Annotated in this window: 99 protein-coding genes and 2 tRNA genes (2 of these 101 only partly in view); 67 read left to right on the top strand and 34 right to left on the bottom strand. The window is 62.9% G+C overall.

The window, feature by feature from the left end; genetic code table 11:
• Both DKK67_RS17925 and DKK67_RS17920 read left to right on the top strand, forming a co-directional pair.
• Positions 1-174, top strand: the final stretch of a protein-coding gene (locus DKK67_RS17925; RefSeq protein ID WP_111497875.1) for a DUF488 domain-containing protein. It extends 186 nt beyond the left edge of the window; 174 of the gene's 360 nt are visible here — the last part of the coding sequence; its start codon lies beyond the left edge, outside the window; the stop codon is at positions 172-174.
• Between the two features lie 99 nt (positions 175-273).
• Positions 274-1,482: a BamA/TamA family outer membrane protein gene (locus tag DKK67_RS17920; RefSeq protein ID WP_111497874.1), complete on the top strand. Its 1,209-nt coding sequence runs from the start codon at positions 274-276 to the stop codon at positions 1,480-1,482.
• A gap of 8 nt (positions 1,483-1,490) precedes the next feature.
• On the opposite strand, the gene DKK67_RS17915 is transcribed toward DKK67_RS17920, so the two are convergent.
• The 3 genes from DKK67_RS17915 to DKK67_RS17905 all read right to left on the bottom strand — a co-directional run bounded on the left by DKK67_RS17915 (position 1,491) and on the right by DKK67_RS17905 (position 4,537).
• Entirely contained in the window at positions 1,491-2,501 is a 1,011-nt protein-coding gene (locus DKK67_RS17915; protein ID WP_111497873.1) for an ArsA family ATPase, read from the bottom strand.
• A gap of 7 nt (positions 2,502-2,508) precedes the next feature.
• On the bottom strand, positions 2,509-2,787 hold the full coding sequence (locus tag DKK67_RS17910) for a cory-CC-star protein (protein ID WP_111497872.1): 279 nt from the start codon (positions 2,785-2,787) through the stop codon (positions 2,509-2,511).
• Between the two features lie 70 nt (positions 2,788-2,857).
• Positions 2,858-4,537: a carbon starvation CstA family protein gene (locus DKK67_RS17905; protein ID WP_111497871.1), complete on the bottom strand. Its 1,680-nt coding sequence runs from the start codon at positions 4,535-4,537 to the stop codon at positions 2,858-2,860.
• A 511-nt stretch (positions 4,538-5,048) separates the two neighbouring features.
• Here DKK67_RS17905 and DKK67_RS17900 point away from each other — a divergent pair.
• From DKK67_RS17900 to DKK67_RS17890, 3 genes are all read left to right on the top strand, one after another.
• Entirely contained in the window at positions 5,049-6,197 is a 1,149-nt protein-coding gene (locus DKK67_RS17900; RefSeq protein ID WP_111497946.1) for a GGDEF domain-containing protein, read from the top strand.
• Between the two features lie 392 nt (positions 6,198-6,589).
• Positions 6,590-8,932, top strand: coding sequence for a glucose/quinate/shikimate family membrane-bound PQQ-dependent dehydrogenase (locus tag DKK67_RS17895; RefSeq protein ID WP_111497870.1), 2,343 nt, complete (start codon positions 6,590-6,592; stop codon positions 8,930-8,932).
• A 108-nt stretch (positions 8,933-9,040) separates the two neighbouring features.
• Complete coding sequence (locus DKK67_RS17890; RefSeq protein WP_111497869.1) at positions 9,041-9,598, top strand: peroxiredoxin; 558 nt, start codon at positions 9,041-9,043, stop codon at positions 9,596-9,598.
• Positions 9,599-9,669: 71 nt separating this feature from the next.
• Here the strand turns inward: DKK67_RS17890 and DKK67_RS21960 are convergent, their stop codons facing one another.
• The 4 genes from DKK67_RS21960 to DKK67_RS17870 all read right to left on the bottom strand — a co-directional run bounded on the left by DKK67_RS21960 (position 9,670) and on the right by DKK67_RS17870 (position 14,253).
• Complete coding sequence (locus DKK67_RS21960) at positions 9,670-10,965, bottom strand: methyl-accepting chemotaxis protein (protein WP_162628869.1); 1,296 nt, start codon at positions 10,963-10,965, stop codon at positions 9,670-9,672.
• A gap of 341 nt (positions 10,966-11,306) precedes the next feature.
• Complete coding sequence (locus DKK67_RS17880) at positions 11,307-12,833, bottom strand: tripartite tricarboxylate transporter permease (protein WP_111497868.1); 1,527 nt, start codon at positions 12,831-12,833, stop codon at positions 11,307-11,309.
• Positions 12,833-13,279 (bottom strand): tripartite tricarboxylate transporter TctB family protein, encoded by a 447-nt coding sequence (locus DKK67_RS17875; protein ID WP_111497867.1) that lies wholly within the window; start codon positions 13,277-13,279, stop codon positions 12,833-12,835. The genes DKK67_RS17880 and DKK67_RS17875 overlap by 1 nt, the downstream gene beginning before the upstream one ends.
• A complete protein-coding gene (locus tag DKK67_RS17870; protein ID WP_111497866.1) occupies positions 13,276-14,253 on the bottom strand; it encodes a Bug family tripartite tricarboxylate transporter substrate binding protein in 978 nt (325 codons plus the stop codon). Before DKK67_RS17870 ends, DKK67_RS17875 begins: the two co-directional genes overlap by 4 nt.
• 321 nt (positions 14,254-14,574) lie before the next feature.
• Here DKK67_RS17870 and DKK67_RS17865 point away from each other — a divergent pair, with 321 nt between their 5' ends.
• The 4 genes from DKK67_RS17865 to DKK67_RS17850 all read left to right on the top strand — a co-directional run bounded on the left by DKK67_RS17865 (position 14,575) and on the right by DKK67_RS17850 (position 19,220).
• Complete coding sequence (locus DKK67_RS17865) at positions 14,575-16,227, top strand: ATP-binding protein (RefSeq protein ID WP_228160698.1); 1,653 nt, start codon at positions 14,575-14,577, stop codon at positions 16,225-16,227.
• A 130-nt stretch (positions 16,228-16,357) separates the two neighbouring features.
• The gene (locus DKK67_RS17860; RefSeq protein WP_111497865.1) at positions 16,358-17,059 is read left to right on the top strand and encodes a response regulator; all 702 of its coding nucleotides are present in this window, start codon (positions 16,358-16,360) and stop codon (positions 17,057-17,059) included.
• 192 nt (positions 17,060-17,251) lie between these two features.
• Entirely contained in the window at positions 17,252-18,139 is an 888-nt protein-coding gene (locus tag DKK67_RS17855) for a LysR family transcriptional regulator (RefSeq protein ID WP_111497864.1), read from the top strand.
• Between the two features lie 163 nt (positions 18,140-18,302).
• The gene (locus DKK67_RS17850) at positions 18,303-19,220 is read left to right on the top strand and encodes a pirin family protein (protein WP_111497863.1); all 918 of its coding nucleotides are present in this window, start codon (positions 18,303-18,305) and stop codon (positions 19,218-19,220) included.
• Between the two features lie 16 nt (positions 19,221-19,236).
• On the opposite strand, the gene DKK67_RS17845 is transcribed toward DKK67_RS17850, so the two are convergent.
• Positions 19,237-20,157 carry a LysR substrate-binding domain-containing protein gene (locus tag DKK67_RS17845; protein WP_111497862.1) on the bottom strand — a complete coding sequence of 307 codons (921 nt, stop codon included), beginning with the start codon at positions 20,155-20,157 and terminating at the stop codon, positions 19,237-19,239.
• Between the two features lie 145 nt (positions 20,158-20,302).
• On the opposite strand from DKK67_RS17845, the gene DKK67_RS17840 reads away from it, so the two are divergent.
• The 3 genes from DKK67_RS17840 to DKK67_RS17830 all read left to right on the top strand — a co-directional run bounded on the left by DKK67_RS17840 (position 20,303) and on the right by DKK67_RS17830 (position 22,556).
• On the top strand, positions 20,303-21,172 hold the full coding sequence (locus DKK67_RS17840; protein WP_111497943.1) for a pirin family protein: 870 nt from the start codon (positions 20,303-20,305) through the stop codon (positions 21,170-21,172).
• 91 nt (positions 21,173-21,263) lie between these two features.
• Positions 21,264-21,884: an isochorismate family cysteine hydrolase YcaC gene (gene ycaC, locus DKK67_RS17835; RefSeq protein WP_111497861.1), complete on the top strand. Its 621-nt coding sequence runs from the start codon at positions 21,264-21,266 to the stop codon at positions 21,882-21,884.
• A gap of 57 nt (positions 21,885-21,941) precedes the next feature.
• Positions 21,942-22,556, top strand: a complete 615-nt coding sequence (locus DKK67_RS17830) for an antibiotic biosynthesis monooxygenase (RefSeq protein WP_228160697.1) — start codon at positions 21,942-21,944, stop codon at positions 22,554-22,556.
• Positions 22,557-22,560: 4 nt separating this feature from the next.
• Here DKK67_RS17830 and DKK67_RS17825 read toward each other — a convergent pair whose 3' ends face one another.
• Complete coding sequence (locus DKK67_RS17825; RefSeq protein WP_111497860.1) at positions 22,561-22,812, bottom strand: YkoF family thiamine/hydroxymethylpyrimidine-binding protein; 252 nt, start codon at positions 22,810-22,812, stop codon at positions 22,561-22,563.
• 145 nt (positions 22,813-22,957) lie between these two features.
• Between DKK67_RS17825 and DKK67_RS17820 the strand changes: the two genes are divergently transcribed.
• Positions 22,958-23,626 (top strand): MgtC/SapB family protein, encoded by a 669-nt coding sequence (locus DKK67_RS17820; RefSeq protein ID WP_228160696.1) that lies wholly within the window; start codon positions 22,958-22,960, stop codon positions 23,624-23,626.
• Between the two features lie 76 nt (positions 23,627-23,702).
• Positions 23,703-25,325 (top strand): alkaline phosphatase family protein, encoded by a 1,623-nt coding sequence (locus DKK67_RS17815; RefSeq protein WP_228160695.1) that lies wholly within the window; start codon positions 23,703-23,705, stop codon positions 25,323-25,325.
• Here the strand turns inward: DKK67_RS17815 and thpR are convergent.
• Complete coding sequence (thpR, locus tag DKK67_RS17810) at positions 25,300-25,875, bottom strand: RNA 2',3'-cyclic phosphodiesterase (protein WP_162628868.1); 576 nt, start codon at positions 25,873-25,875, stop codon at positions 25,300-25,302. The genes DKK67_RS17815 and thpR overlap by 26 nt on opposite strands.
• Before the next feature lie 271 nt (positions 25,876-26,146).
• Between thpR and DKK67_RS17805 the strand changes: the two genes are divergently transcribed.
• Entirely contained in the window at positions 26,147-26,722 is a 576-nt protein-coding gene (locus tag DKK67_RS17805) for a porin family protein (RefSeq protein WP_111497857.1), read from the top strand.
• Between the two features lie 516 nt (positions 26,723-27,238).
• Positions 27,239-27,661, top strand: a complete 423-nt coding sequence (locus DKK67_RS17800; protein WP_228160694.1) for a CAP domain-containing protein — start codon at positions 27,239-27,241, stop codon at positions 27,659-27,661.
• 133 nt (positions 27,662-27,794) lie between these two features.
• On the opposite strand, the gene DKK67_RS17795 is transcribed toward DKK67_RS17800, so the two are convergent.
• From DKK67_RS17795 to DKK67_RS17785, 3 genes are all read right to left on the bottom strand, one after another.
• Positions 27,795-28,418, bottom strand: coding sequence for a transglycosylase SLT domain-containing protein (locus DKK67_RS17795; protein ID WP_111497855.1), 624 nt, complete (start codon positions 28,416-28,418; stop codon positions 27,795-27,797).
• Positions 28,419-28,559: 141 nt separating this feature from the next.
• Positions 28,560-29,555, bottom strand: coding sequence for an aldo/keto reductase (locus DKK67_RS17790; RefSeq protein ID WP_111497854.1), 996 nt, complete (start codon positions 29,553-29,555; stop codon positions 28,560-28,562).
• Positions 29,556-29,902: 347 nt separating this feature from the next.
• Entirely contained in the window at positions 29,903-31,309 is a 1,407-nt protein-coding gene (locus tag DKK67_RS17785) for an SPFH domain-containing protein (RefSeq protein WP_111497853.1), read from the bottom strand.
• Between the two features lie 300 nt (positions 31,310-31,609).
• Here DKK67_RS17785 and DKK67_RS17780 point away from each other — a divergent pair, with 300 nt between their 5' ends.
• On the top strand, positions 31,610-33,118 hold the full coding sequence (locus DKK67_RS17780; protein WP_111497852.1) for a DUF898 family protein: 1,509 nt from the start codon (positions 31,610-31,612) through the stop codon (positions 33,116-33,118).
• The gene (locus tag DKK67_RS17775; RefSeq protein ID WP_111497851.1) at positions 33,118-34,191 is read left to right on the top strand and encodes a M48 family metallopeptidase; all 1,074 of its coding nucleotides are present in this window, start codon (positions 33,118-33,120) and stop codon (positions 34,189-34,191) included. The genes DKK67_RS17780 and DKK67_RS17775 overlap by 1 nt, the downstream gene beginning before the upstream one ends.
• A 113-nt stretch (positions 34,192-34,304) precedes the next feature.
• Here the strand turns inward: DKK67_RS17775 and DKK67_RS17770 are convergent, their stop codons facing one another.
• From DKK67_RS17770 to DKK67_RS17750, 5 genes are all read right to left on the bottom strand, one after another.
• The gene (locus DKK67_RS17770) at positions 34,305-34,466 is read right to left on the bottom strand and encodes a PEP-CTERM sorting domain-containing protein (RefSeq protein ID WP_111497850.1); all 162 of its coding nucleotides are present in this window, start codon (positions 34,464-34,466) and stop codon (positions 34,305-34,307) included.
• Between the two features lie 329 nt (positions 34,467-34,795).
• Positions 34,796-35,149 carry an FHA domain-containing protein gene (locus tag DKK67_RS17765; protein ID WP_111497849.1) on the bottom strand — a complete coding sequence of 118 codons (354 nt, stop codon included), beginning with the start codon at positions 35,147-35,149 and terminating at the stop codon, positions 34,796-34,798.
• Between the two features lies 1 nt (position 35,150).
• The gene (locus DKK67_RS17760) at positions 35,151-35,900 is read right to left on the bottom strand and encodes a PP2C family protein-serine/threonine phosphatase (protein WP_111497848.1); all 750 of its coding nucleotides are present in this window, start codon (positions 35,898-35,900) and stop codon (positions 35,151-35,153) included.
• Entirely contained in the window at positions 35,900-37,465 is a 1,566-nt protein-coding gene (locus tag DKK67_RS17755) for a serine/threonine-protein kinase (RefSeq protein WP_228160693.1), read from the bottom strand. The genes DKK67_RS17760 and DKK67_RS17755 overlap by 1 nt, the downstream gene beginning before the upstream one ends.
• 257 nt (positions 37,466-37,722) lie before the next feature.
• Entirely contained in the window at positions 37,723-39,057 is a 1,335-nt protein-coding gene (locus DKK67_RS17750) for a substrate-binding domain-containing protein (protein ID WP_204355867.1), read from the bottom strand.
• 375 nt (positions 39,058-39,432) lie between these two features.
• Between DKK67_RS17750 and DKK67_RS17745 the strand changes: the two genes are divergently transcribed.
• The 3 genes from DKK67_RS17745 to DKK67_RS17735 all read left to right on the top strand — a co-directional run bounded on the left by DKK67_RS17745 (position 39,433) and on the right by DKK67_RS17735 (position 43,061).
• Entirely contained in the window at positions 39,433-40,407 is a 975-nt protein-coding gene (locus DKK67_RS17745; protein WP_207950797.1) for an acyl-ACP desaturase, read from the top strand.
• Between the two features lie 238 nt (positions 40,408-40,645).
• The gene (locus tag DKK67_RS17740; RefSeq protein ID WP_111497938.1) at positions 40,646-41,710 is read left to right on the top strand and encodes an NAD(P)H-dependent flavin oxidoreductase; all 1,065 of its coding nucleotides are present in this window, start codon (positions 40,646-40,648) and stop codon (positions 41,708-41,710) included.
• Positions 41,711-41,837: 127 nt separating this feature from the next.
• A complete protein-coding gene (locus DKK67_RS17735) occupies positions 41,838-43,061 on the top strand; it encodes an MFS transporter (RefSeq protein WP_111497846.1) in 1,224 nt (407 codons plus the stop codon).
• A gap of 7 nt (positions 43,062-43,068) precedes the next feature.
• On the opposite strand, the gene DKK67_RS17730 is transcribed toward DKK67_RS17735, so the two are convergent.
• Positions 43,069-44,250 carry a BaiN/RdsA family NAD(P)/FAD-dependent oxidoreductase gene (locus DKK67_RS17730; RefSeq protein ID WP_111497845.1) on the bottom strand — a complete coding sequence of 394 codons (1,182 nt, stop codon included), beginning with the start codon at positions 44,248-44,250 and terminating at the stop codon, positions 43,069-43,071.
• A 141-nt stretch (positions 44,251-44,391) separates the two neighbouring features.
• On the opposite strand from DKK67_RS17730, the gene DKK67_RS17725 reads away from it, so the two are divergent.
• A complete protein-coding gene (locus tag DKK67_RS17725) occupies positions 44,392-45,339 on the top strand; it encodes a pirin family protein (RefSeq protein ID WP_111497844.1) in 948 nt (315 codons plus the stop codon).
• Positions 45,340-45,391: 52 nt separating this feature from the next.
• Here the strand turns inward: DKK67_RS17725 and DKK67_RS17720 are convergent, their stop codons facing one another.
• From DKK67_RS17720 to DKK67_RS17710, 3 genes are all read right to left on the bottom strand, one after another.
• Positions 45,392-46,447: an NAD(P)-dependent alcohol dehydrogenase gene (locus DKK67_RS17720; RefSeq protein ID WP_111497843.1), complete on the bottom strand. Its 1,056-nt coding sequence runs from the start codon at positions 46,445-46,447 to the stop codon at positions 45,392-45,394.
• Positions 46,448-46,581: 134 nt separating this feature from the next.
• Positions 46,582-47,394: a PhzF family phenazine biosynthesis protein gene (locus DKK67_RS17715; RefSeq protein ID WP_111497842.1), complete on the bottom strand. Its 813-nt coding sequence runs from the start codon at positions 47,392-47,394 to the stop codon at positions 46,582-46,584.
• Complete coding sequence (locus DKK67_RS17710) at positions 47,391-47,657, bottom strand: hypothetical protein (RefSeq protein ID WP_162628867.1); 267 nt, start codon at positions 47,655-47,657, stop codon at positions 47,391-47,393. The genes DKK67_RS17715 and DKK67_RS17710 overlap by 4 nt, the downstream gene beginning before the upstream one ends.
• Positions 47,658-47,893: 236 nt before the next feature.
• Between DKK67_RS17710 and DKK67_RS17705 the strand changes: the two genes are divergently transcribed.
• The gene (locus DKK67_RS17705; protein ID WP_111497840.1) at positions 47,894-49,300 is read left to right on the top strand and encodes an aminotransferase-like domain-containing protein; all 1,407 of its coding nucleotides are present in this window, start codon (positions 47,894-47,896) and stop codon (positions 49,298-49,300) included.
• Between the two features lie 24 nt (positions 49,301-49,324).
• Here the strand turns inward: DKK67_RS17705 and DKK67_RS17700 are convergent, their stop codons facing one another.
• Both DKK67_RS17700 and DKK67_RS17695 read right to left on the bottom strand, forming a co-directional pair.
• Complete coding sequence (locus tag DKK67_RS17700; protein WP_111497839.1) at positions 49,325-50,050, bottom strand: SGNH/GDSL hydrolase family protein; 726 nt, start codon at positions 50,048-50,050, stop codon at positions 49,325-49,327.
• Between the two features lie 12 nt (positions 50,051-50,062).
• Positions 50,063-50,821 (bottom strand): SDR family NAD(P)-dependent oxidoreductase, encoded by a 759-nt coding sequence (locus DKK67_RS17695; protein WP_111497838.1) that lies wholly within the window; start codon positions 50,819-50,821, stop codon positions 50,063-50,065.
• Positions 50,822-51,109: 288 nt separating this feature from the next.
• Here DKK67_RS17695 and DKK67_RS17690 point away from each other — a divergent pair, with 288 nt between their 5' ends.
• The 4 genes from DKK67_RS17690 (at position 51,110) to DKK67_RS17675 (ending at position 54,947) form a co-directional block, all read left to right on the top strand.
• Positions 51,110-51,982: a metal-dependent hydrolase gene (locus tag DKK67_RS17690; RefSeq protein ID WP_111497837.1), complete on the top strand. Its 873-nt coding sequence runs from the start codon at positions 51,110-51,112 to the stop codon at positions 51,980-51,982.
• 165 nt (positions 51,983-52,147) lie between these two features.
• Positions 52,148-53,098, top strand: coding sequence for a DegV family protein (locus tag DKK67_RS17685; RefSeq protein WP_111497836.1), 951 nt, complete (start codon positions 52,148-52,150; stop codon positions 53,096-53,098).
• Positions 53,099-53,233: 135 nt separating this feature from the next.
• Positions 53,234-54,262, top strand: coding sequence for a hypothetical protein (locus DKK67_RS17680; protein WP_111497835.1), 1,029 nt, complete (start codon positions 53,234-53,236; stop codon positions 54,260-54,262).
• A 37-nt stretch (positions 54,263-54,299) separates the two neighbouring features.
• Positions 54,300-54,947 carry a LysE family translocator gene (locus tag DKK67_RS17675; RefSeq protein ID WP_111497834.1) on the top strand — a complete coding sequence of 216 codons (648 nt, stop codon included), beginning with the start codon at positions 54,300-54,302 and terminating at the stop codon, positions 54,945-54,947.
• Between the two features lie 320 nt (positions 54,948-55,267).
• Here the strand turns inward: DKK67_RS17675 and fdxA are convergent, their stop codons facing one another.
• Positions 55,268-55,591 carry a ferredoxin FdxA gene (gene fdxA, locus DKK67_RS17670; RefSeq protein ID WP_111497833.1) on the bottom strand — a complete coding sequence of 108 codons (324 nt, stop codon included), beginning with the start codon at positions 55,589-55,591 and terminating at the stop codon, positions 55,268-55,270.
• Between the two features lie 205 nt (positions 55,592-55,796).
• Positions 55,797-58,412, bottom strand: a complete 2,616-nt coding sequence (mutS, locus tag DKK67_RS17665; RefSeq protein ID WP_111497832.1) for a DNA mismatch repair protein MutS — start codon at positions 58,410-58,412, stop codon at positions 55,797-55,799.
• 279 nt (positions 58,413-58,691) lie between these two features.
• Between mutS and DKK67_RS17660 the strand changes: the two genes are divergently transcribed.
• The 7 genes from DKK67_RS17660 to DKK67_RS17630 all read left to right on the top strand — a co-directional run bounded on the left by DKK67_RS17660 (position 58,692) and on the right by DKK67_RS17630 (position 68,251).
• On the top strand, positions 58,692-60,146 hold the full coding sequence (locus tag DKK67_RS17660; protein ID WP_204355866.1) for a circularly permuted type 2 ATP-grasp protein: 1,455 nt from the start codon (positions 58,692-58,694) through the stop codon (positions 60,144-60,146).
• Between the two features lie 3 nt (positions 60,147-60,149).
• On the top strand, positions 60,150-61,082 hold the full coding sequence (locus DKK67_RS17655) for an alpha-E domain-containing protein (protein WP_111497831.1): 933 nt from the start codon (positions 60,150-60,152) through the stop codon (positions 61,080-61,082).
• A gap of 109 nt (positions 61,083-61,191) precedes the next feature.
• Positions 61,192-63,672: a circularly permuted type 2 ATP-grasp protein gene (locus DKK67_RS17650; protein ID WP_111497830.1), complete on the top strand. Its 2,481-nt coding sequence runs from the start codon at positions 61,192-61,194 to the stop codon at positions 63,670-63,672.
• Between the two features lie 12 nt (positions 63,673-63,684).
• Positions 63,685-64,590 (top strand): transglutaminase family protein, encoded by a 906-nt coding sequence (locus DKK67_RS17645; protein ID WP_111497829.1) that lies wholly within the window; start codon positions 63,685-63,687, stop codon positions 64,588-64,590.
• Between the two features lie 96 nt (positions 64,591-64,686).
• The gene (gene pncC / locus DKK67_RS17640; protein ID WP_111497828.1) at positions 64,687-65,181 is read left to right on the top strand and encodes a nicotinamide-nucleotide amidase; all 495 of its coding nucleotides are present in this window, start codon (positions 64,687-64,689) and stop codon (positions 65,179-65,181) included.
• Positions 65,182-65,343: 162 nt separating this feature from the next.
• The gene (gene recA / locus DKK67_RS17635) at positions 65,344-66,408 is read left to right on the top strand and encodes a recombinase RecA (protein ID WP_111497827.1); all 1,065 of its coding nucleotides are present in this window, start codon (positions 65,344-65,346) and stop codon (positions 66,406-66,408) included.
• 241 nt (positions 66,409-66,649) lie between these two features.
• Positions 66,650-68,251 carry a NosD domain-containing protein gene (locus tag DKK67_RS17630; RefSeq protein WP_204355865.1) on the top strand — a complete coding sequence of 534 codons (1,602 nt, stop codon included), beginning with the start codon at positions 66,650-66,652 and terminating at the stop codon, positions 68,249-68,251.
• Positions 68,252-68,309: 58 nt separating this feature from the next.
• Here DKK67_RS17630 and DKK67_RS17625 read toward each other — a convergent pair whose 3' ends face one another.
• Complete coding sequence (locus DKK67_RS17625; protein WP_111497826.1) at positions 68,310-69,371, bottom strand: GGDEF domain-containing protein; 1,062 nt, start codon at positions 69,369-69,371, stop codon at positions 68,310-68,312.
• A gap of 202 nt (positions 69,372-69,573) precedes the next feature.
• Here DKK67_RS17625 and DKK67_RS17620 point away from each other — a divergent pair, with 202 nt between their 5' ends.
• Positions 69,574-70,035, top strand: coding sequence for a flavodoxin family protein (locus DKK67_RS17620; RefSeq protein WP_111497825.1), 462 nt, complete (start codon positions 69,574-69,576; stop codon positions 70,033-70,035).
• A 1-nt stretch (position 70,036) separates the two neighbouring features.
• Here the strand turns inward: DKK67_RS17620 and DKK67_RS17615 are convergent, their stop codons facing one another.
• Together DKK67_RS17615 and DKK67_RS17610 are read right to left on the bottom strand one after the other, a co-directional pair.
• Positions 70,037-70,414, bottom strand: a complete 378-nt coding sequence (locus DKK67_RS17615; RefSeq protein WP_111497824.1) for a PilZ domain-containing protein — start codon at positions 70,412-70,414, stop codon at positions 70,037-70,039.
• A gap of 36 nt (positions 70,415-70,450) precedes the next feature.
• Complete coding sequence (locus tag DKK67_RS17610) at positions 70,451-70,759, bottom strand: hypothetical protein (protein WP_162628866.1); 309 nt, start codon at positions 70,757-70,759, stop codon at positions 70,451-70,453.
• 206 nt (positions 70,760-70,965) lie between these two features.
• Here DKK67_RS17610 and DKK67_RS17605 point away from each other — a divergent pair, with 206 nt between their 5' ends.
• Entirely contained in the window at positions 70,966-73,392 is a 2,427-nt protein-coding gene (locus DKK67_RS17605) for a Lon protease family protein (RefSeq protein WP_111497822.1), read from the top strand.
• On the opposite strand, the gene DKK67_RS17600 is transcribed toward DKK67_RS17605, so the two are convergent.
• Positions 73,380-73,985 carry an alpha-ketoglutarate-dependent dioxygenase AlkB family protein gene (locus DKK67_RS17600; RefSeq protein ID WP_111497821.1) on the bottom strand — a complete coding sequence of 202 codons (606 nt, stop codon included), beginning with the start codon at positions 73,983-73,985 and terminating at the stop codon, positions 73,380-73,382. The two genes, DKK67_RS17605 and DKK67_RS17600, sit on opposite strands and share 13 nt — an antisense overlap.
• Before the next feature lie 61 nt (positions 73,986-74,046).
• Here DKK67_RS17600 and DKK67_RS17595 point away from each other — a divergent pair, with 61 nt between their 5' ends.
• From DKK67_RS17595 to DKK67_RS17585, 3 genes are read left to right on the top strand one after another with little or no spacing between them, the layout of a single operon-like run.
• Positions 74,047-74,937, top strand: a complete 891-nt coding sequence (locus DKK67_RS17595; protein WP_228160692.1) for a M23 family metallopeptidase — start codon at positions 74,047-74,049, stop codon at positions 74,935-74,937.
• Positions 74,934-75,560 carry a response regulator FixJ gene (gene fixJ / locus DKK67_RS17590; protein WP_111497819.1) on the top strand — a complete coding sequence of 209 codons (627 nt, stop codon included), beginning with the start codon at positions 74,934-74,936 and terminating at the stop codon, positions 75,558-75,560. The genes DKK67_RS17595 and fixJ overlap by 4 nt, the downstream gene beginning before the upstream one ends.
• Positions 75,561-75,605: 45 nt before the next feature.
• Positions 75,606-77,177 carry an ATP-binding response regulator gene (locus DKK67_RS17585; protein WP_111497818.1) on the top strand — a complete coding sequence of 524 codons (1,572 nt, stop codon included), beginning with the start codon at positions 75,606-75,608 and terminating at the stop codon, positions 77,175-77,177.
• A gap of 283 nt (positions 77,178-77,460) precedes the next feature.
• Here DKK67_RS17585 and DKK67_RS17580 read toward each other — a convergent pair whose 3' ends face one another.
• Positions 77,461-78,336, bottom strand: coding sequence for a MaoC family dehydratase (locus DKK67_RS17580; RefSeq protein WP_111497817.1), 876 nt, complete (start codon positions 78,334-78,336; stop codon positions 77,461-77,463).
• Positions 78,337-78,739: 403 nt separating this feature from the next.
• Between DKK67_RS17580 and DKK67_RS17575 the strand changes: the two genes are divergently transcribed.
• Positions 78,740-79,777, top strand: a complete 1,038-nt coding sequence (locus DKK67_RS17575) for an AraC family transcriptional regulator (RefSeq protein WP_111497816.1) — start codon at positions 78,740-78,742, stop codon at positions 79,775-79,777.
• A 191-nt stretch (positions 79,778-79,968) separates the two neighbouring features.
• A tRNA-Asp gene (locus DKK67_RS17570) sits at positions 79,969-80,045 on the top strand.
• Between the two features lie 272 nt (positions 80,046-80,317).
• On the opposite strand, the gene DKK67_RS17565 is transcribed toward DKK67_RS17570, so the two are convergent.
• The gene (locus DKK67_RS17565) at positions 80,318-81,307 is read right to left on the bottom strand and encodes an AraC family transcriptional regulator (RefSeq protein WP_322873918.1); all 990 of its coding nucleotides are present in this window, start codon (positions 81,305-81,307) and stop codon (positions 80,318-80,320) included.
• A gap of 178 nt (positions 81,308-81,485) precedes the next feature.
• On the opposite strand from DKK67_RS17565, the gene DKK67_RS17560 reads away from it, so the two are divergent.
• Positions 81,486-83,558, top strand: a complete 2,073-nt coding sequence (locus DKK67_RS17560) for an NADPH-dependent 2,4-dienoyl-CoA reductase (protein ID WP_111497814.1) — start codon at positions 81,486-81,488, stop codon at positions 83,556-83,558.
• A gap of 219 nt (positions 83,559-83,777) precedes the next feature.
• Positions 83,778-85,028 carry a DNA repair protein gene (locus DKK67_RS17555; protein ID WP_111497813.1) on the top strand — a complete coding sequence of 417 codons (1,251 nt, stop codon included), beginning with the start codon at positions 83,778-83,780 and terminating at the stop codon, positions 85,026-85,028.
• Here the strand turns inward: DKK67_RS17555 and DKK67_RS17550 are convergent.
• Entirely contained in the window at positions 85,016-86,035 is a 1,020-nt protein-coding gene (locus DKK67_RS17550; RefSeq protein ID WP_228160691.1) for a DUF1853 family protein, read from the bottom strand. The genes DKK67_RS17555 and DKK67_RS17550 overlap by 13 nt on opposite strands.
• A gap of 51 nt (positions 86,036-86,086) precedes the next feature.
• Here DKK67_RS17550 and DKK67_RS17545 point away from each other — a divergent pair, with 51 nt between their 5' ends.
• From DKK67_RS17545 to DKK67_RS17495, 11 genes are all read left to right on the top strand, one after another.
• Positions 86,087-86,971 carry an NAD(+) kinase gene (locus DKK67_RS17545; protein ID WP_111497811.1) on the top strand — a complete coding sequence of 295 codons (885 nt, stop codon included), beginning with the start codon at positions 86,087-86,089 and terminating at the stop codon, positions 86,969-86,971.
• A gap of 2 nt (positions 86,972-86,973) precedes the next feature.
• Positions 86,974-87,984: a metallophosphoesterase gene (locus DKK67_RS17540; RefSeq protein ID WP_111497810.1), complete on the top strand. Its 1,011-nt coding sequence runs from the start codon at positions 86,974-86,976 to the stop codon at positions 87,982-87,984.
• Positions 87,985-87,988: 4 nt separating this feature from the next.
• Positions 87,989-88,849, top strand: coding sequence for a rhomboid family intramembrane serine protease (locus DKK67_RS17535; protein WP_111497809.1), 861 nt, complete (start codon positions 87,989-87,991; stop codon positions 88,847-88,849).
• A 364-nt stretch (positions 88,850-89,213) separates the two neighbouring features.
• Positions 89,214-89,474, top strand: a complete 261-nt coding sequence (locus DKK67_RS17530; RefSeq protein ID WP_111497808.1) for a YeaC family protein — start codon at positions 89,214-89,216, stop codon at positions 89,472-89,474.
• A gap of 10 nt (positions 89,475-89,484) precedes the next feature.
• Positions 89,485-90,357 (top strand): DUF2797 domain-containing protein, encoded by an 873-nt coding sequence (locus tag DKK67_RS17525; protein WP_111497807.1) that lies wholly within the window; start codon positions 89,485-89,487, stop codon positions 90,355-90,357.
• A 79-nt stretch (positions 90,358-90,436) separates the two neighbouring features.
• Complete coding sequence (pepN, locus tag DKK67_RS17520; RefSeq protein WP_111497806.1) at positions 90,437-93,073, top strand: aminopeptidase N; 2,637 nt, start codon at positions 90,437-90,439, stop codon at positions 93,071-93,073.
• 286 nt (positions 93,074-93,359) lie between these two features.
• Entirely contained in the window at positions 93,360-94,754 is a 1,395-nt protein-coding gene (locus DKK67_RS17515; protein ID WP_111497805.1) for a DUF1329 domain-containing protein, read from the top strand.
• Positions 94,755-94,891: 137 nt separating this feature from the next.
• Complete coding sequence (locus DKK67_RS17510) at positions 94,892-96,034, top strand: WD40/YVTN/BNR-like repeat-containing protein (protein ID WP_111497804.1); 1,143 nt, start codon at positions 94,892-94,894, stop codon at positions 96,032-96,034.
• 44 nt (positions 96,035-96,078) lie between these two features.
• Positions 96,079-98,463, top strand: coding sequence for an efflux RND transporter permease subunit (locus DKK67_RS17505; protein ID WP_111497803.1), 2,385 nt, complete (start codon positions 96,079-96,081; stop codon positions 98,461-98,463).
• Between the two features lie 187 nt (positions 98,464-98,650).
• Complete coding sequence (locus DKK67_RS17500) at positions 98,651-99,634, top strand: TAXI family TRAP transporter solute-binding subunit (protein ID WP_111497802.1); 984 nt, start codon at positions 98,651-98,653, stop codon at positions 99,632-99,634.
• Positions 99,635-99,797: 163 nt separating this feature from the next.
• A complete protein-coding gene (locus tag DKK67_RS17495) occupies positions 99,798-102,359 on the top strand; it encodes a TRAP transporter permease (RefSeq protein WP_228160690.1) in 2,562 nt (853 codons plus the stop codon).
• A 95-nt stretch (positions 102,360-102,454) separates the two neighbouring features.
• Here DKK67_RS17495 and DKK67_RS17490 read toward each other — a convergent pair whose 3' ends face one another.
• Positions 102,455-103,201, bottom strand: coding sequence for a ParA family protein (locus DKK67_RS17490; RefSeq protein ID WP_111497800.1), 747 nt, complete (start codon positions 103,199-103,201; stop codon positions 102,455-102,457).
• Between the two features lie 189 nt (positions 103,202-103,390).
• Between DKK67_RS17490 and thrS the strand changes: the two genes are divergently transcribed.
• From thrS to DKK67_RS17425, 13 genes are all read left to right on the top strand, one after another.
• The gene (thrS, locus tag DKK67_RS17485) at positions 103,391-105,316 is read left to right on the top strand and encodes a threonine--tRNA ligase (RefSeq protein WP_111497799.1); all 1,926 of its coding nucleotides are present in this window, start codon (positions 103,391-103,393) and stop codon (positions 105,314-105,316) included.
• Positions 105,313-105,855 (top strand): translation initiation factor IF-3, encoded by a 543-nt coding sequence (gene infC, locus DKK67_RS17480; RefSeq protein WP_111497798.1) that lies wholly within the window; start codon positions 105,313-105,315, stop codon positions 105,853-105,855. Before thrS ends, infC begins: the two co-directional genes overlap by 4 nt.
• Before the next feature lie 96 nt (positions 105,856-105,951).
• Positions 105,952-106,143, top strand: a complete 192-nt coding sequence (gene rpmI, locus DKK67_RS17475) for a 50S ribosomal protein L35 (RefSeq protein ID WP_111497797.1) — start codon at positions 105,952-105,954, stop codon at positions 106,141-106,143.
• A gap of 27 nt (positions 106,144-106,170) precedes the next feature.
• Positions 106,171-106,527, top strand: coding sequence for a 50S ribosomal protein L20 (gene rplT, locus DKK67_RS17470; protein ID WP_111497796.1), 357 nt, complete (start codon positions 106,171-106,173; stop codon positions 106,525-106,527).
• 254 nt (positions 106,528-106,781) lie between these two features.
• Positions 106,782-107,780: a phenylalanine--tRNA ligase subunit alpha gene (gene pheS / locus DKK67_RS17465; protein ID WP_111497795.1), complete on the top strand. Its 999-nt coding sequence runs from the start codon at positions 106,782-106,784 to the stop codon at positions 107,778-107,780.
• Positions 107,781-107,833: 53 nt separating this feature from the next.
• Positions 107,834-110,209: a phenylalanine--tRNA ligase subunit beta gene (pheT, locus tag DKK67_RS17460; protein WP_111497794.1), complete on the top strand. Its 2,376-nt coding sequence runs from the start codon at positions 107,834-107,836 to the stop codon at positions 110,207-110,209.
• 3 nt (positions 110,210-110,212) lie between these two features.
• Entirely contained in the window at positions 110,213-110,515 is a 303-nt protein-coding gene (gene ihfA, locus DKK67_RS17455) for an integration host factor subunit alpha (protein ID WP_111497793.1), read from the top strand.
• Positions 110,496-110,861, top strand: a complete 366-nt coding sequence (locus tag DKK67_RS17450) for a MerR family transcriptional regulator (protein ID WP_111497792.1) — start codon at positions 110,496-110,498, stop codon at positions 110,859-110,861. Before ihfA ends, DKK67_RS17450 begins: the two co-directional genes overlap by 20 nt.
• A gap of 121 nt (positions 110,862-110,982) precedes the next feature.
• Positions 110,983-111,059 (top strand) — tRNA-Pro (locus DKK67_RS17445).
• A gap of 202 nt (positions 111,060-111,261) precedes the next feature.
• The gene (locus tag DKK67_RS17440; RefSeq protein ID WP_111497791.1) at positions 111,262-111,978 is read left to right on the top strand and encodes a response regulator; all 717 of its coding nucleotides are present in this window, start codon (positions 111,262-111,264) and stop codon (positions 111,976-111,978) included.
• The gene (locus DKK67_RS17435; protein ID WP_111497790.1) at positions 111,965-113,425 is read left to right on the top strand and encodes an ATP-binding protein; all 1,461 of its coding nucleotides are present in this window, start codon (positions 111,965-111,967) and stop codon (positions 113,423-113,425) included. Before DKK67_RS17440 ends, DKK67_RS17435 begins: the two co-directional genes overlap by 14 nt.
• Before the next feature lie 144 nt (positions 113,426-113,569).
• Positions 113,570-114,820, top strand: a complete 1,251-nt coding sequence (locus DKK67_RS17430; RefSeq protein WP_111497789.1) for an ABC transporter substrate-binding protein — start codon at positions 113,570-113,572, stop codon at positions 114,818-114,820.
• Between the two features lie 74 nt (positions 114,821-114,894).
• On the top strand, positions 114,895-115,343 hold the beginning of the coding sequence (locus tag DKK67_RS17425) for a carbohydrate ABC transporter permease (protein ID WP_111497788.1). 481 nt of this gene lie beyond the right edge of the window; 449 of the gene's 930 nt are visible here — the first part of the coding sequence; the start codon lies at positions 114,895-114,897; its stop codon lies beyond the right edge, outside the window.

The raw sequence follows: 115,343 nt of genomic DNA, 5'->3' as shown, positions 1-115,343 counted from the left end.
GCCTTCCGGCGTGCTTATCTGTCGGAACTGACAGCGCACCGCGAGACCCTCCGCCCGCTGGCTGAACGATCCCGCCAGCAAACCATCACACTGATCTACAGCGCGTCTCATGACGAGCGCAACAACGCCGTGGTTCTGCGTCAGTACCTGCGCATGCTGGGTGCGCCCGAGTGATTTCGGCCCTGCCTGGGCGGGTTTGAGCTAGGCTTAGACGATGCACCCAGGGTCTGTACGGGCCCGTATTGCCCATTTGCTGCACGGAGCGCGCTGATCATGACCGACGGACGATGCCGGTCCAGGGGACGAGTCCGGTTCATCGGCACCGGCCTTGTCCTGCTGTTTCCCCTGTTTGCCCACGCCTCGTTTTTTGAAACCTACATGGTGGATGAGGAGGACGGCATGTTTGACGTCAGCCGCTACCTGTCCACCCTCCGTTCGGGCTTCCTGCCCGTGCCAACCATCATCACCGAGCCGGCGGTGGGAACGGGGCTCGCCGTCGCCGGTGTCTTCTTCCACGAATCCGAGGCCCAGAAGAAGCAGGACGCCAGCACGCGCCCGCTGCTGCCGGAGAACATCTCGATTGTCGGGCTTGGCGCTACCGAAAACGGCACGCGCGGCCTTGGACTGGGGCATCTGGGATTCTGGAAGCAGGACAGCATCCGCTACCGCGGGTTCCTGCTCTACGGCGACCTGAATCTCGATTTCTACTCGCTGGCGCAGCGCAACCTGGAGCGGCCGGTCAAACTCAACCTGAAAGGCCCTGTGGTGCTCCAGGATCTAAAGTTCCGGGTCGGGGACAGCCACTGGCTGGTGGGCGCGCGCCAGCTTTACCGGGTAGTGAAAACGAACCTCGAGAGTGAGATTACATTGCCGAATCCGGCGCTGGAGGAACGGGTGAACGACTTCCTGGATCAGACCCTGGGTGACCGGCAGACCACGTCCGGCCTGGGTCTGTTGCTGGAATACGACAGTCGCGACAACCCGCTGTACCCGGAAAGCGGTGTCCAGTACTCGGCAAACTACCTCGTGTTCGACGATGCCATCGGCAGCGATGCGGACTACGCCAGCTATCAGTTGGAAGGGCTCAATTACTGGCAGTTATCCGACCGTTTCAACCTGGGATTCCGGGTGCAGTACGACGGCATTCAGGCGTCCGACTCGGAGCGTCTGCCGACCTACGTTGAGCCGTTCATCGACCTGCGCGGCATCGCCAAGAATCGCTATCAGGGCCGGGCCGTGCTGGTGGGGGAGTTGGAACTGACGTGGAAGATGACGCCGCGCTGGAGCGTCAACGGCTTTACCGGCGGCGGCCGGGCCGCCAGCAGCTTCGGTGATCTGCACGACGACGCCGAGTCCGGCAACAGCGTGGGGGGCGGCTTTCGCTACCTGATCGCCCGCCGCTACGGCTTACGCATGGGGCTGGACGTGGCCCGTGGGCCGGAGGACACCGCCGTCTACATTCAGGCCGGTGCCTCCTGGTAGAGGGGGCACTAGTCCTGCCGTTGCAGCGTGTCGGCGAGCTGGCGCAGGTTGTCGGCGCCCTGGATATCGTCCTCGAACAGCGGAACGCGATGCTGCGCCAGGCCGGCCAGCCGCTGGTCGATTTCCTCCAGGTGACGCTGCTGGCGTGCACGGCGGGTGGCCCAGAAGCCGTTGTCGGCGAGGTCTGGTAGCAGCCGGTTGACCACCAGGCCGGCTACGGGGACGGAGGCCTCGGTCAGCGACCGCACGGCGCGCTCGGTTTCCAGGATAGGCAGGCGCTCCGGCGTCAGCACGAACAGGAACGCCGTCTGTTCCGCGTCGTGCAGTACGCGCCGGGTGCGCTGGAACAACCGTTGGCGGGCCAGCAGGGTCTCGGTCAGCTCGCGGCTGCGGTTGTCCATGCCTTCGGTGGCGTTCTCGCTGGGGTCTTTCAGCGGATTGCCGACGCTGCGTCCCGGCGTCAGGTGCGCCAGGGCCTTGCCCAGTTTTTCGGAGCGCTTGTTGTGCTTGAGCAGGCCATCGGTCCAGGCCGCCATCACTTCCGGCAGGCTCAGCAGGCGCAGGGTGTGGCCGGTCGGCGCGGTGTCGAAGATCAGCAGGTCGTAGTCTTTCTGGCTGTCTTCGATCAGCCGGGCAATCCGCTCCAGCAGGGCCGCTTCCTGGGCGCCGGGGGACTGACTGCTCAGGCGCAGCTGGCGTTGCAGCTCGTTGACCTGGTCCGGTCCGACGTAGCGGCGCATCTGGGCGAAGACCCGCTCCAGATAGGTGTCAACCTCGCTGTCCGGGTCGATCTCCAGTGCGCTCAGATTGGGCTGCAGCATGACCGGACGGTCGCCGATGGGGCGATCGAAGGCATCGGCCAGGCTGTGGGCTGGGTCCGTGGAAATCAGCAGGACCCGCTTGCCGGCGTCGGCGGCCGCCACGGCGAGGGCGGCAGACACCGTGGTTTTACCCACGCCGCCTTTACCGCCCACCATCAGCAGGCGCCGGTTTTCAATCAATTCGGGAATATTCAGCATCGAAACCTCAGCAGCAGCGCACGCCATCGAGGGGCGAACGTTCCATGCCCATGCGGGTGTGCCAGTCGTGGAACCGTTCCAGCAGCAGGGGCTGCAGCTCCAGGGTGTACCAGCTCGCCGGGTTGGGCAGGCCCATCATCTCGCCAAACACCAGCAGCATGAACAGGTCGTCTTCGTCACGCTGGGCGCGGGCGATGGCGGCCCGGTAGGGAGCGTTGTAGTACTCGGCGCCGGCGGCGCTGGCGCGCCGGTACCAGTATTTCAGACGGGACAGGGTCTCTTTCATGGAACCCTCCAGGGGTTGGAAGGGGCGGGAGAATCCGTCCCCGCACCGTGACGGGCGGGGACGGTCAGAGTCAGGCGGCGTCGGTCTGCGCCTGCTCCTGTTTCACGCGACGCAGGGACGACACGCATTCCAGTGTAACCAGTATGGCGGCCACCAGCACCACCAGGTCCAGGCCCAGCAGGAACCAGTCACCGGTCTCGTAGAAGCCCTTGAGCTGGAGCAGCAGGGCAAACAGCGTCATGGCCAGCAGGAACACCAGCGGGATCAGGGTGTAGCGGGTCGGTGAACCGCGACGCACCAGCATCACCGTGACGACCAGCAGGGTCAGGCCGGCCAGCAGCTGGTTGGTGGTGCCGAACAGCGGCCAGATCAGCAGGCCGCCGGAACCGTCCGCACCGCCGGCGCCAAAGGCCAGCAGCAGGCAGGTGCCGACCGACAGCAGAGTCGCCGGAGCCGGCTTGGCCATCCATTTGACGCTGTAGATCTCGCCCCATTCCTGGAAGATGTAGCGCTGCAGGCGCAGGCCGGTGTCCATGGTGGTACCGGCGAACAGGGCCGCCATCACCGTCAGCATGGTGCCGGCGACTTCCGCGTCCAGGCCGGTGCCCTGGCTGAGGATGGCGGCGCCGCCGTTGACGAACGCCAGCACGCCGCCCTGGCCGAAGGAGCTGTAGACCGCCTGCCAGTCGGACAGTGACGCAAAGCCGGCGGTGGCGGCGATAATCGCTGCCAGGGCCAGCGCGCCTTCACCGGTGGCGCCGAAGTAGCCGACGAAGCGGGCATCGGTTTCACGACGCAGCTGCTTGGAAGTGGTGCCGGAGGCGACCAGGCCGTGGAAGCCGGAGATGGCGCCACAGGCGATGGTGACGAACAGCAGCGGAATCATCGACGGCGTGCCCTCCGGCACCCCGAAGTTGATCATCGGCGCCACCACGGTCGGGTTGCCGATCAGCACTGCCGCGTAGAGCGCGATCAGGCCGACGAACAGCTGCAGGCCGTTGATGTAGTCACGCGGCTGCAACAGCACCCACACCGGCAGCAGGGAGGCGATGGCGGCGTAGCCGAACAGGATCAGGATCCAGGCGGCGTTGTCGGAAACCGGGCCGATGGTTTCCGGCAGAGACACCGGGACGGACGGGCCGATGTAGATCAGGAAGTAGAGTGCGCCCACACCCAGCAGGGACACCAGTGGCAGGCTCAGCTTGGCGCGGTAGATTAACTGGCCGATGACCAGCGCCACGGCGATCGCGCCCCAGACGGGCACGACCGAACCGGGATTGTTGATCAGCAGCTTGGCGATGACCACGCCGAACACGGCGTTGACCATCAGCAGCACCAGGAAGATTACGATGGTGAAGATCGAGCGCGCGCGAGTGCCGACCACTTCGCCGGTCAGAGTGCCGATGGATTTGGCCTTGTTGCGGACACTGGCCCAGATGGCCCCGAAATCATGGATGCCCGCAAAGAAGATGGTGCCGATGGTGACCCACAGGAAGGCCGGCAGCCAGCCCCAGATGACGGCGATGGCCGGTCCGACGATGGGAGCCGCCCCCGCGACGGAGGTGAAGTGGTGGCCCCAGAGGACGAACTTGTTGGTGGGAACGAAGTCCACACCATCCTCATATTCTTCCGACGGGGTGCGGAATTTCTCGTCGACCTTGTAGATGACTTTGGCGATAAACCGGGAATAGACGAAATAGCCAAAGGCCATTCCCCCCAGACCCAGGACCAGCAGCAAGATGGCACTCATCGTAGGTTCCTGAATTGTTGAAGGTGTTATCCGACAATCGCTGGCGAAGAGCGGTCGGTCAGCTCGGGTGTTGGCGGATGCCGACGGGAACGCCGGACGGTCCTTTTGAGAGGCTGGCCATACTCCGATGCGTGGCAATGGATTTCAATAGGGGCAGGGGTAGGTGGTACTACGTATCAGGGCTTTTACTTACGCTTAAGGATTTGAAATGGAAACGGAAATCGCGCCCCTGGAAGGGTCACCAGGCGGATGACATTGATCAAGTCGAGCGGGCTATTACCGCTGCGGGTCAGTTGGCCCTGCGCTGAAACATTTCCTTACCCAGTCACCACAAAACCCAAAACCGTTGTCGGCGCGTAGTGTTAGGCTACATTGGAAGGTTTCCCCATAGCTAACGGGGTGGTTGCGGAAGCTGGCCGGTGATCTTTCACCGCGCTCCACTGAACTGATTTTGCAATCCCCACTAACGGATGCAGAGCTGGCCGTGGTCAAACTGGACTTGGCAACGCTGATGATACTGACCGTTGGCATTAACGTGCTGATCGGCAGTTTCATGTGGGCGATTTACCGGTTGCGCCGTGAGCAGCTCTGTTTCTGGTACTGGGGGTTGTCCTGTCTGTTGTTCGCCGCCGGCTGCGTGGCCGCCGGTGCCCGGGCCTTTGTCGAGGCGCCCTGGCTGACCGTGGTGATGGCGTACGGCCTGCTGGTTCTGGCTCCGCTTTTCGTACTCTGTGGCCTGGTGCGTTTTGTTGACGGGCGCACCCACACACGAACCGTGCGCGGTCTGTTCTACGGCGTGGCGGCATGTCTGCTGCTGATCGCTGTATTCCGGGAAAGCCCCTATGCACCGCGGCTGTTCACGGCGGCTTACACCGCGGCCATATTTGTCTGCGCCTTTTATCTCACCCGACGGATTCGGCCGGGCAACGCGCTGCCGGTCCGGGCTCTCCAGCTCTTTTTCCTGATCCATTGTGGGATGATGCTGTTGCAGGTCGTGACCTTGACCCGCGCCTGGCAGCTGGGTGCCTCAGTCGATGCCGACCCGGTTCTGGACTCGATCCTGATCAGCCACATCCTGTTGGCCAATGCCACGGCACTGACGTTTCCGTTGCTGGCTTTCGTGCGCTCCGAACAGCACCTGCGCAGCCTGGCCGAAAGCGATGACCTGACCGGCCTTTGCAATCGCCGGTCCTTCCATAAGCGGGGGCAGGCGATGTTTGCGGACGCGGTGCGCCGCCAACGTCCGTTGACGGTGCTGATGGTTGATCTGGATCACTTCAAGACGATTAACGATCGTTGGGGGCATCCGGTCGGAGATGAGGTGCTCTGTTTCATTGCCCGGTTGCTGCGGGAAGAGCTGCGTGAGACGGACATCATCGGCCGTATTGGCGGCGAGGAGTTTGCGGTGGCACTGCCGGACACCACCGAAGACCAGGCCCGCCTGATCTCCGAACGCCTGCGCGAGAAGGTGTTCGAGCGCGGCGCGGAGATCGCCGGCAACCCGATCCAGCTGTCAGCCAGCTTCGGTGGTGTGCATCGCTGCGGCAACCATCGCACGTTCAATGAGTTGCTCATGCAGGCGGACTCCGCCCTCTACGTGGCCAAGGATCAGGGGCGCAATCAGGTGCATTTCAATCCCTGCCGGTCGCTCCCGGCCTGATCGCCCCGTTACGTTGCTGAATCGTGTAAACTACCCTGCAATCCGTAGTCGCCGTAATGGCGTAAATCCCTCCGTTACGGGATAATTGTTTAGCTTGCTATGAAAGGTGCGCGGCTTCCTGAAGGACCCGTACCGACACCCAGGAGGGTGCTGCAAAGCGTCACGATCAAGCACCGTCGCTTTGCAACAACCTCTCGCGCACGTCCGCCCATGCGGTCCGTGCCGACCGAGTCGTCGATGCACCATCGCGGCCTGGTCAAATCCCTTATGTCTTTTGGCAACCGGACTCCAACCCTGATGACGGCCCCTGATTTTGTACCGGGCCCGACTTTCATTCTGGAGTCATGGACCTACGCTAAAAGTGAATCTTATTGTGAATAGGGACGCTACGAATGCTGATTCTTTCATTGATATTCCTGCTGCTGGGGCTGGTACTGCTGGGAGGCGGTATCTGGCTTATCGCGCTGGGAGGAAGCTGGTATTACGCCATTGCCGGCCTCGCCCTGATCGTTGTCGGGGTGACAGCGAAAGGGCGCCGGCGCACGGCCCAGATGCTCTACGCGCTGTTTCTCGCGGGCACCGCCATCTGGGCGCTGTCTGAGTCCGGATACGACTGGTGGCCGCTGGCGACCCGTCTGGGGCTGTTCCTGGTGCTGGCTATCCCGCTGTTGTTCCCGGCCCGCAAAGGCGCACCCAGCGGTGCCATGGTCCTGGTGCCGGTTTGGGTCATCGTAGGGCTGGTGACTGTCGGCAGCCTGGCCTCTAACCCGCATCGCATCGACGGTGAGTTGAACACCGATGTGGTGGTGGACGACGCCAACACCGGAAACGTCCCCGAAGGCAGCTGGCACGCCTATGGCCGCAGCAACATGGGCCAGCGCTTCTCACCGCTCAAGCAGATCACGCCGGACAACATCGACCAGCTTGAAGTCGCCTGGCAGTACCAGACCGGTGACAAGAAGGGCCCCCAGGATGTGGGCGAGACCACCTACGAAGTCACGCCGCTGAAAGTCGGCAACACCCTGTACGTGTGCACCCCTCACAACTGGCTGATCGCGCTGGACGCCGATACCGGCGAGGAGCAGTGGGTCTACGACGCCAAGGTGCCGGCCGAAAGCATGCGCCAGCACCAGACCTGCCGTGGTGTATCCTACCTGCCTCCGGCCAGTGGCGACCCGGATGCCATCGACGTGCAACCGGCCCAGGGCCCGGCGGAAGAACTGGCCAGCGTCCAGTGTGACGCGCAGCTGTTCCTGCCCACCTCCGATGCCCGCCTGCTGGCCATCGATCCGGCCACCGGCGCCCGTTGCAGCAACTTTGCCGACGATGGCTCGCTGGACCTGATGCACAACATGCCGTACAAGCAGTCCGGCTTCTACTACTCCACGTCGCCCCCCGTAGTGGCCAACGGCGTTGTTGTGGTGGGCGGCTCCGTCAACGACAACTACGCGGTCAAGTCACCGTCCGGCGTGATTCGCGCCTACGACGTGAAAACCGGCGAACTCCAGTGGAACTGGGATTCCGGCAACCCGGAAGACACCGCGCCCCTGGGTGAGGATGAGGTCTACACCACCAGCTCCCCGAACATGTGGTCCGTGGCCAGTGCCGATGAAGAGCTGGGCATGATCTACCTGCCGATGGGCAACCGCACGCCGGACCAGCTGGGCATGTACCGCTCTCCGGAAGAAGAGAAGTACGCCACGTCCGTCGTCGCCCTGAGTCTGGAAACCGGCCAGGTGCAGTGGGTCCAGCAGTTCGTGCACCACGATCTGTGGGACATGGATACCCCGGCGCAGCCCGTGCTGTTTGATCGCAAGACCGAAGACGGCGGCACCGAGCCGGCGCTGGCGGTGCCGACCAAGCAGGGCGACGTGTATGTGCTGAACCGCGAGACCGGCGAGCCGATCTTCCCGATCACCGAGAAAGAGGCGCCCCAGGGCACCATCGAGGGTGATCAGGCGTCGCCGACCCAGCCGATCTCCGGCCTGACGTTCCGTCCGCCCACGCTGACCGAGTCGGATATGTGGGGCGCGACACCGATCGACCAGATGCTGTGTCGCATCGACTTCAACTCCCTCAACTACGAAGGCCAGTACACGCCGCCGTCCGAGCAGGGCACCATCGTGTTCCCGGGCAACTTCGGTGTCTTCAACTGGGGCAGCATTGCGGTCGATCCCAAGCGTCAGGTCATGTTCGGCATGCCGCTGTACCTGGCCTTCACCTCCAAGCTGGTTCCCAAAGACGGGGCCGAGCTGGGTGAAACTAACCAGGGCGAGCAGGGCCTGAACGAGAACGCCGGCGCTCCCTACGCCGTTGAAATGAAGCCGTTCCTGTCACCGCTGGGTGTTCCCTGCCAGCAGCCGCCCTGGGGCTATGTCGCGGGCGCGGATCTGCAGACCGGTGAGATCACCTGGAAGCACAAGAACGGTACCGTTGAGGACATGACCGCGCTGCCGCTGCCGCTCAAGATGGGCGTGCCGGGTATCGGTGGTCCGGTGATCACCGACAGTGGCGTGGTGTTCATGGCTGCGTCCGTGGACGATTACATCCGCGGCTACAACCTGAAGACCGGCGAGCAGATCTGGGAATCCCGTCTGCCGGCGGGTGGCCAGGCCACGCCGATGACTTACCTGAACAGCCAGGGCGAGCAGATGGTCGTCCAGGTGGCCGGTGGTCACGGCTCGATCGGCACCACGATTGGCGATTACGTGGTGGCGTATAAACTGAAGCGGTAAATTCGCCTACACTGGGTGGCAACGCCCAGGCATATGGAAAACCCGGCCCTGGCCGGGTTTTCTTTTATGTGAGGAATGACAGGTTATACAGGTGGAGGTAGACGGTTTATGGCGGAAGCAGACAAGGCCGGGGAAGAACTGCCGGTGCCCATTGATGACGGTGCCTGCGATCACCTGCGTAGACGGCGCGTGCCGGCGATGCCGTTGGCCAGTACCGCGGGAGAGAAGGTCGACCTGTCGACTCTGAAAGGCACCTCGGTGGTCTACGTCTACCCTCGCATTGGTCATCCGGACCAGCCACCAGGGCCCGAGTGGGCTGGCATTCCCGGAGCCAAGGGCTGCACGCCGGAGGCTTGCGGATTCCGCAACCATAATCTGGAATGGCGTGCACTGGGTGTCCGCGTGTTCGGGCTGAGCGCGCAGCCGCTGGCCGAGCAGCACGAGGCGCACGAGCGGCTGGGCCTGACCTTTGATCTGCTCAACGACAGCGATCTGGCGTTTGCCACGGCGCTGGAACTGCCCACGTTCGAGTTCAAGGGGCAGACCTATATCCAGCGGCTGACGCTGGTTGTGGAGAAGGGTGTGATTACCAAGGTGTTCTACCCGGTCTTCCCGCCCGGCGAGCACGCTGCGGAGGTGGCCGCGTGGCTGGAAGGCAACCGCTAACAGGCCTGCCGCCATACGGCCAGCCCCGTCCCTGAAGCCCCGATAGGGCGGCGGGATATGGGCGGGCCGGCTCAGTGCTGGCTGTGGTTGATGATCCGGGCCAGTGAGCGGGCGCCCTCGCGCACCTCATCGAAAGCGTGCGAGGCCTCCTGCACCCGTTCGGCACCGGCGCCGGCGTGGTCATTGGCCGCCGCCATCTGCTGGTTCATCTTCTCCGTCAGGTCGCGGTTGGTGTCCACCAGCGCCGTAATTTCCACCGTCGCCTGCTGGGCCCGTGCGGCCAGTTGCCGCACCTCATCGGCCACCACGGCAAAACCGCGCCCGTACTCGCCGGCCCGGGCGGCTTCGATGGCTGCGTTCAGCGCCAGGAGGTTGGTCTGCTCCGAAATGCCGCTGATGCTGCTGACGATGTCGGTGATCTTGCGTGACTGGGCCAGCAGTTGATCCGCCAGTTGTGACGACTCCCCTACCGCCGACGAGATCCGATGCGTGGCGTCCACCGCCGACTGCAGGGTCTCCGAGCCATTGTCGGCGCGGCTGATGGTTTGTTCCGCCGCCACATTGACGGCCTCGGTGATCGACTGCAGGGATTCGGTCTGCTGCACTTTTTCGGTAATGTCGCTGGCGAACTTGATCACCTTGATGACCCGGCCGTCAGCATCGAACACCGGGTTGTAGGTGGCTTCCAGCCACAGATCCTGGCCGGCCCGGTTCTTGCGCTGGAACTGCCCCGAACGGAAGTTGCCGGCGGCCAGCCGGGCCCAGAAATCCGGATTGTCCCGGTAGAACTGGTCGTCGCAGAACATCCGGTGATGCTGGCCCCGGATGTCGTCGAGGGCGTAGCCGGTCGTGGCCAGGAAGTTGTCGTTGGCGGTCAGGATGTGTCCGTCCGGGGTGAACTCGATCACCGCCATGGAACGGTTGAGGGCTTCGAACACGGCGGCATCCGCGCGTCGCTTGTTGGTCGATTCGCTGATGTCCGACGCAAATTTCACCACGCGGACGGTCTGCCCGTGCTGGGTGACCGGGAAATAGTTGGCCTGCAGCCAGATCCGCTGACCGTTCTTGCCCAGGCGCGAGAATTCGCCATTCTGCGGGACGCCCCGGCGCAGTTCGTCCCAGAAGCTCCGGTATTCCTGGCTCTTGACGTAATCACCATCGCAGAACATCGAGTGGTGCCGGCCCAGGACTTCCTCCCGGCTGTAGCCAACCACGTCCAGGAAACGCTCGTTGGCGTCTACGATGATGCCGTCGGTGGTGAATTCGATGACGGCGTTACAGCTTTTTATGGCCTCAATGTAGCTGTCCTGCCAGCCGAGGCGCTCTTCCATGTCGTTATGTTTCTCGAGCAACTTGATCCCGAACATCGGGGCCCCCTCCGTTTATTGTGTCGATCCCTGGAGAGACTCTAGCGGTGGCGCCGCTCAAGCGACAGATGAAAATGAACATTTGTACAATTTTTTACACGATGACATAGGTAACTCGTAAAACGGTAAGTAAACGGCGGGATAATCGTCGAAAAGGAGTCTTTCTTATGCAATCGGGTTATTTGGCGAGCGTCGAGGAGACGAGGGGAAGTGTCGCTTTCTGGATGGGGAGTCGGGCGTTTCGGGCCGTTAAAGAGCGATAAACCCAAAAAAAGGGGGCGTCCAGCCAGGCCGGACGCCCCAAAGCACCGATGACAGATCATCAGCAGATTGAAGAGCAATCAGTCGGAAACCGGGTCCTCTTTCATGGCCGCGTTCATCCGACGGCGCAGGAGGGGGCCGATGATGTACGGCAGGATCAGTCCCAGGCCGGCCACGATCCACAGGCCCAGTGCCAGCGGGCTGGCCCACAGGATGCTCCAGTCGCCGTCGGAGATGACCAGGGCGTGGCCCAGGTTCTTCTCCATTTCCGGCCCCAGCAGCAGACCCAGGATGATCGGCACCATGGGAATCTCCAGCTTGCGCAGGATGAAGCCGGCGATGCCGAAAGCGATCATGAAGTACAGATCGAAGGTGCTGTGGCTGATTGAGTAGATGCCCACGAACGCAACCATGGTGACGATGGGCAGCAGGTACATCGGCGGCACCGACAGCAGCTTCACGAAGAACCCGACCAGCGGGATATTGAGCAGCAGCAGGATCACGTTGCCGATCAGCAGTGCCGCGATCACGCCCCAGACGATGTCCGCGTTCTGGGTGAACATCAGCGGGCCCGGCGTGATGTTGAGGGAGATCAGCATCGCCAGCAGCACGGCGGTGGTGCCGCTGCCCGGAACCCCCAGCGTCAGCATGGGCACCAGCGCGCCGGAAGACGCGCCGTTGTTACCGGCCTCGGGCGCCGCCACACCGCGCGGATCCCCTTCGCCGAACTGGCTGCGTTTGCCCAGGTACTGCTTCTCCAGGGTGTAGCTGATGAAGCTGCCCAGGGACGCCCCCGCGCCGGGTAGGACGCCGGCGATGAAGCCGAGGATGCCGCCGCGGAACATGGTGGGCACCGCCTGCAGGATCTCTTTCGGGCGCAGCATGAGCTTACCCACCTTGATCAGCTTGCGGCCGGCTCCGGCGCGCTGCTCGATGAAGAACAGCAGTTCGGAGATGGCGAACAGGCCGACGATGGCGAGGATGAAGTCGATGCCTTCAAACAGCTCCAGCACGCCGAAGGTGTAGCGCTGGGTGCCGGTGGCGATGTCGATGCCCACGGTGGAAATCATCAGGCCCAGGGTGGCCGCGACGACGGTTTTCATCGGGTTCTTGCCGGTGATGCCGCCGAGGGTGGCGAACGCCAGCATGAACAGCGCGAAGTACTCCGCCGGGCCAAAGGTCAGGGCGAACTTGGCCAGGGCCGGGGCCAGCAGGATCAGGCCGATGGTGCCCACCAGGCTGCCTGCGAACGAGGCGATGGCGGACATGGCCAGGGCCTCGGCCGCCTTGCCTTTCTGGGCCATGGGATAGCCGTCCAGGCAGGTCATCATCGCCGGTTCGTCACCGGGAATATTCAGCAGGATCGAGGAAATCCGGCCGCCGTACATGGCGCCCGCATAGACGGACGTCAGCAGGATCATCGCCGTTTCCGGCGGCAGCCCCAGGGTGAACGCCAGCGGGATCAGGATCGCCACGCCGTTGGCCGGCCCCAGGCCGGGCAGGGCGCCGATCAGGGTGCCGATGAAGGCGCCGAACAGCGCGAACATCAGGTTGGTCGGGGTCAGGGCGACGGCAAAGCCGTCCATCAGAAACTGGACCGTCTCCATTATTCGAACTCCAGGAGTCCGCCGGGCAGACTCAGTTCCAGACCGTAGTTAAACAGCACGAACACCACGACGGCGCCGATCAGGCCGATGACGAAGGCCGACCGCAGCCGCGCGCCCATGCGCCAGCACAGGGTGCCCACCGCCAGGGTGGTGGCGATGACAAAGCCCAGTGGCTCCAGCAGGAAGGCGTAGGCCACCAGGATGGCGATCGACAGCAGGATCTCGGCGGCGGTGCGGCCCATTGGCCACTGGGCATCCGGGTCCGGCTTGACGATCAGGTAGACGCTGGACAGGGCCAGGACGATGGCCAGCAGCGTGGGAAAGGTCTCGGGGCCGACGGTCTCCGTGCCGCCGAAAGGCTCGGGCCACTGTTGGGCGGCCCAGCCATAGGCGACAGCGAGGACGAACAGCCCCAGACCGAGGATACGGTCGCCGCGGGCTGTCATTTCAGCAGCCCTATTTCACGGGACAGTTGCTGGATGTCGTCCACCTGCTTGTGGATGAAGTTGTCGAACTGGTCGGAGTCCGGGTGGAACGGGATCAGGCCGTTCCGCTTCATGACCTTCTTCCACTCGTCGCTGGCGTAGACGGTGTTGATGGCGTCGGTCCAGTAGGCCTTGGCCTCGTCGGAAGCGCCCTTGGGCATGTAGAAGCCGCGCCAGTTCGGGCCGACGGCGTCGATGCCCTGTTCCTTGGCGGTGGGAATGTCGCTCAGCTTGCCGGGCAGGCGCTCATCGGCCAGTACCGCGAGGATGCGGATATCGCCGGATTCCATAAAGCCGGTGGTCTCGGTGACGTCGCCGGTGAAGGCGTCCACCTGGCCACCGACCACCTGGGTCAGGGCTTCGCCACCGTTGTTGTAGGACAGGTAGGGCACGGAAGGCAGCTTATCGACGCCGGCTTCCTTGGCCGTCATCAGCACCTTGAGGTGATCCCAGCCGCCGCGGGCACTGCCGCCGGCGAACTTGACCGAGCGCGGGTTGGCCTTCATGGCGTCCATCAACTGGTTCAGGTTCTGGTACTTGGAATCCTTGCCCACGGCAATGATGCCGTAGTCAGCGCCCAGCGCGCCGACCCATTGCACCATGTCGGCGTTCATGCCCGGGAACTGGTTCTGGGCCAGACGGGTGATGGTGGCGGTGGAGCCGGCCACCAGCAGGGTATCGTCGTCGTTACGCTTGCTGATGGTGTGGGCATAGGCCACGCCACCGCCGGCGCCGGCCATGTTGGTGGTCTGGACGCTGCCCGGCACCAGCTCAAGATCCTGCAGCACGTTACCGACGCTGCGGCAGGTGAAATCCCAGCCGCCGCCGGGATCGGACGGGGCGATACATTCGACTTTTCCGGAAGGCTCCCAGGCCAGGGCGGAAACACTGAACGTGGCCATGGCCACGAAGGACAGGCATCGTTTGATAAGCATCGTTGTCACCTCGGTTTGTTGTTGTCTCGCTATCAGCGCAAGCCGGAACCGGCCGGAGGCCGGCGCTCGCGTGTGGAAACATCGTTCGGGTCCCGGGTGGCGCTTGCGGTTTTGTAAGTAGTAAGACCTACCCGGAACATGACGGGCAGGTTAAGGAGTGAACAGGAACAGCAGAAGTTTGTGGGCGTAAAGCCTTTAAAGAATTTAAAGCGCGTTTTGTTCATAAAGTTCACAGGCAAAACGCCACCGAGTGCAGTAACCTGAAGGGCTATAACAAAGGCGTGATGCAGACGCTCCCAATACTGAAGCCCGTTCCCGACCATGCGCTGGACGTACCGAAAGCCCAAACTCAAAACCCGGATGATCCTCGTACTGGGCCTGGTTAGCGCCCTGCAGACCGGCCTGATCGGCGGGTTTGCCGGCTACTACCTGAGCGAATCCCTGTACGACGAGATCGGCCAGCGCGCGCTGATGGTCGCCAAGACCGTGGCGGCCATGCCGGCAGTGATCGACGGCGTTCAGCGGCGCGACTCCGACGAGCTGATGGCGCTGAGCGAGCGGGTGGCGCAGACCAACCAGGCGCTGTTCATCGTCATCGGTGACCACAACGCCATCCGCCTGGCCCATCCCGACCCGTCGCGCCTGGGCCATTCCATGGCCGACGACGACGGCGACTACGGCACCCGCGCGCTGGTCCACGGCGAGGGCTACGTGGCGCGGGCAGAGGGCAGTTTGGGGCTGTCCATGCGCGGCAAGGCGCCCATCGTGGTGCCCGAGACCGGCGCCATCATCGGCATCGTCTCGGTGGGCTACTCGCTGGATCAGGTGCTCTCAACCATCGCCCGCTACAACATGGTGCTCTACACGGTTATGGGCCTGATGCTGCTGGGCAGTGTGCTGGCGGCCATCGTCATCGCCGGGCGCTTCAAGCGCGCCATCTTCGGCCTGGAGCCGGAGCAGATCGCCGCCATGTTCCAGGAACGGGATGCCACCCTGCAGTCCGTGCGCGAGGGCATCATCGCGATCAACCGGGACGGCGTGATCACCACGTTCAACCGCACCGCCGTGGATACCCTGAACCTGGAGGCGGACACCCGTCTGGCGGGCCGTCCCATCGACGAGGTGCTGCCCGAGAACAACCTGACCCGAGTGATCGAGACCGGCGAATCCGCCTTCGACCAGGAAGTCTGGATGCGCGGCCGGCAGATGATCGTCAACCGCCTGCCGGTGCGGCAGGGCGGGCGCATCATCGGCGTGGTGGCCAGTTTCCGGCTGCGCGATGAGCTGGACCAGGTCAGCCGCCAGTTGACCCGCATCCAGCAGTACGCCGACACCCTGCGCAGCCAGACCCACGAGTATTCCAACAAGCTGCACACCATCGCCGGGCTGATCCAGATCGGCGCCAACGACGAAGCCCTGAGCCTGATCGGCAGCGAAGTGGACGACCACCAGGCGCTGATCCACCTGCTGCTGGAAGCGGTGCCGGACTCCGTACTGGCCGGCTGTCTGCTGGGCAAGTACAACCGGGCGCGGGAAATGGGCCTGCGCTTGGTGATCGATCCGGACAGCCAGATGGCGGACCTGCCGGACAACCTGCCCAAGGACCAACTGGTCAGCGCCCTGGGCAACCTGATCGACAACGCGCTGGAAGCCACCCGGCAGCAGACCGGGGAGGGCGGCCTGGTCCACCTGAGCATGACCGATCTGGGACACGACCTGATCTTCGAAGTGGAAGACCAGGGGCCAGGCGTTCCCGAAGACCAGCACGAGCGCATCTTCGAGCGGGGCGTGACCAATAAGCCGGATGGCGATCACGGCATCGGCCTGTTCCTGGTGCGGCAGTTCGTCGAGCGCTGGGGCGGTTCGGTGACGGTAGAGACCCTGCAGCCCTCGGGCAGCCGTTTCACGCTCTATCTGCCCAAAGTGCCAGCGGCGACAGGGCAGGATCAGGCCAAGGCAGCGTCCGCCCACTGAATGAGCGGGAGCACCGGCCGGCGTTGCGGCCGTGGCGCGGGACTGGTGTGATGGCGGGCGTACCGGATGCGGCGCTCGGGCACAACCTGAACGGCACGGACCATCCAACAAGAACGAGAGAGACCAGCGAGTGAAGACGATTCGACTGCTGATTGTGGAAGACGACCGGCAGATTGCGGAAATCCAGCGGCGTTTCATCGAGCGCATTGATTTCGTGGAGTTGTGCGGCATTGCCCATTCTCTGGCGGACGCCCGCGACCAACTGGATGTGCTGCAGCCTGACCTGGTGCTGCTGGACGTCTATTTCCCGGACGGCAATGGCCTGGAGTTATTGCGTGAACTGCGCGCCGGCGACAGTCCGTCGGACGTCATTCTGATCACTGCGGCGCGGGAGGTGGAGACGTTGCGCAGCGCCCTGCGTGGCGGCGTGTTTGACTACATCCTCAAGCCGCTGGTGTTCGAGCGCCTGCAAGCGGCGCTGCAGCGCTATCAGCAGCACCTGGACACCCTCGACAGCCTCGGCGACCTGGCCCAGCGCGAAGTCGATGCCCTGTTGCCGCGCAACACGCCGGAGACGGACGCTCCAGCCACGTCGGCCCCGCGACTTCCCAAAGGCATCGACCCGCTCACCCTGGACAAGATCCGCGATGTGGTGCGCGCGCCGGGTGACTGGAGCGCCGACGCCGTAGGCCAGCAGATCGGGGCCTCACGCACCACCGCGCGACGCTATCTGGAGTACCTGGTCACCGCCGGCGAGCTGACCGCGGAAGTCAGCTACGGCACCGTGGGGCGACCGGAGCGGCGTTACCGGTCTGTGACACCGGCCCACTAAGCGCCCTGCGCGCATCCACCTCATCGTTGACGGCCATGAAGCGCTCGGGCCGGACGGCACGCACGGCTGCCAGGTCGTCAGCTGTGCTTCCGCCTTTCCTGAAGGGGGTCCCGTCCAGACTGGATCGGGATCTGGATGACTAAAAATGCTAAGTTTGCGCAAACCGATTAGATACGCTCATGGAGGCCGGCCGTGCTGGACCGCAATCACCTTGCCATTCTGCGGGAGATCGACCGCCAGGGGTCGATGACCGCCGCCGCGGACAAGCTGTTCCTGACCCAATCGGCGTTGAGCCACACCGTGAAGAAGCTGGAGCACCAGTTGGGCACGCCGTTGTGGACGCGCGAGGGACGCAGCATGCACCTGACGCAGGCCGGCTATTACCTGCTGTCGGTGGCCAACCGGCTGTTGCCGCAACTGGAACACGCCGAGACCGTGGTGGGGCAGATGGCGCAGGGCCAGCGCGGGACCCTGCGCATCGGCATGGAGTGTCATCCCTGTTACCAGTGGTTGTTGAAGGTGGTGGCGCCCTACCTGGAGCGCTGGCAGCAGGTGGATGTGGACGTCAAGCAGAAGTTCCAGTTCGGCGGGTTGGGCGCCTTGCTGGGCTACGACATCGACATGCTGGTCACCCCCGACCCGATCCAGCGCCCGGGGCTGATCTTCACGCCCGTCCATGATTACGAGCAGGTGCTGGTGGTCAGCCGTTCCCACCGCCTGGCGGGGCGTGAGTGGGTGGAGCCGGCGGACCTGGAAGACGAGGTGCTGATCACCTATCCCGTGGAAGTGGAGCGGCTCGACATCTTCAACCAGTTTCTGCTGCCGGCGCAGACCATGCCGCGCAAACACAAGACTCTGGAAACCACCGACATCCTGCTGCAGATGGTGGCAGCCAACCGGGGCGTCGCCGCGCTGCCCCGCTGGCTGGTGGAGGAATACGCGCATCGGATGCCGCTGGTTCCGGTCCGTCTGGGGCCGACCGGCATTGCCAAGCAGATCTTCCTCGGTGTCCGTGAAGCCGAACTCGAGGTGGATTACCTGTCGGCGTTCCTGGCGCTGGCGCGCGACGTGGACTGGTGAGTGACGCAGGTGTATCGCCGCGCGTGGGTCCAATGGCTCCCGGTGCTGTCATGGAACGCTGAGTTCCAGTTGCCTGTCTACTGATTCTGTCGACAGTCCGCTATGTTTAAACGCAGGCAACAGGCACGGGATTCCCCGGCCGCTGGACAGTGTGAGGTGGACCATGAGCAACCTGAGTGAAGCGCTGGCGGGCGACTGTGATGTTGACCGCTCCTGCAGCGCCATTGAAATGATCATCCAGCCCCGCGAAAAGGACCTGGGTGGGTTCTCCGTGAGGCGTGTCCTGCCCACCCGCGAACGCCAGATGGTGGGGCCCTGGATCTTCTTCGACCACATGGGGCCGGCGGATTTCCCGGCCGGTGAGGGTATCAATGTCCGCCCGCATCCTCACGTCAATCTGGCGACGGTCACCTACCTCTTTGAAGGCGAGATCCTGCACCGGGACTCCCTGGGGAGCGTACAGCCGATACGGCCCGGCGATATCAACCTGATGGTGGCCGGTAAGGGCATTGTGCATTCCGAACGGGAGCGGCCCGTAGTAACGGCCACCGATCACCGCCTGCACGGCCTCCAACTGTGGCTTGCCCTGCCGGAAGATCAGGAAGAGACCGAACCGGCTTTTTATCATTACCCCAGCGCCGATATTCCGGCCCTGGACGTGGACGGTGTTTCCGTCCGGGTCATCATGGGGACGGCCTACGGCGTGACCTCGCCGGTCAAGACCCATTCGGAGACTCTGTACGTCGAAGCCCACCTCCAGCAAGGACAGTCTCTGGTGTTGCCGGATGCGCCCGAAAGGGCTCTCTATGTGGCCGATGGAGCGATCCGGGCCCGACAGTCCATTATTCCGCAGTACGCCATGGCGGTCTTTGAGCGCAAGGCCGGTATCGAGATTGTCGCCACGGAAGAAGCGCGCATCGCCGTGGTTGGAGGCGAGGCGTTTCCGCCCCGTTTCATGGAGTGGAATTTCGTGTCCAGCCGCCAGGAACGACTGGAACAGGCAAAAGCGGATTGGCAGGCGGGCCGTTTCCCGAAGGTGCCCGGGGACGAGGACGAGTTCATTCCGTTGCCCGGCACCTGACCGTAGGAATCCCGCGTTATCCATCACCCGGCAGTCGGAAATCCACCTCGTCCAGGGCCTCGGCAACGAAATCCAGGAAAGCCCTGACGGCCGGTAACAGGCCTCTCCGGGAAGGAAAGACCGCGTGGAAGATGCCGCCACGCGGTCTCCATTCCGGCAACACGCTGACCAGCCGCCCTTCCAGCAGGTCCCTCCCGCCCACGATCAGGGGCATCTTTATGACGCCCAGCCCGGCCAGCGCCGCCTCTCGCAAGGTGAACACATCGTCGGTGACCAGGCGCGGCTGGTGGTGGATCTGGACGGAGGCACCTTCAGGGCCATCCAGGCACCAGACGTGTTGGCCGTCCCACTGTTCGAAATCGATGCTGGGCCAGTGGGCCAGATCGTCCGGCGTGGCGGGGGAGGCTTGCGCCGCTACCAGATCCGGCGCAGCCATCAGGCACTGTGGGCTTTTCGAAAGCACCTTCATGGTCAGGCCGCTGTCCTCCAGCGGTGGATAGCGGACTCTCAGGGCGAGATCATAGCCTTCCCGGACCACGTCGACGCGGCGACTCGTCGCGTTCATCTCAATCTTTACTTCCGGATAGCGTTCCATAAAACGCACCACCAGAGGGGCGATCAGAAAGTAGATCAGCCCCGGCGGGCAACTCAACCGGATGCAGCCCTTGGGTTCGGACTGTGACCGGTCAATGACTTCCTGCGCGGCCTCCGCTTCCACCAGCATGGCCAGGCAGTGCCGGTAGTACTCCTTACCCAGTTCCGTCACGGTGAATCCCCGCGTGGACCGATTGATCAGGCGCGTATCCAGGCGATGCTCGAGTTCTGCAATCCGGCGGCTCAGACGGGATTTGGGCAGTCCCAGGGCGCGGCCGGCGGGGGCGAAGCCACCGTGATCGACCACCTTGACGAAGTAGTAGAGATCATTCAGGTCCTGCATATGTCGGCGTCCTATTACTGGAACTCAGAGTATGAAAATTGGTGCCTACTCGCGGCGTCCGGGCTGCTCTATCGTGATGGTTGATCGCTGGGTGATGACGTGCCAGATGATTGCACAGCGAACGATGCATCGGGAGACGGTCGTGATGAAAAAGATAGCAACGACATACAGCCCTCCCCGTGGCCACTGGGTTGGCGATGGGTTTCCGGTTCGAACACTCCTGTCCCATGAGCGAATGGGCGCGAGGAATACGTCGCCGTTCCTGCTCATTGACTACGCCGGGCCCGCGTCCTTTCCACCAGCTACGAGCCGGCGAGGTGTCGGCCCGCATCCCCATCGCGGCTTCGAAACCGTCACGCTTGTCTTCCAGGGCGAGTTGGCGCATCGCGACTCGGCCGGCAACGGCGGTGTGATCAGGGCGGGCGATGTGCAATGGATGACGGCGGGTGCCGGCATTGTCCATGAGGAGTTTCACTCTCCGGCGTTTACGGAACAGGGCGGTGTACTGGAGATGGTCCAGCTGTGGATCAACCTGCCAGCAAGGGACAAAAGCGCGCCTGCCGCTTACCAGACCCTCCTCAGCAACCGGATTCCCACAATCCCATTGAGTGACCAGAGTGGCGAGCTGCGCATCATTGCTGGCGAATACTGGGGGCGGCGTGGCCCGGCCAGGACCTTCACGCCCATCAACGTCTGGGATATCCAGGCGGAACCGGGCGGTCGGATTGCCCTTGACCTGCCCGAAGGGCACACGACGTTCGTGGTGGTGCTGAGCGGAACGGTCCTGCTCAATGGCTCGGACATCCTGCGTGACGCCGGCCTGGCTTCCCTGGAACGCAGCGGCACAACGATTGAGCTGGAAGCTAACAACCGGGCCCGTCTCCTGATCCTCACCGGCGAACCCATTGATGAGCCGGTGGTGGGGCAGGGGCCCTTCGTCATGAACACCCGTCAAGAGATTCAGCAGGCGATCAGCGACTTCCGGGAGGGGCGTTTCGGCCTGCTTGAGCGCTAGACCATCCGGTCTGGTGAGGTGAGTGTCCGGTCGACAGGCCGGAGAACCAAGCAATCAAAGACGCAAAATCAAAGACACAAGGAGATGGCTCATGGCTTTTCAATACAAGCGACTGGACAAAGACGACGTGGCGCTGCTGCTGGTTGACCATCAATCGGGGTTGTTGTCCCTGGTCCGGGATTTTTCCCCGGACGACTTCAAGAATAACGTGCTGGCTTTGGCGGACATTGCCAAGTTCTTCAATATTCCGACCATTCTGACCACCAGCTTCGAGGATGGCCCCAACGGGCCTATGGTGCCGGAGCTCAAGGACGCGTTCCCCGACGCGCCGTATTTTCCGCGCCCGGGCCAGATCAATGCCTGGGACAACGAGGATTTCGTAAAGGCGGTGAAGGCGACCGGCAAGAAACAGCTGCTGATTGCGGGTGTCGTGACGGACGTTTGCGTGGCTTTCCCCACTCTGTCCGCCATAGAGGAAGGGTATGAGGTGTTTGTCGTTACCGATGCCTCGGGTACCTTTAACGCCGTCACCCGGGATGCCGCCTGGCGTCGCATGGAGGCGGCCGGTGCCCAGTTGATGAACTGGTTCAGCGTGGCTGGCGAATTGCACCGGGACTGGCGTAACGACATCGAAGGCTTTGGCGGTATTCTGGCCAGCCATCTGCCGCATTACTCCAACCTGATGCAGAGCTTTGCTTCCCAGCAGAAGTAACGGTTCTGGGCATCAGGCCCACACGGAACGTGGGCCTGATCGGCACGGCGACGGACGATGAGTGATGCCATGAACGACCCACAAGAAAGAACGGAACCCGGAGCGCCCCGTGAGTCTGGGGCGCACTATGAATCCGGGCGAACCATTTTCATTCGCCACACGGTACGGCCGCGCGAACGGGCACGGTACGAAACCTGGCTCAGGCAGATCATTGAGGCGGCGGCCCGGTTTCCCGGGCATCAGGGCGTTCATGTGCTGCGACCACCCGAGGGAAGTCAGGCTTTCGAGATCGCGGTCCGGTTCTCCGGCGCCCAGCAAGCGGAAGCCTGGCTGGACTCCGATATCCGCCGGGAACTGGTCGCCGACATCCTGCCCGCACTGGAGCAGGATGAGCAGGTGGAGATCCGAACGGGCATTGATTTCTGGTTCACGCCGCCGGCATCCGGGGCCAAACAGCCGACGCGCTGGAAACAGTGGCTTGTCACCACCGCGGTGATCTGGCCGCTCACTATGGTTGTCCCACTTCTTTGGCAGCCTGTTTTTGAAGCTCTCCCGACGCTTTCCACCTGGGGCATTCGGCACGGGTTGATTGCGGGTACCATCGTGGCCCTGGTGGTGTACCTGGTCATGCCCCGAGTGGTTCGGCTGGTGGCGCCCTGGCTGTTTCGCTAGGCGATCAGTCTGCTGGCCGCCGGTCTCCCTCCAGGAAATTGGCGGTAAATACCGCCTTGCCGTGGGTTTCGAAAGACCATTTCATGGTCTCGGACAGAACCCGCATCACGTCGTCGAACTCGCCGAACACCTGGGTGCTCATACGATTTGGGTGTACTTCCAGCTCGCTGCTTTTCAACCGTTCGATGACCTGCTTGATGCAGGGTTTGTAGTCATCCTGCAGCGGGTAGTGGCTGATCTGCACGGATAGATACATGGTTCAATCTCCTCTGGCCGTGGTTCTGTGATTTCAGCCTAACGCTAGCCGGGCGGGGCGGACCAGCGTTTGTCCGTGCTTCTGCTAATCTCCCAATAAGAGGCGTGAGCAGGGAGCATCCGGATTGAGCGGTGACGAGCTGGAAATGACATGGCGGCTGCTTGCCGCATTGGGCGCCGGGGCAATCATTGGCTACGAGCGTTCGTTCCACGGTCGTCCCGCGGGCTTTCGCACCCACTCGCTGGTGTGCCTGGCGTCCAGTCTGCTGATGCTGGTCACGGTCTACGAGTCCCACTGGATCCCGGAGACCATGGCGAACGTCCGGCTGGACCCGACCCGGATGGCCCAGGGCATCATGACCGGCATCGGTTTCCTCGGGGCGGGGGTGATCGTCAAGGAAGGCCTGACCGTGCGCGGTCTCACTACGGCGGCGTCGATCTGGGTGACGGCGGCTATCGGTATTCTCGCCGGCGTTGGCTTCTACCTGCCGCTGACAGTGTCGTTGCTGATCGTCGTGGTGGTGCTGGCCCTGTTCCGCTGGGTCGAGAGCAAGGTGCCCACCCAGGGGTTCTATCATTTCGATGTGCAGCTCACCCCCTCGGCGGACATGAACGAGCAGTTCGTGCGTGACCTGATCGAACGCCACGGCTTCAGCATCGCCCACTTCAGCTACCGGGTCCACGCCGAGCGCCAGGTGCGCCGGCACAAGATGGTGCTGTGCTCGACCGACGACAGCAGCGCGGCCCGTCTGGCCGAGACCCTGGAAATCACGGAGGCGGTGATCGAGTTCCGGATTGCACCCATGCTGGGCTGATGCAACCGGAGCGAGGCGTCCTTTTGGGTGTCATGGACGTAGGAATCAGAAGAAACCCACATTACGGACGTCATTCATGCCGCCGATCCCGCTCCTGATCCCTCTGTTGCTACTCAATGCCTGCTTCGTGTTACTGCAGTGGCCTGGTGCTGCGGTGTTGCCCTGGCTGGCGGTTGAGACCCTGCTGCTGGCCGGGCTGTTCAACCTGCTGCCTGCCTCCCGCTTCAGCCTGCTGTTGGCCTGGCTGCTGGGCGCCGGGTACGCCCTGATGAGCCTGCTGGCGCTGGCGGACCTGGCGATCCACCAGGCGCTGGGGCGGTCGCTCAACCTGATATTGGATGGTGGGCTGGCCGGCAAGGGGCTGGAGCTGGTGGCGGCGAACCTGGGCGGGGCGGCGGCGTTGGTTGCGGTCCTGGTTCTGCTGCTCTGGTTTGTCGGTGTGACCTGGTTGGTAAGGACGCTGTTAATGCGCCTGCAGCGACCCCGGGTAGCGCCGCCGTTGGCCTGGGGGCTGTTGGGTGTCGGCCTGTTGAGTGTTCTGCTGGTGCCTGTGCGTCAGTCGCCAGTCGTTATTAGTGGCGCTGGGCTGCTGGCGGAGCAGTGGTCGTTGGCGCTGGAAACCCGGCAGGCCAGCCGGGCGTTCGAGCAGCGGCTGTCGGCGCCGATGGGCACGGATGGTGCCAAGCCGCTGGGCGCCCTGGCTTCCAGCAACGTGATGCTCGGCTTCGTCGAATCCTACGGTATGGCGGCGCTCAATGATCCCCGCTATCGGGAACGTATCGGGCCTCGTCTGGACAGCATGGCGCAGGCGCTGGAGCAGGCCGGCCTGGCGGTGGTCAGCGGCCGCCTGCGCTCGCCGGTGCAGGGCGGAGAGTCCTGGCTGGCCCACGCCACCTTGCTCAGCGGCCTGTGGGTGGACAGCCAACTGGACTACGACATTCTGCTGGCCAGCGGTTACCCGACCCTGATCGACGACTTTCGCCACTCCGGCCACGACACGGTGGCGGTGATGCCGGCGATTACCCGTGCCTGGCCGGAAGGTGAACGGCTGCGCTACAACCGTATCTACGACGCCGACAGTATGGGGTACGAGGGGCCGCCGCTGAACTGGGTCACCATGCCGGACCAGTACACCTGGTCGTTCTTCGAACGCCGCGTCCGGCAGCCCGGCGCGACGCCGGTGTTTGCCGAGCTGGCGCTGATCAGCAGCCATGCGCCCTGGGTACCGATCCTGCCGGTGCTGGACGACTGGCGGACCATCGGTGCCGGCCGCGTGTTCGAACCCTGGCAGGGAGCCGGGGAGGCGCCGTCAAGCCTGTGGCAGGACCCGGAGCGGGTGCGTCAGCACTATGCGCGGGCTCTGGATTACTCGCTGGCCGTGGCCACGGACTACGCCAGCCGCTATCTGCAGGACAACGATCTGCTGATCCTGCTGGGAGACCACCAGCCGGCGCCGCTGGTGACCGGCGAAGGCGCCAGCCGGGATGTGCCTGTGCATGTGATCAGTCGCCGGCCCGAGCTGCTGCAGCCGTTTCTGGACGAGGATGCGGATACGGTCCTGCCTGGATTCCGGCGCGGCACCTGGCCGCAGGCCGGGCAGGCGGGCGCCGGCATGGATGCTCTGAGGTCCTTCCTGCACGTCCACTATTCAGGGGGCGTCCGGATCAGCGGTCTCAGTCCGCCGGAAAGCGCCCGATGACCTGATAGTGCGAGCCTTCCGGTCTTCGTGTGCTGCTGAACAGGCTGACGTGGTCCACCCCGAACGGCGGCAGGCTCAGGCCTTGGTGCTGTTGCAGTAACTCGCGCAGGCCGGATGGCGGTTCGCGTTTGTCCTGTCGGGCAGCGTACTGACGGGTCCGCCGACCCCGAAAACGGGCCAGGGTGATGTGCGGGTGGTAGGCGCGGCCCTGCGGCTCGATGTCCAGCGGTGCCAGGCGCCGGTGCAGTTCGTCATGGAGTGTCGCCACCGCCGCCTCCTCGCGTACGCCGACCCACAGATTCTTGGGGTGCTGACTCGACCCGAACAGGCCGATGCCTTCGACGGTCAGGGTGAAGGGCGTCACTGTCAACCCGTGCAGCGCATCGTAGATCGCCGGCAGGTGATCGTCGTCCAGGTTGCCAATAAAACACAGGGTCAGGTGCAGTTGATCCGTGGTCTGCCAGCGTGCGCCCTTGAGGTTGCTCCTGATTGCGACCAGCGAGTGCTTGATGGCGTCCGGAAGTTCCAGGCCGACAAACAGGCGGAGCATGTCGTTCTCCATTATTTTCCAGTCCAGACCCTCACAGTTTAGCCGTAATTCGGCGGACCCGGTGAAAGTGGCCGGAGGCCCGGCTCACAGGGTCTGCGCGGGTGAAAAGCTCGTAATATAACTAATTGATTAATAAAACGTATTCCCAGGTTAACCCCGTTTCCTGAAAAGTTCCGTTAGGGTGATTGGGTGTTTCGGGCGCCACGGGAGATCGCTGACCCGTCATCGTCCGGGTAACCCAAAAGAAGTAACCAACGGGGACTCTTACGTTATGAACTACAAGACAAATCTTGCTTGCATCACGCTCCTGGGCGCTGCCGTATTCACCGCACCGGCGGTCTTGGCGCAGGACAAGCGTGACGAATCTGGTTTGTACATTGGCGGTAGTTACGGCGGGTTCAAATCCCACGGTGGTGAGTTCGAAGACGAAAATGACCTGTTTGCCGGTACCGTCGGCTACCAGTTCAACCGGTACTTCGCCCTGGAAGGCGATTACCTCGATTTCGGTGAATTCGGCGAGGACGATGACGTCAACAGCGACCTGAAAGGTCTGGCCCTGTCCGCCAAGGGTCGCCTGCCGCTTACCGAGAGCTTTGGCATTTACGGTAAGGCCGGTGCCTTTGTCTACTCCTACGATGTGGACGCCTTTGACGACAGCGAGACCTATGACGAGGTCAGTCCCTTCGTGGGTGCGGGTGTCGATTTCCGTGTCACCCAGAGTCTGACCGCGTTCGCTGAATACGACCGGTATAACGTCGAAGTGGATGAAGACGATTTCAACGGTCAGGTCACCAACGATGGGCCCGATTTCGATACGGCCCGGGTGGGTTTGAGCTACATGTTCTGATGCACCGTGTGAGCTGATTCAGGAAGGGAAGACCGCACTCAGTCATCAACGCCAGGATAGCGCTTGTGAGTGACGGTCGGAGAAGTGCCGGATGGTTTGTCTGTCCGGCACTTTTTTTATGGCTATGCGATGTCCGCATTTATGACTATTCGACGATGACCGTTCGACGTCCGCACGGCCGTGTTTTCAACAAAAAAGTGTTCGATAAATAAACAGGTCTTTGTTTTATCTCGCCTTTTCTTTCCGCTGTAAAGTTTCGTAACTTGTTGTTATTTCGCGAATTACCTACGTGCAGCCGCCGAAATTGCAGGTATAGTTAGCGCCTGAATCTAATAGGAGGTGGCTATGAATCGTGGCTCAAAAATAACATTTGTCTTGTTTGGGGCGGTCGCGCTGACAGCGTGCGGCGGGGGCGGTTCCGGCGGCAGCGATTCCGGCACGGCCGTCTCGGCCAGCGAGTCATCGGCGGGGTCATCGTCGTCCACGGGAAGCACTACGACACTGTCCGGCTGTGAAGTGGAGACGTACCAGGCTGATCTGCTGGAGCTGGTCAATGCGGCGCGCTCAGAGCCACGCATGTGCGGTGATACCCATTACGCCGCAGCTGCACCGCTGACCTACAGTTGCACCCTGGAGGAAGCGGCCCAGGCACACAGCAGTGATATGGCCACCTATAACTTCTTCAGTCATACCGGGTCGGACGGCCTGTCCGTCGGCGACCGGGTCACTGCCACGGGCTATCCGTGGAGCATCGTGGGTGAGAACATCGCGGCCGGGTACAGCTCGCCGTCCGCCGTCATGGCCGGCTGGCTGGACAGCCCCGGGCACTGTGCCAATATCATGCGGGACAGCTTCAGCGAGTTCGGTACCGCACGAGTGGCTGGTGACGGCACCGATTACGCCAATTACTGGACGCAGGTTTTTGCGCATCCGCGTTGAGCGGATTCCGGACGGGACGGACCCCGTCGATTCTCTTTTCAGCTCGCACCTTCCCATCTCGCCGCCTCCCCGATCTTCCCGCCGATCAACCATTCTCTTCTCGATCCACACGGCGACCTGTCACGCGCCCGTGCTACTCGCAGAACGGTCGGATCGAATAGAAATGACGGCATCGCAAGGCCGTTTCGCAGCGCTGCAGTTGGCCGCTGTAGGTGTTCGCGTGAGCCGTTACCCGGTTGGCGACCCGCTGCACCCAGGGCCGCTGGCGGTAGCTCTGGCGCGCAAAGCCGGTGGGGCCTTCGTGATAGGCCAGGTACAGGTCGCGGGTGTTGTCCAGGGACAGGCCCAGTTGGCGCCGGACCCGGGCGTTGTACCAGCCGATGAAATCGAGGGCGTGCTTCATCTGCGAACGTTCGGCGAACAGGCTGCCGGCGTCGGCCATGTATTCCTCCCAGGTGGGATCCACGGCCTGCGCGTAACCGAACGCCGTCGATGGACGGGCCCAGGGGATCACCCCGAAAAGATGCGTGCGGGGCGGTCGGATGTGGCTCTGGAAGGCTGACTCCTGGCGCACGAAGGCCATCTGGGTGGCGATGGGCGTGCCCCAGCGTTCCTCTGAGGCGGCGGCGTAGTCGTACCATTGCGGGTGCTGCTCGAACACGTCGCAGAGGTTGTCCGGGTTGGTCGGTGGCGAGGGCACCAGTACCCGGTAGCCACCGATCAGCCAGGACAGTCCGGCCACCAGGGCCAGCGGCACGGCGGATTCGGCAGCGATACGCAGGATGGAGCGACGTCGGGACGGGATGGTGTTCTCCGGGACTAGGGGATGCGGCCAGTATAACCCGCTTCCGCCAAGGCGGAAGCGGGCAACAACGTGTGACCGGACAACGTGTGGCCGTCAGTCCTCCCGACTGGGCGGCGCCATGAACTCGGGGCCCACCGGGTCGGTGATGTGCTCGCTGAGAATGGCGTCGATGGCCTGCATGTCTTCCTTGGCCAGGGACCAGCCTTCCACATTGGTCACAGGGTCCAGCTGATCCGGCCGACGAGCGCCCCACAGGGCCGAGGTGACGCCCGGTTGATCGATCAGCCAGCGCAGCGCCAGGGCCAGCACGTCCTTGCCGAAGTGATCGCGGGCGTAGGCGTCCAGCGCGCTGACGGCGTTGAGATACTGGGTAAAACGCTCGCCCTGGAACTTGGGATCCTTGTTGCGCAGGTCGTCGCCCTCGAACTCGGAATTCGGGTTCATCTTGCCGCTCAGCAGGCCGCGACACAGGCCGCCATAGGTGATGGTGGCGGTGTCGTTGTCGCGACAGTAGGGCAGGATGTCGGATTCAACCTCCCGCTCGAACAGGTTGTAGGGCGGCTGATCGCTGTGCAGCGGGGCGAACTCACGGAACGCGTCCATCTGGTCCGGCGAGAAGTTACTGACCCCGATCGAGCGGATCTTGCCGTCCCGCAGCAGTTTTTCCAGGGCCTGGGCGGTTTCTTCCACCGGCGTGGCCGGGTCGGGCCAGTGCACCTGGTAGAGATCGATGTGATCGGTCTGCAGGCGGCGCAGCGAGTCCTCCACCTCCCGCTGGATGCGTTTGGCACTGGCGTCACGCCAGATCTTGCCGGCGTCCTCATCCCAGTTCAGGGCCACCTTGGTCGCCAGCACCACCTGGTCGCGCCGACCGCCGGCGAGCGCCTTGCCGACGATTTCCTCGGAACGGCCAAAGCCGTAGACCGGTGCGGTGTCGATCAGGTTGATGCCCTTGTCGATGGCCGCATGAATCGTGTCGATGGAGGCCTTTTCATCGGTGCCGCCCCACATCCAGCCGCCGATGGCCCAGGTGCCCAGACCTATCGGAGTGACTTCGATGTCGGTACTGCCTAACGTCCTGGTTTTCATGGCTCCTCCTGTTGTTGAGGCGTGGTGTTTGGTTGAGGCTGCGGTGTTCTCATGGGAAGTCGTGTTTGAAAACAGCGTCCGGTATCGAGCGAGGCTTGAATCGGGTGGCCAGACACCAGCATAGCTTACGGGCTTAACCGGATCGCCGTTGGCCTATAAACGCTCTGGGGACAGCATACGCCCGGTTCAATGCCCCGGATGTGACGATCCGGACAGACAGGCGCGCTGGCGATCGGATAGAGGCCGTCAGCAAGGGACGATCAGAAAGGGGCAATCAGGCACAGGCAATCAGGCCGGTAACAAGAGAGGGGCGGGAGAGTGCCCCGCGCAGCGGCGGGGCAGGGGCATCAGTTCTGGCGGGGCGGGTCCATGGACTTGCGCAGGTGATCCATGGCACCAAGGCTGGTGAACACGTCGAGACTGGAGACCGGTGTGGCACTGCCGTCTCCGACGTAGTATTCGGGCATGTTGATCTGGGTGTCTTTCAGCGCCGGGTACATCACCTGGGCGATGTCGCGCTGGATTTCCGCCAGGTAGATGTCGCGCGCGGCCTGTTTGGCCAGCAGGTTGGCCTTGGCTACTTCCGCCTCGGCCAGGCCTTTCTCGCGGATGGCCTGGGCGGCGAATTTGGCGGCTTCGGCGTTGGCTTTCTGGATGTTGCGTTCCGCTGTGGCCACGTCCAGTTCCTTCTCTTTCTGCAGCAGCGCGACGGCCTTTTCCTTCTCCTTACGCACGCGCTCCAGTTCCGCCTGTTGACGCTCCATTTCCACTTCCTTCTGCTTGGAAATGATGGCCAGCTCCTTGGCGCGCTGGGCGTCCTGGATAGCCCGGGCCTTCACGATTTCCTTCTCCAGTTGGGCGGTCTTGGCTTCGGCGCGGGCGGTTTCCTGGGCCTGGATGGCGGTGATGCGTTTGGCGACCAGGTCCTTCTTCTTGACCAGCAGCTCGTCCAGGCGGTGTTCCGGAATCGGTCGGCCAATGGTGACCTGGCGCACCTGGATGCCATAGGCCTCCAGCGGATTGGCCAGTCGCTTCGCCTGCCCGGCATCGTCCTGGAGGATGATGTTCTTCCAGACCAGCTGGTTCTTGTGCTCCAGCCGGTCGGCGTCCGAATTCTCCGACGATACCGCCGCCAGGTCGGTCTGCTCGACTTCCACCTGGCGGCGTTCGGTCTGGTAGAGGCCGTTCTGCAGCTGGTCTTCCAACTGCACCTTGAACTTGTTCAGCCCGCCCTGGAAGAACTCTTCGCCGGTGTACTGGGTGGCGGTCACCACCGTGACGTTCTTGGCGTTCTTGAGCAGCAGGGAATCAATCAGGTTGTCGTAGCTGCGGAATTCCCGGTGCATGGCGACGATCCGCTTCGGGTCGGCCGAGAGCTTGAAGCGGAAGGTGGCCGGGATGCGCGCGGTGTAAGTGTCGGCAAACTGGACTTCCACCTCGTTGAGCTGACGCGTGGCCTTGATGACTTCGCCGTTTTCCTGGTTGCCGAAGTTCAGCGTCATCGCCTGGTTGTAGGTGTAGACGTTGGAAAACAAGGGCACCTTGAAGTGCACGCCCGGCTCGCTGAACACGCGGATGGTGCCGAACAGGGTGTCCTGCACGACGTAGGTATAGCCCAGTTCGGTGGTGAAAAACGAGGACATGGCCAGAACGATGGCCACGATGCCGCCGGCAATACCGGCGAAGTACTTTTTCAGGTTCGCCAACAGCGAACCGGAGGCCGACGACAGCCGGCTTTTGACTGCTTGATCCATGTCGATATTCCTGTGATGCGTCTTCCGTGAAGCGCGCAAAAATACACAGCTTTGCGATTTTGCGCCATATAAATCGACAGGTTTTCAGCCCTGGAGCCGGGAATTGTCGGGAGTTGATCACAAAAGATTCAGATTTTAAATAATTTCACACCGTTGTTTCCAAACGTCACAGATATCAGATGAATTTCTGTTAACTTCCGCGATAGGCGTCGTTGCAAAAAGGTTTGGAAAGCAGGGAAGCCGACGTTGTCGTGTGCACCTCCTCGCGCACGTTTTCAGGGATCAGGATCAAGGTGATTTATGCCATCCGCACGCTACCGCATCCGATTTGACGGTCAGGTTGTCGAAGGGGTTTCGTCCGCGCAGGTCAGGAAGAACCTGCAGGCTATCTTCAAGGCTCCGGACGAGCGCATCGAGCGACTGTTCGACGGCGCCGCACGCTACCTCAAGAAAGATCTCTCCGAGGCCCAGGCGGAACATTATCGAGAGCAACTGAAAAAGGCCGGCGCCCTGGTGTTCATCGAGCCCATGCCGGACGCCGAAGCCGCCGTTGCGCCGTCGACACCGACACCGAAGCCTGCGCAACCGCCGCGCCACGCCACCTCGGCCGCGGAGTTGTCCATGGTGCCCATCGAGGGCGAAGACCCGGAATCTGCGGAAAGCGAAGGCGATGCTCAGGCGCCGCAGGCCGCCGCCTTGTCCATGGCGGACGAACAACCGACGGCGGGGGAAGCCTCCGAGGCGGGCGGTCCGGCCCGTTTCGAGGCCAAGCCCGTGGGCTCAACGCCCATCAAGCGCCCCATCCGCAAGGAGCCGGAACCGGAAGATTTCCGCGAGGCACGTTTCGAGTTCGTCGGCAACGGCAAGGAATATTTTGGCATCTGGATCGTCAACATCCTGCTGACCATCGTCACCCTGGGGATCTACTCCGCCTGGGCGACGGTGCGCAATAATCAGTACTTTTACGGCAACACCCGGCTGGATAACGCCAGCTTCCAGTACCTGGCCGAGCCCATCACCATCCTCAAGGGGCGGCTGATCGCCTTCTTCGCGTTTGTCCTGTACGGCTTCGTGTCGGAGATGTTTCCGCTGGCCGGGATCGTGCTGGGTATCTGCTTTATCTTTGCCATGCCCTGGATCATTATCCGCTCCCTGCGCTTCCGCGCGGTGAACAGCGCTTACCGCAACGTGCGCTTTGACTTCCAGGCGAGCTACGCCGATGCCTTGATGGTGATGGTGGTGTGGCCCTTCCTGAACCTGTTGACCCTGCTGTTGCTGACCCCGTTCGCGACGCTCAAGAATCATCGCTTTATCGCCACCGGCATGCGCTACGGCACCAGTGCGTTCGATTTCGAGAACACCAACGGCGAATACTACGGTTTCTTCGGCAAGGGGCTGCTGATCGGTATCGGCTTCGGCGTCGGCTCCATGGTGGCCAGTTCGCTGATCCACCCGATGCTCGGGATGCTGGTGGCGATGGTGGGCTATCTGGCGGTGTTCGGCTACTTCAAGGCGGGCCTGGCGAACCTCTTCCTCAACAGCTCGACGCTCAAGTCCCACAGTTTCCATTCCGCCCTGGAGCCCAAGCAGCTGGTGTGGATCTACTTCAGCAACAGTCTGCTGGTGCTGCTGACCCTGGGCCTGGGCACGCCCTGGGCGCAGGTGCGTATGGCCCGCTATCGCGCGGCCTGCACGGAAATGGTGGTGGCCGGAGACCTGGATGGCTTCGTAGCCGCCGAAGGCAAGCGCACCAGCGCCCTGGGTCAGGAGCTGGGTGACGCCTTCGACGTGGGCATCGCCGCGTTCTGATGATCCTCGAAGGCGATTTCTACAGTGGCGCCACCTCCCGCCGGCGATCCGCTCGCCTGCGCCTGGAGGAGGGCGCCCTCAAACTCGAACTGGATGACGAGGCCCGGTCCCTGGACTGGGCCTCGGTCCAGGTATCGCCGCGGGTCGGCAACACCCCGCGTTACCTGCACCTGCCCGAAGACGGGGTGTTCGAGACGTCCGACAATGACGGCGTCGATGCCCTGTCGCGCCAGTTCCGCTCAGGCCTGGTCGCACGCTGGGTGCATCGCCTGGAGAACCATCTGGGGCTGATCCTGGTGGCCGCCGTAGTGACGGTCCTGGTGACGCTGGGAACCTTCCTGTACGGCCTGCCCTGGACCTCCCGGGTGGTGGCCGGCTGGATGCCCGAGTCGGTGGTGGAGCAGGCCAGTACCAGCACGCTGCAGGCGCTCGACGCCACCTGGATGGCCCCGTCCACCCTGTCGGCCGAACGCCAGGCGGCGTTGCAGTCAACGTTCTCGCCCTACCTCGATGTGGCCGGACGCCCGGTCACCGTGCTGTTCCGTGACGCCGAGGGCATCGGTCCCAACGCCATGGCGCTGCCCGACGGCTCGGTGGTGTTCACGGATCAGTTGGTGAACCTGGCCGAAGACGATCGCGAGCTTGTTGCCGTGCTGGCCCATGAACTGGGGCACGTGGCTCACAACCACGGCATGGAGGGGCTGGTGCACTCGTCGCTGACGGCTTGGCTGATCGTCATGATGACCGGTGACCTGTCGTCCTTCGCGGATTCGACGGTGGCCGGCCCGGCCGTGTTGCTCAACCTGGCCTATTCCCGGGACATGGAGCGCGAAGCGGACCAGTTCGCCCTGGACACCATGCAGGCGCGGGGCCTGGATCCCAACTATTTCGTGATCGTGATGCAGCGCATGGAATCCGCCCATGGTGGCGGGGAGCCAGGCTCTGACGAGACGGGTGAACAGGGCAGCCACGAGGAGGAATCCGAGGGGTGGCTGGGCCAACTGGGCGCGCTGGTGTCGTCCCACCCGCTCACCGACGAGCGTCTGGAGCGATTCCGCGAGGCAAGCCGGTAATTTGTTATCTGTTCGTCGGACACCGATTGACTGATGTCGCTTCGGCATGGCTTCCTGGCAGCCGGCGGGCGGCCCGGTGTCCGACGAAAATCCCTTCGATTATTTCAGCGCTTTCACTTCTTGAAACGGTTGATCAGATAGATGGCAACACCGGCGGTGGCCATCAGGCCCAGTGTGCTGGGCTCCGGTACGCTGACCACGGGATCCTCGTAACGGGTTGCCAGTGCACTTCCTGAAGCCAGCAGTGTTACCGCAAGAACGTAGAGCTTAGCCATGATATCGGTCCTCGATGTAGTCCCATCGGATGCAGTGCATAATGCGGGCCTATTATCGGTATGGCCAAAATCAATGAGTTGGCGGGCGTCGTCGCGGCGGTTGTAAAGCAAGCTGACTGCGCCGCTTGAGAGCGATTTCTGTTTGCTTTACTGGGTCTTTCCAATCAGAGGGTTAGGTCGTATGGGGTGTCCGCGGGGGCGCCGATCGGCGTCAGGAATCTTTCCAGTGTCGTCAGCCCGGGCGGATTTCGGTGGCGCGTTGCAATCGAACCGCCCGTATCCGGTCTGCTAAAGCCCCGTTGAGCGCTGCCGGGTTGTCGCCCTCGTCATCACTCTTCCAGGATAAAGGCCGTCTTTTCCAGCGTGTTTTCGTCGTCGTCGACAAAGCGGAACAGGTTCCAGCCGATGCGGACCACGTCCCCGTTGTTGAGCCGCTGGCGGCTGTCGATCCGGATGTCGTTAACGTAGGTGCCGTTGGTGCTGTTGGCGTCGGTGATGTAGTGGTCGGTGGTGCCTTCCAGGTAGGCGTTGGACTCGATATCGACCACCGCGTGATGACCGCTGACGGAAATCTCGTCGATCTGGATGTCGTTGTTCGGGTGCCGGCCGATGTTCACCCGGGAGCCGGTCAGGTCGAAGTTCGTCACCACCAGGTTGTCGACCAATTGGGAAAGCGCTGCCATGTCAGGACTCCTTGAGAATCATTACTACGGACACATTGTCCTTGGCCCCATTGTCGAGGCTGGTGTCGATCAGGGTGCGGACCTGATCCCGGGCCGTTGACCGGCGCGCCAGCAGGCCGGTCCATTCGGCTTCGGGAATCGCCTCGGGCAGACCGTCGGAGCACAGCAGCAGGCGCTCGCCCGCGGCCAGCTTCAGCCGGCTCAGGCTGGGGGCAGGCTGCTCCGAAGAACCCAGGGCCTGGGTCAGGACGTTGCGAAAAGGTATGTTCGGCGCATCGGACTCGCGGATGCTGCCGTCGTCAATCATGTTCTGGACCACGGTGTCGTCGCGGGTGCGGCGGCTGAGTGTATCGTTGCTGATCAGGTAGCAGCGCGAGTCGCCTATGTGGGCGATCAGCGCGTCGTCTCCCTGGACCCAGGTGGCCACGACGGTGGTGCCCATGTTGCCCAGCGCCGGGTCCTCCTCGCGCAGGGCCTGGATCTGCTCGTTGGCGTCGCGAATGGCGTCGTGTACTGCCGCCACCTGCGCCTCATCGCCTATCAGGCCCTGGCTGATGAGCGGGGCGAGACGCTGCACGATGGCATTGACCGCCACCTGGCTGGCGATTTCACCGCCTTTATAGCCGCCCATGCCGTCCGCCACGATGCCCAGCACCCGGCTGCCGTCCGGACTGACGTGCCAGGCGATGGCATCCTGGTTGCTGATGCGGCGGGTGCCGATATCCGTGACTCCGGTGGCGGTGAGCGTCATCAGGAAGCCTCCTTGCTGCCTTCACGCACAGCGGCCCGGCGCAGGGCATCGGCCATCGCGCCTGCACTGGCGAAACGCTTGGCCGGGTCCCGCTGGATTGCTTTGTTGATCAGCCGGACCACGCCGTCGGGCAGATCCGCGTTGTATTCGCGCACGCTGCGCGGGCGCTTGTTGAGAATCTGGTAGGTCAGGTTGGCCAGGGTGTCGGCGTTGAACGGTGTGGCGCCGGAGACCAGCCGGTAGAGGGTCACGCCCAGGCTGTATATGTCCGATCGGCCGGTGACTTTCTGGCCCTTGAGCTGCTCGGGGGACATATAGAGCGGGCTGCCCATGACATTGCCCGTCTTGGTGCGGGAATCGTCCGCAATCTTGGCGATGCCGAAGTCGGTGATTTTCACGTCTCCGCTCCTGGCGTCGTAGATGATGTTGCCCGGCTTGATGTCGCGATGGACGATCTTCTGCCTGTGGGCGTAGTCCAGCGCTTCGGCCACCTGGGCCAGTACTTCCAGTACCACCGGCAGGCGCAGCAGTTGGCCGGCCTTGCCATACACGCTCAGCGGCCGGCCTTCGGCGTAGTCCATGGCGATAAATGCCAGGTCCGCTTCCTCGCCTACATCATAGACCGTGACGATGGCCGGGTGGTTCAGGCGTCCGGCGGCTTCGGCCTCGCGGAAGAACCGGTCCTTGAGCTCCTTCAGCTCGGTGCCGTCGAACTGTGCGTAGCTGAAGGTCTTGATTGCCACCTGTCGGGCGATCTTGGGATCCTGACCCAGGTACACCACGCCCATGGCGCCGCGGCCCAGTTCCCGTTCGACTTCGTAGCGGCCCAGCGTGGGCTTGCTCACGGCCTGGTCGGGCAGCACCAGGGTGCTGGTGACGTCATAGCCGCTTCCCGTCGGGGTGACGGTCGTGGTCTGGCTGAACTTCTCGAGTGTTTCCAGGCGCTTGGCGACATCGCGGAAACCGCGCCGCTGATCCATGATCTGGCGATATGTGGCCGCGGCAGCCTCATACTGGCGCTTGCGTTCCTGCTGGATGGCGATGTCGTACTGCAGGGCCAGGGTGCGCTGCCCGGGCGGACAGTGCGCCAGGGCGGCCAGGGCGTCTTCCGGCTTTCCCTGTTGAAGCAGCAGCCGGCCCAGTTGCAGGCGCGCCTGCCGCACGTTGCGCTGAAGCGTGTGGATCTCGCGGTACGGCTGCATCCAGAACAGCATGATCAGGTAGCCGGGGAGAAGTACGGCGTTGACCGCCCCCAGCGGCAGCCACGTCTGGCGGTACAGCAGCAGGGACGCCTGGGTGATGGCCAGCGCGATCACCGCCAGGGCGACCAGCAGTGTTGTGAGCGCCGTGCCCAGCCCCGGCATGCCCATGACCAGCAGGGCGGTCGCACCTCCGGTCAGCCCCAGTTGCAGATAGGGCGTCCAGGCAGGGCGGTGCAACGAGTGCTGATCCATAAAGGCAGTGAGGGCGGGGCCGTTGTCGGGAATGGCGGTCTCGGCGGCGTTGGCCGGAATGTCCCACACGGCGTTGAAAATGGCGTGGTCGATGGTGTGGACCAGAGGCATCCGGTCAGCGCTGAAGGCGACCCAAAGAGCGAGCGCGACCACGACCAAACGCAAGCTGAACATATGGGAAAACAGAAAGCGAATGACGTGCACTCCGTGAAAAGATGTAAAACGCCTTCGCGGAGTCTAGAGGCTGGCCCGGGCAGGTCATATAGGAACTTTTTGAATTTTTGTAAGCGATTGTTTTCGAACGCGCCCTGATGGGCAGGCGAAAAGGCCGGGGCGGCGACGGCAACCGCACCCGGCACGCGGCCGCTTCAGCGCTGGCGGAACCAGACCTCGACGCGGCCGTTGCGGTTGGCACCCGCTTCCCCGCCGCTGCTGCCGACCGGCGCGTAGTGCCCGTAGCCGGTGTAGGCCTCCACGTTGATGTCCTGTTCCTTGCGCAGGGCTTTCTTGACCGACAGCGCCCGCAGTTCGGAAATCATCTGGGCGCGCAGTTCGTTGGACTGTTTGTCGGCATAGCCGATCAGCATCAGGTCGCGGCCGTCGGCGTGGTGGGACTGCAGGAACCGCTTGAGCCGGTCCAGGTCCCGTTGCGCCTTGTTGTCCAGCTTGGTGCGCCCCTCGGCGAAGCGGAAGTTGACGCTCAGGCGCTGGTAGTCCCGGGTGAGGCTGTTGAGAGTGGCCGGCACGCTGTCGCCCCGGTCGTCCTCGACCGCCTGGATGTTCTGGGAGATGTAGCCGGTCTGCTGCACGATTTCCTGCCCCTTGCGGCTTTGCACGAAGTCGAGGAAGTCGGCGGTGACCGGACGGTCGTCCGCGCCCAGGGAATACATGAACAGGCGGCGGGACAGCGGGTAATCCTCGGTGGCCACGTTCAGCCGTGAGGGGAGCAGGGCGGCCGAGCCGCCATCGGCAATCGCCAGGACCTTGCTATCGCGTACTGAGGCCAGCCCGGCGAACCCGATGCCGGCAGGGTCCTGGCTGACGTCGTCGGACAGCTGGTCGTTGGATTCGTAGCGCCGCGCGCTGTCGGTCAGCGAGTAATCACTGCCCAGTACCAGGTGGCGGAACGTGTCCCAGGTGCCTGACCGGTCGTCCCGCGCATAGACGTGGATGGGCCGATCGGGGCCGCCCAGCACCTGCCAGTTGCTGATCTGTCCGGCGAAGATCTGCGCCAGCGTAGTCTTGTCGAGCTGCGACAGAGCGTTGTCCGGATGGACCAGGATTGCCAGGCCGTCGATCGCCACCACATGCTCGCTCTGCGGGCTGCGTAGATCCACCCGGGAAACGAGCAGTGCCACTTCTTTGTCCTTGGCCGGGCGCGAGGCGGCGGCGATCTGCGCCGAACCGCCGTTGAGCCCCTTGAAACCGGTGCTGGAACCGTGAGCCTCGATTCGGGCCTCGAACGGCTTGCCCGAGAGGCTGGCGGTCAATCTTTTCTCGTTCTCCCGACGGGTTTCCTGGATACGGATCGAAGCGGCGTTGCGCTCTTTCAGGTAGCCGGCGACCAGGGCCGGAGCCAGCTCCGCGCCGATGGTGTTGGAGCCGTGGATTTCCAGGTCATTGGCGTGGGCGCACGCGGCCAGGAGGCCAAGTAGCCCGCCGCCGATCAGTCGGGCCAGTGGGCCGGAGAATACTGTCTGCATAGAGGACACTCCAGGTCGATAAAGCACGGCATCCTATGTCAGCAAGATGACAGTTAAGTGACATTTTAATGAAATCGTCATGATCAGAATCACGGCGAGCGCATCAGCCGCCAGGTTTGCGGGTGTCACACGAATTTAAGAACACAGGCGTACGCTTGGAAGGCGTCATTTAAGCCGCCAGGGTATTAAGGCGATTACCATAATGAATAGATGCCATAAAGGGATTGTTCGGGCCAATTCCACAGTGCTATTTTAGGGTTTAGCTGACATGTGTACGCCGAACGGTTTGCGCGGCATATGGACGCGCCAAGTTGCAGCGCAGGCGGCACGGAACGATTCGATGTGCACATAAAGGTTCGATGAGAGGAGAGCTACATGGCTACGGCGATTGAAGTGCAAGAAAAGAGAGAGGTCCTGGCGTCGCTGGAGCCTCTGGTCGAGGAACTGATGCAGCGCCATATCGACGAGCGGCGCCTGTGGATGCCCAGCGAATTCCTGCCCGCCAGTGAGGGCATGACCGCTGAACAGATCAAGTACATCCAGGATCTGCAGGAGCGGGCCCGTGGTCTGCCGGATTCGGTGCGTGTTTCCCTGGCCCTGAACCTGCTGACCGAAGAAGGGCTGCCGCATTTCCATCGCCTGATTGCGGTGCATCTGGGTACCGGCAACGCCTGGGAGCGCTGGAACTTCCTGTGGACCGCCGAGGAAGACCGCCATGGCTGCGCCCTGCACGACTACGTGCGCGACTCCCGTGTGTTCAATATGGAAGCCTTTGAAAAGCTCCAGTACCTCTATCTGGAAGCCGGTTTCGACCCGGACTGGCACGACGACCCGTACCAGCTGCTGGCCTACACCAGCCTGCAGGAACGCGCCACCCAGTCTGCCCACGCCAACACCGCCAAGATCGCGGCCAAGTACGACCCGGTGATCCAGCGCCTGCTGGGCCACATCGCCGCGGACGAATCCCGTCATTTCCGTTTCTATCGCGACGCCTTCCGCGGGCTGCTGGAAGTGGACAGCACAAAGGCGATGCAGTCGGCGCTGAAAGTCATGCCGCGCCTGGCGATGCCGGGTCACAACATCGCCGGCTACGACGACATGGCCGACGTGGTGCACCGCGCCAACATCTATGGCCCGCGCGATTACCGCAAAGTCGTCCAGGAGTGCCTGGACAGCTGGGGCATCGCCGACCTGACGCCGGTGGACGCGGCGGGCCGCGAAGCCCAGGACAAGATGATGGCCGTGCCCAAGCGTCTGGACAAACTGGCGGACATTCTGGAGCGCCGCATGCGTTCCAAGAGTTTCACCTTCGATTTCATCAACCAGCGGATCATGGAATTCGAGGTCTGAATTCCGCCAGGCAGCCCGGCCTGATCAGCCGGGCTGCCTGATGCTGGCTTCCCCGCGTTGCTCTCCCCACCGCAGCGGCCACAGTGTCTGACCGGACCGCGGCCTACCCTGGCATTCACCCCGTTGATTTTCGTAATAACCACCGCGCACTCCCGCATGGGGGCATACAGGTGTTATTTTCAGACCTTCAGTACGCCGACGGTGGATAACAGGAGGTTTGATCGTGGTTGATTTCAGCATGGCCCTGGGCCGTATTCGTCTCTCGCAACCGGTGATCCAGGCGCCCATGGTCGGTGTGTCGACGCCGGATCTGGCCGCTGCGGTGTCCAACGCCGGCGGCCTGGGTTCGATTGGCATCGGCGGCAGTTCCGTGGAGCAGGCGCGGGCGATGATCGAAAAGACCGAGGGTCTGACCCGCCGCCCCTTCAACGTGAACGTGTTTTGCCATGCGCCGGCCAAACCCGATGGGGAACGCGAGTCGGCCTGGCTCGATTACCTGGCACCCAGGTTCAACGCCGTCGGCGCGGAGCCGCCGAAGTCCCTCGAAACACCGTACCCCAGCTTTCTGGAAAACCGCGCCATGCTGGATCTGCTGCTGGAGACCCAGCCGGCGGTGGTCAGCTTTCACTTCGGCCTGCCGCGGCAGGACTGGATCGACGCCCTGCGCGATGCCGGCATCACCCTGTTGGCCACGGCCACCAGTCTGTTCGAGGCCCAGGAAATCCAGAGCGCTGGCCTGCATGGCATCATCGCCCAGGGGCGGGAAGCCGGCGGCCATAGCGGCGTGTTCGATCCCCAGCGCGGTGATCCGGATTTGGGCACCTTGCCTCTGGTGCGGCTGCTTGCGGCCCAATGCCGCCTGCCGGTGATCGCCGCCGGCGGCATCATGGACGGGCGCGGCATTCGCGCTGCCCTGGACCTGGGCGCCGTGGGCGTGCAGATGGGCACCGCCTTTATCCTGACGCCGGAATCGGCCGCCGACGACGCCTACCGCGCCCGCTTCCAGGCGGGTGCCGCCATCCGTACCGCCATCACGTCGGTCATCTCCGGTCGCCCGGCGCGGGGCTTCGTCGATCGCTGGTGGAAAGAGGTGGACGGCCCCGGCGGCCCGGAGCTGCCCGACTATCCGATCACCTACACCGCCGGCAAGGCGCTCAAGGCCGCCGCGCGGGCGAACGGCGAGTCCGGCTTCGACGCTTGCTGGGCAGGGCAGGGTGCGGCCCTGGCCCGCGCGTTGCCGGCGGGCGAACTGGTGGTGCGACTGGGCGAGGAGCTGGAACGGGCGTCCGCCTTCGGCGGTTAGCGGTCCGGTAGCGAGGCGGCCATCGTCGTTTCGGTTTATCATCGCGTGAATGCCGCAAAAAAGAACGGTTACGGGCTTGGCCACCTGCGGATGAGCGGCGCCCCTACCAGACAACCAGGATGATCCTATGACCTTTCCCCGCCTGCCGGCTTCGGCCTGGTTTATCATTGCCGCCGGCTCCTGCCTGCTGATGCTGGCGTTCGGGTTTCGCGCCAGTTTCGGGCTTTTCGTGCAGCCCATGTCGGCCGCCAACGACTGGGGGCGGGATCTGATTGGTCTGGCACTGGCGATCCAGAACCTGGCCTGGGGGCTCATCGCGGTCCTGGCGGGCGGTCTGGCGGACCGTTTCGGTAACGTGCGGGTGTTGGTGGTGGGCGCTTTGCTCTACGCCGCCGGGCTCTGGATCACCGGGGGCGTGCAGACGCCCTGGGGGCTGCACATGGGCGCCGGGCTTCTGGTAGGCGCTGGCATCGCCGGAACCGGTTTCGGGATCGTGCTGCCGCTGATGGCTAAGGCGGTCAGCGAGGACGACCGGCAGTGGGTGCTGGGCGTGGGTACGGCGGCCGGTTCCATGGGGCAGTTCCTGATCGTGCCGCTGGCGCAGCAGTTCATTGACTGGCTGGGCTGGACCGGTGCGCTGCACGTCATGGGTCTGATGGCGCTGGGAATGATCGCCCTGGCCATGCCCCTGGCGCGTTGGGTCAAGCCCGGCTCCGCCGGCGTCAGCGCCACGGGCGAAGACAGCATGGCGCGGACCATCGGGTTGGCTCGCGGGCATCTGTCCTACTGGCTGTTAACCCTCGGCTTCTTCGTGTGCGGTTTCCATCTTGCTTTCATCACCGTACATTTTCCGGGCTACCTGACGGACAACGGTTTCGATCCGGATGTGGCGGCCTGGTCCATCGGTTTGATCGGGCTATGCAACGTGGTGGGGGCCATGGTGTCCGGCTATATTTCCGGTCGCGTCTCCATGAAGCGGGTGTTGATGTTCATCTACATCACTCGCGGCGTCGTGACCGTAGCCCTTCTGGTACTGCCGCTGTCGCTGGCATCGGTGCTGACGTTCAGTTGCCTGACCGGGTTCCTGTGGCTGGCGACGGTGCCGCCCACCACCGGCCTGGTGGCGACCATGTTCGGCACGCGCTACATGGCGACGCTCTACGGCGTGGTGTTCCTGGGCCACCAGTTGGGCAGTTTTACCGGCGTATGGCTGGGCGGCTGGATCTACGAGCGGACAGGCAACTACGACGCAGTCTGGTGGGCCGGTGTAGCCCTGAGCCTGGTGGCGGTCGCCTTGCACGCCGGAATCCGTGAACGGCGGGTCGACAACCTGGCGCCGGCGGCGGTCTGACTCAGCGTCAGGCCGCGTTCCCGGCCGCCACGCCGGAGGCCCAGGCCCACTGAAAATTATGGCCGCCCAGGTGGCCGGTGACGTCGACCACTTCGCCGATAAAGAAGAGATCGGGGCGATCGTTGACCGCCATGGTGCGCGATGACAGCTGCCGCGTATCCACGCCGCCCAGGGTCACCTCGGCAGTGCGGTAGCCTTCCGTGCCGGCGGGTTTGATGTGCCAGCGATTGAGCGTCTGGGCCACCTGCTCGATGTCGCTGTTCTTGTAGCCCTGCAACGGGCCCTGCCACCCGTTCAGGTCGTTGAACGCCTGGGCGAAGCGCTTGGGCAGGTGCTGGTTCAGGTAGTGGGCCACTGTCGATTGGGGCCTGGCCTTGCGTTGTGCCATCAACGCTTCGGCGGCATTCTCGCCGGGCAGGAGGTCGACGGCCAGCGCATCGCCGGGCTCCCAGAAACTGGAGATTTGTAGCATGGACGGGCCACTGAGGCCACGATGCGTCACCAGCATGGGTTCGCGGAAGTGTTCGCCGTTGCAGTGCACGTCCACCGGGCAACTGATGCCGGACAGCGGCGCCAGCTGTTCCTTGAGTTCCGGATGCAGGGTGAAGGGCACCAGGCCGGCGCGGGTGGGCAGGACTTCCAGTCCGAACTGGCGAGCGATGTCGTAGCCGAAGCCGGTCGCGCCGAGGGTCGGGATCGACAGCCCGCCGCATGCAATCACCAATGACGCGCATTCCAGCGGGCCGCTGCCGGTTCTCAGTCGGAAGCCTTCCGCCAGAGGTTCCACCTTGTTCACCGTCGTCTTCAGTCGCACCTCGGCGCCAGCCCACTCGCACTCGGTCAGCAGCAGGTTGACGATGTCCTTGCTGGAATCCCGGCAGAACAGCTGCCCCGCCGCCTTTTCTTCGTGTTCGATGCCGTGGCGCTCCACCAGGTCGAGGAAATGCTGTGGCGTGTAGCGTTTGAGCGCCGAAATGCAGAAGTGCGGGTTGGCGGAGAGAAAGTTGGACGGCGTGCTGTTGAGGTTGGTGAAGTTACAGCGTCCGCCTCCGGACATGAGGATCTTCTTGCCCGCCTTGCTGGCGTGGTCGATGACCAGCACGCGGCGTCCGCGATAGCCGGCCGTGGCGGCGCACATCAGGCCAGCGGCCCCGGCGCCGATAATGATGACATCGTAGTTTGCGGGCATGATCGGGACACTGGCGGGTGAATGACTGGCCGGGGATTATACGGTTTTCGACCGCGCCCGTCTTGCGATGCCACCTTTGGCTATAATAAAAACAGGATCAATGCCCAAAAGCTAAAATGCCTGCGTGGCCCAGGAGCGGTGATGAGCAACATCGAGAAGACGCCTTCGCTGTCCTCGTCGAGGGACTGCCCCACTGTCGACGGGCGCCGCGACATCCAGCGGGTGGCTGCCCGAACCAGCGAGGTGGGCGGCATTCCCGTGGCCCGATCCGTGCCCACCCGGGAGCGACGAATGATCGGCGCCTGGTGTTTCCTGGATCACATCGGCCCGGTAACGCTTCAGCCTGGTGAGGCCGGCATGCGTGTAGGACCGCATCCTCATATCGGTCTGCAGACCTTCACCTGGATGATCGAGGGCGAGATCCTGCACCGGGACAGCCTGGGCTCAAGGCAGGTGATCCGCCCGGGTGAGGTTAACCTGATGACCGCCGGTCGGGGCATCGCCCACACCGAGGAATCGGTGGAGGCCTCGGGCGCGCTGCATGCCGTCCAGCTCTGGATCGCCCTGCCTTACGCCGACCGCGAAACCGATCCGCGCTTCGATCACTATCCCTACCTGCCGCGCTGGGAAGAGCAGGGCGCTGACATGACCCTCCTGGCCGGCCACTTCCGGGATCACAACGCGCCGACGCTGCTGTTTGCGCCGTTGCTTGGCATGGACATCCATCATCCGGCGGGCGGCGCCTTCCACCTCCCGCTCCGGCCTGATTACGAATACGGACTGCTACCGCTTGAGGGCGACTTCCGGGTGGATGGCGAAACCTTTGGCGCCGACCAGCTGGCGTACCTGGGCACAGGGCGTAACCGCATCGATATCGAGGCCCCGGCCGGCGGCCGCGCGATCTTTCTCGGTGGCGAACCCGTCGAAGACGAGATTCTTATGTGGTGGAATTTTGTGGGCTATTCGAAAGAGGAGATCGCCCGGGCCCAGTTGAAGTGGGAAACCGGTAGCGAGCGTTTCGGGGAGGTGCCGGGATACAACGGCGAGAAACTGATGCCGCCGCCGATTCCCTGGAAGATACCGGGATAACGGCGGGGCGAAGGTTTCCGGTCGGGCAGCGCCCGACCGGAGACAGGCGGAATCAGGCCGCCTTCAGTGTTTGCATGTCGATGACGAAACGGTACTTCACGTCACCCTTCTTCATGCGCTCGTAGGCGGCGTTGATGTTCTGGATGTCGAGCATTTCGATATCGCAGGTGATGTCGTGCTCGGCGCAGAAATCCAGCACCTCCTGGGTTTCCGGCATGCCGCCGATCAGCGAGCCCGCCAGGACACGGCGCTTCATGACCAGGGCTGCCGCTTCCAGTGCGGGATCCACCGGCTCGAGCAGGCCCACGATGATGTGCTTGCCATCGAACTTGAGGCTGTTCAGGTATGGGTTCAGGTCGTGCTGGACCGGTACGGTATCGAGCATGACATCGAACGTCTCGGCGGCAGCGGCCATCTGCTCCTCGTCGGTGGAGATGATGACGTGGTCCGCGCCCTGCTTCTTGGCTTCGGCCACCTTGCTATCGGAGCGGGTGAAGATGGTTACTTCCGCGCCCAGGGCCTTCGCGAACTTCACGCCCATATGGCCCAGACCGCCCATGCCGATGACGCCGACCCGGTCGCCGGCTTTCACGCCGTAGTGACGCAGCGGTGAATAGGTGGTGATGCCCGCGCACAGCAGCGGTGCCGCTGCGGCCGGATCCAGTTTTTCCGGCACCTTGACGACAAAACGCTCGCTCACCACGACCTGCTCGGAGTAACCGCCGTAAGTGACGGAATGATCGTGACGATCCTCGCCGTTGTAGGTGGGGGTGTTGCCTTCCAGGCAGTACTGCTCCAGACCGGCTTCGCAAGCGGAACACTGGCGGCAGGAATCCACCATGCAGCCGACACCGACCACGTCGCCTACCTGGAATCCGGTGACGTCGCTGCCAACGGCGGTCACGCGGCCGACGATCTCGTGGCCCGGAACCACCGGGTACTGGGTCATGCCCCAATCGTTCTCGGCGAAGTGGATATCGGTGTGGCAGACGCCGCAATAATCGATTTCGATGGACACGTCGTCCGGGCGGGGTTCGCGGCGATCAATGCGAAATGGGGCAACGCCCGATGTTTCGGACTGGGCGGCATAAGCCTTGGTATTCGCCATAACGGGTTGTCCTCCTGGACGGGAGTGAATAAGAAACCCCTCGACTGTGCCTGTCGTGCCCGACGGCGAACACCGACGATCCTGCAGGATGATTGCCTGATCCTGCAGGACGCCTGTTCTGGCTCAAATCCTGCTCAGAAATTCACCTGCCCCTCCAGGAAAGGCACCGCCTGGCCGGCGATTCGCACGCGATCGCCGGCCAGCCGACAGCGCAGTTCGCCGCCCCGGGTGGACACCTGTTGTGCCCGCAACTCGGTTTTTCCTAGGCGCTCGGCCCAGAACGGCGTCAGCACGCTGTGGATGGAGCCGGTGACTGGGTCTTCGTCGATGCCGTCGGCGGGGCAAAAGTAACGGCTGATGAAATCGCGTGACTCGGCGTCACCGGGCGCGGTAACGATCACGCCGCCGCGCTCAAGCTGCTTCAGCCGACGCAGGTCCGGATTCAGCGCGCGTACCGCCGCCTCGCTCTCCAGAACCACCAGATAGTTGGCGTCGACATTGACCCGGTAGACCTCGTCCGGCGCACCGGGGATGGCTTCGCGGATGAGGTTGGGCGTCGCCATCGCATCGAACGGCAGGCTGGGGAAATCCAGTTCCAGCCAGTCGTTGTCGAGCTGGCGGACGGCCAGAGGGCCGCTCAAAGAGCGAAAGCGGACGACCTCGTCCGTCCAGCCCAGCCGATGGAACAGCACCCAGGCGGAGGCCAGGGTGGCGTGGCCGCACAGGGGCACTTCGGTGCCGGGGGTGAACCAGCGGATATGGAAGTCGGCCTCGCTGCCGGCCGGCTCGCGCACGAGGAAGGCGGTTTCCGACAGGTTGTTCTCACCGGCGATCGCCTGCATCTGCGCGTCCGGCAGCCAGTGATCGAGCGGCATGACGGCCGCCGGATTGCCGCTAAACGGCTGGTGGGCGAAGGCGTCGACCTGGTACAGCGGTAGTGAAATCATGTCTGAAGTTCCTGCTCCATGGTGAAAGATCGGGCGTGTGGTTCGGAGAGCGGACGTCGCACGTTCGGGTGCTGGGCAAACGATAGCAGCTCCGCATCGCCGTAGAGGTGGATGCGTTGACCGCTGCGGCACAGGATCCGGTGATTCGCCTCCGGCATGCAGCCGATGTAGCCGGCTTCGGTGAGGCGATCACAGGCGTTCGCCACCGTCATGGTGTGGGGCCTGGCCCAGTGAACATAAAGCCCTAACAGGTCGTTGCGCATGACGTTGTCCTCTTCCGATGAACCCGTCTTGCATTCTCCCCAGACCCAAGAGACCATAACAGATCCAGGGATTGGGAAGTTGAACCGGTACAGGGTAGTGGCGAGGCGAACTGTTCCGGTTGCTTGAAGGCTTATCTGTACCGTCCCCGCACCCCGTTCTTCTGGGAAGATGTCAGGGAAACTGCCCCAACGGCGGCCTCGCCGGGCAGGCGTTCAGGAAAGGAAGGAGCACAGCCATGTCCGTTCTCTATGCACAGCTGGCGGATCAGATCCAGCAACTGATCAAGGATGGTGTCTACCGCTCGGGCGATCGATTGCCCGGCGTCCGGGTGCTCAGCCGCCAGTTCGGGGTGAGCATCTCCACCGTGCTCCAGGCTCACCAGACCCTGGAAAGCCGCGGTTATCTCGAAGCGCGTGAACGCAGCGGTTACTACGCCCGGGTCCCGCGCCAGGAGGCACCCATCCCGGTGATGCCTCGCCCGCGAACCCGGCCCGCCCCGGTGACGGCCCGGGACATGGCGCTGGACCTGTGCTCGGTGGAACGCAAGAACATGGTGGCCATGGGCGCGGCGGTGCCCCACGCCGACTTCCTGCCCATGCGCCAGATCCAGCACGCCACCATCTGGGCGGCGCGCCAGGGGCTGGAAACCCTCGACTACGCCTTCCCGGGCAAGGACGCGTTTCGCCGTCAGATCGCCCAGCGTATGACCAATCTGGGCGTGGTCACCACCCATGAGGACATCATCGCCACCAACGGTGCCCAGGAAGCCATCATCCTGGCGCTGCGGGCGGTCACCAGGCCCGGTGACATTGTCGCAGTGGAATCGCCCTCGTTCCCCGGCATCCTGCAGGCGCTGGAAGTGGTCGGCCTGCGGGCGCTGGAAATCCCCACCCATCCGGTGGAAGGGCTGAGTCTGGAAGGGCTGGAACTGGCCCTGGACCAATGGCCGATCAAGGCCTGCGTGGTGGTGCCCAATCACAGCAACCCGTTGGGTGTGCGCATGCCGGACGAGCAGAAACGGCGCCTGGTGCGGTTGCTGGATGACGCCGGTGTGCCGCTGATCGAAGACGACATCTACGGCGACCTGCCGTTTGAAGGGGAGCGGCCGCGCCCGGCGAAGTCGTTCGACGAGACCGGCAACGTCATTTACTGCAGCTCCTTCTCCAAAACCATCTCCCCGGGGTTGCGCCTGGGCTGGATCGTACCGGGCCAGCATTTCGCCGCGCTCAGCCAGCAGAAATACTTCAACAACCTGGCGACGGGCTCGATTCCGCAAATGGCGGTGGCGCATTTCCTGGAGCAGGGCGGCTACGACCGTTATCTACGCTCCGCGCGACAGCGCTACCGGGAGGCCACCGAGCGGCTGCGTTCGGCGATCATCCGCGACTTTCCCGAAGGTACGGCGGTCAGTCGGCCCATGGGCGGCTTTGTGCTCTGGGTGCAGTTGCCCAACCGGGTGTCCGGGACGGCCGTCTTCCAGGCGGCGCGGGAACGGGGCATCAACATTGCCCCGGGGCGTATGTTCTCCACCACCGACAAGTACGAGGATTGCATCCGCCTCAATGGCGCCAACCCCTGGAGCGAGCGGATCGACGAGGCCATCCGCACCCTGGGAGCGCTGGTGGCCCAGCGGGGCGGGTAGTGCCGGACCATGGGGTAGTCGTTGTCAGGCTTCGGTCGCCGGGGCCTGGACCGGAAAATGCGCGAACACCCGCGCCGCCACTTCGTTGGCCCATACCCGATAGCCGGCCGGTCCGGGATGAAAGCCGTCGGCGGCCATCAGGTCCGGATCGTTCTCGAACAGCACGCTGATCCGCTCGGTCCGCTCCAGTGTCGGCAGCCGCCTTCCCAGGCCGTTATTGAACTGCCGCGCCCGATCGCCGAGATAGCGGCGTAGTGGCTGGGGCAGGGCAAGGAAATAATCCATCGGCGGCACGTCGGTAAACAGGATCAGGGCCGGCTGGTAGCGCTCATGCAGTTCGCGGATCAGGCGTTCCACCTGCCCCAGCCAGCGTCGCGGTGGAATCGACGACACCACGTCGTTGACCCCCAGGGAGGTGACAATAACGTCCGGCCGGAGGTCCGGGAGCGGCGCGTCGTCACCCAGATAGTCTTGAACCCGCCTGCCGTTTCTCGCTTCCAGATGCCACGTCACCCGGTAGCGACGGGCCAGGCGGTGCACAACCTGGCCGGCCAGCGCCTGCTCCTGGGTGTCCGCCCCCACGCCGGCGGCGGCCGAGTCGCCCAGGATCAGCAGGTTCAGCGGCGGCCCCTCGCCGGCGACGCCCTGGCGGGGCCCGTCCGCTTCCGGAAGCCGGGGCGTTCGCGCCCGCACGTAACGGCCTTCCAGCAGCAGTACGGGCAACAGTGGAATTGTCAGCAGCGGGTGCATGGACCGGCCTCCTCAGTTCGGCATGCGCAGGCCGCCATCCAGACGGATGGTCTCGCCATTGATCATGGGATTCTCGATGACCTGCTGGACCAGCCGGGCAAATTCCAGTGGCCGGCCGAAACGCGCCGGAAACGCCGATTGCCCGGCAATGCCGTCTTTCACCGTCTGGGGCAGGCGTTCGGTCATGGGTGTGGCGAACAGGCCCGGGGCGATGGTGTTGACGCGAATGCCGTATGCGCCCAGCTCACGGGCGGCGGGCAGGGTCAGCGCCACGATGCCGCCCTTGGATGCGGCGTAGGCGGCCTGGCTGGACTGGCCGTCGAAGGCGGCGATGGACGCGGTATTGATGATCACCCCGCGCTCGCTGTCGGCGTTGTGTTCGCGATCTTTCATGATGGCGGCCGCCAGGCGCAGGCTGTTGAAGGTGCCGATCAGGTTGGTTTCCACGACACCGCTGAAACGCTCCAGGGCCATCGCTTCGCCCTTGCGCAGGATTTTCTCCGCCGTGCCGACGCCGGCGCAGTTGATGACCGCCGCCATGGGCCCGAGTTCGTCCCGGACCCGGTGGTAGGCCCTCTCGGTCTGCCGGGGATCGCGCACGTCGCAGGGAACGGCGATGCCGCCGACGTCGCTGGCCAGTTGCCGGGCGCGCTCTTCCCCTCGCGCCAGGATGGCCACCCGCGCCCCGAGGTACGCCAGGTGGCGGACGGTGGCCGCGCCCAGGCCCGATGAGCCGCCGGTAACCACAATGACCGACTGGTCAATCTCCATTGTCACGCCTCTTCCGTTGTCCGGTGTGGCGCTGGTCGGCCACCTGATAAAACATGTTGTTGCTTATTAAGTTCTTGAGTTTGTACTGGTATTTGGTAAATGGCAATCGCCGCCGCAAGATGCGGTGGCGAGTGAATTGGCCCGATCGGACCGGTGATCGGGCCCGTGATGCTGGGCAATCCGACGGACGTTGCCGTATTATTAAGCAGTATTGAAGCAGTTGCTTTAATCGGATCATCCTCATCAACCAGGCGCCCAAAACAACAAGATGCGCCGGAAGGAGGTCACATGACCGTCAGCACGACGTCAGCCAGTTCCACCCCGGCCGATATCGATGTCGCGCCGCGCCACGTTAGCTTCGACGTGAGCGGTGAGCTCCGGCAACTCTGGCACGGCAACAACCTGTTCCGCACCGCGTTCTTCAATGCGCTGTCCCTCCAGTTTCCGGACGGCGAGCAGCAGTTCATCGACTCGGTGCGCCTCTACCGGGACCGCATCGACGATCCCAAGCTCCAGCGCGAAGTGCGCGGTTTCATCGGCCAGGAAGCGCTGCACGGCCGCGAGCACCGGGCCTATAACGAAGGGCTCAAAGTGCGAGGCTACGACATCGACCGCCTCGATACCCGCTTCCGCCGCCACATGGCGTGGGTGAAGAAGCTATCGCCTTCCCGGCAGCTGGCCGGGACCTGCGGTGCGGAGCACTACACCGCCGTATTGGCCAACGCGATCCTGGCGCACCCGCAGTGGATGGCCGGCGCGTCACCGACGATGCGCGCGCTGTGGCGCTGGCACGCGATCGAGGAAACCGAGCACAAGGCCGTCGCCTTTGACGTGTATCGCCACTGCGTCGGCAACGAACGGCTGCGTAAGGTGGTGTTCCTGTTCGTCACCTACAACTTCTTCAAGTACACCTTCCTCAACACCTGCAGCATGCTGCGCAGCGAGGGCAAGCTGTGGAGCCTGCGCACCTGGCTCGATGGCCTGAATTTCCTGTGGGGGCGGCCCGGCGTGTTACGTCGCTGCCTGCCGGATTTTCTGGCCTATTTCCGTACCGGTTTTCACCCGTGGCAGCAGGACAACCGGGCGCTGCTGCGGGAGAACCTGCAGGAGCTGGAAGCGTCCTACGCCGCCGGCACCGCGGAAACCAGCCGAACTGCCTGACTTTGCAGGAGTTTACAGTTGCCCGAGGCAAACTGTGATATAGGTCTCATAGCGGCGTCGTGATCCATTCATGACGCCTGAGACGCCTGCCAGGGTGTCCCACAAAAAACATAACAAGCCCTCTCCGCCGGCGATGTCGACGCAGGGGGCAAGTGGAGAAGCAACATGCGAGTTGGTCTGATTGTCGATTCGGCCTGTGATCTGCCGTACGACTTTTCCCGCGACAAGGATATCTTCATCCTGCCGGTCACGGCGAAGATCGACGGACAAACCTACGTCGATGACCACAGCCCGGAAACCACCGCCCGTTTCTACGACAGCGGCCTGCTGCAGAAAGGGCACCACGCCGAGACCGAGGCCTACAGCGCCCAGCAGATCCACGATCTGTTTCTCGAGCGCATCGTGACCGAGTACGACGTGGCCATCTGTGAGACGGTGACCCGTTCGCGCAGCCTGGTGTACCAGAATGCCACCGAGGCCATGAACAGCGTCATGTCTCACTACCAGCCGGTGCGTGAAGCGGCCGGGCGGGACGGCAAGTTCTCCATGCGCGTCATCGACAGCAAACAACTGTTCTCCGGCCAGGGGCTGCTGGCCGCCCACACCCTGCGGCTGATCGAGGACGGGCTGGGCAAGAACGAGCTGCGTCAGCAGGTGGAAGCCTTCACCGACCGGATCTACACCTGCGCGATTCCCCGTGACCTGCATTACCTCCGCGAACGCGCCCGTCGCCGCGGTGATAAGAGCATCTCGGCGGTGGTGGCCTTCCTGGGCAAGGCGTTGAACGTCACCCCGGTGCTGATGAGCCGCAATTCGGAACCGGCGCCGGTGGCCAAGACGCTCAACTTCAACAGCGCCGCGGAGAAGGTGATCAACTACGCCGACAGTCGCGTCAAGGCTGGCCTGCTGACGCCATACGTGGTGCTGTCCTGCGGTTTTTCCTGGGAAGAGATCGAGGCGCTGCCGGGACTGGATCGCCTGCGTGAGACCTGTGCCGAGCACAAGGTCGAGCTGCTCATCTCGCAGATGGGCATCACCAGCAGCATCTACCTCGGGCCGGGCAGCCTGTGCCTGTCGCTGGCGGCCGAGGACCACAACTTCTCCGATCACCAGTAGCCGCCCGCTCGAGGCGGGGCCGGACTGGCCGGATCGGCCGCCTCTCGAGGCCGGCGGGGCAAACCCGCCGGCGTGCCCGCCGTGTTACGCTCGGTTGAAACATTCCCTTTTCCTGGAGCGCGGACGCACACCATCATGGCAGATCAACCGAACGGCCTGGCCGACCAGTTACTGGAAGCGCACATCAAGCATGAACTGTCCGCCCTGAAAGGCGCGAAATTGCGTAAGTTCGTCGCCGGCGAGGTGGACCGGCTGTTCGAGCTGGCCGACTCGGTGACGCTGAACGAGGCCGTCAGCGAGGACCAGATCCTGGGCGTGATCCAGCGGCTGGTGGTGAACATGGAGCTGGACGCCGGTATCCCGGAACTGGCGGGGGAAATGGCCAGCCAGGTGCTGTCGGCGCCGGTCCAGTCCGAGACCGAGCTGCGCGAAATCCTGAGCCGCGACCAGGCGGCGGCCTTCGTCGAGGAGTTCCTGCAACTGCGCGAGCACCGCGAGCGGCTGATCGGCGAGATCATGGCGCACCCGGTGTATCAGGAGCTGGTGTCGAACCTCGTCTATCACGGCCTGGTCAATTACCTGTACGAAGACAATCTGATTTCCCGCAATGTGCCGGGCGTGGGCTCGATGATGAAATTCGGCAAGCGCATGGCGACCCGCGCCGTGCCGGGCATCGACGAGACCTTCGAGAAGCGCATCAAGTCCTGGCTCAGCGACAGCCTGCCGGGCCTGTTGCAGCGCTCCGAGCAGTTCCTGCTGCGGGCGTTGTCCGACGACGAGCTGCGCGACACCATCATGGCGGCCTGGAACGGCGTCGAAGACCGTTCCCTGGCCGAGCTGCAGAACGGCCTGGGCGACCTGGAGTTGCAGGAATTCGTGGTGCTGGGCTACGAGTTCTGGCTGAGTTTCCGCAAGACGGCGTACTTCGAAGGGTGTTACCAGGCGGTGGTCGCACACCTGTTCGCCAAGTACGGCGACGAACCCCTGGCGACGTTGCTGGGCGATGTGGGAGTGACGCCGGCGGTGGTCATGGCCGAAGTGGACGCCTTTGCCCAGCCGACACTCGATCTGTTGCGCCAGTCCGGTTATCTTGAGGGGCTGTTGCGTCGCCGCCTGGCTCCGTTCTACCGCTCGGCGGCGGCGAAGAAACTGTTGGAAAGCTGAAGCCGCCGGGTCCCGGCGTGCTGCCGAGGATGTTGCAATGCCAAGCGCCGATCTCTTCTGGGCCTACCTGGTGGCCATTTCCCTGCTGACCGTGACACCCGGGGTCGACACCCTGGTGGTGATGCGTAACACCGCCCGCGGCGGCCTGCGCGATGGCGTGGTGAGCAGTCTGGGCATCTGTAGCGGGCTGTTCGTACACGCCACCCTGTCGGCGGTCGGCATCTCCCTGATCCTGTTGCAGACAGCCTGGGCCTTTACCGGGCTCAAATGGCTGGGTGCCCTGTATCTCGTCTGGCTGGGGCTGATGAGCCTGCGCCAGGCCTGGCGGGCCTCCGGTTCCGGATCGCCCATGCCGCGGGTCGAATCCGTGGGCGAGGGCGGCTACCGGCCCATGCGTTCGCTGCGCGAGGGCGTGCTGTCCAACGTGCTCAACCCCAAGACCGCCCTGTTCTACATGGCCTTCCTGCCGCAGTTCATCGATCCGGCCGGTGCCGCGTTTACCCAGTCGATCCTGCTGGCGGCGGTGCATTTCGTGATTGCCATGGTGTGGCAGACGTTGGTGGCGGTGATGATTGTGCGTTCACGCCGCTGGGGCGCGAAGCCCCGGCTCAAGCGGTTGCTGCATGGGCTGACGGGCGGTGTGTTTGTGGCGCTGGGGGCGAAGCTGGCGGTGACGCAGCCTTGATGTGAATCTTGGCGTATTGGGGCATTGTCCGGGGCCCTGGAGGGCCCTCCGAAGCTAAAAGCTTCGGGTACAGGGTCTGGCGTTCGCCGGTACTCGAAGGGAGAGCCAAGCGTTGTCTATCCGACTCTCGTTTCCGGGGAGTCGATGTAGCGGAAACTTCAGTTTCCGAGTCGCCCCAGGGGCGACCGCCGCCTTATCCGTAGACTGGTCACAATGGCCCGTTGAGCGCCCAATTTTCAAAGGCGTCAGACGCAAAAAAGGGAAGCTGCCAGACAGCTTCCCTTTTTTTGTTCGAGCGCGGGTCGAACCCGGCAGGCGCCTTATTTTTCCAGGTACTGGAACTTGTCCGGCTTGCCATCCCACTCGGCCGCATCGGGGAGGGGATCTTTCTTTTCCGTGATATTTTCCCACTTGCCGGCGAGCTCGGCATTGATTTCGATGTACTTTTCCTGGCCTGCCGGCAGCTCGTCTTCCGAGAAAATCGCTTCCGCCGGGCACTCGGGCTCACACAGGGCGCAGTCGATGCACTCGTCCGGGTCGATGACCAGGAAGTTCGGGCCTTCGTAGAAGCAGTCTACCGGGCAGACTTCCACGCAGTCGGTGTATTTGCACTTGATGCAGTTATCGGTAACGACAAATGCCATGTTGGTATCCCTGGTTTCTTGATCTATCTCATCAGTTGGCGAAGCGTGACGCGCGCCATAGGTCAGTTTCTCGCTCCGGCGTCCAGAACACCAGGCTGCTGACCGTTATTTATCTTGCGAGGGCGGTATTGTAGGGAGCGCCCCGCGAAGTAGCAAGCGCGTGGGCGGGCTCCCGAAAGGCTCATTTATTATAACCTTATGTTGCTCAGTTGCGTTGCATTAAGGTCTTGAGTTCATAAAGGCGATTGAGCGCTTCCCGCGGCGTGAGATCATCCAGATCAAGTTCCTCCAACGCCTGCTCGACTTCGCTGGGCGCAAAGCCGGAAAACATGTCGCCCTGGAAGCTGCCCGCCTCCGGCTCCCGTGCCGCTGGTCGGGGCTGGACTGGCGCCGGGCTGGACGCGGCGGGGGTTGCGGTGCCTTCGAGTCGCTGCAGCTGTTGCTTGGCGTTGCTGATCACGTCGCCCGGCACGCCGGCCAGTTGGGCCACCTGCAGACCATAGCTCTGGCTGGCGGGACCGTCGTGGACGGTGTGCAGGAAGACGATGCTGTCGTCGTGCTCGGTCGCCGTCAGGTGCACGTTCACCGCGTGCTTGAGCTGGTCGGCCAGCTGCGTGAGCTCGAAATAGTGGGTGGCGAACAGGGTGTAGCAGCGTACCTTCTGGGCCAGCTGTTCGGCAGTGGCCCAGGCCAGGGACAGACCGTCGAAGGTGCTGGTGCCGCGACCGATCTCGTCCATCAGCACCAGGCTGCTTTCGGTGGCGTTGTGCAGGATATTGGCGGTCTCGGTCATCTCCACCATGAAGGTGGAGCGGCCGCCGGCGATGTCGTCGGAGGAGCCCATGCGGGTGAAGATGCGATCCACCGGGCCGACCACTGCCCGATCCGCCGGGACGAAGCTGCCGGTGTAGGCCAGCAGGGCGATCAGTGCCGCCTGGCGCATGTAGGTGGACTTACCGCCCATGTTGGGGCCGGTGATGACCAGCATGCGGCGCTCGTTGTCGATCAGCAGGTCGTTGGGTACGAACGGCTCATCCAGCAGCTGTTCCACCACCGGGTGACGCCCGGCCTGCACGTCCAGCCCCGGCTCGCCGGAGAATTCCGGCGGGTTCAAACGCAGCGTGGTGGCGCGTTCGGCGAAGTTGCTCAGCACGTCCAGCTCGGCCAGGGCCTGGGCGGTGTCCTGCAGCGGCGCCAGCTGTTCGGCCAGGGTTTCCAGCAGCTCGTCGTAGAGGCCTTTTTCCCGGGCCAGGGCGCGGCTCTTGGCGCTCAGCGCCTTGTCCTCGAATTCCTTCAGCTCAGGCGTGATGAAACGCTCGGCGTTCTTCAGGGTCTGGCGGCGGATGTAGTCCACCGGCGCCTGGTCGGACTGGGCGCGGCTGATCTCGATGTAGTAGCCGTGCACCCGGTTGTAACCCACCTTCAGGGTGCTGATGCCGGTGCGCTCCTTCTCGCGGGTTTCCACGTCCAGCAGGAACTGGCCGGCGTTCTCGCTGATGTTGCGCAGGTCGTCCAGTTCCTCGTCGTAGCCTTCGGCGATGACGCCGCCGTCACGGATCACCACCGGCGGATTGTCGATGACCGCGCGGGTCAGCAGGTCGGCCAGCTCCGGGTAGGTGCCGGCGGTCTCGCGCAGGCTGGCGATGCGGTCGGAGGCGACGTCCCCGAGCACGTCCTGCAGTTCCGGCAGCAGCTTGAAGGCGTCGCGCAGGCGCGCCAGGTCGCGCGGTCGGGCCGAGCGAAGGGCGACGCGGGACAGGATGCGCTCAATGTCACCGACCGATTTGAGCAGGTCGTGCAGCGGCTCGTAATGGAAACCGTCGAGCAGGGCGTACACCGCGGCCTGACGCTCGCGCACGGTGGCCACGTCGCGCAGCGGCCGGTTGAGCCAGCGCCGGATCTGGCGCCCGCCCATGGCGGTGGCGGTGCGGTCCATGACCCAGGCCAGGGTGTACTGGGTGCCGCCGGTCAGGTTGGTGTCGATTTCCAGGTTCCGGCGGCTGGCGGCGTCCAGGATGATCGAATCCTCGCGCCGCTCCCGGGACAGCTTGCGGATGTGCGGCAGGGCCGTGCGCTGGGTCTCGCGGGCGTACTGCAGCAGGCAGCCCGCGGCGGAAATGGCCAGGGACAGGTCGTCGCAGCCGAAACCGGTGAGATCGCGCACCTGCAGCTGCTGGGTCAGCAGGCGGTGGGCGGTGTCACGCTCGAACAGCCAGGGGCCCTGGCGGCGGATGCCGGTGAAGCCTTCCAGCAGGTCCTCGAACGGGAAGTCCTCGCTGATCAGGATCTCCGCCGGACGCAGACGCTGCAGTTCGCCCTGCAGGGATTCAGTGCCGCTGAATTCCGCCACGGAGAAGCGGCCACTGGAAATATCCAGCGTCGCCAGGCCGAATTCCTCGCGGTGACTGAACAGGGCCACCAGCAGGTTGTCGCGACGGTCTTCCAGGAAGGCTTCGTCACTCAGGGTGCCCGGTGTGACGATGCGCACCACCTTGCGCTCTACCGGCCCCTTGCTGGTGGCCGGATCGCCGATCTGTTCGCAGATGGCAATGGACTGACCCGCCCGGACCAGGCGCGCGATATAACCTTCTGCCGAATGATAGGGCACGCCGGCCATGGGAATCGGCTGGCCGCCGGACTGGCCACGGGCGGTCAGGGTGATGTCGAGAAACTCCGCCGCCTTCTTGGCGTCCTCATAGAACAGCTCGTAGAAGTCCCCCATGCGATAGAACACCAGTTCGTTGGGGTGTTCCACCTTGATCTTGAGGTACTGCTGCATCATCGGGGTGTGCTTGGTGAGTTCAGTGGGGGCGACTGACATTCGGCATCCATTTCCTGGCGGTGAGCTGAAGCGGGCCATTGTAAGAAAAACCGGGAGGCGATGAAATGTGCCTGTCGGCGGTTCTGTCTGGCCGGGCGACAGGTGCCAGTTCACAGGATCTGTATCCGGGGCTAATCTTAAGTCAGCGGACAAAAAGTAAACGGCGTCGCGAAGTGGCACTGGCCTTGCTGGATTGCTTGGGTTTTCGGGTTGATACAGACGCACGGAGCGTTGTCCCGATGCCAGACCACTCAGACCCAAGCAGGGAGCCTGACCGTTATGTCAGAAGCCATCGCACTCGATCCTTACCGGCCCTATCCGGAATGCTTTGACGAACTGGTGGAGTCCTCCGGCTACGCCCGTCCCCAGGCACTGGCCATCACCCGGTTCATCATGCAGAACGGCCCGGACGAGCTGGTGCGTCGCCAGGCGGAGCTGGACCGGACCATTGCCGCCATGGGGATCTCCTTTACCGTCTATTCGGACAGCGAGAACATCGACCGGGCCTGGCCCCTGGACGTGGTGCCGCGCACCATTTCCGCCAGCGACTGGCAGCGCACCAGCGACGGCCTGAAACAGCGGTTGCAGGCGCTCAACCTGTTCATCAACGACCTCTATAACGGGCAGAAGATTCTTAAAGACAAGGTGGTGCCGTCGGATCTGGTGCTGAAATCCAAGAACTTTCTTGCGCCATGTCAGGGCTTCGAACCGGCCTACAAGGTCTGGGCGAACATCTGTGGCACCGACCTGGTGCGTGATGGCGAGGGTAACTTCCTGGTACTGGAGGACAATCTGCGCGTGCCGTCCGGCGTTTCCTACATGCTGGAGAACCGCACGGTGATGAAGCGCGTGTTCCCGGAACTGTTTGCCGAATCCACCATCGGTCCGGTGGACGACTACCCGGTGGAGCTCTGGAACATGCTGGCGTCGCTTTCGCCGCGGGACGACGTGACGCCCTGCATCGTGGTGCTGACGCCGGGTATCTATAATTCCGCCTATTTCGAACACAGCTACCTGGCCCAGCAGATGGGTTGCCCGCTGGCCCAGAACAACGATCTCTATGTCGATAACGACGTGGTTTACCTGCGCACTTTGCGGGGGCCGCAGCGGGTGGATGTGATCTACCGCCGCATCGACGACACCTTCATCGACCCGCAGGTGTTCCGCAAGGACTCGGCACTGGGTATTCCCGGTCTGATCGGAGCCTGGCGTGCCGGTAATGTGGCCATCGCCAACGCGCCCGGTTCCGGTGTAGCGGACGACAAGGTGGTCTACGCCTTCGTGCCTGAGATCATCCGCTATTACCTCAAGCAGGAGCCGCTGATCGACAACGTGCCCACCTATCTGTGCATGGACGAGAAGGAGCGCGAGCACGTGCTGGCCAACCTCGACAAGCTGGTGGTCAAACCCGCCAACGAGTCCGGCGGCTACGGCATTCTCATTGGCCCGCGCGCGTCGGAGGAGGAACGCGCCCGTTGCGCCGCGTCGATCCGCGAGAACCCGCGCAACTTTATCGCCCAGCCCACGCTCAACCTGTCCACGGCACCCACGCTGTGCGAGGAGGGGCTGGAACCGCGCCATCTGGATCTGCGCCCGTTCATTTTGCAGGGCGAGGATGTCTACTGCACCAATGGCGGCCTGAGCCGAGTGGCGCTGCGTCGGGGTTCCCTGGTGGTGAATTCCTCCCAGGGGGGCGGCAGCAAGGACACCTGGATCATCAATCACGGGAGCTGAACCATGCTGGCACGAGTCGCCGAAAACGTATACTGGATGGGGCGCTACCTGGAGCGGATCGATGATACGGCGCGCCTGCTTAACGCCACCACGCATATGCTCATCGATTCACCGGAGGACACCCGCTTCAGCTGGCCGGTGCTGATCGACGTGCTGGGGGAGGACGCCAAGGGCTTTATCCAGGAGGGCAGCTCCAGCGAGCTGGGCGTCATGCACTACCTGATCGCGGCGGAAGACAGCAGCGCGTCCCTGCGCCATTCCTGCGCCCAGATGCGCACCAACGCCCGCTGCGTGCGGGAGGTGATCCCCCGGGATTTCTGGGAGGAGATCAATTCCCTGCACCTGTTCGTGCAGTCCGAGTGCAAGGTGGCGTCCAGCCGCGCCCAGCGCTACCGCATGATGGCGCAGGTGATCCGGCGTTGCCAGACGGTGGTGGGGGTGACCGACGGCACCATGCTGCGGGACGACACCTATCGCCTGTTCAATATCGGCCGTCACCTGGAACGGGCGGACATGACGACGCGTATCATGGACGTCCTCGTGCTGCAGCAATTGACGCCGAGCGACGATCTCCAGGGGCGCCGGCATTTCCAGTGGAGCTCGCTGCTCAACGCGCTGGGGGCTTCCGAGTCCTACCGGCGTTACTATGCCGAGGAGGAGGGCACGACCGATGTCAGCGAATTCCTGCTGACGTTCGGCGCTTTCCCCCGCTCGGTGGCCTACTGCCTGAACAAGATCGAGTGGGAGGTGCAGACGCTGCCGCACGCCGATGCCGTGCTGAAAGCCTTGGCAAACCTGCGCAAAGCGCTAGACTCTGAACCGCTGCACACGCTCTCGACGCTGCAGATGCACGAGCTGATCGACAACGTCCAGGCCGGTCTGATCACATTGCATGCGGCCCTGGTCAACGAGGCGTTGTACGCTCCGGCCGCCTGATTCGCGGGGATGACGTGACGGTTGACCACCGCAGCGGGAGCCCCCGGCCATGGCAGGCGCGTTCAGCCTCAGTTGTTGCCGGAGCCATTAACCATTGCAAGGTTCGACCATGACCCGACTTGATGCGCCCCTGTCTCTGGACGCCCTGAGGCAAATCTATGCGTGTCCCTCGCCCGAGCGGGACGAGTGGCTGCCGCGCTGGGCTCAGCCTGGCTGGTCGGACGTGCTGGGGTGGCTCATGGGGCAGGGTGGCGATGCGCTGGGCGCGTTGTCCTCGGACCTGCAGCATCAGCTGCGGGAACACGGCGCCACCTTCGATCCCCAGCATCAGCAGAACCGGACGCTCGACCTGTTTCCCTGGCTGTTCGATCTCCAGGAATGGCATACGATCGAAGCCGGTCTGATCCAGCGCCGGGAGCTGCTGTCGCGGGTGTTGAAGGACCTGTACGGCCCGCAGACATTGCTGCGCGACGGCATCCTGCCGCCGGAACTGATCTATCGCAACGCCGGTTTCTTGCTGCCGTGTCACGATCTGCTGCCGGAGGACATGGACTGGCTGGTGACCCTTGGCTGCGACCTGGGCCGGGACACGGACGGCCGCATGACCGTGTTCGGCGACTGTTCACAATCTCCCGGCGGGATGGGCTACGTGCTGGAGAACCGGCTGGCCATCAACCAGGTGGTGCCGGAGCTGACCCAGCATTTCGACAAGCGCCACCTGGCGGCCTTCTTCAAGGATCTGCAGCGGGCCCTGGTGCCGCAGACGCCCTACGCCAGCGAACCCTTGATTGGCCTGCTGACCCGCAACTACCGCGACAGCCAGTATTTCGAACACGCGTTCCTGGCCAATTACCTGGACCTGGCCCTGGTCCACGGCGCCGATCTGATGTTCCGGGAGGGGCGCATCTGGCTCAAGACCCTGAGCGGCTTGCAGCCCGTCGACGCCCTGATCCGCTATATGCCGGATCACCTCAGCGACCCGCTGGAGCTGGACAGCGACATTGCCGGCAGCCCCGGTCTGTTGCAAGCGATCCGCCAGGGCAACCTGGTCTGCGCCAATCCGCCGGGCGCGGGACTGGTGGACAGCGGCGCCTTGCTGCCCTTTATGGAAACGCTCTGCCGCCATTTACTCGATGAAGACCTGTTACTGCCGTCGGTGCCCGCCTACTGGTGTGGCGACCCGGCCCAGTGCGAGATCGTGCTTGATGAGCTGATCGATATGGTGGTGCACGACCTGGCGGTGCCCGGCCAGCGCATCAGTTTTGCCAACGCCAGCCGCCGTGAGCGGGCCGGGCTGGCGGAGCGCATCAAAGCCGATCCACAGCGATTTGTCGCACGTCGTATCCTGCCGCTGAGCACGGTGCCGGTGTGGCAGAAACAGTCGGTGCAGTGTCGTTTTGCGTCTCTGCGGACTTTTGTTCTGCATCAGGCGAAGCACGACCAGGTGCTGCCCGGTGGCCTGGCCCGCTGTCATGAACAGGCGTTACAGCTGCAACTGGGACTGACCTCCCGCTTCACCGCCAAGGATGTCTGGCTGCAGAGTCCCGACGGCGATTCGGTGAGTCTGCTGCACAGCGCGCTGACCAAGGTGCGGCTGTCCCGCAAGAGCGGCCTGCTGCCCAGCCGGGTGGCCGATCACCTGTTCTGGCTGGGCCGCTACAGCGAACGCCTCAACCTGGCGTGTCGTGCCATGCGCGCGGCACTTCCGCTGATCTCGACCCTGGCGCGGGACGAGCAGGTACGCACCCTGACGCCCCTGGTGGAGTTCGCCTGTACCATCAACGGCGGCGTGTTCATGCCCACCGAGCAGGAAGACGAGCTGACCCACCAGCTCACCAGCCTGTTCCTGTATGAGCGCAAGGACGGGTTACTGTCGGTGTTGCAGGCCCTGATCATGAACGCCCAGTCGGTGCGGGAGTTTTTCAGCGAGGACACCTGGTACGTGCTGGAGCGGCTGCAAAATGCGCTCAACCAGTTCCCGGCGCGGGGCTCGGTGTCGCGCATGGACCGCGCCCTGGACGAGATCATCCTGCTGCAGTCGGCCATCTATGGCCTCAACAACGAGACCATGAGCCGCACCCAGACCCTGCGCTTCATGGACATCGGCCAGCATATCGAACGCGCGCAGCAGACCACCGCGCTGTTGCACAAGGTGTTCGTGAAATACCCGCAGCCAGGCAGCAACCTGATGGAAGCGGTGCTGCGCATGGCGGATACGTTGATGACCTACCGCCGCCGCTACCGCACCGAGCTGCACCCGGTGGCGATCATCGACCTGTTGCTGCTGGACGAGGGTACGCCGCGCTCGGTGGGTTACCAGTGCGCCCGGCTCAAACGGCAGGTCAGCCTGCTGCCCGAGCGGGACTCCACGCTGACCGGGCTGAACGCCGAACAGCGGCTCATGGTGGAGCTGGTGTCGCTGCTGCAACTGGTGGATCTGGAAGCGCTGGTCAGCGAGCAGGGTGAGCCTTCGTCACAGCTGGATGAGCTGCTCACGCGGATCAACAACCTGCTCACCAAGCTGTCGGAAGCGATCACGCTGGCCTATTTCAATCACGCGGATATCCCGCGCCCCATCGATGACGTCTGAGGCGCTGAGTCCATGAAATACCGCATCACGCACCTGACGCGCTACACCTACGAGCAGGACATCGCCAACAGCTACAATCGCGGCTGTCTGCTGCCGCGCAGCCTGCTGTACCAGAAGGTTGAGTCCAGCTCTCTGGAGGTCACGCCCACCCCCAGCAGCCTCTACAGTCACCCGGATTATTTCGGCAACCTCTATACCTTCTTCCACGTCAACAGTATCCACCATCGCATGGACGTGAAGGTCACCAGTCAGGTGGAGGTGATGCCGCGCGGGCTGGAAGGCACTCCGGGCCATTCGATGCCCTGGGAAGACGCGCTGAACCAGCTTGAAAAGGACCACTCCCCGCGTCTGCTGCAGGCGCGGATGCTGCGGGTGGGCACGCGCATGGCGCCGACCGATCCGGAGCTGGCGGCCTTTGCCCGGGACCTCTTCGAGCCGGGCCTGCCGTTGCTGGAAGGGGCGCGGCGGCTGACCCACCGGATCTTCAGTGAGTTCACTTACGACCCGGAATTCACCACCCTGACCACGCCTGTGCGGACTGTGCTGGAAGAGCGTCGCGGTGTCTGCCAGGACTTCGCCCACCTGGCGATCAGCGCGTTGCGCTCGCTGGGCATTCCGGCCGGTTACGTTAGCGGCTATCTGGAAACCCTGCCGCCGCCGGGGAAGCAGCGTCTGGTGGGTGCGGACGCCTCCCACGCCTGGTTCAGCGTGTTCGACCCGTCCCTGGGCTGGGTGGATTTCGATCCGACCAACGACCTGATGCCGGACGAGCGCCACATCACCGTCGCCTACGGCCGCGATTACGCCGACGTGGTGCCGCTGAAGGGCCTGATGAGCGGCGGTGGTCGTCATGATCTCCACGTGGAAGTGGACGTGATGCCCCTGGCCGGCCGTGAGACTCGCCGTGCAACCTCCTGATCCGCCTCGATATGCCAAATCGATCGTCGTGATGGGGTAGACGTTGGCCCTCACAATCGAAAGAATGAGGGCTTTCACACGCCGGAGGTTTTCCCGATGAGCGTAACGGACGATGCGCTGGCCACTGCCGCCGCAGCGCTGGGGGACACCCTGCGCGCGCAGGGCCTGATGATGACCACGGCCGAGAGCTGCACCGGTGGCTGGGTCGCCAAGTGCCTGACCGACCGCGCCGGCAGCTCGGACTACGTCGACAGCGGGCTGGTGACCTACTCCAACGCTGCCAAGACCGGGCTGCTGGGGGTACGCGAGAGCACCCTGGCCGAGCATGGCGCGGTCAGTGATCCGGTGGTGCGGGAGATGGTCGGCGGCGCCCTGGCGGCCACCGGCGCCGGCGTGGCGGTCGCCATCAGCGGCGTGGCCGGGCCGGGCGGCGGTTCCGATGACAAGCCGGTGGGCACAGTCTGGTTTGCCTGGGGGCGTTCGGCCGCCGACACCCACAGCGAGGTCCGCCATTTCGACGGTGACCGCGACGCCGTGCGTCGGCAGGCGGTGCTGTTCGCTCTGGAGCGGGTTCACGGGCACCTGACCTGAGTTCCGGAACCGCTCCGATACTACGGGAAATACGACACTTGGCCCGGTCTATCTGTTGTGTTTTAATACTGTTCATATATACAGCGGAGGCTCAGCGGGCCTCAGGCCGAATCATTTCGTTCACGCCGTCAGGCGGCACAGGAAATAGAGGTTTTCGCAGCGATGGAAGATAACCGTAAGAAGGCGTTGGGCGCGGCTCTGAGCCAGATTGAACGCCAGTTTGGCAAGGGCGCGGTCATGAAAATGGGCGACCAGCCCCGGGAAGCCATTCCCTCCGTCTCCACCGGCTCCCTGGGCCTGGATGTGGCACTGGGGATTGGCGGTCTGCCTTATGGCCGGATTGTCGAGATCTACGGGCCGGAAAGCTCCGGTAAAACCACGCTGACCCTGCAGGTCATCGCCGAGGCCCAGAAGCAGGGAAAGACCTGCGCCTTCGTCGATGCCGAGCACGCGCTGGACCCGGTCTACGCCGAGAAGCTGGGCGTGGATGTGGACGAGCTGCTGGTCTCCCAGCCGGACACCGGTGAGCAGGCGCTGGAAATCGCCGACATGCTGGTGCGCTCCAACGCCATCGACGTGATCATCGTCGACTCCGTTGCCGCCCTGACGCCGAAAGCGGAAATCGAAGGCGAAATGGGCGACTCCCACGTTGGTCTGCAGGCGCGCCTGATGTCCCAGGCTCTGCGCAAGCTGACCGCCAACGTCAAGCACGCCAACTGCATGATGGTCTTCATCAACCAGATCCGGATGAAGATCGGCGTCATGTTTGGCAGCCCGGAAACCACCACTGGCGGTAATGCGCTGAAGTTCTACTCTTCCGTGCGTCTGGACATTCGCCGTATCGGCTCGGTCAAGGAAGGCGACGAAGTGGTGGGCAACGAGACCCGCGTCAAAGTCGTCAAGAACAAGGTCTCGCCGCCGTTCAAGCAGGCCGAGTTCCAGATCATGTACGGTCGCGGCATCAACCGTCTCGCCGAGGTCGTGGACCTGGGCGTGAAGGAAGGCTTCGTCGACAAGTCCGGCGCCTGGTACAGCTACAACGGCGACAAGATTGGCCAGGGCAAGGCCAACGCCTGCAAGTTCCTGGAAGAGAACGCTGAAATCGCCGCCGAGATCGAAGGCAAGGTACGCGACAAGCTGATGCCCAAGCCGGAGAGCAAGGAAGAGAAAGAGAAAGCGGCAAAAGAAAGCGCCGAAGCCGAAACCACCAACGGCGAACTGCTTTAATTCCCCAAGCCGATTGGCGGAATCCGGAACACCCACCATGGCGGCAATGCTGTGGTGGGTGTTTTTGTTTCAGGGCGGATATTCCAGTCGCCGTCCGTTCCTGGCGTGCCGGGGCTGTATCGATGCGCTTCCACCTCTGTCTCATGGGAATCCCGACACGGTTGCCGTAGTTTGGTGACGTCGTGAACGGCGGGGTTTGCCTGGCGGGCCCTGTATCCGCAAGAATTGGAGGATTCACTGGATGATGACAGCGAGTTGTGTGACAAGGGATTGGGCCACCCGGCTGGGGGGCCTGACACTGATGGCCTTACTGGCCTTACTGGCCTTACCGGCACAGGCGGGGACGGATCTGGCTGGTGTGGCTGTGCCGGGAACGGCACCGGGTGAGGTTCTCAAGGTAACGAATTACGCCGACGACGGAAGCCCGGGCACCTTGCGCTGGGCCCTGCAGAAGAACAACGCCGATCCCGGTCAGTACCGGATTGAGTTGGCGGTGACTGGCGACGGGCCCCACGTCATCCGGGTGCAGTCCGCCTTGCCGCCGATCAAGGGGCCGGTTGTTATCGATAACGTCAGCTATGATCGCGACGGCCGCTATGTCGTGGTTGACGGTGCCGACTATATCGGAGGCACCGATCCGCAGGACTGCCCCGGGGCCGTTGACGGCCAGTTCGGAACGAACGTGCGCACGACCAGCAAGCCCGGTCTCGTCCTTCGGGATACCCGCGCGGTTGAAATACACGGGCTGGAGATTCGCAATTTCTGCATCGGCGTGCTGGTGAACCGGGCCTCGGGTAACCTCATCCACGACAATCGCATTGTCCATAACATCGGCGGTTCCGGGGTGATGCTGACCGGAGACGACGGCCAGGGCAACAGTACCGCGACCACGACCGTTCACAACAAGATCCTCAACAACACCTTCGTCGATAACGGCGATGCGATGGAAGCTACTCGCGGAGCCGCGTTCAACCTGATTGCCGGCAACCGGGTGACGAGTTCGGATCAGCGTAATAACGAACCTTCCCAGGGGCTGGAAATCCTCTGGGGCAACGACAACATCGTCGTGAATAACCACTTCGAACATCTGTCCGATGGTGTGCAGCTTAACTGGGGCAATCGCAACTACATCTCCGGTAACACCTTCACGGCGTTGTCGTCGGGCGTCACCCTCAGCGGTACCGGAAACATCGTTGCCGGCAATACCCTGCGCGGCAATCGGGTGGCGGTGGCGGTTCGGCCCCAGCCAGTGCCGCCGGCCGAGGGTGAGATGGGCGCGCATCGCGTGCTGGGCGCGTCGATCAATACCATCAGTGCCAATCGCATGATCGACAATGGGCAGGATATCCGGCGCTGTTACGCCGGCGGTTCCTGCCTGCCGCAGATGAAAGGGGCCATCGTGTTCAACGTCCCGGGGCTGGAGCACGGCCAGTTCGAGGGCAATCGCGGCGGGGGTGTCGAAACCGATTCAGACAAGCTCGATCGGATCTGCGCACTGGATGGCCCGGCCGAAGGCTGCCAGGAAACGCCAAACCGGGGGCAGAAGGCGCCTGAATTGCTTGCGGTGAACGTCCCCGATGAGGGACCCGCAGAGATTGAGGGGGAACTGGCTGGGCTGCCTGACAGCCTGTACCGCGTGGAACTGTTTGCCAACCGGACGCCGGGCGAGACCGAGGCAGAGGCGTACCTGGGCTTTATCCGAGTGGCACTGAACGATGATGGGAAGGCGACGTTCCGCTTCCCGCTGGCGGCGGAGCAGTTGGAGGGTGTCCGTAATGTCACCGCCACCGCGACAACGCCCGATGGCGCGACGTCCATGCTAAGCGAGCCGCTTGCGCTGTAGCGGTTCCCCGCGCGGGCCAAGGATGGTGCCGAGCGCCTGGGTCGGCGACCGGTCGCCATCAACCGGTGCTGGAGGCCAGCTCCGCATCCAGCCATTCCGGCCCCACCACGCAGTTGCGGCCCTGGCCTTTGGCCGCATACAATCGCTCGTCGGCCTTGCCCAGCAGGTCTTCCACCGTCGATCCGTCCAGCCCGATTTCGGCGATACCGGCACTCAGCGTCTGGCTCAGCGTGACGTCGCCGAACACCAGCGGGCGCTCCGCCAGGGTCTGGCGCAGCATCTCGGCCACCTGCAGCGCCTGGGCCGCGGTGGTGTCAGGCATCAGGATGCCGAATTCTTCCCCGCCCAGGCGACAGGCCAGGTCGCTCAGGCGTAGCCGTTTGCGGATCAGCGCGGCGATCTGCACCAGGGTGCGGTCGCCCACCTCATGGCCGTAACGATCGTTGACCGACTTGAAGAAGTCCAGGTCGAACAGAATCAGCGACAGTGGTGTGAGTCGGCGTTGGGAGCGTCGATTCTCCCGTTCGAAGTACTCCCTGAACATGGCGCGGTTGGCCAGCCCGGTCAGCGGATCGGTGCGCGCCAGCCGCAGGAGCTGTTTTTCCGAGCGCTCGCGGCTGACCTCGTACACGTGTGAAAACGTCAGGACGCAGAGCGTCAGGATTGCCATGTTGAGGATTGGAATGGGCTGCATCAGTTCCGATGAGTGGCGGAACTTGAGAAAGAACAGCGCACCGGCAATCGCGGTAAACATCACCGACAGCGCCAGCCCCAGACGGCGGCCGTGCAGCAGATGCGCCAGGATCGGGATCAGCAGTACCCAGCCAAAGACGCTGACGGTGGAGCGCGGGGCAAACAGGGCGAACATCATCGTGCTGAAGAAGGGCAGGGTGTAGGCGAGCATCCAGCGGTTCAGATGATCCGTGTCGCGGATGGCCCACAGCAGGAACAGGGAGTAGACCGCCATCACGATTTCCGCGACGGCCACAGCAACGTTCCCGGCGCCGACGTTCAGGGTGGCGAAAATAATGCCGGAGACGGCCGTGATCCACAGCAGTGCCACCAGAACCGCGCGGCGGTGGGGTTGGTCGTGCTCTTCCAGAGGGGGTGAATTGTTCATCGTGGGGTACGCTTCCATCGTCTGCCCCGCACTGTGCGGTCGCCCAGCGCAAAAGAATCAGTCTAGCCCAGGCGCTGGGAATCGCCTGTAAAACAAGGTCAAACATCGACCGACAGTATGTCTTGGCCGGCTTGTACCGAGAACGGTGCCGGGGCACAGTATCAGGCTCGGGAATCCAGTTACGTCCATGCCGGGAGCCTTCATGAAACGCCTGCTGATCGTCGCCCACGCGCCATCACCCAACACCCGCACCCTGCGGGATGCCGTTGCCCGGGGCGCCGGCCATGGGGATGTCGAGAACGTGGCCGTGACCGTGATGGCGCCGCTGGAAGCCGGGCCGGACGATGTGCTGGCCTGTGACGCCATTATTCTCGGCACCACCGAAAACCTGGGCTACATGAGCGGCGCGCTCAAGGACTTCTTCGACCGCAGCTACTACCCCTGCCTGGAAAAGACCCAGGGTCTCCCGTTTGCCTTCTATATCCGCGCCGGGCACGACGGCACCGGCACGCATCGGGCTATCGAGTCCATCACCACGGGCCTGCGCTGGCGCCAGGTCTGTGATCCGGTGCTGTGCCGGGGGGAATACCAGGCGGCGTTCGAGGCCCGCTGTGAAGAGTTGGGGCTGTACGTCGCGGCCAGCCTGGACGCCGGGTTGATCTGATTCAGCCTGCCAGGCGGTTATAGAAGCCCTCGATGCGGGACAGGGCGTTGTCCATGGCGCGGGTGTAATCCTGCTGGCTGCAGCAGTAGCGGAACTGGATGCCCAGACGGTAGCCGGCCTGATAGGGCAGGCAGCTGGTGATCTGCGCGGGGACGCCGGATTCGTTGATGTACTTGCCAGAAAAATCCAGGGACAGGCGAGTGCCGGGCGACAACGGGCGCGCGGAAATCACCGCCAGGCCGTAGCGGTTGATGTCCAGGCAGTGAACGTCCAGGGCGGTTTTCTCGCGGCCCAGGAACCCTTTCTCGATCAGGTGCACCCTCAGGCTGGGCGCCGCAAAGCGCGCCTTGATCCGGCGATTCGTTGTGGTACTGCGCATAGCCCTGACATCCGTTGCTTGTTGTTGGTTCTGACCTCAGACGCTGGTGTCGAGCCGTGCGCCGCGCCGGTCTTCGGGGTTGACGGGCTGGCGGGTCCTGGCGTCGAGCAGCGATGGGCTCCGTCGACCACTGCGCCGTCGTCGGCGCTCGGGGCCGTCGAAGGCTTCCTGCTGTCGCCGCCGGTCCGGCTGCGTGCGCCGGTCGGCGGGTTTTTTCAGCGGTACGGTGGGCGTCTCATGGGACGCTTCGGTCCGTTGCTGGTTCGTTCGTTTCACCCGGTCGAGGGTGCTGAGCCCGTACGGTGAATTGCGGTGGATTTCCATGTCGTCCAATCTCTCTGACAAGCACTTCGCGAAGTACTTCATCTATACATCTAGTTTAGGGTTTAACGGCCGGGTTGTGTAAATCTTGAACAAGATTTCACAGTTGCGTCCGCAGGTGGCGACAGGGCGGTGGTCTCCTTCTACAATGCTCGGAACCACAACGAACAGGGAATGTGTCGCAACATGTTCCCGGCAAAGGATTCTATTTCCCGGAACAGGACGGCGCCTTGAAGTCACTGCCTCTGAAACAGCTGTACAAGACCTGCGATTCCAAACATTTCCCCTTCAGGACCACCCGCGAGCTTGAACCCCTCGAGGAAATCGTTGGCCAGAACCGGGCCCAGGAAGCGGTGCGTTTTGCCCTGGCCATGCCCCACGGCGGCTATAACGTCTATGCGGTGGGCCGTAACGGTCTGGGTAAGCTGACCATGATGCTGCGCTATCTGCAGCACCACGCTGACAAGGATGGCCACAGCTACGACTGGTGCTACGTGGCCAACTTCGAGGAGCCCCGGTCGCCGCGGGTACTGCGTTTGCCGGCGGGCGAAGGACAGGTGCTCAAGCAGGACATGGAGCGCCTGATGCAGCGCCTGACCCAGGTGATTCCCCAGACCTTCGAGGGAGACAGCTTTCTGGAGCGCGCCGAAAAGCTGAAGAACGACTATGGCCAGCGCCAGGAAGAGGAGCTGGAAAAAGTCGCCAAGCAGGCCAAGCGCAAGAAAGTCAGCCTGACGGTCAGCACGCCGGGTGGCTATCGCCTGATCGCCATGAACGGTGAGGAACCCCATACCCAGGAAAGCTTCGCCGAGCTGACTGAAGACGAGCGCACTGAATTCGAAGACATCATCAACAAGCTGGAGAAGAAACTGCGGGCGGCCCTGCGCAAGGTGGCGGACCTGGAGCAGGAGTACACGGACAAGCAGCAGGCGCTGAACGAGGAAACCCTGGAAAGCATCACCGGCCACCAGCTCGACGCCCTGGCGGCCAAGTACAAGACCTACCCGGACATCGTCAGTTACCTGGAGAGTGTGCGTAAGGATCTGGCCGACAACCTGGAGATCTTCCTGGAGGACAGCGAAGACCAGGCGGCCATGGCCTACGCCTCCCTCGACCGGAAAATGCCCCGGCGCTACCAGGTCAACCTGATGGTTCACCACAAGGACCAGGAGGCGCCGGTGGTGGTGGAAGACAACCCCACCTACCACAACCTGTTCGGCTACGTAGAGAACGTCACCTATAAAGGAACGGTGTTCACCGACTTCTCGTTGATCCGCCCGGGCAGCCTGCACAAGGCCAACGGCGGCTATCTGCTGATGGACGCCATCAAGGTGCTGGAACAGCCGTTCGTGTGGGACGGCCTCAAGCGGGCGCTGCGCTCCAAGGCGCTGCACATCAACTCCCTGGAGCGGGAGCTGACCCTGTCCGGCACCATTTCCCTGGAACCGGAGCCAATTCCCTTGGACGTGAAGATCGTGCTGCTGGGTGACCGGGAAACCTGGATGCTGCTGCAGGAGTACGATCCCGAGTTCTCCGAGCTGTTCCGCATCACCGCGGACTTCGAGAACGAGATGCACCGCACGCCGGAGACCGAACTGCAGTACGCCAAGTTCATCGCCAGCGTGGTGGTGGACAAAAAACTGCTGCACTGCGACCACAAGGCGGTGGCGCGAGTGATCGAATACAGCTCGCGCATTGCCGATCATCAGCAGCGCCTGTCCCTCCACGCCGCGGACGTGGCCAACCTGCTGCGCGAGTCCGACTATTGGGCCCGGGAAGCCGGCGCCCGCATGATCCACGCCACTCACATCGAGCAGGCCCTGGCCAGCGCGCGTTACCGCAGCAGCCGCATTCGCGATCAGTATTTCGACTCGATCCGTGACGGCACCACGCTGGTGTCGACCGCCGGAAGCCGGGTGGGGCAGGTCAACGCACTGTCGGTGCTGTCCACCGGTGGTTTCGAGTTCGGCATGCCCAACCGGATCACCGCGACCTCCTACTACGGCGACGGCGACATCATCGACATCGAGCGCGACGTCAAACTGGGCGGCAACATCCACTCCAAGGGCGTCATGATCCTCACTTCATGGCTGGCTTCGCGCTTCGCCGTGAACGATCCGATGCACCTCTCCGCCAGCCTGACCTTCGAGCAGAACTACGGCGAAGTGGATGGCGACAGCGCCTCGGTGGCGGAACTCTGCGCATTGCTCTCCAGCCTGTCCGGCGTGGCGGTGCGCCAGGATCTGGCTATCACCGGCTCGATGAACCAGTTTGGCGAGGTTCAGCCCATTGGTGGCGCTAACGAGAAAGTCGAGGGCTTCTTCGAGACCTGCCGGATCCAGGGGCTGAGCGGCAGCCAGGGCGTGATCCTGCCGGCGTCCAACGTCCAGAACCTGATGCTCGACAGTGAAATCCTCGATGCGGTACGCCGCGGCGAATTTGCCATCTATGCTGTTAGTAGTGCGGAAGAGGCGATAGGCCTGCTGCTGGGCATGCCCGCGGGCAAGGCCAACGCCAAGGGGCGCTATCCGGCCAGGTCGGTCTTCGGTGTGATCCAGAAGCGGCTGGACGACATGCGCGAGCACGAACGCCAGGAGTCAGGCGGCGACAAGAAAGCGGGCCACGAGTCAGGCCCCCACGTGCATCAGGCGGGCTGAATCAGCCGGAAGGTCAGGTTGAAGCGGTCGCCGCCGCCGCGCCGGGTCTTGGGAATCTGGTGCTGATAGGCCGATTGCAGGCCTGGCGGCATGATCAGCAGGCTGTTGTGGGGCAGGTCGATGCTGGTGAACAGCCGGCGTTCATCGCTGCGGCGGAACTGGAAGCGGCGCTCCTCACCCAGCGACAGCGAGGCGATCACAGGCGCTGCCCCCAGTTCCGGCTCGTCGTCGCTGTGCCAGCCCATGCTGTCGCGACCACCGCGGTACCAGTTGCACAGCACGCTGTTGAAGCGATGCCCGGCCAGGTCGCCAACACGCTCACGCACCTGATCCAGCTCTGGCGTCCAGGGTTCCGGCGCCATGTCGTGACCGGAATAGCGGTAATGGGCGTCATCGTCACCGATCCAGGCCTGTAGCCGTGGCGACCAGTGCCACTGCCCAAACAGTTGCAGGCGCGCCTGGTACCAGGGCAGCGTCCCGGGCAGGGTGTGACACAGACGCTGGGCCAGATCGCGGGGCAGGGCGTCGTGGACGAGGCGGACCTGGAACGGGGGCAGGTCGAAAAAAGCTTCTTTTTCAAGGGCCAAGCGCATCGAAATTCCTGTCGTTATGAGGACATTCAGGTCAGGAAAGGCTATGGTTATACGATACAGTATGACGTTGCTCGTTGCGGCGCTCGTTGCATGGTCGGCTCTGGCCGGGGCAGACGAAGCCGTAACCCTCAGCGGGCCGCTGACCCAGGGCAGCCTGGTATACGGCCAGGTCGAGCCGGGCAGCCAGGTCTGGTTGAATGAACGGCCTGTGCGTGTCACCGCCGACGGCCACTTTGTGATCGGGTTCGGCCGGGACGCGGCGCTGGAGCAGACGCTGAAAGTCGTGAGCCCAGCCGGCACGCAAAGCTCGCGCGCCCTGAGACTGACCCGTCGGGACTATCGCGTGCAGCGGGTCGACGGTGTCCCTCAGCGCACGGTGACGCCGTCGCCATTGAAGGCCGGGCGGATTCGCACCGAGGCGGTGGAAGTTCGCCGTGCCCGCAAGGCGGACAGCGATCGGCAGGACTTCCTGGGGCCGTTTATCTGGCCGGCGTCGGGGCCGATCACCGGTGTTTACGGCAGCCAGCGTGTCTACAACGGCAAGCCCCGGAGCCCGCATTTCGGGGTGGACGTGGCGGCGCCCGAGGGCGCTCCGGTTCTTGCACCGGCGGCGGGCACGGTTACCCTGGCCGAGCCGGACCTGTTTTTCTCCGGCGGCACGGTGATCATCGATCACGGCTACGGCGTGAGTTCGACGTTCCTGCATATGAGCCGGCTGTCGGTCCGACTGGGCCAGCCGGTGGAGCAGGGCGAGAAAATCGGCGAGGTGGGCCGCACCGGTCGGGCGACCGGGCCACACCTCGACTGGCGCATGAATTGGTACGATGTTCGCGTTGACCCGGTGAGCGTGGCGCCGCCCCTGGTGGATGGCCACACGCCGCCGGCGACCGCTCTGAGCCAGCGCGACGAGGACGATGCAGAACAACGAGATGGGACAAAGGTGGATCCATGAGTGAGAATACAGAGACGGTTTTTGTAGTCGAAGACGACGAAGCGGTACGTGACTCCCTTGAGCTGTTGCTCAAGTCCTCCGACAAGGCAGTGGAGACCTTTGCCACGGCCAACGCCTTCCTCAGCAGTTACAACGAGGACATGGCCGGCTGTATCGTTCTGGATATCCGCATGCCCGGCATGGACGGCATGGAACTGCAGCGCCATCTCAACGAAAAGAATTCGATCCTGCCCATCATCTTCGTCACCGGCCACGGCGATGTGCCCATGGCGGTGGATGCCATGAAGCAGGGCGCGGTGGATTTCATCCAGAAACCGTACCGTGAAGAGGACCTGCTCAAGAAGATCGAACAGGCCCTGGAACAGGACCGCGAACAGCGCAAGACCCTGGGCCAGAAGCAGGAGATCATGCGTCGCATCAACATGCTCACCCCGCGCGAGACCGAGATCATGGATCGTATGATCGCCGGCCAGGCCAACAAGGTGATTGCCATCGAGCTGGACATCAGCCAGCGCACCGTCGAGATCCACCGTTCCCGGGTCATGCACAAGATGGGCACCCATTCCCTGGCGCACCTGGTACGTATGGTCATGTCCGTAAAGGACCGTATCGACGCTTCCTGAAAGCCACGCCAAGATGGCCATTCATTCTGAGTCGGCACGGACTATATGACAGACATTGTGAGCGAGCGCGACGATGCCACGATCTTACTGGTCGATGACAATGCGCAGAACCTCAAGGTGCTCTACGAGACCCTGAAGGATCGAGGTTATCGGCTGCTGATCGCCAACGAGGGGGAAAAGGCCCTGGCCCTCGCCGAGCGCCACCAGCCGGAAGTGATCCTGCTGGATATCATGATGCCCGGTATGGACGGCTACGAAGTCTGCCAGCGGCTCAAGGGCAATCCCGACACCGCCGATGGTGCGGTGGTTTTCCTGTCGGCGCTCGATGACGTTGACGCCAAGGTCAAGGGTTTCTCCCTGGGCGGTGCGGATTACATCTCCAAACCGTTCCAGGCTCAGGAAGTCATTGCCCGTGTCGCCACGCATGCCCGTGTCATCCAGCTCGAACGCCAGCTGCAGGAACGCAACCGGCAGCTGGAAAGCGACCAGGCCCGCATCCTCAATGCCATCAGCGAAGGCATCTACGGCCTGACCCGCGATGGCGAAATCATCTTTGCCAACCCGGCCGCCGGTGCCATGTTGGGCGTCGAGCCCCAGGAGCTGGTGGGGCGTAACTTCTTCGAACTGCATTTCGGCGATGTCGCCGACGCCGGGTCCCTGCCGGTGATGGGCACCTGCCGCGAGGGTGTGGCCGAACACCAGCGCGGCATCACCCTGCAGCGACCCGACGGCGATACCTTCCCGGCGGAGTACCGCTCCAGCCCCAAGCTTGAGGAAGACGACGTGCTGGGTGCCGTGGTGGTGTTCCGCGACATTTCCGCCGAGCTGGAAAACGAGCGCGCCCTGGACGAGGCCCGCGAAACCGTGGACGCCCAGCGCGACCAGTTGGCCCATGCTTCGCGCCTGTCCACCATGGGTGAGATGGCGGCGGGGTTTGCCCACGAGGTGAACCAGCCGCTGACGGCGATTTCCAATTACGTGCGGGTGTCCGCCCGTATTCTGGCCGCGGACGACCTCAACCGGGATCTCGCCCAGCAGACGCTGCAGAAAATCGAGGCCCAGGCGCACCGTGCCAGCGAGGTGATCCGGCGTATCCGTAGCTTCGTGAAGAAGCCGGCCACCGGCAAGGAAGTGATCAACGTGGCGTCGCTGCTGGAGGAAACCCGCCAGTTCGCCGAGGTCGACGCCCGCACCAACCAGGTGGCGGTGGAGCTGGACATCGACGACGATGTTCCCGATGTGCTGGCCGATCCCATCCAGGTGCAGCAGGTCGCGCTCAACCTGATCCGCAACGCTTTGGAGGCCACCCGCAGCGCCAGGAGCACCGATCCGGTTCATGTCAGGGCGTCGATGATCGACGCGTCGCACGTCCGTATCGAGGTGCTGGACCGTGGCGTGGGGCTTCCGGAGGACGCCGAGGACAAGCTGTTCCACCCGTTCTTCACCACCAAGCAGGAAGGCATGGGGATCGGGCTGGCGCTGTGCCGCAGCCTGATCCAGTCCCAGGGCGGCGAAATCGGCTTCGAGCGTCCCGACGAGGGCGGTGCGCGCTTCTACTTCACGCTGCCGGTGGCGCCGGTGACGGCGGAGCAGCCGGTCGAAGAAGCGTCTGAGTAAGGCGGCGGTCCCATGGCCGCTTGACCCATGGGTACTGGCGTTCGCCATGTAGCGGACGCTTCAGCTTCCGAGCCGTCCATGGGACGGCCGAGGCCTTCCCCGATCCAGGGGGCATCTGGCAACCATGAGCGCCTGACGGCGCTTCCCCCTCTGCGTAGTCTTCTCCGGCCCTCTCCCGCGAGGGGAGAGGGAGATTATCTCGGTGCTTTTGGGATACGGGTGTTTTGCAACCCCTTTTCAAGCTTCTGTGGCATGAGATCGTCCGCTCCCTGATCCTCTCTTTCTATCCCCAGACAATCTCGCCCGTCAGGTGCGGCGCGTCGCCTTTTTCGTTCAATAGCTGGTAGGCCCAGCGATCCTTCTTTTCGTCCCAGTTGAGCTGCGCCTTGCCCGGCAGGAATAATGGCTTCTTGAAGCTGGCTGTGACGGTTACAGGGCCGTCCTGCCAGCCGTGCTGTCGCTCCAGCAGCGCCAGGCAGTGCGCCTTGCTCCACATGCCATGGGCGATTGCCCTGGGGAAGCCGAACAGCCTGGCGGACAGCGCGTGCATATGGATCGGGTTGAGGTCGCCGGAGAGCCGGCCGTAGCGACGCCCCAACGACGCCCCGGCGGTGATCGTGGCATGGTTGGGATAGCTTTCCGGCGCAGGCGGTTTCGGTTTGGTGCCCGCAGTCTCGTTCCCGCCCCTGGCCTGACGGTACAGGTTGGTGCTGGTTTCCCGCCAGATCCGGCGGCCCGCGCTGCTGGCTTCGGTGACCAGGTCGAACTCGATGCCCTTGTCCGTGGCCACCTGGTTGTCGAGATGCACGCGGATGTCGAGGCACTCACCGCAAGCGATGGGGCGCACCTGCTCGATGCGATTGCGCAGGTGCACCAGTCCCAGCAGCGGCAGGGGAAACGACGGGTCCGTCAGCAACCGCAGGTGCAGTGGGAACGCCAGTATGTGCGGCCAGGTCAGGGGCATGCGCGAGCCGCCGCGAAAACCGCACACCGCGGCGTAGCGTTCGAGGCGGTGGGTGTCGCTGGTGACACCCAGCAGTTCGGCCTGCAGCGGCGGAATGACCGGCGCGGACTCGCCAGAGCCACCGGCGCGCAACGCCTTGCCGTAGAGTGACCACAGGTTGGGAGGCTGGTGGGTGTAGGAAATGACATCCGGCATGGTGATCGACCTCGTCGGTGTGCTGGTTCGTCCTTGTGGTGGGACGTATTCGGTCTATTATGAGTCATATTGGGCCACAGTCCGGAGCGACGGTCTGATCCCGACCCCAAAGGATGGGGAATTTCCGGCGTCTCCGGCCGACCGGCGCCCGTCACATGGCGCCCGGTTCGGCGCTACTGGTTCGGCTTAAAATCTGGTACAACTGTCCAGAGTTCGAGGGGGTTGGCCGGCCGTCGATGCGACGGCGATGGTCTGGAGGCGACACGCCCTGAGTGGCTGAGTGTCTCAGACCCGTTCCCGGCGGACATTGACTCACCCGTCAAATCGCCGGGGCGAGCTGGCCAACGCAGTACCACAATAAAGGAGCCCATGAAGAGCTCCCACAACAATAAGCGGGATCAACATGCAGGAACTTCGTGATGCGGGTGTGATGTTGCGCCTGATCTATCAGGCCATGAAACGCAAAGGGGTCGACACGGATGAAATCCTCCGACGCCTCGGGGTTGATGAGAGCTACCTGAATTCGGCCCAGCTCCGGACGCCCCATAACGCACAGCTCTTCTTCTGGCAGATCGTCGAGGAGGTCTCCGGTGATCCGGATATCGGTCTCCACCTCGGCCAGAACCTGCCCACCTACAAGGGGCAGGTGCTGGAATATCTCTTCCTCAGCAGCCCTACATTCGGCGAAGGCCTGCGCCGGGCTCTCAACTACCAGCGCCTGCTCAGTGATGCCGCCAACAACGAGTTCTTCATCGACGGCGAGCAGGCCTGCCTGGTTCTGGACGCCGCCTCCGATGAGGTGCGCCGCCTCAAACACTTCAATGAATGCTTTGTGCTGGGGCTGATCATCTTCTTCAAGTCCATTACCGAGGACCGATTCGAGTGTTCCCGGGTGGAATTCGAACATCAGCGTGACGCCGGCGAGGATCACGTGGCCGAGGTACTTGGCTGTGAGGTGGTCTTCGGTGCCGAGGAGAACCGGATGTATTTTCCGGCGCGCCTGCTGGCACACGCCTCTCCCCACGCCGAGCCCGAGCTGCTGGCTCTGCACGAACGTTTCGCCAGCGAGCAGGTGGCGCGTCTGGAGAAGAAGGACATCGTGGGGCAGGTGGAGCGCATCATTGCTGAACTGCTGGACAGCGGCGAGGTCACCCTGGATTCGGTGGCCGAGCGGCTGGATATCAAACCGCGCACGCTGCGTACCCGTCTGACCGAGGCGGAAACCAGCTTCAACCAGGTGCTGGCGGATTTCCGCTACCGGCTGGCCCGTCAGCTGCTCGCCACCACCGACGAGTCCATCGATGAGATTGTCTACCTCACCGGCTTTTCCGAACCGTCGACCTTCTACCGGGCGTTCAAGCGCTGGTCGGGGATGACGCCGATCGAGTACCGCAAGACCGCCCAGGGGCGGGAAGTCTACCTGGACGCCCAGGCCGGCTAGTCCGTATGGCCCCGCCTGTCGGGTGGGGCCGGTTCGTTTCCCTCAATGCCCGAAAAATCGTTTAAAAATCAGTCTTTTTTAAGGTGTTTCAAAAAATTTTCAGAAACCTTGGTCAAAAGCGTTGACATGAAACAGGACCTCTATATAATGCGCCCTCGTTGTCGCTACTGAACGGCGTCAACGAATAGCGCGGAGCGGTAGTTCAGCTGGTTAGAATACCGGCCTGTCACGCCGGGGGTCGCGGGTTCGAGTCCCGTCCGCTCCGCCATTTTTCCTTCCCCTGCTTTTCTCTGATTTCCCTTTTTCCGTTTACACGATCTTCTTCAATTCCAGTCCGTTCTGTCATCTGGTTGTCATCCGTCGGTCATACTCTCCCCGGTATTCTGGTTTTCGCGCGCCTCCATTCCAGGCGGCCAGTTCAGGAGACAATGCCATGATTGATTACGAAGAAGAGCTGCTCGACCGCTACTTTGACGAGCTCGAGGATGAGGACGACGGCGACGATGCCGTTGAGATGTGAGGTCGCTCGACGCCGCCATGTCAGGGCTGTGCCGGCCGACGGTGTTGACCCGGGCTCATCCCGAACCAGCGCCGGTAAGCCTTGTGGAAGGCCGGCGGGCCGGAGAATCCGAGCAGCCAGGCAATTTCGGCAACGTTAAGCCGCGTTTCCAGCACGTAGTCCGCCGCCAGGTCCCGGCGGGTTTCATCCAACAGATCCTTGAACCGCGTCTGTTCCGCGTTCAGCTGGCGCTGTAGGGTCCAGGGCGCCATGCCCAGTTCCGCCGCCACCTCCTCCAGGGAAGGCGATTGCCCGTCCAGCATGGGTGTCAGTTTTTCCCGCACCTGATCCATCACCGTCCAGCCACCGCGAATCCGCTTGAGTTGCGCCTCGCATTGTTGGCGGAGCGCCCGATGCATGGCCGGATGCGCCTCCAGCGACGGCGTGGCGGCGATCTCCGGGCGGATCTGCAGGTGGTTCTCCCTCGCCCCGAAAGTGACCGGGCATTGAAACCATGCCTCGAATGCGGCCCGCTCGCCCTGGTCCGGGTATTCAATGCAGACATGCTCCAATACCGCGTCCTGAGCCGTCATGCGCCGCAGGAACTGGGTCCAGCCGGCCATCACCGAATCCACCACGAAAAAGTTGTAGCGGTTGTAGGGGCGGATGGAATAGAAGCACGCCCGGTGCCGCACTGCATCGTAACGGGGGTGCCCGCGGCTGTTGCGGCTGTTCAGCAGGGAGTAGGCGATGATTGTCGCCAGGCCTTCGCCGGCGGTTGCCGCGCTCATGCCGGCCAGGCCCGACAGCCCGGCATCCACCGGGCGGTTCAGTGCGCCCATGGACAGCCCCAGGTTGGGGTCACCGGTGCGCCGGATGGCTGCGTGGCCCAGCCGCATGAAGCGGGGGATGCTGATTCGGGCTTCGGGGGCCTGCAGGAGCGTCTCGCCGATGCCGAACTGCTCGAAGTCTGGAGCGATGTCGTGTCCCAGGTCGGCGACGGCGCGCGCCATTACGTGAAGGTAGAGCACGCTGATATCACCCAGGGCGTGGCGGCGGCGAGCGGATATGGCGGCTTCCATTATTTTTTGAAATGTTGTCTGAAGATAATCAAATGTTATTTGAGGATATTGTCCGGTGCAACGGCGGCCAGTAATTTAAGCGCCAACGGCCACAGAGCCGACTCGAATAACCGATGAGGAGACCGTCATGACCGCCCAGACCACCGCTGCGGCCCATTCACCTTACCCCCGACTCCTGGAACCGCTGGACCTCGGTTTCACCACTCTGCGCAACCGGACCCTCATGGGCTCCATGCACACCGGCCTGGAAGAAATGCCCAACGGCTTCGAGCGCATGGCGGCTTTCTTTGCCGAACGGGCCCGCGGCGGAGTGGGCCTGATCGTCACTGGCGGCATCGCGCCCAATCCGGAAGGTGCGGTGCGTCAGCACGCCGCCAAGATGGACACCGAGGAAGAGGCGGTCCAGCACCAGGTGGTGACGCGGGCGGTCCACGAAGCGGGGGGCAAGATCTGCATGCAGATACTCCACGCCGGCCGCTACGCCTATCATCCCGACCTGGTGGCGCCGTCGGCGATCCAGGCGCCGATCAACCCCATGTCGCCCAAAGTGCTGGACGAGGCGGGCATCGAGAAGCAGATCGAGGACTACGCCCGCTGCGCCGAGCTGGCCCGTAAGGCCGGCTACGACGGCGTCGAGATCATGGGCTCGGAGGGCTATTTCATCAACCAGTTCATCGTGGCCCACACTAATCACCGCACCGATGACTGGGGTGGCGCCTACGAAAACCGTATCCGGCTGCCTATCGAAGTGGTGCGCCGCGTGCGCGAGCGGGTGGGGGATGACTTCATCATCGTCTACCGCCTGTCGATGATCGATCTGATCGAGGATGGCAGTACCTGGGATGAAGTGGTGCATCTGGCCCGGGAAATCGAGAAGGCCGGGGCCACCATCATCAACACCGGCATCGGCTGGCACGAGGCCCGTGTGCCCACCATCGCCACGTCCGTGCCGCGCGGCGCTTTCACCAAGGTTACCGCGCGCCTGAAAGGGGAGGTGAGCATTCCCCTGGTGACCACCAACCGCATCAACATGCCGGATGTGGCCGAGCAGGTGCTGGCGGATGGCGACGCCGACATGGTGTCCATGGCGCGCCCGTTCCTGGCGGATGCCGACCTGGTGCGCAAGGCCGAGGAAGGTCGGGCCGACGAGATCAACACCTGCATCGGCTGTAACCAGGCCTGTCTGGACCACACCTTCGGCGGCAAACTGACGTCCTGCCTGGTCAACCCGCGCGCCTGCCACGAGACCGAGCTGACCTACGTGAAGACCGCAGCGCCGAAGCAGATCGCGGTGATCGGTGCCGGCCCGGCGGGTCTGGCCTTTGCCACCGTGGCGGCCGAGCGCGGCCATCACGTTACCCTGTTCGATGCCGGCAGCGAGGTGGGCGGCCAGTTCAACGTGGCCAAGCGCATTCCCGGCAAGGAAGAGTTCTACGAAACCCTGCGCTACTTCCGGGTGATGCTGGACAAGCACGGCGTTGAGGTGAAGCTCAATACCCGCGTCACCGCCGACGACCTGGCCCGGGACGGGTTCGACGACATCGTGCTCGCCACCGGCATCGAGCCGCGCCTGCCGGCCATCGACGGCATCGATCACCCGATGGTGATGGGCTATCTCGACGCGCTGCTGCAGCGCCGCGAGGTGGGACGTCGGGTGGCCGTTATCGGCGCCGGCGGCATTGGCTTCGACGTGTCCGAGTTCCTGGTGCACCGGGGCGAATCCGCCTCACTGAACACCGAGCACTTCATGAAAGAATGGGGCGTGGATCTGAGCGTGAATCACCGCGGCGGTATCCAGGGCGTCGAGGCCGATGTGCCGGAACCGGCGCGGCAGGTGTTCCTGCTGCAGCGCAAGGCGTCCAAAGTGGGCAAGAACCTGGGCAAGACCACCGGCTGGATTCATCGTTCGTCCCTGAAGATGCGCAATGTGCAGATGATCCCCGGTGTGGCGTACCGCAGGATCGACGACCAGGGCCTGCACATCACCGTCACCGAGAAAGGCGAGGAGCAGGGCCAGGACCACATCCTGGAAGTGGACAACATCGTTGTCTGCGCCGGCCAGGAGCCGCTGCGCGAACTGCAGCAGTCGTTGCTGGACGCCGGCCAGCGTGTCCACCTGATCGGCGGGGCCGACGTGGCCGCGGAACTGGACGCCAAGCGCGCCATCGACCAGGGCAGCCGCCTGGCCGCCGAGATCTGATCGCCCCTGCCTGCCAGCGCCACGACCACCGCTTCCGACGGTGGTCGTAGTTACCTTTCGCGCCGTCCCGGCTGCCGCTGCCGGCCTTTGCTGTCCTTCCCGTTTCAAATCTTTGCAGTTTTGTACTTACCGTCTGAATCCGGACGTCTACAATAGGCGTTGAATTAAGGACCCATTTCGTTGGTTTCTGACGCATTACGGCATAACCGGAGGCTAGGCATGGCAAAACCCGCTGCGGCGGACGAGGGCTACTCGGCGGTATTCCTGATGGATGGGCCGGCGGTGTCACGTCAGATGCGCGGATCCGAGTTCGGTGCCTTCCTGGACGGTTATGTGGGCCTTTCCGACCTGGCCGACACGGACGTGCGCGCGGTCTACATCAACCTGGCACCGGACCTGGGCATTCTGGGGCTGGTGTTCTTCCGTATCTATTTCGACGAGGAAGGCCGGGCCGACAGCCACTGGAACATTCCGGTGGAGCGCTTTGCCGTGCAGGGGCCGCACGGGCCCGATCTGGGGGCCGGCCCGATTCACCTGGTGTGCCGCAGCCGATGTCCTGAGCCACGCTATGCCGACGACCTCTGGGACCCGGATATGACGCCGGGCAGTAACCACTTCCAGGCCATTCGCCGGGCGGTGCAGGAAAATCGCCTGAAGTTCCAGAAGCGGGCGCCGGCGGTTGCGGATGAAGACATCCCCGTCCTGACGCCGGCGCAGCGTGGGGGTAAATCGGCCGAAGAGCGGAAAGCGGCCCAGCAGCGTGTCCGGCTGGCCCGCACCATCCGCGAGCAGCGGCTGCGCATCAAGACCCTGCAGAGCGTGCACCGGGATGCCATGTCGGACATGCAGCGCGAGCATCGCCACGAAGTCCAGGGCCTGCGCAACGAGCTGCGGACATTCGAAGAGAAGCTGGAGCGCCAGCGTCTGGCCAACGAGCAGCTCAAGGCGCGCCTGACCGAGCGCAACGAACAATACCTGAACCTGCAGCAGGAACTGAGCGAGGCGGGCGAGCAGGAAAGCGCCGGCAGCGAAGCCAGCGATGCCGAAGTGGTGTTGTTGCGGGAGCAGCTCGACCGCAAGCAGCGGGAGCTGGCCCTGCGCAATGAGCGCATCATTGCCCTGGAACAGGAATGCGAGGATCTGTCACGGCAGGAGCCGGCGGAGCAGTCTCTGATGGCGGAGCTCAAGCAGCAGACGGTATTCCTGGTGGCCTATCACGCCGGCTTGGGGCACACCACGCTCCCCTACGAAGACATTGCCCGCTATTTCGAGAACCCCACGGCCTACGTCGCCGAGAAGTGTGGCCTCAATGAACCGGCCTATCGGCAGTGGCTGGCGCATCATGACAGCCCCAGCTGTCAGGCGGACGTGGACGGTCATGTCTGCGGCGAGCCGCTGATCCGGGTCGGTCAGCCGGCGGACTTCCGTCCCGGCGTTGACGACCGCTGCCCGGCGCATCAGGAAGGCTGATCGAACCCGTCTCCCGGCCATTGCGGTGGCACCACGAACACGCGATGCCGCTCTTCCCAGCCTTGCCCGTCCCGGCGCGGTGCCATCTCGGCAAACAGCCGGGGTGGTCCTCCTGCCCGAATCCCGTCCAGTGCTTCCAGCAGGTCTTCCCGGTCCGGCGCTTCCCGTGACTGGAAGCGGCCCAGCCAATGAGGCTTGTTCAGTCGCTGCCAGTGGCTGCATTCGGCCGGGTCCAGCGATTCCGCCCGGCACCAGCGGCCACGCTCGTGCGTCGACGGCGTCGTGGCCGGACCTTCCAGAAGGCGCTCCGATGGATAGAACAGGTAACCTGGCATGAACAGTCGTGGGCGCGGCGGATGCTGGATGCCGAGCTCCGAAAGGTGAGCCCGGGCCATGGGATGGCGGCTCATGCGGCACTGGTGGTCGAGCAGTCGCGACAGCTTGCGGTCGAGGCGATCGTGGGCGTTGGGGCCCAGCCAGAGGGTGGAGGCGTTGTTGCGGGGATAGCCGAGATAGAACTTTACGGCGATCTCGTGATGCTCGATGGTGTCTTCCCGCCGGTTGTGCACGACAAAGTCCAGCTCGCCCAGGGTGCGGCCGTTCTCGCGAACCGGGTGATTACTGAGCAGCACCGGCCACTCCAGGATGTCGCTGAGCAGGAAGCGGTAGAGCCGCTCGAAATAGAAACCCAGGCGGCGGTTGGTGCCACCGTCGAGAGCGGCCAGCAACGGGCCGGGTGAGTGGTCCAGGATCGCCAGGCGCCGGTCCAGGTCCGCTGGCAGGTCGTTCTCAAGCGCAAAGCGCAGGCGGTTGTCGGTGAGGGTGGGGGCGCGACACAGCCACGCCAGGTGCCGGACCGCCGGCGTTTGCCAGAATCGGGACGTGTCATGAGGGCGGTCGGGAATCGGCGTACTCCTATAAATTTTCAGAATTGTCGCGAGTTTCGATAGTATTGGCGTGGTCGCGTGGTCGCGTGGCCGGGCGCCGCCGACGGATCGTCCGCTCACTATATACCCCGAGTGACCGCATCGCATCACTGGGCTGGCACAGGATATCGAATGGAGCATTTCAGAAACATCGGCGTGATTGGCCGGATGAACAGCGTGAAAGTGGTGGAGACGCTGCGACACCTGCGAACCTATCTGGTGAACGAGAACTATCAGGTCATCCTCGAATCCGACACCGCCACCATGTTGCCCGGGCACGGCCTGCAGGTGGCCAGCAAGAAGCTCCTGGGGGAAATCTGCGACCTGGTGATCGTGGTCGGCGGTGACGGTAGCCTGCTGGGCGCGGCGCGGGAACTGGCCAAGTCCAAGATCCCCATCCTCGGGGTCAACCGCGGTCGCCTGGGCTTTCTCACCGACATTTCCCCGGACGACCTGGAAGAACGCGTGGGCCGGGTGCTGCAGGGCGAGTACATCGAAGAGCACCGCTTCCTGCTCGACGCCCACGTGACCCGCAACGAGAACCCGGTGGGCTATGGCACCGCACTGAACGATGTGGTGCTGCATCCGGGCAAGTCGACCCGCATGATCGGGTTCGATCTCTACATCGACGGCCACTTCGTCTACAGCCAGCGCTCGGACGGACTGATCGTATCCACCCCCACTGGCTCCACGGCCTATTCGCTGTCCGCCGGGGGGCCCATCATGCATCCCAAGCTGGATGCGGTGGTGCTGGTGCCCATGTTCCCGCATACCCTCAGCAGCCGGCCGATCGTGGTGGACGGCAAGAGTGAGATCAAACTGGTGATCGGCGAGGATAACGAAACCTACCCGCAGATGAGTTGCGACGGGCAGATGGATATTTCCTGCGCGCCCGGCGACATCATTCGTATCACCAAGAAACCCTTCAAGATTCGCCTGATTCATCCGACGGATCACAACTTCTATGCGACCTGCCGGGAAAAACTCGGCTGGGCCAGCAACATCGCAGCGAGTTAACTATGTCTGTAATGCGGTCAGGCAGCCGGGGCTATGACATCATCGGCGATATCCACGGTTGCGCGTTGACACTCCAGCGCCTGCTGGAACAGATGGGTTACCGGAAGGTGAACGGCGTCTACGAACACAAGCGCCGGCAGGCCATCTTCATTGGCGACATCATCGATCGCGGCCCGCGCATCCGCGAGTCCCTGCACCTGGTGCGGGACATGGTCGAACGCGGCTCGGCCCAGATCACCATGGGCAACCACGAATACAACGCCCTGGGCTATTGCACCCGCGCCCGGGCGGGCAGCGAGCGCAAGTTCCTGCGTGAACACAACGCGCGGCATGACCGGCTGATCCGGGAAACCCTGGAGCAGTTCGAGCACCATCCCCACGAGTGGAACGAATTCCTGGAATGGTTCTATACGCTGCCGCTGTTTCTGGAAGTGGCGCATTTCCGCGTGGTGCACGCCTGCTGGGACCACCACCTGATCGAGCAGTTCAAGCAGATCCAGGGCGGCAACTGCATCGACGAGGATTTCCTGCACGCCTCCTCGGCGCTGGACTCCTTTGCCGGCCGGGTGATGGACCGCCTGCTGCGCGGCACCGATCTGCGCCTGCCGGATGACCTGTCCATCGAAGGACGGGACGGGTTCGTGCGCCGCTTCTTCCGCACCAAGTTCTGGGCTGAGGATCCGCAGACCTACAACGACGTGGTGTTCCAGCCCGACCCGCTGCCCGAGCACATTGCCAATCGTCCGCTGTCCGAGGCTGAAAAGAAGAAGATCCTGACCTATTCCCCGTCGGAGCCGCCGGTGTTTGTCGGCCACTACTGGCGCGAGGGACGGCCGGCGCCGCTCAAGCCCAACGTCGCCTGTATCGACTATTCCGCGGTGAAATACGGGCGTCTGGTCGCCTATCGCATGGACGACGAGCGGCAACTTTCCGCCGACAAATTTGTCTGGGTGGAAGTGCAGCGTCCCGAGCTGCCGAGTGATCCGCAATCCGAAGACAGTGTGACGAGGTAACCCTTTGTACCGAATCAAACAGCTATCGGCCGACACCAACCTGGCCGAGTTCAGCCAGTGGCTGCGCGAGCAGGGCGTGGAGCACCGCATCACGGAAGAGGGCGATCAGCAGGTGCTGTGGCTGGCGAACCAGGACCACGCCGAACCGGTACTGGAAGCCCTCGAACAGTTCATCACCCGCCCGGAAGTCCGTCAGGCGATCCACGAGACCAATCACTCGCCGGTGTTCGTCAACGGTCGCTGGCAGCCGTCACCGCGTCACGCGCCTGTCGTGCTGGGCATCATCATCGCTGCGGCCCTGGTGACCCTGTTCACCGGTCTCGGGCGCGATCCGCTCGCTACCGGCCTGATGTATGCCGACCCACGCGCGTTTTTCTTCGACACGTTTGCCGACCGGCTCGACGCCCTTACCGCCACGCTGGCCCAGGGGCAATGGTGGCGCTGGCTGACGCCGGACCTGCTGCATTTCAGCTGGCCGCATCTGATTTTCAACGCAGTGATGATGTGGTTCCTGGGCAGCCAGGTGGAATGGTTCGACGGCCGCCGCCGGCTGATCCTGCTGGTGCTGGTGATCAGTCTGGCCGCCAACACCCTGCAGTACCTGGTCACCGGGCCGCTGTTCGGCGGTCTGTCCGGTGTGGTCTACGGCATCCTCGGTTACTGCTGGCTGAGTCAGCAGCGCCGGCCCCGGTTCCAGTTCCCGCCGGCGCTGATCGTGGTGTCGCTGGTGTGGATCGTGATTGGCTTCACGCCATTCACGCGCATGCTGGGGCTGGGGGAGATGGCGAACGAGGCGCATCTGGGCGGTCTGTTGACCGGGCTTCTGCTGGCCGTATTGCCGCCGCCGGCGCGCAAGAGGGACTGAGCGCGTCGGGTCCGCCGTCACCTGGAGGCTCGTCCGGTCAGGGCTATCGAGCAGGCAAAAAAAAGCCCCGCAGTGCGGGGCATAAATGAGCCTAATATAGCTCCTGATGAGAGAGACCAAATGAAACGACCGTTCTCACTTGGTACGGGATTAATGATAATCATTATCATTATCGCCTGTCAAAGATTTCGCCCAACTTTTTTCTGATTTTTTTCGAGGCGCTGTTTTCGACGATGGCGATAAGGGTCATAGCCTAATTGCAATGGCCGTTACGGCGGCGGCCCTGGCCGCTGTGTTAAGCTTTCAGGATTGGACGCCGCCCGGTTTCCGGCGATGGTCCCCCGATGATTGATAAGGTGTTGAAATGACATACGACGAGCTGATCAAGCGCCTGGACCCCACGGTTTACAAGAGCCTGCGGCGGGCGGTTGAGCTGGGCAAGTGGCCGGATGGCCGTGCCATTTCGGACGAGCAGCGTTCGATCTGCATGGAAGCGGTTCTGTATTACGAGAAAGAGCACGGCGTTCCCGAGGGTGAGCGTGTGGGCTTTATCGATCGGGAGCGCAAGGACAAGCGCGACATGGCCGCGGACGGCACCGCGACGATCCGCATCCTGAACTCGTAACGGTGGTTTGATGTCAGCCGTTATCGATGTCCAGGGGCCGCTGCGCAAGATGCCGGCCGAGCCGGGAGCTCCGGTGCATTACCGGATGAAGGTAGGGGATACCCTGATTCCCCTAAATGACCTGATCGGTCGTGAATTGCAGATCGATTTCGAAGGTGAGATCCGCTGCATCCACTGCGACCGGCTCACGAAAAAGAGCTTCAACCAGGGCTTCTGCTACCCCTGCTTCCGCAAACTGGCCGCCTGCGACAGTTGCATCGTCAGCCCGGAAAAATGCCATTACCATGAGGGAACGTGCCGCGAGCCGGAGTGGGGCGAAACCCATTGCATGGTGCCTCACATCGTCTACCTGGCCAATTCGTCCGGCCTGAAAGTCGGGATCACGCGCAAGACCCAGGTGCCGACCCGCTGGATCGACCAGGGAGCCGTGGCCGCCGTGCCCATGCTGGAAGTGGCCACGCGTCGCCTGTCCGGTCTGGTGGAAGTGCTTTGTAAGCAGCACGTCGCCGACCGCACCAACTGGCGCGCCATGCTTAAGGGCGATGTGCCCGAGGTGGACCTGATGGCCGAGCGCGAGCGCATGCTGGAGACCATTGCCGACGGGGTGGACGCGCTGCGGGCCGAGCATGGCGAAGACGCCATCAGGGTTGTGGACGAGTCGGGCCTCGAGCTGGCCTATCCGGTGGAAGTCTGGCCGAGTAAGGTGAAGACCCACAATCTCGACAAGACACCGCAGGTGACCGGTCGCCTGGAGGGCGTCAAAGGGCAGTACCTGATGCTGGATACCGGCGTGATCAATGTGCGCAAGTTCACCGCGTACCACGTTCGCCTTCAGGTGTTCGAGCCGAGCCCGCAACAGGCACCGGACCTGTTTTCAAACTGATCGCTCGCGGCGGGTTCATCACGCCTGCCACGAAGCCCGGCCTCACAAGGGCCGCTACGTAATAACTGGAGAGAGTGCAATGCGAACCAGTCAGCCACAGACCATCTACCTCAAGGACTACAAGGTGCCGCCGTTCCTGGTGGACCATGTCGATCTGCGATTCGAGCTGTTCGAGGAGGGCGCCCGGGTCTACAACTCCATGGAGATCCGACGCAACCCCGACGCCGAGTCCGGCCAGTCCCTGGAGCTGGACGGCGAGGGGCTGGAACTGGAAGGGCTGACGCTCAATGGTTTGCCGCTGGCCGACGACGACTTCGAGGTCACCTCCGGCGGCCTGCGCGTGGACAAGGTCTCCGACAAGTTCACGCTGGGCGTGGTGACCTGGATCCTGCCCCAGGACAATACCCGTCTGGAAGGCCTGTACAAATCCTCCGGTATGTTCTGCACCCAGTGCGAGGCGGAAGGCTTCCGCTGGATCACCTATTTCCCGGATCGCCCGGACGTGATGGCTCGCTTCAGCACTCGTGTTGAGGCGGACAAGGCGCGCTATCCGGTGCTGCTGTCCAACGGGAACGATGTGGAGAAGGGTGACCTGGAAGACGGTCGTCACTTCGTCACCTGGGAAGACCCGTTCCCCAAGCCCTGCTATCTGTTCGCGCTGGTGGCCGGAGACCTGGCCGAGAAGAAAGACACCTTCACCACCCAGTCGGGCCGCGAGATCGACTTGCGCATGTACGTCGAGCCGCGTAACGCCGCCAAGTGCGATCATGCGCTGGACTCCCTCAAACGCTCCATGTGCTGGGACGAGCAGATCTACGGCCGGGAGTACGATCTGGACATCTTCATGATCGTCGCCGTGGATGATTTCAACATGGGCGCCATGGAGAACAAGGGGCTCAATATCTTCAACTCGTCGTGCGTGCTGGCGACGCCGGATACCGCTACGGATCTGGCGTTCCAGCGCATCGAAGCCATCGTCGCCCACGAGTATTTCCACAACTGGTCGGGCAACCGTGTGACCTGCCGCGACTGGTTCCAGCTGAGCCTGAAGGAAGGCTTCACCGTCTTCCGGGATTCCCAGTTCTCCTCGGACATGGGCTCGCCCACGGTCAAGCGCATCGAGGACGCCACCCTGCTGCGTACGGCCCAGTTTGCCGAGGATTCGGGGCCCATGGCCCATCCGGTGCGCCCGGATTCCTACATCGAGATTTCCAACTTCTACACCCTGACCGTGTACGAGAAGGGCGCGGAAGTGGTGCGCATGATCCACACGCTGCTGGGCGAAGAGGGCTTCCGCAAGGGCAGTGATCTCTACTTCGAACGGCACGACGGCCAGGCGGTGACCACCGACGATTTCGTCAAGGCGATGGAAGACGCCAGCGGCCGCGACCTGACCCAGTTCCGCCGTTGGTACCAGCAGGCTGGTACGCCTATCGTCGACGTCAGCGACGCCTACGATCCGGACGCGAAGACCTATACCCTGACCCTGCGCCAGCGCATTCCCGCCACACCGGGGCAGGAGACCAAGCAGCCGCAACACATCCCGTTCGCTCTCGGCCTGGTCGGCGAGCACGGCGAGGATCTGCCGCTGAAGCTGCAGGGCGAGGACGACGCGCCGGCCCAGCGTGTCCTGGACCTGACCGACGAACAGCAGACGTTCGTGTTCCACGACGTGGCGGCCCAGCCGGTGCCGTCCCTGCTGCGTGGTTTCTCCGCGCCGGTGAAGGTTCACTATCCCTGGACCCGCGACCAGTTGCTGTTCCTGATGAGCCACGACAGCGACGGTTTCAACCGCTGGGACGCGGGCCAGCGTCTGGCGGTGGACGTGATCCAGTCGATGGTGGACGAGCCCCAGGAGCGCACGGTGGACCCGCGTCTGGTGACCGCCTTCCGTCAATTGCTGTCCGACACCGACCTGGACCAGGCCCTGGTGGCCAAGATGCTGCAGCTGCCCAGCGAAGCCTACCTGATCGAGCTGGCGGACGAGGCCGACGTGCAGGCGATCCACAAGGCGCGCACCCGCGTGCTCAACCAGTTGGCGCTGGAGCTGCGCGACGAACTGGTGGCCTGCTACCTGCGCAATCGTGAGGATGGCCCCTACGAGCCGACGCCCCAGGCGATTGCCCGCCGCTCGCTGAAGAACACGGCGCTGGCGTGGTTGCTGCACATCAATGACGAGGAAGGACGCATGCTGGCCCGCCAGCAGTTCGAAAATGCGGGCAACATGACCGATCAGTCCGGTGCCCTGCGGGCCCTGGTCAACTCCGAGTTCGAGGAGGACCGCGACACCGCGCTGGCCAGCTTTTACGACCGGTTCCGCGAGGATCCGCAGGTTGTGGAGCAGTGGTTTGCCATCCAGGCCAGCAGCGTGCGCGCCGGAACCCTGCCGGCCGTCGAGGCGCTTCTCACTCACGAGGCGTTTGACTGGAAGAACCCGAACAAGATCCGCTCGGTGATCGGTGCGTTCGCCGGCCAGAACCTGGCCAACTTCCACGCCACCGATGGCTCCGGCTACCGTTTCCTGGCGCAGCACATCCTGTCGCTGGACAGCTCCAATCCGCAGATTGCGGCACGCCTGGTGTCACCGCTGACCCGCTGGCGCAACTACAGCCAGGCCTATCGCGACGGCATGCGCGCGGCCCTGGAGCAGATCCACGCGAAGCCGGACCTGTCCAAGGACGTTTACGAGGTGGTCCACAAGTCCCTCAAGGGCTAAGTCCCGCAAGGATCCATGGGATCGTACCAACGCCCCGCCACGCTGCGGGGCGTTTTTGTATCCGCCCCCGGCGTGACGGGGGCAAATGAAAAATTTGCGCAAAATCGCACTTTCGGTCGATGGCGAACCCGGTGGGATGGTCTAACCTGCCCCTTTGCGGCCAGGTCCGGCCGGGCGCGGGCGTCCGTCGGACCGATCGCTGTGCGAAGCGCTGGCGGCGTTAACGTCGTTGGCGGATAAAAAATAACAAGAGCCTCAGGCTTCCAGACTCAAGAAGGTCCGAACCATGATCCATAACAAGAAATGGCTTCTGGGCAGTATGTTGGCGTTCTCCGTTATGTCCGGCCAGGCACTGGCTGCGGTCTCCTCCGCCGAGGCGAGCCGGCTGGGTCAGGATCTGACACCCTTCGGCTCGCAGAAAGCGGGCAACGAGGCCGGTACCATCCCGGCCTGGACCGGCGGTATTTCCCAGCCTCCGGCGGGAGCGGATTACCAGGAGAGCGGTGACTTCCATCCCGACCCGTTCCCGGACGACACGGTGTTGTTCACCATCAACGCCCGGAACGTTGATCAGTATCGCGAGCACCTGAGCGACGGCGTGATCGCCATGATCGAGACCTATCCCGCCTCGTTCCAGATCCCGGTCTACCAGAGCCGTCGTTCCCACGCCGTGCCGGACTGGGTGGCCCGGAACACAAAGGAAAACGCGATCAGTGCCACGGTCGTGGGGGAGGGCGCCGGTATCCAGGGGGCCTACGGCGGTTATCCGTTCCCGATCCTCAGCGGCGACAGCGAGCAGAAAGCCTACCAGGTCATCTGGAATCACCTGACCCGCTGGCGGGGCGTCAACATTACCCGCAAGGCCAGTGAAGTGGCGGTCCAGCAGAATGGCGATTACACCCTGGTGACCAGCCAGCAGGAAGCCTTCTTCAACTACTACAACCCGGAAGGTGACGAGTCCACGCTGGACAACGTGATCTTCTACTACCTGTCCTTCACTCAGTCGCCGCCGCGTCTGGCGGGTGGGGCGATCCTGGTCCACGAGACGCTGAACCAGATCAAGAACCCGCGTAACGGCTGGGGCTACAACGCCGGACAGCGGCGCGTGCGCCGGGCGCCCAACCTGGGGTACGACTCGCCCATCGCCGCTGCCGACAACCTGCGCACCGCCGACGATACCGACATCTTCAACGGTGCCCTGGACCGCTATAACTGGACCTACGAGGGCATGCGCGAGATTTACGTGCCCTACAACAATTACCGGATTGCCCAGGAAGGCCTGTCGTATGACGAGATCCTGGGGCTGTCCCACATCAATCCCGACCTGACGCGCTGGGAGCTGCACCGGGTGCACGTGGTGCTGGCGACGCTGAAAGAGGGCGAGCGCCATATCTACGCCAAGCGTCGCTTCTACGTCGATGAAGACAGCTGGAACACGCTGCTGCTGGACCAGTACGACGGTCGGGATCAGCTCTGGCGGGTATCCATGGCGATGGTGAAGAATTTCTATGAATTGCCCGGGGTCTGGTCGACGCTGGAGGTATTCAACGATCTCCAGGCGCGGCGCTACCACGTCCAGGGGCTGGACACGGAAGAACCCAACACCCGGGTGTTCAGCGACGACGTTCCCAGCCGCCGTTACTTCTCGCCGGCCTCCCTGCGCCGTCGCAGCGTGCGCTAACCGGCGCGAGCTGGTCTACGCTGTAGCTAGCGGCGTCCGGTCGCGTCGGACGGAGATGGATACGATCGGGAAAACCGGCCGCCGGCGGGCGTTCCGGACAGCACAGACACTAAACAACAGAATAAAAGGCACATCGAATGGCTACACCTTTCTCGCGCAAGACGTTTGCGGCGTTGCTCGCGCTGTCGCTGGCGCTTGCCAGCCCCGGGGCATCGGCGGTCAGTGATGTTCTCGAAACGCCGGCCCGGCCGACGGATCTGGCCGACGACAACCTGCTGACCGACAGCACCTTCGCCGGCGACCGCATGGTGGCGGTGGGCGAACGGGGGCACATCATCTATTCCGACGACCGCGGCCAGACCTGGCAGCAGGGCGAGGTCCCCGTGGCCACGACGCTGACCGGCGTGACCTTCCCCACGCCCACCGAAGGCTGGGCGGTCGGGCACGGTGCCGTGATCCTGCATTCCAGTGACGGGGGTGAAACCTGGGAGAAGCAGCTGGACGGTACCAGCGCTTCAGGCCTTGTGATCGCCACCATGGAGGAGCAGATCGCCGCCATGGAGGAAAAAGTCGAGAACGCGCCGGAAGACGAGAAAGGGGATCTGGAGTGGGCGCTCGACGGGATGATTTTCGCCCTCGAGGACGCCCAGGCGGACAAGGAGGTGGGCCCCTGGAAGCCGCTTCTGGATGTCTGGTTCGCCGATGAGAATACCGGCTTTGCGGTGGGTTCCTACGGTTTTATTTTCCGCACGGATGACGGCGGTGAGACCTGGCAGGACTGGGCGGCCAACGTGCCCAATCCGGATCGCTTCCACCTCAACGGGATTGCCGAGGTGACTGGCGGTGCGCTGGTGATTGCCGGTGAGGCGGGCACGCTTTTCCTGTCGACCGATCGCGGCGAAACCTGGGAAAGCATCGAGAGTCCCTACACCGGCTCCTTCTTCGGCGTCATGGGCACCGGCGACGTCAACGAAATCCTGGCTTTCGGGCTGCGCGGCAACGTGTTTCTCTCCACCGATCTGGGGCGGAGCTGGACCACGGTCCCCAACGATTCCCCGAACACCCTCAATAGCGGCGCGGTCGCCGACGACGGCCGGATCACCCTGGTCGGAAACGGTGGCACGGTGCTGGTCAGCGCCAATAACGCGGAAAGCTTCCGGACCCAGTTCCGGTCCGACCGTCAGGGACTGCTGTCCATCCTGCCCGTTTCTGACGATGCGCTGGTGCTGTTTGGTGAAGGTGGCGTTCTGCACACCGACATCAATGGCCTGAACCGCTGATTCCGCCGCGACAAGAAAGACAAGATTTCCAAGAGGGTCATTGAATGTCCAACCCCAAACACGACCGAGGCGATCACTACTTCACCTCGCCGAACGCCGAACCGTTCCTGGAGCGGCTGATTTTCAATAACCGGGCGATCATCCTGATTGCCTTCCTGTTCCTGACGCTTTTCCTGGGCTACAACGCCGTCAAGATCGAGCCGGACGCCAGCTTCGAGCGGATGATTCCCCTGGAGCATCCCTACATCGTCAACATGCTCGAACACCGGGATGATCTGGAAAACCTGGGCAACTTCGTGCGGATTGCGGTGGAGGTGAAGGATGGCGACATCTTTACCGAATCCTACATGGACACGCTCAAGCAGATCACCGACGAGGTGTTCTTCCTGCCGGGCGTGGACCGTTCCGGTCTCAAGTCCGTATGGACGCCCAATGTGCGCTGGGTCGAGGTGACCGAGCAGGGCTTCCAGGGCGGCACGGTGATCCCGGACAACTACGACGGCACCCGCGCCAGTCTGGAACAGCTGCGTCAGAACATCCTGCGCTCCAACGAAGTAGGGCGCCTGATTTCCGATAACTTCAAGTCCACCATCGTGTACGCGCCGCTTTACGAGACCAACCCGGACACCGGCGAGGCGCTGGACTATGCGGCGTTTTCCCGTCAGTTGGAAGAGAAGATCCGGCAGAAGTACGAAGAGCAGAACCCCAATATCGAGATCCACATTGTCGGCTTCGCCAAGAAAGTCGGTGACCTGATCGAGGGTATCGGTGCGATTGCCTGGTTTGCCGGCATCACCATTGCCCTGACCACGCTGTTGCTGTTCTGGTACTCGCGCTGCATCGCCGGCACCTTGGTACCGGTGTTCGCCTCAATCGTGGCGGTGTTCTGGCAGTTGGGTCTGCTGCGCCTGCTGGGTTACGGCCTGGATCCTTACTCGGTGCTGGTGCCATTCCTGGTGTTCGCCATCGGCATCAGTCACGGGGTGCAGGTGGTCAACGCCATGGCCATCGAGGCGGCCAAGGGCTTCGATCCGCTGACCTCCGCGCGCCTGGCTTTCCGGGCGTTGTACATCCCCGGCATGCTGGCGCTGGTGTCCGACGCCTTCGGCTTCCTGACGCTGCTGTTCATCCAGGTGGACGTGATCCGCGACCTGGCGGTGGCGGCCGGTATCGGTGTGGCGATCATCATCGTTACCAACCTGGTCCTGCACCCGCTGATCATGTCCTACATCGGCATCACCAAGGGGGGCGTCAATCACGTCCAGCGTCATGGCGAGAAGGAAGACCGCAAGTGGCGCCTGATGTCGTACTTCTCCCATCCCGGCGTGGCGCCCATCTCGCTGCTGATCGCGGTGCTGGGCCTGGGCGTGGGTTTCTACTTCAAGCAGGACCTGAAAGTCGGCGACCTGGACCAGGGCGCGCCGGAGCTGCGGGCCGATTCCCGCTATAACCTGGACAACAAGTACATCATCGACAACTACTCCACCAGCGCCGATATCCTGGTGGTGATGGTGGAAACCCAGAAGGAGCAGTGCACCCAGTACGAAGTGCTCAGTGCCATGGACCGTCTGCAGTGGGAGCTGCAGAACACGCCGGGCGTGCAGTCATCGGTGTCCCTGGCGGACGTCTCCAAGGTGGTCACCAAGGCGCTCAACGAAGGCAACTGGAAGTGGTATGAGATCTCCCGCAACCAGACCATCATCAACGCGTCGATTCGTGAGGCGCCGAGCGGCCTGATCAACACCGACTGCAGCCTGACACCGGTGCTGGTGTTCCTGGAAGATCATAAGGCCGAGACCCTGCGCACCGCCGTCAGCGTGGTGGAGGACTTCGCCGCCGAACACAGCAACGAGGTGCACAACTTCAAGCTGGCCGCCGGGAACGCCGGTGTCGAGGCGGCCACCAACGAGGTGATCTCCAAGGCCAAGAATCTGATGCTGCTGTTCGTCTACGGCGTGGTCAGCGTGCTGTGCTTCCTGACCTTCCGCTCGATCCGCGCGGTGCTCTGTATCGTTGTGCCGCTGGGCCTGACGTCGGTGCTGTGCGAGGCGATCATGGCGGCCTCGGGCATCGGTATCAAGGTGGCCACGCTGCCGGTCATCGCGCTGGGTGTGGGGATTGGTGTGGACTACGGCATCTATATCTACACCAAGCTTGAGAAGTTCATCCTTGAAGGCAAGTCGCTGCAGGAGGCCTATTACGAAACCCTGCGCTCCACCGGCAAGGCGGTGATCTTCACCGGTGTAACCCTGGGCCTGGGTGTGGTCACCTGGATCTTCTCGCCCATCAAGTTCCAGGCGGATATGGGCCTGCTGCTGTTCTTCATGTTCCTGTGGAATATGGTGGGCGCCATCTGGCTGCTGCCGGCGCTGGCGCGCTTCCTGTTGCGTCCGGAGAAGATGCGGGCCAGGGCAGAAGCGGCCAGGTAGGCTGGTGTGTCCGATCAAAAGCCCGCTTTGCGGGCTTTTTTTGTTTTTGGGTCATGTATTTAGCTAGAATGCTTCGCTTTATTTCATAGGCACCTTGGTCTATGTTCTAAAATGAGTAAGTAAACGCGGGATATGCAATGTTCGCAGTCCCGGAACGAGTGACATAAAAAAGAAGGGAACGATGACAATGGCACTTCGACACAAGCTATCCACTTTTGCGCTGGCAACCGCAGTCGGGCTGGGCGCCGCCTCTGCACAGGTTTCCGCCGCAGAGCAGCAGTTTGTAACCATCGGCACCGGTGGCGTGACCGGCGTGTACTACCCGGCCGGCGGTGCGATCTGCCGACTGGTGAACAAGGATCGCAAGGAACACGGCATCCGTTGTTCGGTGGAGAGTACTGGCGGGTCCATCTACAACCTCAACGCCATTCGCCAGGGCGAGCTGGACCTGGCCGTCGCCCAATCCGATTGGCAGTATCACGCCTATAACGGCACCAGCGAATTCGAGAAAGACGGCCCCAACAAGAAGCTGCGCGCTGTCTTCTCCCTGCACCCTGAGCCGTTCACCGTCGTGGCTCGCAAGGACGCCGGCATCGAGAACTTCGCGGACCTCAAGGGCAAGCGCGTGAGCGTAGGCAACCCCGGTTCCGGCCAGCGCGCCACCGCGGAAGTTCTGATGGAAGAGATGGGCTGGGACATGGACGCCTACTCCCTGGCCGCCGAACTGAAGGCCGCCGAGCAGTCCCAGGCGCTGTGCGACAACAAGATCGATGCCTTCTTCTACACAGTCGGTCACCCGTCCGGCGCCATCAAGGAAGCCACTACTTCCTGTGACAGCGTGCTGGTCAACGTAGACAACGACGCCACCGCCAAGCTGGTTGAAGAAAACCCGTACTACCGCGTAGCCGACATCCCGGGCGGCATGTACCGCGGTAACCCGGAAGACACCACCACCTTCGGTGTGGCGGCGACTTTCGTGACCTCCGCGGACGTTCCGGAAGATGTGGTTTACGAAGTGGTCAAGGCCGTCTTCGAGAACTTTGACAGCTTCAAACGCCTGCATCCGGCCTTCGAGAACCTGAAGAAGGAAGAAATGGTGTCTGACGCCCTGAGTGCGCCTCTGCATCCGGGCGCGGTCAAGTACTACAAAGAAGCGGGCCTGATGGAGTAATACCGGTCGGGCAGGGCGTGTTCCTGCCCCCGATTATTCCTACTGGTTGGATTGCGGCTGCCCCTTTTGTCAGCAACTGAGGGGGCAGCCGTTTTGGTACATCCCTCCTGAAAGGTCGTTTTTAATGGCGAATCAAGAGAAGAAGTCCTCGACGGACAGCCCGATGCAGCTGTCTGATACCGAAGCGGTTATGCAGACTGAAACCGGCGGTCGCGCCGCCACTGGCGTGTCAGGCGCCATTCTGTTCCTGGTGCCGGTGGCCTGGGCGCTATTCCAGTTATGGATCGCCTCGCCGCTGCCCTTTATCCTTGAAACGGGCATTTTCAACTCCACCGAAGCCCGCTCTATACACCTGGCGTTCGCCATTTTCCTCGCGTTTGCGGCCTTCCCCATGATCAAGGGGCGGACGCTCAATTATGTCCCGGTATATGACTGGGTCCTGGCCGCGCTGGCTGCGTTTGCGGCTGCCTATATCTATCTGTTCTACGATCAGCTGGCGTCGCGCCCCGGTGCGCCCAATCTGCAGGACATGATCGTCGCCCTGGGTGGCCTGGTTCTGCTGCTGGAAGCCACGCGTCGCGCGCTGGGCCTGCCGCTGACCATCGTTGCCGCGGTGTTCATCGTCTATTCCCTGGCCGGCCCCTACATGCCGGACGTGATCTCTCACAAGGGCGCGAGCCTCGAAAAGCTGGCTTCGCATCAGTGGCTGGGTACCGAGGGTGTCTTCGGTGTCGCGCTGGGTGTTTCGACGAGTTTCGTGTTCCTGTTCGTGCTGTTTGGTGCGCTTCTCGAGCGTGCTGGCGCGGGTAACTATTTCATCAAGGTGTCGTATGCGCTGCTGGGCCACATGCGTGGCGGTCCGGCGAAGGCAGCGGTGGTTTCCAGTGGCCTGAGCGGGGTGATTTCCGGCTCGTCCATTGCCAACGTGGTGACCACCGGTACCTTCACCATTCCGCTGATGAAGCGTGTCGGTTTCCCGGCCAGCAAGTCCGGTGCCGTGGAAGTAGCGGCTTCCACCAACGGTCAGCTGACGCCGCCGATCATGGGCGCCGCAGCCTTCCTGATGGTGGAGTATGTGGGCATCTCCTATCTGGAAGTGATCAAGCACGCGATCCTGCCGGCGTTGATCTCCTACGTGGCCCTGATTTATATCGTGCACCTGGAAGCCTGCAAGCTGAAGATGAAAGGCATTGAGCGCGTCGATCGCCCGACCCTGGCCCAGCGCATGTTGAACTGGGTGGTGCTGCTGATCGGCCTGTGCGTGCTGACGTTTGCGGTCTACTACGGTGTGGGCTGGATCAAGGGCTATGTGGGCGACTACGCCGGCTGGGTGCTGTCGGTCCTGCTGGCGGTGATCTATGTCCTGCTGGTGGCCTATTCGGCGCGCTTCCCGTCGCTGGAAGAAGATGACGGCAACTCGGCCATGGACACCTTGCCGCCGGTGGGGCCGACCGTAAAAACCGGTCTCTACTTCCTGCTGCCGGTGGTGGTGCTGGTCTGGTGTCTGACCGTTGAGCGTCTGTCGCCGCAGTTGTCCGCGTTCTGGGCGACGCTGTTCATGATCTTTATCGTGATCACCCAGCGCCCGCTGTTGCACTTCTTCCGCCATCAGGCGGGTAGCCTGGTGGAATCAGTCAAGGAGGGCTTCGGCGACCTGCTGCACTCCCTGGCGACCGGCGGCCGCAACATGGTGGGCATCGGCGTGGCCACGGCGACCGCGGGCATCGTGGTCGGTACGGTGACCCTGACCGGGATCGGCCTGGTGATGACCGAGTTCGTGGAGTTCATCTCAGGCGGCAACCTGCTGCTGATGCTGATCTTCACCGCGCTGATCAGCCTGATCCTGGGCATGGGCCTGCCCACCACCGCCAACTACATCGTGGTGTCCACGCTGATGGCGCCGGTGATCGTGACCCTGGGGGCCCAGAACGGGCTGATCGTACCGCTGATTGCGGTGCACCTGTTCGTGTTCTATTTCGGCATCCTCGCGGACGACACGCCGCCGGTGGGGCTGGCGGCCTACGCGGCGGCGGCCATATCCGGCGCCGACCCGATCAAGACCGGTATCCAGGGTTTCACCTACGATATCCGCACGGCCATCCTGCCGTTCATGTTCATCTTCAATACCCAGCTGCTGTTGATTGGGCTGACCGGCTGGTTTGACCTGCTGGTGACCGTCGCCAGTGCGGTAACGGCGATGCTGGTGTTTTCGGCCGCCACCCAGGGCTTCTGGTTCACCAAGAGCCGGATCTGGGAAACCCTGGCGCTGCTGCTGATTACCTTTACCCTGTTCCGGCCCGGGTTCTGGTGGGATATGGTCTATCCGCCCACCGAACTGCGCCCGGGTGTGGAAATCATGGACCACGTCGATGAGATTCCGCCGGGTGAGAACATGGTGATCAAGGCGTCGGGCATGACCATCGACGGCACCGAAAAGTCGACGTTCATCAACCTGAACTTGCCGGAGGGCGATACCCCCGAGGCGCGCCTGATGGAAGCGGGCCTGGAGCTGCGTCCCGATGGCGACAGGATGGTGGTGGATTTCGTCACCTTCGGCAGTGCGGCGGAGAACGCAGGGCTGTCCTTCGACTGGACCATCGATGCGGTGCAGGCGCACCTTGAGCGTCCGCCGAAGGAGCTGATGTTCATTCCGGCGCTGCTGGTGCTGGCCTTCATCGCCTGGGTCCAGATCCGGCGACGTAACCGCGAAGGCGTTGAGGTCTGACGCGCCCGACCGGCCAATGAAAAGCCCCGCGAATGCGGGGCTTTTTTATTGATGGCTCGAGTCCGGTCTGGTTAACGGATCAACCAGACGGGACACTAGAGACGACTGATCTTGCGAATTTCCTTCCAGAGCATGTCGTAAGCCAGTGCCGCCGGTGAGCGACTGCGAATACGGGCCACCGGGCAGCGGTTTTCGCCCATCTTCTCGACGTCGCTGGCGTAGGGTATAAACGAGCGCATTCGGTTCTTGAGTGCCTGGGGCGGAGCGTTCAGCATCTCCAGGTGCACTTTCTTGCGGCGGTCGACCAGCGACAGGAAGGGATGCAGTTTGGCTGTCTTGATCTTCTTTTCCCGGGCGAAGTGCAGGAGTTGCTCCCAGCTGTTCATCGACAGCCAGGAGGGAATGATCGGTACGAACACCTGGTCCGCGGTCGCCAGTACCTGCTCGGCCAGTTTCGACAGGGACGGCGGGCAGTCGAGGACCACCAGGCCATAGTCTTCCGACAGCGGCTTGAGCCAGTCCTTGAGCATATGGTCGTTGCCGTCTTTCTCCAGGCGCAGGTCCAGGTTGCGGAAGCTCGGGTGCGCCGGGATCAGGTCCAGCTTGTCGTAGGCGGTTGGGCGGATCATCCGGCCCACCGGCGTCTTGCCCTTGACCAGCTTGGCGGCTTTTTCGCCCACCAGATCGGGCGTTTCGCCCAGATACCAGCTGGCCGCGCCCTGCGCGTCCAGGTCCCAGAGCAGGGTGGGGATACCGTGCCCGGCGGCCAGATAAGCAATGTTGACCGCAGCTGCGGTTTTGCCGACGCCGCCTTTGAGATTGTGAAAGGCGATGATGCGCAAGAGGGTCTCTCCGTGGCCAGTTGATTGATCCGCTAAATGGCCACCATTGTGCACCGCAACGTCGCGTTTTGCATGACATGTTGCAAAAGCGGCTGATAGAATGCGGCGCAATAACGAACCGCGACTCGTAACGCGGTTCAATTCAACCATGTGGTCTCTCGTAAGGATCACCGCTGATGGGAGTTTTCCATGCCTGTTATCACTCTGCCTGACGGCAGTCACCGTAGTTTTTCCCAATCCGTTTCCGTGCACGACGTCGCCGCCGATATCGGTGCGGGCCTGGCCAAGGCCGCGCTTGCCGGTCGGGTCAATGGCAAGCTCGTGGACACCAGCTATGAAATCGACCAGGACGTCGAACTGGCCATCGTGACCGACCGCGACGAAGAGGGCGTCGACATTATCCGCCACTCCACGGCGCACCTGATGGCCATGGCCGTCAAGGACCTGTTCCCGTCCGCCCAGGTGACGATTGGCCCGGTGATCGATAACGGCTTCTATTACGACTTCAAGTTCGACCGCCCGTTCACCAACGAAGACCTCGCCCGCATCGAAAAGCGGATGGAAGAGCTGTCCAAGCAGGACTTCAAGGTTTCCCGCTCGGTTCTGTCCCGCGAGGAAGCGGTCAAGCTGTTCGATGAGATGGGTGAGGAGTACAAGGTTCGCATCATCGAGGACATTCCCGGTGATGAAGACCTGTCTTTCTATCAGCAGGGTGATTTCATCGACCTGTGCCGCGGCCCGCACGTGCCCAACACCGGCAAGCTCAAGGCGTTCAAACTGACCAAGGTGGCCGGCGCCTACTGGCGCGGTGACACCGGAAACGAGCAGTTGCAGCGTATCTATGGCACCGCCTGGGGCAACAAGAAGGACCTCAAGGCGTACCTGCACCGGCTGGAAGAGGCCGAGAAGCGCGATCACCGCAAGATCGGCAAGAAGCTGGATCTGTTCCACATGCAGGAAGAAGCGCCGGGCATGGTGTTCTGGCACGCCGACGGCTGGTCGATCTACCAGGAAATCGAGCAGTACATGCGCGACAAGCTGCGTCGCCACGGCTATCAGGAAATCAAGACCCCGCAGGTGGTGTCACGCACCCTGTGGGAGCAGTCGGGCCACTGGGACAAGTTTGGCGATGACATGTTCACCACCGAGTCCGAGAAGCACGATTTTGCCATCAAGCCGATGAACTGCCCGTGCCACATCCAGGTCTTTAACCAGGGGCTGAAGAGCTACAAGGACCTGCCGCTGCGGCTGGCCGAGTTCGGCTCCTGCCACCGCAACGAGGCTTCCGGCGCGCTGCACGGGCTGATGCGGGTGCGCGGCTTCACCCAGGACGACGCCCACATCTTCTGCGAGGAAGAGGCGATCCAGGAGGAAGTCTCCAAGTTCATGGATCTGCTGCATGAGGTTTATACCGATTTCGGCTTCACCGAGATTCTGTATAAACTGTCCACCCGTCCGGAGAAACGCGTCGGTTCCGACGAAATCTGGGACAAGGCCGAGGCCGCCCTGGAAGAAGCGCTCAACCGCGAAGGCGTGGACTGGGAACTGTTGCCGGGCGAGGGCGCCTTCTACGGGCCGAAGATCGAGTTCTCCCTGAAGGACTGTATCGGCCGGGTCTGGCAGTGCGGCACCGTGCAGGTGGATTTCTCCATGCCGGGTCGTCTGGGCGCACAGTATGTCGCGGACAATTCCGAGCGCCGTACGCCGGTGATGCTGCACCGGGCGGTATTGGGTTCCTTCGAGCGTTTCATCGGCATCCTGATCGAGGAATACGAAGGTTCCTTCCCCACCTGGCTGGCACCGACCCAGGTGGCGATCATGAATATCACGGACAATCAGCGGGATTATTGCGAGGAAGTCGCAAAAACCCTTGAAAATTCCGGGTATCGGGCGCATGCCGACTTGAGAAACGAAAAAATCGGCTTTAAAATTCGCGAGCACACTCTCAATAAAGTACCCTACCTCGCGGTTATCGGTGATAAAGAGGTTGAAGCCGGGGCCGTTGCCGTGCGTAATCGCAAGGGCGACGACCTGGGTACGATGTCGCTGGACGAGTTCCGGGCCCTGCTGGCCGAGGACGTGTCCCGCAAAGGCAGAAATCAAACGGAGAACTGATTATTAAACAGCGAACGAATCGGGGACGGGCTCCCAAGGCGCCCATCAACGGGAATATAGAAGCCACAGAAGTACGTCTGATTGCTGCGGACGGTGAACAGGTGGGCATCGTGTCCATCGAAGACGCCCTGAAAGCGGCAGAAGAAGCTTCTCTGGATCTGGTTCAGGTTACGAATTCCGATCCGGTCGTCTGTAAGATTATGGACTACGGCAAGAAGGTCTTCGAAGAGAAGAAGGCCAAGGCCGCTGCGAAGAAAAAGCAGAAACAGGTCCAGGTGAAAGAAGTGAAATTCCGACCCGGCACGGAAGAAGGGGATTATCAGGTCAAGCTACGCAACCTGATACGTTTCCTTGAGAACGGGGACCGGGGCAAGATCACCATCCGCTTCCGCGGTCGTGAGATGGCACACCAGGAAATTGGTATGAAGCTCATGAATCGTGTGGAAGCGGATATCGAGGAACTTGCCCAGGTTGAGCAACGGCCGAAAATGGAAGGCCGGCAAATGACGATGGTCGTTGCGCCCCGAAAGAAAAAGTGATGCTCCATTGAGTCGCCTGTCCCCCGTCACAGTGCGGGGGATTTGTCGTTCAGGGCACACTGTTTATTGCAATCATAAAATGCGGAGTTTTAGAAAATGCCCAAGATGAAAACCAAGAGCGGGGCCACCAAGCGGTTCAAGCGTACCGCCAACGGCTTCAAGCACAAGCAGTCCTTCACGAGTCACATCCTGACCAAGAAGAGCCCGAAGCGTAAGCGTCAACTGCGCGCTACCAAGCAGGTAGCCAAGGCTGACGTTGCATCCATCAAGCGTATGATCGCGCTTTAATTCAGGTTCAGAAGGAAGGATTAGAGAATGGCTCGTGTAAAGCGTGGTGTCGTCGCTCGTCGTCGTCACAAGAAGATCATGAAGCAGGCCAAGGGTTACTACGGTGCCCGTAGCCGCGTCTATCGTGTTGCCAAACAGGCGGTCATCAAGGCGGGTCAGTACGCCTACCGTGACCGTCGTAACCGTAAGCGCCAGTTCCGTGCGCTGTGGATCGCGCGTATCAACGCCGGTGCCCGCGCCAACGGCCTGTCCTACAGCCGTCTGATCGCTGGCCTGAAGAAGGCCAACGTTGAGATCGATCGTAAGGTCCTGGCGGACCTGGCGATGAACGAGCAACAAGCGTTCAGTGCCGTCGTTGAAAAAGCCAAGGCTGCGCTCGCGTAAGCTCTTTCATCGATTGCATATCGGTTGGGATGCCGAAAGGTATTCCGAAAGGGGGAAGAGCATGCTCTTCCCCCTTTTTTATTTCAGGGCCTGTAGAATAGGCCCCCGCTGCCAAGGCGCCGCCTGTTTGTCACCCGGCTTGCGGCAGCGTATTCACGAGAGCGCCTGAAAAAGGGCCCGGTCATCGGACCCGGTCATTTTTCAGGGGTGTCTCATCCCAGGCAAAGAAAGCAGTCACATTTGGAGCAGGGTCAATGGAAAACCTGGAGCAACTCGTACAGGACGGCCTGAAGGCGGTCGAGCAGGCGCAGGACCTGCAGGCGCTGGATCAGGTGCGTGTTGATTATCTGGGCAAGAAAGGCGTCTTGACGCAGCAGCTCAAATCCCTCGGTCAGCTGTCGGCGGAAGAGCGTCCGGCGGCGGGCCAGAAGATCAACCAGGCCAAGGTCCAGGTTCAGGATGCCATCAACGCCCGTCGCGAATCCCTGGAAACCGCCGCCATGGACGCGCGTCTGTCGGAAGAGTCCATTGACGTGACCCTGCCTGGCCGGGGCCAGTCCCGGGGCGGTCTGCATCCGGTGACCCGCACCATGCAGCGCATCGAGCAGTTTTTCGCCCAGGCTGGCTACAGCGTCGAGCAGGGGCCGGAGATCGAGGACGACTACCACAACTTCGAGGCGCTCAACATTCCGGGCCACCACCCGGCGCGGGCGATGCACGACACCTTCTACTTCAATCCGGGCACCCTCCTGCGGACCCACACCTCGCCGGTGCAGATCCGTACCATGGAGAACGACAAGCCGCCGTTCCGCATGATCTGTCCGGGGCGGGTCTATCGCTGTGACTCGGACATGACCCACACGCCCATGTTTCACCAGATCGAAGGGCTGCTGGTTGACACCAACGTCAGCTTTGCGGACCTGAAGAGCACGGTGGAGGAGTTCCTGCGGGTGTTCTTCGAAAAGGATCTGGCGGTGCGCTTCCGTCCGTCCTATTTCCCGTTCACCGAGCCGTCCGCCGAAGTGGACATCGAGTGGGGCCGCAATCCGGATGGCTCCATCAAGTGGCTGGAAGTGATGGGCTGCGGCATGGTGCACCCGAAAGTCTTTGAGTATTGCGATATCGATCCGGAAACCTACCGGGGGTTTGCCTTCGGCATGGGCGTCGAGCGGCTGGCCATGCTGCGCTACGGCGTGAACGACCTGCGCATGTTCTTCGAGAACGATCTGCGCTTCCTGCGTCAGTTCCGCTGATCGGCAGGTCAATTGGGTTTCAGGATTAACGGCATCAGGACAAGGCGAAGAGCATGAAATTTAGCGAACAGTGGCTGCGTGAGTGGGTCAACCCGGAAATCGACACCCAGGCTCTGGTGGATCAGATCACCATGGCGGGGCTGGAAGTCGACGAATTTGAACCGGTGGCCGGAGAATTCAGCGGTGTGATCGTGGGCCTCGTGGAATCGGTTGAGCCGCACCCGGATGCGGACAAGCTACGCGTGTGTCAGGTCGCCGGTGGCGAGGAAACCGTCCAGGTGGTGTGTGGCGCGCCCAACGTGCGTCCGGGGCTGAAAGTGCCGTTCGCCACCGTGGGTGCGGTGCTGCCGGGCAACTTCAAGATCAAGAAGGCCAAGCTGCGTGGCCAGCCGTCCAACGGCATGCTGTGTTCCGAGTCCGAACTGCAATTGTCCGACAGCCACGAAGGCCTGATGGAGCTGCCCGAATCCGCCACCGTGGGTGAGGATATTCGCGCCTACCTGGGGCTCGACGATGCCATGATCGACGTCGATCTGACCCCGAACCGCAGCGATTGTCTGTCGATTCGGGGCCTGGCCCGGGAAGTGGGCGTGCTCAATCGCCAGCTTGTTGAAGGCCCGGCCATCGACCCGGTCGAGCCGGTGCACTCCGATGTCATGGACATCCGCGTCGAGGCGCCCGACGGCTGTCCGCGTTACCTGGGCCGGATCATCCGCAACGTCGACCTTAGCGTCGAGACGCCGCTGTGGATGCGCGAACGCCTGCGCCGTTCCGGCATCCGCAGCATCGACGCGGCGGTGGACGTCACCAACTACGTGATGCTGGAGCTGGGCCAGCCGCTGCACGCCTTCGATCGCGAGGATCTCAAGGGCGGTATCGTGGTGCGCTGGGCGGAGCAGGGCGAGAAGCTGGTCCTGCTGGATGGCCAGGAAGTCGAGTTGACGCCGCAGACACTGGTGATCGCCGATCACGAGAAGCCTGTGGCCATCGCCGGCGTGATGGGCGGCGAACACTCCGGCGTTGCCGAAAGCACCCGGGACATCGTTCTGGAAGCCGCCTATTTTGATTCGATCTCCATTGCCGGCAAGGCCCGTCAGTTCGGCCTGCACACTGATGCGTCCCATCGCTTCGAGCGCGGTGTCGACCCGCAACTGACCCGCGATGCCATGGAGCGTGCGACAGCCCTGCTGCTGGAGATCGTCGGTGGGGAAGCGGGTGAGATTGTCGAGGTTCACAGCGAAACCCATCTGCCGAAAGCCCCGGTGATCGAGTTGCGCCAACAGCGCGTCGACGACGTACTGGGTCTGGCCATCGATCGCACCGAGATCGAGGAAATCCTGACCCGTCTGGGGCTGCATGTCGACAAGCTGACCCGCGATGGGTGGATGATCGGCGTGCCCAGCTACCGCCCGGACATTGCCATTGAAGAAGACCTGATCGAGGAAGTCGGCCGCATCTACGGCTACAACAACCTGCCGGTGACTGAGCCGGTAGGTAGCCTGGCCCTGCGCGAGGAAGCCGAGGCGGTGCGTCCGCTGTCCAGCATCCAGTCGCTGCTGGTCGATCGCGGCTACCAGGAGGCGGTGACCTACAGCTTCGTTGACGAAAAAGTGCAGAAGCTGATCGATCCCGGACACGAAGGCATCGCCCTGGCGAATCCGATTTCCAGCGATATGGCGGTGATGCGCACATCCCTGTGGCCGGGCCTGCTGCAGACTGTCGACTACAACCAGAACCGTCAGCAGTCGCGCATTCGGCTGTTCGAAACCGGCCTGCGCTTCGTGCGCCGGAGCGATCAGTCCATTGAACAGGTTCCCATGCTGGCGGGCGTGGTGAACGGTCCTCAGGACCCGGAAAGCTGGGTGAATGGCCGTCGCAAGGTGGATTTCTACGACGTCAAAGGCGATCTGGAAGCGCTTTTTGAACTGCTGGGCATCGAGGTCGAATTCGTCGCCGGCGAGCATCCCGCGCTGCACCCGGGACAGACCGCAGAGCTGCGTCGGGACGGCGAGTTCGTCGGCTGGCTGGGAGCGTTGCACCCACAGGTTCAGAAAAAACTCGACCTGGATGGCACGACTTTCGTGTTTGAGCTATTCTTGAATTCGATCGTTTCCGGTTATGTGCCTAATTTCAAAGAATTTTCAAAATTCCCGGAAGTTCGCCGGGATTTGGCTATCATTATCAGGAACGAATTGACTTACGCTGAGGTTCAGCGCATCGCCCGTGACCAGGCCGGGGAGCACCTGACCGGGGTTCGCGTGTTCGATGTGTTTGAGGGCGAGTCGATCGGTCGTGGGCAGAAGAGTCTGGCTCTGAGCCTGTTCTGGCAGCATCCGGAACGGACGCTGAACGAAGAGGAAATCCAGGGCTGGTTCAACGCGGTGATTGAATCCCTCAAGACTGAGCTGGGAGCAACACTGAGGAGTTAACGGATGTCGGCTTTGACGAAAGCGGAGATGGCAGAGCGTCTTTACGAAGAGCTCGGGCTCAACAAACGCGAAGCCAAGGAAATGGTGGAAGCCTTTTTCGGCGAGATCAGAGACGCACTCAGTCACAATGAGCAGGTGAAGTTGTCGGGATTCGGTAACTTCGACCTGCGGGACAAGAAAGAACGTCCCGGGCGCAACCCGAAGACCGGAGAAGAAATTCCGATCAGCGCGCGGCGGGTAGTTACTTTCCGGCCAGGACAAAAACTAAAACAGAAAGTAGAGGCCTATGCTGGAACCCAGTCATAACAACGAGCTGCCGCCGATTCCTGGCAAGCGCTACTTCACGATTGGTGAAGTGGCCGATCTCTGTAGCGTCAAGGCCCATGTGCTGCGCTACTGGGAGCAGGAGTTCCCGCAACTGTCGCCTGTCAAACGACGCGGCAATCGGCGCTACTACCAGCGGGCTGACGTGTTGACCATCCGCCAGATTCGCAGTCTGCTGTACGATCAGGGCTACACCATCGGTGGCGCCAAGCAGAAGCTCAGCAGTCACGAAATCAAGGACGACACGTCCCAGTACAAGCAGCTCATCCGCCAGATGATCGCGGAACTCGAGGAAGTCCTCGACGTCCTCAACAGCCCAACCGCTTAATATTTGGGGTCCTTTAACGGGCCCTGAAATTTCCCGAATTTTGTGTTTATTTTTCCCGGGAGCTTGTGTAGAATTCGCTCCCGCTAAGCCATTGAACTCACAGTTCAAAAGCTTGCTGTGTCGGGGCGTAGCGCAGCCTGGTAGCGCACCTGTATGGGGTGCAGGTGGTCGCAGGTTCAAATCCTGCCGTCCCGACCAAATCATTCAACAACAGAGCCCGGAGCCGAAAGGTCCGGGCTTTGTTGTTTCTGCGGCCCTCACTTCAGCCCTCCCGTTTTTCAAGTCAGTCTGCTGTCTGGACAGGTCGAACCTGAACGGACATAGTGTTGGACTGCGTTCGGACCCGCTTACCGCGATCCGTGCTCACCACAAAAAGAAACGACACGATTGGCTTTTCCCGATGACAGCAGTCACCCACTCGGTTCTGGTCGTCGACGACGACGAAGACATCTGCGAACTCCTGCAGACCTTTCTTGGCAAGGCGGGCTATCACGTGCGTATGGCCGCCGACGGCGATGCCATGCGCGCGGCGATGGATGAGTGCCTGCCGGATGTGTTGATCCTCGACATCATGCTGCCCGGCGACGACGGGTTCACGCTGTGCCGCTGGGTGCGCGATCACTTCGCGCTGCCCATCATCATGCTCACCGCCAGCTCCGATGAGGCGGACAAGGTGATCGGCCTGGAGCTGGGCGCCGACGACTACATCGCCAAACCCTTCAGCGCGCGCGAACTGCAGGCGCGGATCAAGGCCCTGTTGCGGCGCTCCCAGCTCAGCCAGCAGGGCTTCCGGCGTTACGTGCGTTTTGGCCAGTGGCGGCTGGATTGCCAGACCCACGAGCTCAACGACCAGCACGGCGAGCGGATTGCCTTGTCAGGGGCCGATTTCGCGCTGCTCAAGCTGTTCGTGGATCACGCCAACAGCATCCTTGACCGGGACACCATTGCCGGCGTAACCCGTGGGCGGGAGGCGGATCCGTTGGACCGTGTGGTGGATGTGGCGGTCAGCCGCCTGCGTCATCGCCTGGGGGACAAGGGGCGCGATCCCAAGCTGATCCGGACCGTGCGCGGGGCCGGGTACATGCTCACCGCAACCATCAGTTATGAAAACGAGTAAAGCGCTCGCCTGGCTGGACCGGTACCGCCCACGCTCGCTGCTCACGCGAATGCTGCTGCTGACGCTGCTGGCGGTGCTTTTGGCGCAGGGCATCTCGACGACCTTCTGGTACACCACGTTCCGTGCCCAGGAGAACCAGGGGCTGGTGAACAGCAGCCGTAACCTGGCGTACTCGGCGGCTGCGACCGTGCGCTTCTTCAAGTCCCTGCCACTGGAATACCGGCACATCGTACTGGACCAGCTGCGTAACATGGGGGGGACCCGCTTCTTCGTGTCCCTCAACGAGATGGAAATCCCCCTCAAGGCGCTGCCGGAAACCGATCGCAAGACCCGGGTGGTCCAAGCTGTCAGCGACGTGCTGCACGAGCGGCTGGGCCAGAACCTGCCGATCCGGGTGGAGTTCGTGGCCCAGCAGGATCTGCGCATCCTCAACAGCCAGATGAAGATCACCGACCTGCCGCCGTCCTGGGCCAACTACGCGCTCAACCTGGACCCGATCAACCCGCCGGTGCTGGTGACCCAGATCGAGATCGCACCGCAGGAATGGCTTTACCTGGCGTCGCCGCTGCCGGCCCCCTACGTCTCCCTGGAGGACACGGCACTGCCGCGCCAGCAACTGTTCTTCATCGTCCTGCTGACCATTTTCCTGCTCAGCTTCATCGCCCTGATGGTGCGCTGGCAGACCCGCCCGCTGCGACGTCTGGCGCGGGCCGCGCGGGAGATGCCATTCGACGACGACCGGCCGCCGGTGCCGGAGTGGGGCAGCAGCGAGGTGGTGGATGTGACCCGCGCCTTCAACACGTTCCGCGACCGGATCCGGCGCTACCTGAAAGACCGCGAGCAGCTGTTCACCTCTGTCTCACACGACCTGAAAACGCCGATTACCCGCCTGCGCCTGCGCGCCGAACTGCTCGAAGACGAGACGTTGCAGGCCAAGTTCGAGAAGGACCTGCAGGAGCTCGACCTGCTGGTAAAAAGCGCGTTGCAGTCGGTCAAGGACAACGACATTTACGAGAATATGGAATCGGTCGACGTCATGGCGCTGATCGATCAGGTCACGGAGCCCGCCGCCGGTACGCCGGGTAAAGTCACCATCAACGGCTGCCCGCTGCGCCGATATCGCTGCAAACCGCTGGCTCTGCGCCGCTGCATTGGCAATCTTTTCGATAATGCCCTGAAGTACGGCGAGCGGGTGACCATCCGTATCGAGGACTCCCCGTCGGAGCTGATCCTGCATTTCGAGGACGAGGGGCCGGGCCTGGACCCCGAGCTGCTCAACAAGATCTTCGAGCCGTACTACCGGGCCACGCCCTGCGCCCCGGGGGAAGGTCTGGGCCTGGGGATCGCCCGGGCCATCGCCCACGCCCACGGCGGCGACGTCGAGGCGTCCAACCGTGAGCGGCGCGGTCTGCGACTGAGCCTGTTCCTGCCCCGCAATCCCGAGTGACGCCGGCGTCATCCAATGTATCCATCCTGTTACATTGGCCTTGCACTTTGATACGTCAAGGATTGCGACAGTGCCATAGACTCCAGTGATGTCATAAAAAAATGACATGGATAATCACTCACAAAAACAACAAGGTGCCAACCTATGAAACCGATCAGGCATTTTCTGGCCGCTCTCGGCCTGAGTGTTGCACTGACCCCGGCCCACGCCGGCGAGGTCGAAGTCTTGCACTGGTGGACCTCCGGCGGCGAAGCCAAGGCCATGGGTGTCCTCAAGGAAATGATGGAAGACCAGGGGCATACCTGGAAAGATTTCGCTGTGGCTGGCGGCGGTGGCGAGGCGGCCATGACGGTCCTCAAGACCCGCGCTGTATCCGGCAACCCACCCGCAGCCGCCCAGATCAAGGGGCTGGACATCCAGGAGTGGGCCAAGCTTGGTTTTCTGACCAGCCTGGACGACGTGGCAGAGAAAGCGAACTGGGGCCAGGTTCTGCCGCCGGTGGTCTCCGATACGATGAAATACGAGGGCGACTATGTGGCGGTGCCGGTCAACGTGCATCGCGTCAACTGGCTTTGGGTCAATCCGGACGTGTTCGAGAAGGTCGGCGTGGAGGTGCCCACCACGCTGGATGAGTTCTTCGCCGTGGCCGACAAGCTCAAGGCCGCCGGTGTGATCCCGCTGGCTCATGGTGGTCAGGCCTGGCAGGACGCCACCGTGTTCGAGGCCATCGCCCTGGCCGAGCTGGGTCCCGAGGACTACCGGGCCGCTTTCGTGAATCACGATATGGACGTTCTGTCCGGCCCCAAAATGGTCGAAGCCCTGACCAAGTTCCACAAGATTCGCGATTACATCGACCCGAACGCGGTTGGTCGTGACTGGAACGTCGCTACCCAGATGGTCATCAACGGCGACGCCGCCATGCAGATCATGGGCGACTGGGCCAAAGGCGAGTTCACCGCCGCCGACAAGGTGGCCGGCGAGGACTACCTGTGCGTTCCGGCACCCGGTACCCAGGGCTCCTTCACCTTCAATATCGACTCCCTGGCGATGTTCAAGCTGAGTGACGCGGACAACGAGAAGGCCCAGAAAGACCTGGCCCGGACCATTCTGGAGCCTGAGTTCCAGACCGTCTTCAACAAGGCCAAGGGTTCCATCCCCGTCCGTACCGACATCGACATGTCCGGCTTCGACGACTGCGCGCAGGCCTCCATGGATGCGTTCAAGAAGACTTCCGACACCGGTGGTCTGGTGCCCAGCATGGCGCATGGCATGTCCACCACCAGTGCCGTACAGGGCCAGATCTTCGACGTCGTCACCAACTTCTTCAATCGCGCCGATGCGGACCCGGAAGAAACGGCCGAGCGTCTGGCATCCGCGGTCCAGTCCGCTCTTTGATCCTGTCACTTCATGTCTGAGCGGGTGGGGCCTGGCCCCGCCCGCCAACCGATAACGGTTTAGGAGTTCTCAAGATGGCTCACATCGGTGCGGCGTCCGAGGCGACGCCACAGCGTCCCCGTGTCCGTCTGACCCAGCATTTGCAACACTGGCTTCCCAAACTGGCGCTTGCGCCGACGGCCGTGATGGCGCTGGTGGGTATCTACGGATTCATGATCTGGACCGGCGTGCTGTCGCTGACCGGGTCCACCTTTCTGCCCAGCTACGAGTTCGTGGGCTTTGAACAGTACGCCAAACTGTTCGCCAACGATCGCTGGGTGACAGCCTGCACCAACCTGGTCATTTTTGGTGTGCTGTTCATCGTGTCCTGCCTGGCGATTGGCTGCTTCCTGGCGATCCTGCTGGACCAGCGTATCCGCAACGAAGGCGTGATCCGCACGATCTATCTCTATCCCATGGCCCTGTCGATGATCGTCACCGGTGCGGTCTGGCAGTGGATTCTCAACCCTAGCCTGGGGCTGGA

Source organism: Marinobacter bohaiensis (assembly GCF_003258515.1).
Classification (GTDB): domain Bacteria; phylum Pseudomonadota; class Gammaproteobacteria; order Pseudomonadales; family Oleiphilaceae; genus Marinobacter_A; species Marinobacter_A bohaiensis.
Note: the sequence above shows the minus strand (reverse complement) of the source record. Positions and strands in the feature narration are given on the sequence as shown.

Excerpts from the sequence above, each read along its gene's own strand:
- DKK67_RS17920 (WP_111497874.1), top strand. The coding sequence starts at position 274 with ATGACCGACGGACGATGCCGGTCCAGGGGACGAGTCCGGTTCATCGGC.
- DKK67_RS17915 (WP_111497873.1), bottom strand. The coding sequence starts at position 2,501 with ATGCTGAATATTCCCGAATTGATTGAAAACCGGCGCCTGCTGATGGTG.
- DKK67_RS17910 (WP_111497872.1), bottom strand. The coding sequence starts at position 2,787 with ATGAAAGAGACCCTGTCCCGTCTGAAATACTGGTACCGGCGCGCCAGC.
- DKK67_RS17905 (WP_111497871.1), bottom strand. The coding sequence starts at position 4,537 with ATGAGTGCCATCTTGCTGCTGGTCCTGGGTCTGGGGGGAATGGCCTTT.
- DKK67_RS17900 (WP_111497946.1), top strand. The coding sequence starts at position 5,049 with ATGATACTGACCGTTGGCATTAACGTGCTGATCGGCAGTTTCATGTGG.
- DKK67_RS17895 (WP_111497870.1), top strand. The coding sequence starts at position 6,590 with ATGCTGATTCTTTCATTGATATTCCTGCTGCTGGGGCTGGTACTGCTG.
- DKK67_RS17890 (WP_111497869.1), top strand. The coding sequence starts at position 9,041 with ATGGCGGAAGCAGACAAGGCCGGGGAAGAACTGCCGGTGCCCATTGAT.
- DKK67_RS21960 (WP_162628869.1), bottom strand. The coding sequence starts at position 10,965 with ATGTTCGGGATCAAGTTGCTCGAGAAACATAACGACATGGAAGAGCGC.
- DKK67_RS17880 (WP_111497868.1), bottom strand. The coding sequence starts at position 12,833 with ATGGAGACGGTCCAGTTTCTGATGGACGGCTTTGCCGTCGCCCTGACC.
- DKK67_RS17875 (WP_111497867.1), bottom strand. The coding sequence starts at position 13,279 with ATGACAGCCCGCGGCGACCGTATCCTCGGTCTGGGGCTGTTCGTCCTC.
- DKK67_RS17870 (WP_111497866.1), bottom strand. The coding sequence starts at position 14,253 with ATGCTTATCAAACGATGCCTGTCCTTCGTGGCCATGGCCACGTTCAGT.
- DKK67_RS17865 (WP_228160698.1), top strand. The coding sequence starts at position 14,575 with ATGCGCTGGACGTACCGAAAGCCCAAACTCAAAACCCGGATGATCCTC.
- DKK67_RS17850 (WP_111497863.1), top strand. The coding sequence starts at position 18,303 with ATGAGCAACCTGAGTGAAGCGCTGGCGGGCGACTGTGATGTTGACCGC.
- DKK67_RS17845 (WP_111497862.1), bottom strand. The coding sequence starts at position 20,157 with ATGCAGGACCTGAATGATCTCTACTACTTCGTCAAGGTGGTCGATCAC.
- DKK67_RS17840 (WP_111497943.1), top strand. The coding sequence starts at position 20,303 with ATGAAAAAGATAGCAACGACATACAGCCCTCCCCGTGGCCACTGGGTT.
- ycaC (WP_111497861.1), top strand. The coding sequence starts at position 21,264 with ATGGCTTTTCAATACAAGCGACTGGACAAAGACGACGTGGCGCTGCTG.
- DKK67_RS17830 (WP_228160697.1), top strand. The coding sequence starts at position 21,942 with ATGAGTGATGCCATGAACGACCCACAAGAAAGAACGGAACCCGGAGCG.
- DKK67_RS17825 (WP_111497860.1), bottom strand. The coding sequence starts at position 22,812 with ATGTATCTATCCGTGCAGATCAGCCACTACCCGCTGCAGGATGACTAC.
- DKK67_RS17820 (WP_228160696.1), top strand. The coding sequence starts at position 22,958 with ATGACATGGCGGCTGCTTGCCGCATTGGGCGCCGGGGCAATCATTGGC.
- DKK67_RS17815 (WP_228160695.1), top strand. The coding sequence starts at position 23,703 with ATGCCGCCGATCCCGCTCCTGATCCCTCTGTTGCTACTCAATGCCTGC.
- thpR (WP_162628868.1), bottom strand. The coding sequence starts at position 25,875 with ATGCTCCGCCTGTTTGTCGGCCTGGAACTTCCGGACGCCATCAAGCAC.
- DKK67_RS17805 (WP_111497857.1), top strand. The coding sequence starts at position 26,147 with ATGAACTACAAGACAAATCTTGCTTGCATCACGCTCCTGGGCGCTGCC.
- DKK67_RS17790 (WP_111497854.1), bottom strand. The coding sequence starts at position 29,555 with ATGAAAACCAGGACGTTAGGCAGTACCGACATCGAAGTCACTCCGATA.
- DKK67_RS17785 (WP_111497853.1), bottom strand. The coding sequence starts at position 31,309 with ATGGATCAAGCAGTCAAAAGCCGGCTGTCGTCGGCCTCCGGTTCGCTG.
- DKK67_RS17780 (WP_111497852.1), top strand. The coding sequence starts at position 31,610 with ATGCCATCCGCACGCTACCGCATCCGATTTGACGGTCAGGTTGTCGAA.
- DKK67_RS17775 (WP_111497851.1), top strand. The coding sequence starts at position 33,118 with ATGATCCTCGAAGGCGATTTCTACAGTGGCGCCACCTCCCGCCGGCGA.
- DKK67_RS17770 (WP_111497850.1), bottom strand. The coding sequence starts at position 34,466 with ATGGCTAAGCTCTACGTTCTTGCGGTAACACTGCTGGCTTCAGGAAGT.
- DKK67_RS17765 (WP_111497849.1), bottom strand. The coding sequence starts at position 35,149 with ATGGCAGCGCTTTCCCAATTGGTCGACAACCTGGTGGTGACGAACTTC.
- DKK67_RS17760 (WP_111497848.1), bottom strand. The coding sequence starts at position 35,900 with ATGACGCTCACCGCCACCGGAGTCACGGATATCGGCACCCGCCGCATC.
- DKK67_RS17755 (WP_228160693.1), bottom strand. The coding sequence starts at position 37,465 with ATGCCTCTGGTCCACACCATCGACCACGCCATTTTCAACGCCGTGTGG.
- DKK67_RS17750 (WP_204355867.1), bottom strand. The coding sequence starts at position 39,057 with ATGCAGACAGTATTCTCCGGCCCACTGGCCCGACTGATCGGCGGCGGG.
- DKK67_RS17745 (WP_207950797.1), top strand. The coding sequence starts at position 39,433 with ATGGCTACGGCGATTGAAGTGCAAGAAAAGAGAGAGGTCCTGGCGTCG.
- DKK67_RS17740 (WP_111497938.1), top strand. The coding sequence starts at position 40,646 with ATGGCCCTGGGCCGTATTCGTCTCTCGCAACCGGTGATCCAGGCGCCC.
- DKK67_RS17735 (WP_111497846.1), top strand. The coding sequence starts at position 41,838 with ATGACCTTTCCCCGCCTGCCGGCTTCGGCCTGGTTTATCATTGCCGCC.
- DKK67_RS17730 (WP_111497845.1), bottom strand. The coding sequence starts at position 44,250 with ATGCCCGCAAACTACGATGTCATCATTATCGGCGCCGGGGCCGCTGGC.
- DKK67_RS17725 (WP_111497844.1), top strand. The coding sequence starts at position 44,392 with ATGAGCAACATCGAGAAGACGCCTTCGCTGTCCTCGTCGAGGGACTGC.
- DKK67_RS17720 (WP_111497843.1), bottom strand. The coding sequence starts at position 46,447 with ATGGCGAATACCAAGGCTTATGCCGCCCAGTCCGAAACATCGGGCGTT.
- DKK67_RS17715 (WP_111497842.1), bottom strand. The coding sequence starts at position 47,394 with ATGATTTCACTACCGCTGTACCAGGTCGACGCCTTCGCCCACCAGCCG.
- DKK67_RS17710 (WP_162628867.1), bottom strand. The coding sequence starts at position 47,657 with ATGCGCAACGACCTGTTAGGGCTTTATGTTCACTGGGCCAGGCCCCAC.
- DKK67_RS17705 (WP_111497840.1), top strand. The coding sequence starts at position 47,894 with ATGTCCGTTCTCTATGCACAGCTGGCGGATCAGATCCAGCAACTGATC.
- DKK67_RS17700 (WP_111497839.1), bottom strand. The coding sequence starts at position 50,050 with ATGCACCCGCTGCTGACAATTCCACTGTTGCCCGTACTGCTGCTGGAA.
- DKK67_RS17695 (WP_111497838.1), bottom strand. The coding sequence starts at position 50,821 with ATGGAGATTGACCAGTCGGTCATTGTGGTTACCGGCGGCTCATCGGGC.
- DKK67_RS17690 (WP_111497837.1), top strand. The coding sequence starts at position 51,110 with ATGACCGTCAGCACGACGTCAGCCAGTTCCACCCCGGCCGATATCGAT.
- DKK67_RS17685 (WP_111497836.1), top strand. The coding sequence starts at position 52,148 with ATGCGAGTTGGTCTGATTGTCGATTCGGCCTGTGATCTGCCGTACGAC.
- DKK67_RS17680 (WP_111497835.1), top strand. The coding sequence starts at position 53,234 with ATGGCAGATCAACCGAACGGCCTGGCCGACCAGTTACTGGAAGCGCAC.
- DKK67_RS17675 (WP_111497834.1), top strand. The coding sequence starts at position 54,300 with ATGCCAAGCGCCGATCTCTTCTGGGCCTACCTGGTGGCCATTTCCCTG.
- fdxA (WP_111497833.1), bottom strand. The coding sequence starts at position 55,591 with ATGGCATTTGTCGTTACCGATAACTGCATCAAGTGCAAATACACCGAC.
- mutS (WP_111497832.1), bottom strand. The coding sequence starts at position 58,412 with ATGTCAGTCGCCCCCACTGAACTCACCAAGCACACCCCGATGATGCAG.
- DKK67_RS17660 (WP_204355866.1), top strand. The coding sequence starts at position 58,692 with ATGTCAGAAGCCATCGCACTCGATCCTTACCGGCCCTATCCGGAATGC.
- DKK67_RS17655 (WP_111497831.1), top strand. The coding sequence starts at position 60,150 with ATGCTGGCACGAGTCGCCGAAAACGTATACTGGATGGGGCGCTACCTG.
- DKK67_RS17650 (WP_111497830.1), top strand. The coding sequence starts at position 61,192 with ATGACCCGACTTGATGCGCCCCTGTCTCTGGACGCCCTGAGGCAAATC.
- DKK67_RS17645 (WP_111497829.1), top strand. The coding sequence starts at position 63,685 with ATGAAATACCGCATCACGCACCTGACGCGCTACACCTACGAGCAGGAC.
- pncC (WP_111497828.1), top strand. The coding sequence starts at position 64,687 with ATGAGCGTAACGGACGATGCGCTGGCCACTGCCGCCGCAGCGCTGGGG.
- recA (WP_111497827.1), top strand. The coding sequence starts at position 65,344 with ATGGAAGATAACCGTAAGAAGGCGTTGGGCGCGGCTCTGAGCCAGATT.
- DKK67_RS17630 (WP_204355865.1), top strand. The coding sequence starts at position 66,650 with ATGATGACAGCGAGTTGTGTGACAAGGGATTGGGCCACCCGGCTGGGG.
- DKK67_RS17625 (WP_111497826.1), bottom strand. The coding sequence starts at position 69,371 with ATGAACAATTCACCCCCTCTGGAAGAGCACGACCAACCCCACCGCCGC.
- DKK67_RS17620 (WP_111497825.1), top strand. The coding sequence starts at position 69,574 with ATGAAACGCCTGCTGATCGTCGCCCACGCGCCATCACCCAACACCCGC.
- DKK67_RS17615 (WP_111497824.1), bottom strand. The coding sequence starts at position 70,414 with ATGCGCAGTACCACAACGAATCGCCGGATCAAGGCGCGCTTTGCGGCG.
- DKK67_RS17600 (WP_111497821.1), bottom strand. The coding sequence starts at position 73,985 with ATGCGCTTGGCCCTTGAAAAAGAAGCTTTTTTCGACCTGCCCCCGTTC.
- DKK67_RS17595 (WP_228160692.1), top strand. The coding sequence starts at position 74,047 with ATGACGTTGCTCGTTGCGGCGCTCGTTGCATGGTCGGCTCTGGCCGGG.
- fixJ (WP_111497819.1), top strand. The coding sequence starts at position 74,934 with ATGAGTGAGAATACAGAGACGGTTTTTGTAGTCGAAGACGACGAAGCG.
- DKK67_RS17585 (WP_111497818.1), top strand. The coding sequence starts at position 75,606 with ATGACAGACATTGTGAGCGAGCGCGACGATGCCACGATCTTACTGGTC.
- DKK67_RS17580 (WP_111497817.1), bottom strand. The coding sequence starts at position 78,336 with ATGCCGGATGTCATTTCCTACACCCACCAGCCTCCCAACCTGTGGTCA.
- DKK67_RS17575 (WP_111497816.1), top strand. The coding sequence starts at position 78,740 with ATGCAGGAACTTCGTGATGCGGGTGTGATGTTGCGCCTGATCTATCAG.
- DKK67_RS17560 (WP_111497814.1), top strand. The coding sequence starts at position 81,486 with ATGACCGCCCAGACCACCGCTGCGGCCCATTCACCTTACCCCCGACTC.
- DKK67_RS17555 (WP_111497813.1), top strand. The coding sequence starts at position 83,778 with ATGGCAAAACCCGCTGCGGCGGACGAGGGCTACTCGGCGGTATTCCTG.
- DKK67_RS17545 (WP_111497811.1), top strand. The coding sequence starts at position 86,087 with ATGGAGCATTTCAGAAACATCGGCGTGATTGGCCGGATGAACAGCGTG.
- DKK67_RS17540 (WP_111497810.1), top strand. The coding sequence starts at position 86,974 with ATGTCTGTAATGCGGTCAGGCAGCCGGGGCTATGACATCATCGGCGAT.
- DKK67_RS17530 (WP_111497808.1), top strand. The coding sequence starts at position 89,214 with ATGACATACGACGAGCTGATCAAGCGCCTGGACCCCACGGTTTACAAG.
- DKK67_RS17525 (WP_111497807.1), top strand. The coding sequence starts at position 89,485 with ATGTCAGCCGTTATCGATGTCCAGGGGCCGCTGCGCAAGATGCCGGCC.
- pepN (WP_111497806.1), top strand. The coding sequence starts at position 90,437 with ATGCGAACCAGTCAGCCACAGACCATCTACCTCAAGGACTACAAGGTG.
- DKK67_RS17515 (WP_111497805.1), top strand. The coding sequence starts at position 93,360 with ATGATCCATAACAAGAAATGGCTTCTGGGCAGTATGTTGGCGTTCTCC.
- DKK67_RS17510 (WP_111497804.1), top strand. The coding sequence starts at position 94,892 with ATGGCTACACCTTTCTCGCGCAAGACGTTTGCGGCGTTGCTCGCGCTG.
- DKK67_RS17505 (WP_111497803.1), top strand. The coding sequence starts at position 96,079 with ATGTCCAACCCCAAACACGACCGAGGCGATCACTACTTCACCTCGCCG.
- DKK67_RS17500 (WP_111497802.1), top strand. The coding sequence starts at position 98,651 with ATGGCACTTCGACACAAGCTATCCACTTTTGCGCTGGCAACCGCAGTC.
- DKK67_RS17495 (WP_228160690.1), top strand. The coding sequence starts at position 99,798 with ATGCAGCTGTCTGATACCGAAGCGGTTATGCAGACTGAAACCGGCGGT.
- thrS (WP_111497799.1), top strand. The coding sequence starts at position 103,391 with ATGCCTGTTATCACTCTGCCTGACGGCAGTCACCGTAGTTTTTCCCAA.
- rpmI (WP_111497797.1), top strand. The coding sequence starts at position 105,952 with ATGCCCAAGATGAAAACCAAGAGCGGGGCCACCAAGCGGTTCAAGCGT.
- rplT (WP_111497796.1), top strand. The coding sequence starts at position 106,171 with ATGGCTCGTGTAAAGCGTGGTGTCGTCGCTCGTCGTCGTCACAAGAAG.
- pheS (WP_111497795.1), top strand. The coding sequence starts at position 106,782 with ATGGAAAACCTGGAGCAACTCGTACAGGACGGCCTGAAGGCGGTCGAG.
- pheT (WP_111497794.1), top strand. The coding sequence starts at position 107,834 with ATGAAATTTAGCGAACAGTGGCTGCGTGAGTGGGTCAACCCGGAAATC.
- ihfA (WP_111497793.1), top strand. The coding sequence starts at position 110,213 with ATGTCGGCTTTGACGAAAGCGGAGATGGCAGAGCGTCTTTACGAAGAG.
- DKK67_RS17450 (WP_111497792.1), top strand. The coding sequence starts at position 110,496 with ATGCTGGAACCCAGTCATAACAACGAGCTGCCGCCGATTCCTGGCAAG.
- DKK67_RS17440 (WP_111497791.1), top strand. The coding sequence starts at position 111,262 with ATGACAGCAGTCACCCACTCGGTTCTGGTCGTCGACGACGACGAAGAC.
- DKK67_RS17435 (WP_111497790.1), top strand. The coding sequence starts at position 111,965 with ATGAAAACGAGTAAAGCGCTCGCCTGGCTGGACCGGTACCGCCCACGC.
- DKK67_RS17430 (WP_111497789.1), top strand. The coding sequence starts at position 113,570 with ATGAAACCGATCAGGCATTTTCTGGCCGCTCTCGGCCTGAGTGTTGCA.